The sequence below is a fragment of the Pseudomonas silesiensis genome (genome assembly GCF_001661075.1).
GTDB lineage: Bacteria > Pseudomonadota > Gammaproteobacteria > Pseudomonadales > Pseudomonadaceae > Aquipseudomonas > Aquipseudomonas silesiensis.
Map to the genome: position 1 here is coordinate 745,777 of NZ_CP014870.1, position 113,200 is coordinate 858,976.

General features: G+C 59.5%; 99 protein-coding genes, 8 tRNA genes and 3 rRNA genes (2 of these 110 running past the window's edge). 53 read left to right on the forward strand and 57 right to left on the reverse strand.

Annotated features, from left to right (window positions below; genetic code table 11):
* A protein-coding gene (locus tag PMA3_RS03265; protein ID WP_064675830.1) for a type IV pilin protein crosses the window boundary here: on the forward strand, positions 1-98 show its 3' end. 304 nt of this gene lie to the left of the window's left edge; 98 of the gene's 402 nt are visible here — the last part of the coding sequence; its start codon lies beyond the left edge, outside the window; its stop codon occupies positions 96-98.
* A 54-nt stretch (positions 99-152) separates the two neighbouring features.
* Positions 153-1,253, forward strand: coding sequence for a glycine oxidase ThiO (gene thiO, locus PMA3_RS03270; RefSeq protein WP_064675831.1), 1,101 nt, complete (start codon positions 153-155; stop codon positions 1,251-1,253).
* Between the two features lie 144 nt (positions 1,254-1,397).
* Here thiO and PMA3_RS03275 read toward each other — a convergent pair whose 3' ends face one another.
* From PMA3_RS03275 to PMA3_RS03290, 4 genes are all read right to left on the reverse strand, one after another.
* Positions 1,398-2,744 carry a sigma-54-dependent transcriptional regulator gene (locus PMA3_RS03275; RefSeq protein ID WP_064675832.1) on the reverse strand — a complete coding sequence of 449 codons (1,347 nt, stop codon included), beginning with the start codon at positions 2,742-2,744 and terminating at the stop codon, positions 1,398-1,400.
* Entirely contained in the window at positions 2,741-4,330 is a 1,590-nt protein-coding gene (locus PMA3_RS03280) for a sensor histidine kinase (protein ID WP_064675833.1), read from the reverse strand. The genes PMA3_RS03275 and PMA3_RS03280 overlap by 4 nt, the downstream gene beginning before the upstream one ends.
* On the reverse strand, positions 4,320-4,553 hold the full coding sequence (locus tag PMA3_RS03285) for a PP0621 family protein (RefSeq protein WP_064675834.1): 234 nt from the start codon (positions 4,551-4,553) through the stop codon (positions 4,320-4,322). Before PMA3_RS03285 ends, PMA3_RS03280 begins: the two co-directional genes overlap by 11 nt.
* A 191-nt stretch (positions 4,554-4,744) precedes the next feature.
* On the reverse strand, positions 4,745-5,767 hold the full coding sequence (locus tag PMA3_RS03290; RefSeq protein ID WP_064675835.1) for an outer membrane protein assembly factor BamD: 1,023 nt from the start codon (positions 5,765-5,767) through the stop codon (positions 4,745-4,747).
* Positions 5,768-5,918: 151 nt separating this feature from the next.
* Here PMA3_RS03290 and rluD point away from each other — a divergent pair, with 151 nt between their 5' ends.
* From rluD to PMA3_RS03325, 7 genes are all read left to right on the forward strand, one after another.
* Entirely contained in the window at positions 5,919-6,881 is a 963-nt protein-coding gene (gene rluD / locus PMA3_RS03295) for a 23S rRNA pseudouridine(1911/1915/1917) synthase RluD (protein ID WP_064675836.1), read from the forward strand.
* Positions 6,878-7,597: a peptidoglycan editing factor PgeF gene (gene pgeF, locus PMA3_RS03300; protein ID WP_064675837.1), complete on the forward strand. Its 720-nt coding sequence runs from the start codon at positions 6,878-6,880 to the stop codon at positions 7,595-7,597. The genes rluD and pgeF overlap by 4 nt, the downstream gene beginning before the upstream one ends.
* 215 nt (positions 7,598-7,812) lie before the next feature.
* Positions 7,813-10,377, forward strand: a complete 2,565-nt coding sequence (gene clpB / locus PMA3_RS03305; protein WP_064675838.1) for an ATP-dependent chaperone ClpB — start codon at positions 7,813-7,815, stop codon at positions 10,375-10,377.
* Positions 10,378-10,779: 402 nt separating this feature from the next.
* Positions 10,780-10,855, forward strand: a tRNA-Asn gene (locus PMA3_RS03310).
* 9 nt (positions 10,856-10,864) lie between these two features.
* A tRNA-Pro gene (locus PMA3_RS03315) sits at positions 10,865-10,941 on the forward strand.
* Positions 10,942-10,946: 5 nt separating this feature from the next.
* Positions 10,947-11,022, forward strand: a tRNA-Lys gene (locus PMA3_RS03320).
* Between the two features lie 96 nt (positions 11,023-11,118).
* Positions 11,119-11,195 (forward strand) — tRNA-Pro (locus PMA3_RS03325).
* 118 nt (positions 11,196-11,313) lie between these two features.
* Here the strand turns inward: PMA3_RS03325 and PMA3_RS03330 are convergent.
* From PMA3_RS03330 to PMA3_RS03350, 5 genes are all read right to left on the reverse strand, one after another.
* Positions 11,314-11,715 carry an HvfA family oxazolone/thioamide-modified RiPP metallophore gene (locus PMA3_RS03330; RefSeq protein ID WP_064675839.1) on the reverse strand — a complete coding sequence of 134 codons (402 nt, stop codon included), beginning with the start codon at positions 11,713-11,715 and terminating at the stop codon, positions 11,314-11,316.
* A gap of 329 nt (positions 11,716-12,044) precedes the next feature.
* A complete protein-coding gene (locus PMA3_RS03335) occupies positions 12,045-13,343 on the reverse strand; it encodes an NAD(P)/FAD-dependent oxidoreductase (RefSeq protein WP_064675840.1) in 1,299 nt (432 codons plus the stop codon).
* 60 nt (positions 13,344-13,403) lie between these two features.
* Entirely contained in the window at positions 13,404-13,577 is a 174-nt protein-coding gene (locus PMA3_RS03340) for a DUF3094 domain-containing protein (protein ID WP_064675841.1), read from the reverse strand.
* A 53-nt stretch (positions 13,578-13,630) separates the two neighbouring features.
* A complete protein-coding gene (locus PMA3_RS03345; protein WP_064675842.1) occupies positions 13,631-14,158 on the reverse strand; it encodes an MOSC domain-containing protein in 528 nt (175 codons plus the stop codon).
* Complete coding sequence (locus tag PMA3_RS03350; protein WP_007970534.1) at positions 14,155-14,781, reverse strand: DUF1780 domain-containing protein; 627 nt, start codon at positions 14,779-14,781, stop codon at positions 14,155-14,157. The genes PMA3_RS03345 and PMA3_RS03350 overlap by 4 nt, the downstream gene beginning before the upstream one ends.
* A gap of 252 nt (positions 14,782-15,033) precedes the next feature.
* Between PMA3_RS03350 and PMA3_RS03355 the strand changes: the two genes are divergently transcribed.
* From PMA3_RS03355 to PMA3_RS03365, 3 genes are read left to right on the forward strand one after another with little or no spacing between them, the layout of a single operon-like run.
* Positions 15,034-16,401 carry an aromatic acid/H+ symport family MFS transporter gene (locus PMA3_RS03355; RefSeq protein WP_064675843.1) on the forward strand — a complete coding sequence of 456 codons (1,368 nt, stop codon included), beginning with the start codon at positions 15,034-15,036 and terminating at the stop codon, positions 16,399-16,401.
* Positions 16,398-17,618 carry a benzoate/H(+) symporter BenE family transporter gene (locus PMA3_RS03360; RefSeq protein ID WP_064675844.1) on the forward strand — a complete coding sequence of 407 codons (1,221 nt, stop codon included), beginning with the start codon at positions 16,398-16,400 and terminating at the stop codon, positions 17,616-17,618. Before PMA3_RS03355 ends, PMA3_RS03360 begins: the two co-directional genes overlap by 4 nt.
* Before the next feature lie 17 nt (positions 17,619-17,635).
* Positions 17,636-18,904: an OprD family porin gene (locus PMA3_RS03365; RefSeq protein ID WP_064675845.1), complete on the forward strand. Its 1,269-nt coding sequence runs from the start codon at positions 17,636-17,638 to the stop codon at positions 18,902-18,904.
* 8 nt (positions 18,905-18,912) lie between these two features.
* Here PMA3_RS03365 and PMA3_RS03370 read toward each other — a convergent pair whose 3' ends face one another.
* Positions 18,913-19,155: a DUF2790 domain-containing protein gene (locus PMA3_RS03370; protein WP_064675846.1), complete on the reverse strand. Its 243-nt coding sequence runs from the start codon at positions 19,153-19,155 to the stop codon at positions 18,913-18,915.
* A 121-nt stretch (positions 19,156-19,276) separates the two neighbouring features.
* Between PMA3_RS03370 and PMA3_RS03375 the strand changes: the two genes are divergently transcribed.
* The 3 genes from PMA3_RS03375 (at position 19,277) to PMA3_RS03385 (ending at position 21,254) form a co-directional block, all read left to right on the forward strand.
* The gene (locus PMA3_RS03375) at positions 19,277-20,209 is read left to right on the forward strand and encodes a LysR family transcriptional regulator (protein WP_064675847.1); all 933 of its coding nucleotides are present in this window, start codon (positions 19,277-19,279) and stop codon (positions 20,207-20,209) included.
* Positions 20,210-20,285: 76 nt separating this feature from the next.
* Positions 20,286-20,975, forward strand: a complete 690-nt coding sequence (locus tag PMA3_RS03380; RefSeq protein WP_064675848.1) for an energy-coupling factor ABC transporter permease — start codon at positions 20,286-20,288, stop codon at positions 20,973-20,975.
* A 63-nt stretch (positions 20,976-21,038) separates the two neighbouring features.
* A complete protein-coding gene (locus PMA3_RS03385) occupies positions 21,039-21,254 on the forward strand; it encodes a hypothetical protein (RefSeq protein ID WP_064675849.1) in 216 nt (71 codons plus the stop codon).
* 9 nt (positions 21,255-21,263) lie between these two features.
* On the opposite strand, the gene yacG is transcribed toward PMA3_RS03385, so the two are convergent.
* The 5 genes from yacG to pilB are packed head-to-tail and all read right to left on the reverse strand — an operon-like array spanning position 21,264 to position 25,875.
* Positions 21,264-21,464 (reverse strand): DNA gyrase inhibitor YacG, encoded by a 201-nt coding sequence (gene yacG, locus PMA3_RS03390; protein WP_064675850.1) that lies wholly within the window; start codon positions 21,462-21,464, stop codon positions 21,264-21,266.
* Positions 21,461-22,084 (reverse strand): dephospho-CoA kinase, encoded by a 624-nt coding sequence (coaE, locus tag PMA3_RS03395; RefSeq protein ID WP_064675851.1) that lies wholly within the window; start codon positions 22,082-22,084, stop codon positions 21,461-21,463. The genes yacG and coaE overlap by 4 nt, the downstream gene beginning before the upstream one ends.
* Positions 22,081-22,953, reverse strand: a complete 873-nt coding sequence (locus PMA3_RS03400) for a prepilin peptidase (protein ID WP_064675852.1) — start codon at positions 22,951-22,953, stop codon at positions 22,081-22,083. The genes coaE and PMA3_RS03400 overlap by 4 nt, the downstream gene beginning before the upstream one ends.
* Before the next feature lies 1 nt (position 22,954).
* Positions 22,955-24,172: a type II secretion system F family protein gene (locus PMA3_RS03405; RefSeq protein ID WP_064675853.1), complete on the reverse strand. Its 1,218-nt coding sequence runs from the start codon at positions 24,170-24,172 to the stop codon at positions 22,955-22,957.
* Between the two features lie 2 nt (positions 24,173-24,174).
* Positions 24,175-25,875, reverse strand: a complete 1,701-nt coding sequence (gene pilB / locus PMA3_RS03410; protein ID WP_064675854.1) for a type IV-A pilus assembly ATPase PilB — start codon at positions 25,873-25,875, stop codon at positions 24,175-24,177.
* Between the two features lie 226 nt (positions 25,876-26,101).
* Here pilB and PMA3_RS03415 point away from each other — a divergent pair, with 226 nt between their 5' ends.
* Positions 26,102-26,515 (forward strand): pilin, encoded by a 414-nt coding sequence (locus PMA3_RS03415; RefSeq protein ID WP_064675855.1) that lies wholly within the window; start codon positions 26,102-26,104, stop codon positions 26,513-26,515.
* 314 nt (positions 26,516-26,829) lie between these two features.
* On the forward strand, positions 26,830-27,183 hold the full coding sequence (locus tag PMA3_RS03420; RefSeq protein WP_064675856.1) for a BON domain-containing protein: 354 nt from the start codon (positions 26,830-26,832) through the stop codon (positions 27,181-27,183).
* Between the two features lie 285 nt (positions 27,184-27,468).
* On the opposite strand, the gene PMA3_RS03425 is transcribed toward PMA3_RS03420, so the two are convergent.
* The 15 genes from PMA3_RS03425 to dksA form a co-directional block, all read right to left on the reverse strand.
* Positions 27,469-27,768, reverse strand: coding sequence for a DUF2845 domain-containing protein (locus tag PMA3_RS03425; RefSeq protein WP_420848612.1), 300 nt, complete (start codon positions 27,766-27,768; stop codon positions 27,469-27,471).
* Positions 27,765-30,716: a DUF748 domain-containing protein gene (locus PMA3_RS03430; protein ID WP_064675858.1), complete on the reverse strand. Its 2,952-nt coding sequence runs from the start codon at positions 30,714-30,716 to the stop codon at positions 27,765-27,767. The genes PMA3_RS03425 and PMA3_RS03430 overlap by 4 nt, the downstream gene beginning before the upstream one ends.
* Positions 30,717-30,808: 92 nt before the next feature.
* Positions 30,809-31,825, reverse strand: a complete 1,017-nt coding sequence (locus PMA3_RS03435; protein ID WP_064675859.1) for a class I SAM-dependent rRNA methyltransferase — start codon at positions 31,823-31,825, stop codon at positions 30,809-30,811.
* 152 nt (positions 31,826-31,977) lie between these two features.
* The gene (locus PMA3_RS03440) at positions 31,978-32,844 is read right to left on the reverse strand and encodes an oxygenase MpaB family protein (protein WP_064675860.1); all 867 of its coding nucleotides are present in this window, start codon (positions 32,842-32,844) and stop codon (positions 31,978-31,980) included.
* A 227-nt stretch (positions 32,845-33,071) separates the two neighbouring features.
* Entirely contained in the window at positions 33,072-35,009 is a 1,938-nt protein-coding gene (gene acs, locus PMA3_RS03445) for an acetate--CoA ligase (protein ID WP_064675861.1), read from the reverse strand.
* A 112-nt stretch (positions 35,010-35,121) separates the two neighbouring features.
* The gene (gene pgi / locus PMA3_RS03450; RefSeq protein ID WP_064675862.1) at positions 35,122-36,786 is read right to left on the reverse strand and encodes a glucose-6-phosphate isomerase; all 1,665 of its coding nucleotides are present in this window, start codon (positions 36,784-36,786) and stop codon (positions 35,122-35,124) included.
* A 349-nt stretch (positions 36,787-37,135) separates the two neighbouring features.
* Positions 37,136-37,996 carry a pantoate--beta-alanine ligase gene (gene panC, locus PMA3_RS03455; protein WP_064675863.1) on the reverse strand — a complete coding sequence of 287 codons (861 nt, stop codon included), beginning with the start codon at positions 37,994-37,996 and terminating at the stop codon, positions 37,136-37,138.
* Positions 37,993-38,793 carry a 3-methyl-2-oxobutanoate hydroxymethyltransferase gene (panB, locus tag PMA3_RS03460; protein ID WP_064675864.1) on the reverse strand — a complete coding sequence of 267 codons (801 nt, stop codon included), beginning with the start codon at positions 38,791-38,793 and terminating at the stop codon, positions 37,993-37,995. The genes panC and panB overlap by 4 nt, the downstream gene beginning before the upstream one ends.
* A 368-nt stretch (positions 38,794-39,161) precedes the next feature.
* Positions 39,162-39,647 (reverse strand): 2-amino-4-hydroxy-6-hydroxymethyldihydropteridine diphosphokinase, encoded by a 486-nt coding sequence (folK, locus tag PMA3_RS03465; RefSeq protein WP_064675865.1) that lies wholly within the window; start codon positions 39,645-39,647, stop codon positions 39,162-39,164.
* 3 nt (positions 39,648-39,650) lie between these two features.
* Entirely contained in the window at positions 39,651-41,051 is a 1,401-nt protein-coding gene (locus tag PMA3_RS03470) for a polynucleotide adenylyltransferase PcnB (RefSeq protein WP_064675866.1), read from the reverse strand.
* An 823-nt stretch (positions 41,052-41,874) separates the two neighbouring features.
* Positions 41,875-43,311: a sigma-54-dependent transcriptional regulator gene (locus PMA3_RS03475; protein WP_064675867.1), complete on the reverse strand. Its 1,437-nt coding sequence runs from the start codon at positions 43,309-43,311 to the stop codon at positions 41,875-41,877.
* Positions 43,312-43,333: 22 nt separating this feature from the next.
* Entirely contained in the window at positions 43,334-46,288 is a 2,955-nt protein-coding gene (locus PMA3_RS03480) for a sensor histidine kinase (protein WP_162493641.1), read from the reverse strand.
* Positions 46,272-46,448: a hypothetical protein gene (locus tag PMA3_RS31500; RefSeq protein WP_003176118.1), complete on the reverse strand. Its 177-nt coding sequence runs from the start codon at positions 46,446-46,448 to the stop codon at positions 46,272-46,274. Before PMA3_RS31500 ends, PMA3_RS03480 begins: the two co-directional genes overlap by 17 nt.
* Before the next feature lie 77 nt (positions 46,449-46,525).
* Positions 46,526-47,422 (reverse strand): tRNA glutamyl-Q(34) synthetase GluQRS, encoded by an 897-nt coding sequence (gene gluQRS, locus PMA3_RS03485; protein ID WP_064675869.1) that lies wholly within the window; start codon positions 47,420-47,422, stop codon positions 46,526-46,528.
* 205 nt (positions 47,423-47,627) lie between these two features.
* Entirely contained in the window at positions 47,628-48,068 is a 441-nt protein-coding gene (dksA, locus tag PMA3_RS03490; protein ID WP_007902025.1) for an RNA polymerase-binding protein DksA, read from the reverse strand.
* 334 nt (positions 48,069-48,402) lie between these two features.
* Between dksA and PMA3_RS03495 the strand changes: the two genes are divergently transcribed.
* A complete protein-coding gene (locus PMA3_RS03495; protein WP_064675870.1) occupies positions 48,403-49,575 on the forward strand; it encodes a pyridoxal phosphate-dependent aminotransferase in 1,173 nt (390 codons plus the stop codon).
* Positions 49,575-50,288, forward strand: coding sequence for a DNA/RNA nuclease SfsA (gene sfsA / locus PMA3_RS03500; RefSeq protein ID WP_064675871.1), 714 nt, complete (start codon positions 49,575-49,577; stop codon positions 50,286-50,288). Before PMA3_RS03495 ends, sfsA begins: the two co-directional genes overlap by 1 nt.
* On the opposite strand, the gene PMA3_RS03505 is transcribed toward sfsA, so the two are convergent.
* Positions 50,285-50,602 (reverse strand): Rieske (2Fe-2S) protein, encoded by a 318-nt coding sequence (locus PMA3_RS03505; RefSeq protein WP_064675872.1) that lies wholly within the window; start codon positions 50,600-50,602, stop codon positions 50,285-50,287. The two genes, sfsA and PMA3_RS03505, sit on opposite strands and share 4 nt — an antisense overlap.
* A gap of 168 nt (positions 50,603-50,770) precedes the next feature.
* On the opposite strand from PMA3_RS03505, the gene PMA3_RS03510 reads away from it, so the two are divergent.
* From PMA3_RS03510 to PMA3_RS03525, 4 genes are read left to right on the forward strand one after another with little or no spacing between them, the layout of a single operon-like run.
* Positions 50,771-51,643 (forward strand): heme/hemin ABC transporter substrate-binding protein, encoded by an 873-nt coding sequence (locus PMA3_RS03510; RefSeq protein ID WP_064675873.1) that lies wholly within the window; start codon positions 50,771-50,773, stop codon positions 51,641-51,643.
* A gap of 50 nt (positions 51,644-51,693) precedes the next feature.
* Positions 51,694-52,677 carry a FecCD family ABC transporter permease gene (locus PMA3_RS03515; protein ID WP_167355127.1) on the forward strand — a complete coding sequence of 328 codons (984 nt, stop codon included), beginning with the start codon at positions 51,694-51,696 and terminating at the stop codon, positions 52,675-52,677.
* The gene (locus PMA3_RS03520; protein WP_064675875.1) at positions 52,677-53,444 is read left to right on the forward strand and encodes a heme ABC transporter ATP-binding protein; all 768 of its coding nucleotides are present in this window, start codon (positions 52,677-52,679) and stop codon (positions 53,442-53,444) included. Before PMA3_RS03515 ends, PMA3_RS03520 begins: the two co-directional genes overlap by 1 nt.
* A gap of 21 nt (positions 53,445-53,465) precedes the next feature.
* Positions 53,466-54,329 carry a ChaN family lipoprotein gene (locus PMA3_RS03525; protein ID WP_064675876.1) on the forward strand — a complete coding sequence of 288 codons (864 nt, stop codon included), beginning with the start codon at positions 53,466-53,468 and terminating at the stop codon, positions 54,327-54,329.
* Between the two features lie 56 nt (positions 54,330-54,385).
* On the opposite strand, the gene PMA3_RS03530 is transcribed toward PMA3_RS03525, so the two are convergent.
* Complete coding sequence (locus PMA3_RS03530; protein ID WP_064675877.1) at positions 54,386-54,817, reverse strand: hypothetical protein; 432 nt, start codon at positions 54,815-54,817, stop codon at positions 54,386-54,388.
* A complete protein-coding gene (locus PMA3_RS32990; protein ID WP_064675878.1) occupies positions 54,804-57,422 on the reverse strand; it encodes an EF-hand domain-containing protein in 2,619 nt (872 codons plus the stop codon). Before PMA3_RS32990 ends, PMA3_RS03530 begins: the two co-directional genes overlap by 14 nt.
* Positions 57,423-57,974: 552 nt before the next feature.
* Here PMA3_RS32990 and PMA3_RS03540 point away from each other — a divergent pair.
* Entirely contained in the window at positions 57,975-58,259 is a 285-nt protein-coding gene (locus tag PMA3_RS03540) for a DUF6124 family protein (protein ID WP_064675879.1), read from the forward strand.
* Between the two features lie 439 nt (positions 58,260-58,698).
* On the opposite strand, the gene PMA3_RS03545 is transcribed toward PMA3_RS03540, so the two are convergent.
* The 3 genes from PMA3_RS03545 to PMA3_RS03555 all read right to left on the reverse strand — a co-directional run bounded on the left by PMA3_RS03545 (position 58,699) and on the right by PMA3_RS03555 (position 61,256).
* Positions 58,699-58,971 carry a TfoX/Sxy family protein gene (locus tag PMA3_RS03545; protein ID WP_007971093.1) on the reverse strand — a complete coding sequence of 91 codons (273 nt, stop codon included), beginning with the start codon at positions 58,969-58,971 and terminating at the stop codon, positions 58,699-58,701.
* 293 nt (positions 58,972-59,264) lie between these two features.
* Complete coding sequence (locus tag PMA3_RS03550) at positions 59,265-59,609, reverse strand: pentapeptide repeat-containing protein (RefSeq protein WP_064675880.1); 345 nt, start codon at positions 59,607-59,609, stop codon at positions 59,265-59,267.
* 90 nt (positions 59,610-59,699) lie between these two features.
* The gene (locus PMA3_RS03555; RefSeq protein ID WP_064675881.1) at positions 59,700-61,256 is read right to left on the reverse strand and encodes a bifunctional aminoglycoside phosphotransferase/ATP-binding protein; all 1,557 of its coding nucleotides are present in this window, start codon (positions 61,254-61,256) and stop codon (positions 59,700-59,702) included.
* A 118-nt stretch (positions 61,257-61,374) separates the two neighbouring features.
* Between PMA3_RS03555 and mrcB the strand changes: the two genes are divergently transcribed.
* From mrcB to PMA3_RS03570, 3 genes are read left to right on the forward strand one after another with little or no spacing between them, the layout of a single operon-like run.
* On the forward strand, positions 61,375-63,699 hold the full coding sequence (gene mrcB / locus PMA3_RS03560; RefSeq protein ID WP_064675882.1) for a penicillin-binding protein 1B: 2,325 nt from the start codon (positions 61,375-61,377) through the stop codon (positions 63,697-63,699).
* A 16-nt stretch (positions 63,700-63,715) separates the two neighbouring features.
* On the forward strand, positions 63,716-64,450 hold the full coding sequence (locus PMA3_RS03565) for a tetratricopeptide repeat protein (protein WP_064675883.1): 735 nt from the start codon (positions 63,716-63,718) through the stop codon (positions 64,448-64,450).
* Positions 64,450-64,785: a YqcC family protein gene (locus tag PMA3_RS03570; RefSeq protein ID WP_064675884.1), complete on the forward strand. Its 336-nt coding sequence runs from the start codon at positions 64,450-64,452 to the stop codon at positions 64,783-64,785. Before PMA3_RS03565 ends, PMA3_RS03570 begins: the two co-directional genes overlap by 1 nt.
* 3 nt (positions 64,786-64,788) lie before the next feature.
* Here the strand turns inward: PMA3_RS03570 and PMA3_RS03575 are convergent, their stop codons facing one another.
* Entirely contained in the window at positions 64,789-65,211 is a 423-nt protein-coding gene (locus tag PMA3_RS03575) for a DUF4124 domain-containing protein (protein ID WP_064675885.1), read from the reverse strand.
* 399 nt (positions 65,212-65,610) lie between these two features.
* Here PMA3_RS03575 and PMA3_RS03580 point away from each other — a divergent pair, with 399 nt between their 5' ends.
* The 14 genes from PMA3_RS03580 (at position 65,611) to PMA3_RS03645 (ending at position 81,059) form a co-directional block, all read left to right on the forward strand.
* A complete protein-coding gene (locus PMA3_RS03580) occupies positions 65,611-67,335 on the forward strand; it encodes an acetolactate synthase 3 large subunit (RefSeq protein WP_064680608.1) in 1,725 nt (574 codons plus the stop codon).
* Positions 67,336-67,337: 2 nt separating this feature from the next.
* Complete coding sequence (ilvN, locus tag PMA3_RS03585) at positions 67,338-67,829, forward strand: acetolactate synthase small subunit (protein ID WP_003176102.1); 492 nt, start codon at positions 67,338-67,340, stop codon at positions 67,827-67,829.
* Between the two features lie 48 nt (positions 67,830-67,877).
* A complete protein-coding gene (ilvC, locus tag PMA3_RS03590; protein ID WP_064675886.1) occupies positions 67,878-68,894 on the forward strand; it encodes a ketol-acid reductoisomerase in 1,017 nt (338 codons plus the stop codon).
* Positions 68,895-69,038: 144 nt separating this feature from the next.
* Positions 69,039-69,893 (forward strand): CDP-diacylglycerol--serine O-phosphatidyltransferase, encoded by an 855-nt coding sequence (gene pssA, locus PMA3_RS03595; protein WP_064675887.1) that lies wholly within the window; start codon positions 69,039-69,041, stop codon positions 69,891-69,893.
* 58 nt (positions 69,894-69,951) lie between these two features.
* Positions 69,952-70,965 carry a protein-methionine-sulfoxide reductase catalytic subunit MsrP gene (gene msrP / locus PMA3_RS03600; protein WP_064675888.1) on the forward strand — a complete coding sequence of 338 codons (1,014 nt, stop codon included), beginning with the start codon at positions 69,952-69,954 and terminating at the stop codon, positions 70,963-70,965.
* The gene (gene msrQ / locus PMA3_RS03605; protein WP_064675889.1) at positions 70,965-71,585 is read left to right on the forward strand and encodes a protein-methionine-sulfoxide reductase heme-binding subunit MsrQ; all 621 of its coding nucleotides are present in this window, start codon (positions 70,965-70,967) and stop codon (positions 71,583-71,585) included. The genes msrP and msrQ overlap by 1 nt, the downstream gene beginning before the upstream one ends.
* Before the next feature lie 545 nt (positions 71,586-72,130).
* A 16S ribosomal RNA gene (locus tag PMA3_RS03610) occupies positions 72,131-73,666 on the forward strand.
* Positions 73,667-73,748: 82 nt separating this feature from the next.
* Positions 73,749-73,825: transfer RNA gene (locus tag PMA3_RS03615), tRNA-Ile, on the forward strand.
* Between the two features lie 36 nt (positions 73,826-73,861).
* Positions 73,862-73,937 (forward strand) — tRNA-Ala (locus PMA3_RS03620).
* A gap of 252 nt (positions 73,938-74,189) precedes the next feature.
* Positions 74,190-77,080, forward strand: a 23S ribosomal RNA gene (locus PMA3_RS03625).
* Positions 77,081-77,228: 148 nt separating this feature from the next.
* Positions 77,229-77,344 (forward strand): 5S ribosomal RNA (rrf, locus tag PMA3_RS03630).
* The 16S, 23S and 5S rRNA genes sit together here with 2 tRNA genes alongside, the layout of an rRNA operon.
* A gap of 149 nt (positions 77,345-77,493) precedes the next feature.
* Positions 77,494-78,153 (forward strand): paraquat-inducible protein A, encoded by a 660-nt coding sequence (locus tag PMA3_RS03635; RefSeq protein WP_064675890.1) that lies wholly within the window; start codon positions 77,494-77,496, stop codon positions 78,151-78,153.
* On the forward strand, positions 78,140-78,763 hold the full coding sequence (locus tag PMA3_RS03640; RefSeq protein ID WP_064675891.1) for a paraquat-inducible protein A: 624 nt from the start codon (positions 78,140-78,142) through the stop codon (positions 78,761-78,763). The genes PMA3_RS03635 and PMA3_RS03640 overlap by 14 nt, the downstream gene beginning before the upstream one ends.
* The gene (locus PMA3_RS03645; RefSeq protein WP_064680609.1) at positions 78,756-81,059 is read left to right on the forward strand and encodes a PqiB family protein; all 2,304 of its coding nucleotides are present in this window, start codon (positions 78,756-78,758) and stop codon (positions 81,057-81,059) included. Before PMA3_RS03640 ends, PMA3_RS03645 begins: the two co-directional genes overlap by 8 nt.
* A gap of 142 nt (positions 81,060-81,201) precedes the next feature.
* Here the strand turns inward: PMA3_RS03645 and mksF are convergent, their stop codons facing one another.
* The 3 genes from mksF to mksB are packed head-to-tail and all read right to left on the reverse strand — an operon-like array spanning position 81,202 to position 86,004.
* Positions 81,202-84,042, reverse strand: coding sequence for an Mks condensin complex protein MksF (gene mksF / locus PMA3_RS03650; protein WP_064675892.1), 2,841 nt, complete (start codon positions 84,040-84,042; stop codon positions 81,202-81,204).
* The gene (gene mksE / locus PMA3_RS03655; protein ID WP_064675893.1) at positions 84,039-84,740 is read right to left on the reverse strand and encodes an Mks condensin complex protein MksE; all 702 of its coding nucleotides are present in this window, start codon (positions 84,738-84,740) and stop codon (positions 84,039-84,041) included. The genes mksF and mksE overlap by 4 nt, the downstream gene beginning before the upstream one ends.
* The gene (gene mksB / locus PMA3_RS03660) at positions 84,730-86,004 is read right to left on the reverse strand and encodes an Mks condensin complex protein MksB (protein WP_064675894.1); all 1,275 of its coding nucleotides are present in this window, start codon (positions 86,002-86,004) and stop codon (positions 84,730-84,732) included. The genes mksE and mksB overlap by 11 nt, the downstream gene beginning before the upstream one ends.
* A 239-nt stretch (positions 86,005-86,243) precedes the next feature.
* Between mksB and PMA3_RS03665 the strand changes: the two genes are divergently transcribed.
* Together PMA3_RS03665 and rimI are read left to right on the forward strand one after the other, a co-directional pair.
* On the forward strand, positions 86,244-86,984 hold the full coding sequence (locus PMA3_RS03665) for a hypothetical protein (protein WP_064675895.1): 741 nt from the start codon (positions 86,244-86,246) through the stop codon (positions 86,982-86,984).
* The gene (gene rimI, locus PMA3_RS03670; RefSeq protein ID WP_064675896.1) at positions 86,977-87,429 is read left to right on the forward strand and encodes a ribosomal protein S18-alanine N-acetyltransferase; all 453 of its coding nucleotides are present in this window, start codon (positions 86,977-86,979) and stop codon (positions 87,427-87,429) included. Before PMA3_RS03665 ends, rimI begins: the two co-directional genes overlap by 8 nt.
* A gap of 125 nt (positions 87,430-87,554) precedes the next feature.
* Here the strand turns inward: rimI and PMA3_RS03675 are convergent, their stop codons facing one another.
* Positions 87,555-87,959: a hypothetical protein gene (locus PMA3_RS03675; RefSeq protein ID WP_064675897.1), complete on the reverse strand. Its 405-nt coding sequence runs from the start codon at positions 87,957-87,959 to the stop codon at positions 87,555-87,557.
* A 168-nt stretch (positions 87,960-88,127) separates the two neighbouring features.
* Between PMA3_RS03675 and can the strand changes: the two genes are divergently transcribed.
* Positions 88,128-88,772: a carbonate dehydratase gene (can, locus tag PMA3_RS03680; protein WP_064675898.1), complete on the forward strand. Its 645-nt coding sequence runs from the start codon at positions 88,128-88,130 to the stop codon at positions 88,770-88,772.
* A 6-nt stretch (positions 88,773-88,778) separates the two neighbouring features.
* On the opposite strand, the gene PMA3_RS03685 is transcribed toward can, so the two are convergent.
* The 3 genes from PMA3_RS03685 to PMA3_RS03695 form a co-directional block, all read right to left on the reverse strand.
* Positions 88,779-89,303 (reverse strand): SET domain-containing protein, encoded by a 525-nt coding sequence (locus PMA3_RS03685; protein ID WP_064675899.1) that lies wholly within the window; start codon positions 89,301-89,303, stop codon positions 88,779-88,781.
* A 176-nt stretch (positions 89,304-89,479) separates the two neighbouring features.
* A complete protein-coding gene (locus PMA3_RS03690; RefSeq protein ID WP_064675900.1) occupies positions 89,480-90,652 on the reverse strand; it encodes a hypothetical protein in 1,173 nt (390 codons plus the stop codon).
* Between the two features lie 109 nt (positions 90,653-90,761).
* The gene (locus PMA3_RS03695; protein ID WP_064675901.1) at positions 90,762-92,180 is read right to left on the reverse strand and encodes a short-chain fatty acid transporter; all 1,419 of its coding nucleotides are present in this window, start codon (positions 92,178-92,180) and stop codon (positions 90,762-90,764) included.
* Between the two features lie 202 nt (positions 92,181-92,382).
* Between PMA3_RS03695 and PMA3_RS03700 the strand changes: the two genes are divergently transcribed.
* Together PMA3_RS03700 and ddlA are read left to right on the forward strand one after the other, a co-directional pair.
* Entirely contained in the window at positions 92,383-93,696 is a 1,314-nt protein-coding gene (locus PMA3_RS03700; protein WP_064675902.1) for an MFS transporter, read from the forward strand.
* Between the two features lie 29 nt (positions 93,697-93,725).
* Complete coding sequence (gene ddlA, locus PMA3_RS03705; protein WP_064675903.1) at positions 93,726-94,820, forward strand: D-alanine--D-alanine ligase; 1,095 nt, start codon at positions 93,726-93,728, stop codon at positions 94,818-94,820.
* Between the two features lie 80 nt (positions 94,821-94,900).
* Here the strand turns inward: ddlA and ggt are convergent, their stop codons facing one another.
* Entirely contained in the window at positions 94,901-96,733 is a 1,833-nt protein-coding gene (gene ggt, locus PMA3_RS03710; RefSeq protein ID WP_064675904.1) for a gamma-glutamyltransferase, read from the reverse strand.
* Positions 96,734-96,966: 233 nt separating this feature from the next.
* A tRNA-Met gene (locus PMA3_RS03715) sits at positions 96,967-97,043 on the reverse strand.
* Between the two features lie 262 nt (positions 97,044-97,305).
* On the opposite strand from PMA3_RS03715, the gene PMA3_RS03720 reads away from it, so the two are divergent.
* The gene (locus tag PMA3_RS03720; protein ID WP_064675905.1) at positions 97,306-98,523 is read left to right on the forward strand and encodes an MFS transporter; all 1,218 of its coding nucleotides are present in this window, start codon (positions 97,306-97,308) and stop codon (positions 98,521-98,523) included.
* A 160-nt stretch (positions 98,524-98,683) separates the two neighbouring features.
* On the opposite strand, the gene ychF is transcribed toward PMA3_RS03720, so the two are convergent.
* The 8 genes from ychF to PMA3_RS03760 all read right to left on the reverse strand — a co-directional run bounded on the left by ychF (position 98,684) and on the right by PMA3_RS03760 (position 105,606).
* Positions 98,684-99,784 (reverse strand): redox-regulated ATPase YchF, encoded by a 1,101-nt coding sequence (gene ychF, locus PMA3_RS03725; RefSeq protein WP_064675906.1) that lies wholly within the window; start codon positions 99,782-99,784, stop codon positions 98,684-98,686.
* Positions 99,785-99,806: 22 nt separating this feature from the next.
* Complete coding sequence (pth, locus tag PMA3_RS03730) at positions 99,807-100,391, reverse strand: aminoacyl-tRNA hydrolase (RefSeq protein ID WP_064675907.1); 585 nt, start codon at positions 100,389-100,391, stop codon at positions 99,807-99,809.
* A gap of 170 nt (positions 100,392-100,561) precedes the next feature.
* Positions 100,562-101,164, reverse strand: a complete 603-nt coding sequence (locus tag PMA3_RS03735; protein WP_064675908.1) for a 50S ribosomal protein L25/general stress protein Ctc — start codon at positions 101,162-101,164, stop codon at positions 100,562-100,564.
* Between the two features lie 142 nt (positions 101,165-101,306).
* Entirely contained in the window at positions 101,307-102,248 is a 942-nt protein-coding gene (locus PMA3_RS03740) for a ribose-phosphate pyrophosphokinase (protein ID WP_003171603.1), read from the reverse strand.
* A gap of 45 nt (positions 102,249-102,293) precedes the next feature.
* A tRNA-Gln gene (locus PMA3_RS03745) sits at positions 102,294-102,368 on the reverse strand.
* Positions 102,369-102,405: 37 nt separating this feature from the next.
* A complete protein-coding gene (gene ispE / locus PMA3_RS03750) occupies positions 102,406-103,257 on the reverse strand; it encodes a 4-(cytidine 5'-diphospho)-2-C-methyl-D-erythritol kinase (RefSeq protein ID WP_064680610.1) in 852 nt (283 codons plus the stop codon).
* 2 nt (positions 103,258-103,259) lie between these two features.
* Positions 103,260-103,877 carry a lipoprotein insertase outer membrane protein LolB gene (gene lolB / locus PMA3_RS03755; protein ID WP_064675909.1) on the reverse strand — a complete coding sequence of 206 codons (618 nt, stop codon included), beginning with the start codon at positions 103,875-103,877 and terminating at the stop codon, positions 103,260-103,262.
* A gap of 4 nt (positions 103,878-103,881) precedes the next feature.
* Positions 103,882-105,606 carry a tetratricopeptide repeat protein gene (locus tag PMA3_RS03760; protein ID WP_064675910.1) on the reverse strand — a complete coding sequence of 575 codons (1,725 nt, stop codon included), beginning with the start codon at positions 105,604-105,606 and terminating at the stop codon, positions 103,882-103,884.
* Between the two features lie 353 nt (positions 105,607-105,959).
* Between PMA3_RS03760 and hemA the strand changes: the two genes are divergently transcribed.
* From hemA to PMA3_RS03790, 6 genes are all read left to right on the forward strand, one after another.
* Positions 105,960-107,249, forward strand: coding sequence for a glutamyl-tRNA reductase (gene hemA / locus PMA3_RS03765; protein WP_064675911.1), 1,290 nt, complete (start codon positions 105,960-105,962; stop codon positions 107,247-107,249).
* Positions 107,246-108,328, forward strand: a complete 1,083-nt coding sequence (gene prfA / locus PMA3_RS03770; RefSeq protein WP_064675912.1) for a peptide chain release factor 1 — start codon at positions 107,246-107,248, stop codon at positions 108,326-108,328. Before hemA ends, prfA begins: the two co-directional genes overlap by 4 nt.
* A complete protein-coding gene (gene prmC, locus PMA3_RS03775) occupies positions 108,329-109,159 on the forward strand; it encodes a peptide chain release factor N(5)-glutamine methyltransferase (RefSeq protein ID WP_064675913.1) in 831 nt (276 codons plus the stop codon).
* Positions 109,153-109,908 carry a molybdopterin-synthase adenylyltransferase MoeB gene (locus tag PMA3_RS03780; protein WP_064680611.1) on the forward strand — a complete coding sequence of 252 codons (756 nt, stop codon included), beginning with the start codon at positions 109,153-109,155 and terminating at the stop codon, positions 109,906-109,908. The genes prmC and PMA3_RS03780 overlap by 7 nt, the downstream gene beginning before the upstream one ends.
* A complete protein-coding gene (gene murI, locus PMA3_RS03785; protein ID WP_064675914.1) occupies positions 109,901-110,692 on the forward strand; it encodes a glutamate racemase in 792 nt (263 codons plus the stop codon). Before PMA3_RS03780 ends, murI begins: the two co-directional genes overlap by 8 nt.
* Before the next feature lie 124 nt (positions 110,693-110,816).
* Positions 110,817-111,335 carry an acyloxyacyl hydrolase gene (locus tag PMA3_RS03790; protein WP_064675915.1) on the forward strand — a complete coding sequence of 173 codons (519 nt, stop codon included), beginning with the start codon at positions 110,817-110,819 and terminating at the stop codon, positions 111,333-111,335.
* 158 nt (positions 111,336-111,493) lie between these two features.
* On the opposite strand, the gene PMA3_RS03795 is transcribed toward PMA3_RS03790, so the two are convergent.
* From PMA3_RS03795 to PMA3_RS03805, 3 genes are all read right to left on the reverse strand, one after another.
* Entirely contained in the window at positions 111,494-111,799 is a 306-nt protein-coding gene (locus PMA3_RS03795; protein ID WP_064675916.1) for a YkgJ family cysteine cluster protein, read from the reverse strand.
* 148 nt (positions 111,800-111,947) lie between these two features.
* Entirely contained in the window at positions 111,948-113,195 is a 1,248-nt protein-coding gene (locus PMA3_RS03800; RefSeq protein WP_064675917.1) for an NAD(P)/FAD-dependent oxidoreductase, read from the reverse strand.
* Positions 113,192-113,200 carry the end of an SDR family NAD(P)-dependent oxidoreductase gene (locus tag PMA3_RS03805; protein WP_064675918.1) on the reverse strand. Its footprint extends 774 nt past the window's final position, so only the last 9 of its 783 coding nucleotides appear in the window; the start codon falls outside the window, past its right edge — the gene reads right to left on this strand; the stop codon is at positions 113,192-113,194. The genes PMA3_RS03800 and PMA3_RS03805 overlap by 4 nt, the downstream gene beginning before the upstream one ends.

The window sequence follows — 113,200 nt, forward strand, 5'->3', positions numbered from 1 at the left end:
CGGACAAGTGTGGGGATTTCACCATCACCAATACCGGCGTCAGAAGCATGGAAAATGCTGCCGCTGGCGTGACCACCAAGGATTGCTGGGGTCGCTGAGTTCTTTTTCGGGCGCCTTTTCGCCCTCTGTCTATTTAACGGTTGGATCAGAACATGACCAGGCAACAGCAAGTGGTGATTGTCGGTGGTGGCGTAATAGGATTGCTGACGGCATTCAATCTCGCCTCCGAAGTGCAGAGCGTTGTATTGCTGGATCGCTCGAATGTCGGTCAGGAATCCTCTTGGGCCGGTGGCGGGATCGTGTCGCCGCTCTATCCATGGCGCTACAGCCCGGCGGTCACTGCGTTGGCCCATTGGTCCCAGGACTTTTATCCACAGCTGGGCGAGCGCTTGTTCGCGGCGACCGGGATTGATCCCGAGGTGCACACCACCGGTTTGTACTGGCTGGATCTCGATGATGAAGTCGAGGCGCTGGCCTGGGCCGAGCGTGAAAACCGGCCGTTGCGGGCTGTGGATATCTCGGCGGCCCACGATGCGGTGCCGGTGCTCGGTGCCGGGTTTTCCCGGGCGATCCATATGGCCGATGTGGCCAACGTACGCAACCCGCGGTTGGTGAAATCCCTCAAGGCTGCGTTGCTGGCATTGCCGAACGTGACGATTCACGAGCAGTGCGAAGTCAGCGGGTTCATTTGTGAAGGCGCTGCTGTCGTCGGGGTGCAAACCTCGGCGGGCGTCATTCATGGCGATCAGGTGGTTCTGACGGCTGGCGCCTGGAGTGGTGATTTGCTCAAGAGCCTGGGCCTGGACCTGCCGGTCGAACCGGTCAAGGGACAGATGATCCTTTACAAGTGCGCGGCGGATTTTCTGCCGAGCATGGTCCTGGCCAAGGGGCGTTATGCGATTCCTCGGCGCGACGGGCACATATTGATTGGCAGTACGCTGGAGCATGAAGGGTTCGACAAGACGCCGACCGAATCTGCCCTGGAAAGCCTGAAGGCGTCGGCAGTGGAGTTGATTCCGGCATTGGCGGAGGCCGAAGTGGTCGGACATTGGGCCGGGTTGCGGCCGGGCTCGCCGGAGGGCATTCCTTATATTGGCCGGGTACCCGGGTTTGAGGGTCTGTGGCTCAACTGCGGGCATTACCGCAATGGGCTGGTGTTGGCGCCGGCGTCGTGTCAGTTGTTTGTGGATGTGCTGGTGGGGCGTGAGCCGATTATTGATCCGGCACCGTATGCGCCAGAAGGGCGGATCTAGTCGCGGGATTTTCAGCGCCTGTTAGATCGCTATCGCGGGCAAGTCGAATCGTCGCACCGCCGCTCCCACAGGGTTCGAGGTTGCCCCCCGATTCTGTGTTCACAGCAGATCCCTGTGGGAGCGGGCTTGCCCGCGATGGGGCCCTTAATCCAAACCGAGTTTTTTCAGTCTGTAGCGCATCGACCGAAATGAAAGATTCAACCGCTGTGCCGCCGCCGTCCGGTTCCAGCGGGTTTCCTCCAGCGCCTGGAGGATCAGTTTGCGCTCGACGTTTTCCAGGTAATCTTCCAGGTTGTCGATCTGCGTCAGGTCCGGCACCCCGCCTTCAGCGGCACAGTTGCCGTCGGCCAGGCGCAGGTCGCCCGCTTCGATCTGTTTGTCTTCACACAGCGTGTGAGCCCGTTCGAGCATGTTTTCCAGTTCCCGCACATTGCCCGGAAAACGATAGCTTTTCAGTGCGTCGAGAGCGTGTGGGTGGAGTTTTGCCGCGGGCTGCCCGCTACCGGCTGCCAGCCGTTTGAGAACATGGATGGCCAGGGTCTCGATATCGTCCCGACGTTCGCGCAAGGACGGAACCCGCAGTTCGATCACGTTCAGCCGATAGTACAAGTCCTGGCGGAAGCGCTCGGCGGCGACTTCAGCGTCGAGGTCTTTGTGGGTGGCGCAGAGGATGCGCACATCGACCACGGTTTCCTGCTGGCCACCGACACTGCGCACGGCTTTTTCCTGAATCGCCCGCAGCAGTTTGACCTGCATCGCCAGTGGCAAGTCAGCCACTTCGTCGAGGAACAGCGTACCGCCGTGCGCCGCCTGGAACAGGCCGGGCTTGTCTTCGATGGCACCGCTGAAGCTGCCTTTGCGGTGACCGAAAAACTCGCTTTCCATCAATTCCGAGGGAATCGCCCCGCAGTTCACCGGGATAAAGGGGCGGTTGGCCCGTGGCCCTTGCTCGTGGATCAGTCGCGCCACCAGTTCCTTGCCGCTGCCAGACTCACCGCTGATGTACACCGGGGCCTGGCTGCGGGCCAGTTTGTCGATTTGTTTGCGCAGGCTGCGCATGGGCAATGAGTCACCCAGCAGCTGCCGATCGACGGTGTTGCTGACACTGCCTGGTGCGGTCAGGCGCAGGGCACTGGTGACCAGTTCCCGCAGGCGGGCAAGGTCTACCGGTTTGGTCAGGAAGTCGAAGGCACCGGCCTTGAGTGCGTTGATCGCTGTTTCAAGGCTGCCATAGGCAGTAATCATTGCCACCGGTACCTGTGGATGGCGTTGCTGGATGTAGTGCACCAGCTCCAGGCCGGTGCCGTCCGGCAGACGCATGTCGGTCAGGCACAGGTCGAATGTCTCGCTCCTCAGCAGTGCCTGCGCTTCGCCAAGGTTGCGGGCACTGAAGGTGTGAAGTTTCATCCGTCCGAGGGTGATTTCCAGGAGTTCGCGGATATCCGGCTCGTCGTCGACGATAAGGACTTTTTGCTGTGGGCTTGTGTTCAACTTTGTTTCCGTCCGTGAGCAAAGGTGATACGAAAGCAGCCGCCGCCTTGGCGTGGTTTGAAGTCTAGGCGGGCCTGATTGCTTTCGCACAGCTCACGGGACAGATAAAGTCCAAGCCCCGTCCCTTGGGTGCTGGTGGTGAAGAACGGTTCGAACAGCTTTGCCTGATGATCCGGTGCCACACCGGTTCCATCGTCCCGGACCTCGAGAATCGGAAGCTGGCTGGCGCGGTCGACAAACAGCTCGAGCCAGACCTGCGCCTGGTCGTGAAGCTGAATGCTATGGCGCCAGCCGTTGCGCACCAGATTGTCGACTACCTGGGTCAGCTGGTTCGGATCCATCAGGGTTTTGAAGTCGCCCGAACCTATGTGCAGGTGAATCTGCTGGCGCGCGGTCGCGCCCTCTCGGGTTTCGGCGACGAACCGTTCCAGCCAAGACTTCAGGTCGAGCCGTTGCGGCACGGTCTGTTGCCGACGGGACAGTTGCAGGACGTTTTCGATTACCCGATTCATTCGCTGAGAGTGGTCTTGAATAATCTGGGTCAGACGTCGATCCGAGCCATTGAGTTCCTCTGATTCCTGTAATAGCTGCGCGGCGTGACTGATGGCGCCCAGTGGATTGCGGATTTCATGGGCGATGCCGGCTGTCAGGCGGCCGAGGGCGGCAAGTTTCAATTGTTGGGCCTGTTGGGCGATCTGGGCGAGGTCTTCGAGGAATACCAGAGTCTGGTGGTGAGGGCTTTGATCCAGGGCAATAAAGCTCGGTTGCAGTTCCAGGCCACTACCGTCGACTTTGACGCTCTGGGGGCGCAGCGTCGGATTGTTGCGCCACAGTTGCAGGCGTTCGACCAGGGCGGGCGAGTAATTATCGATAAGATTGCCTTCAAGTGCTTCCCGACCCAGCAGTGTCAACGCGCTGTGGTTGGCCAGTTGGACCTGTCGCTGGTCGTCGAGCACCAGGATGCCGGTGCGCATGCGTTGCAGGATCAGCGCATTGAGGGCTTCGAGGCCGACCACTTCGCTGGCCCGTTGCTCGGCCAGGTTTTCACTGACTTCCAAGCGCCGGGTCAGGCCTTGTACCAACAGTGCTGCGGCGAAGCACAGGGCGCCCAGCGTACCGACTTGCAGGTAGTCGTTGGCGCTGGCCGGATGGCTGAAGCTTATCAGCAGGCTCGCCCCGACGATGCCGAGCGCGCCGACAGCGGCAATCAGCAAGCCGATACGCCGTTGCAACAAAGTGTTGCTGATCGCCACCGACACGATCAGCAGGTTGCCGATGGCGCTGGCTACGCCGCCGCCGGCGTAGAACAGGCCGCACAGTAGCAGCACGTCGGCCAGGGCCAGACTGAATAATTGCGTAGGGCGCCGGGTATTCCCTAGAAATACCACCAGCAGAATATTGAGTACCAGGTACAGCCAGCTGCCATTGCGCAGCAGATCGTCATTGGCGAATCTGAGCAACTGGTTGTCCATGTTGCTGGAGATCAACAGCACCAGGGTGATGCCGACGCTTAAACGATAAAGATGGTAGAGCCGCAGCAGCCGCTGGGCCTGATTGCTGAAGTGACTGGACGTCTCAGCGCTCACTTGAGCCCGGGCCTTGCTCAAGGTGAGCCTGGCTGCAGTACCACTGTTGTTGAAGGTGCAGCGCGCGATCCCGCGGCAGGTGGACGCCGCAATGCGCGCAGCGGACCATTGGCGCTGCTTCCAGCTCGGCGGAGGACTTGGGGGCGGAGGAAGAAGTCTTGAACTTGCGCCACAACCATACCGCAGCGGCAATCAGGGCGATCCAGAACAATAAACGAAGCATGGCGAGCTGCTTTATTAGCTAATGATCAGGCAGTTTAGCAAGGACATGACCTGCGCACAGCCTAATAACTCCTGTGCAGCTCCTGTGGGAGCGAGCTTGCTCGCGATGGACGTCAACGATAACGCGTTCCTTCTGAATAAACGCGTCGTCCGTGAGACCAGTTCAAGCTCGCTCCTACAAGGTCTCGTCTATCAGTCGAACACGCCGAAAGTCATGTAGCTGAACCACGAGCGATCGCTGTTGCTGGCTTCGGGTTCAGGTTCCTCTTCTTCGATCACGTCGCCATCTGCATCTTTAGGCTTGAGATCGCTTGGAATCGCGTCCTTGGCTTCCTGATACTGCCTCTGCACATCCTGGTTGGCGCGGGTCTCGCCCGGCGGCAGCGGTGGACGGGACTCGATCAGGCCCAGGGTGGCCTTGCTCATCCACGAACGGTTGTCGGCTTCGTCGACCGAAGGCTTGAACTGACCGTCGACCAGGCTTGGATGGTTCGGGTAGTTGAGCTTCAGGGTTTCGAGGCTGGTGTTGGCCAGATCGTCCAGGTGCAGACGCTGATAGGCCTCGGTCATCACCGCCAGGCCGTCACCGACCGCCGGGGTTTCCTGAAAGTTTTCCACCACGTAGCGCCCACGGTTCGCGGCGGCGACATAGGCCTGACGGGTCAGGTAATAGTCGGCAACGTGAATCTCGTAAGCGGCCAGCAGATTGCGCAGGTAGATCATGCGCTGCTTGGCGTCAGGCGAGTAGCGGCTGTTCGGGAAGCGGCTGGTCAGCTGGGCGAACTCGTTGTAGGAGTCGCGAGCGGCGCCCGGATCCCGCTTGGTCATGTCCAGTGGCAGGAAGCGCGACAGCAGGCCGACGTCCTGGTCAAAAGAGGTCAGGCCCTTGAGGTAGTAGGCGTAATCGACGTTCGGGTGCTGTGGGTGCAGACGAATGAAACGCTCGGCGGCGGACTTCGCAGCCTCGGGCTCGGTGTTCTTGTAGTTGGCGTAGATGAGCTCGAGTTGAGCCTGATCAGCGTAGCGACCGAACGGATAGCGCGACTCCAGGGCCTTCAGCTTGGCTGTGGCGCTGGTATAGTTGCTATTGTCCAGATCGTGCTGAGCCTGCTGGTACAGCTCGACTTCACTCAGGTTTTCGTCTACGACTTCCTTCGATGAGCAAGCAGCGGTCAATGCGAGGATGGCGATCAGCAGCAGGTGTTTCACTTGCATGGCGGCTTGCGTCCCTATGACGGCCGCTGTCTTGGGCGGGGCCGTCCTGTTATGATGAGCGCCCCGTTGAATAGCATCGGGGCAAAAGACGCCGTATTTAACCACAAGCGCGCAGCCGAAACCAAAAGCTGTGCCGACGCCTAGTCTGAGCATGTCCGATAAAATTGAACTTCGCGCAGAGGTGCCGTCCGAATTGGGCGGCCAACGCCTCGATCAAGTCGCCGCACAATTATTCGCTGAGCACTCGCGCTCGCGCCTTTCCGCCTGGATCAAAGACGGCCGCCTGACTGTGGATGGGGCGGTTATCCGCCCGCGAGACATCGTTCATGGTGGCGCCGTACTTGAGTTGACTGCCGAGCAGGAAGCTCAGGGCGAATGGATCGCTCAAGACATCGAGCTGGACATCGTCTATGAAGACGACGACATCCTGGTGATCAACAAGCCTGCGGGCCTGGTGGTGCACCCGGCCGCCGGTCATGCTGACGGCACCTTGCTCAACGCCTTGCTGCACCACGTGCCGGACATTATCAATGTGCCCCGCGCCGGTATCGTGCATCGCCTGGACAAGGACACCACCGGTCTGATGGTGGTGGCCAAGACCATTCAGGCGCAGACGCAGCTGGTCACCCAGCTGCAGAGCCGCAGCGTCAGCCGGATCTACGAATGCATCGTGATCGGTGTGGTCACCGCCGGCGGCAAGATCAATGCGCCGATCGGTCGTCATGGCCAGCAACGCCAGCGCATGGCCGTCATGGAAGGGGGCAAGCAGGCCGTCAGCCATTACCGCGTGCTCGAGCGTTTCCGCTCCCACACTCACGTGCGGGTCAAGCTGGAAACCGGTCGTACGCACCAGATTCGTGTGCACATGGCCCACATCAACTTCCCGTTGGTCGGAGATCCTGCCTATGGCGGTCGTTTCCGCATCCCGCCGGCAGCCAGTGTGACCATGATCGAGTCGTTGAAGGCTTTTCCGCGTCAGGCACTGCATGCGCGGTTCCTGGAGCTGGATCATCCGACCACCGGCAAACGCATGAGCTGGGAATCGCCACTGCCGGACGACTTCGTCTGGTTGCTGACGTTGCTCAAGCAAGACCGCGAGGCGTTCATCGGATGAATGACTGGCTGATTCCTGACTGGCCTGCGCCGGCCGGGGTGAAAGCCTGTGTCACCACCCGTGCGGGCGGCGTCAGTCTGGCGCCGTTCGACAGCCTCAATCTCGGCGATCACGTCGAAGACAGCCCCAAAGCCGTGGCCGAAAACCGCCGCCGCCTCACCGAACATTTCTCTATTCAACCGGCCTGGTTGCAGCAGGTTCACGGCATCGCCGTGGCTCATGCCGACCCAGGCCTGGTGGCTGTTGCCGACGCCAGCTGGACGGCAACGCCCGGTATCGCCTGCACGGCGATGACCGCCGATTGTCTGCCGGTACTCTTCTGCGACCGTGCCGGCACTCGCGTAGCGGCGGCCCATGCCGGCTGGCGCGGGTTGGCGGCGGGCGTGCTGGAAGCCACCCTCGACAGCCTGGCCGTGCCGCCAGCAGACGTGTTGGCCTGGCTCGGTCCTGCCATTGGCCCGCAAGCCTTTGAAGTCGGCCCGGAAGTGCGCGAGACATTCGTCCAGCAACTACCCGAAGCCGCCAATGCGTTTGTGCCGAGCCAAAATGCTGGCAAATTCATGGCTGATATCTATCAGCTGGCGCGTTTGCGTCTGGCCGCCCGCGGTGTCACGGCCGTCTATGGCGGCGGTTTCTGCACCGTGACCGATCCTCGCTTCTTTTCTTACCGCCGCAGTCCTCGCACTGGTCGGTTTGCCTCCCTGATCTGGCTTTAGTGCCCTGTCTCACGAAGCCTGTTCCTTTTTGATGGCGTCTGTTGTCAAAAGAGGAACGTCTCCGTGAGACAGGGCACAACGCTAGACTTGTCTGACCTGCATCAATATCACGACGCTTGAATCTCCCAGAATCGACCACATCTAATGAGGTATCTGGCAGGTTTCTTCATTCAGGATGTTTTATCGGTCCGGCCTGCTCAAAAGGAAGGTGACCCATGCGTATAGACCGTTTAACCAGCAAGTTGCAGTTAGCCTTGTCCGACGCCCAATCCCTGGCCGTTGGTCTCGATCACCCGGGCATTGAACCGGCGCACTTGATGCAGGCGATGCTTGAACAGCAGGGTGGTTCGATCAAACCGCTGCTGATGCAGGTGGGCTTTGACGTCAACACCCTGCGTAAAGCGCTGACCAAAGAGCTCGACCAGCTGCCGAAAATCCAGAACCCGACCGGCGACGTCAATATGTCGCAGGATCTGGCGCGCCTGCTCAACCAGGCCGATCGCCTGGCCCAGCAGAAAGGCGACCAGTTCATTTCCAGTGAGCTGGTGCTGCTTGCCGCCATGGACGAGAACAGCAAGCTTGGCAAGTTGATGCTCGGCCAGGGTGTGAGCAAGAAAGCCCTGGAAAACGCGATCAACAACCTGCGTGGCGGTGAGGCCGTCAATGACGCCAACCACGAGGAGTCGCGCCAGGCCCTGGATAAATACACCGTCGACCTGACCAAGCGCGCCGAAGAAGGCAAGCTCGATCCGGTGATCGGCCGTGACGATGAAATTCGCCGGACCATCCAGGTATTGCAACGTCGCACCAAGAACAACCCGGTGCTGATCGGTGAGCCTGGCGTCGGTAAAACGGCGATCGCAGAAGGCCTGGCCCAGCGCATCATCAACGGTGAAGTGCCCGATGGCCTGAAAGGCAAGCGCCTGCTGTCCCTGGACATGGGGTCGTTGATTGCCGGTGCCAAATATCGCGGCGAATTCGAAGAGCGCCTCAAATCCCTGCTCAACGAGCTGTCGAAGCAGGAAGGGCAGATCATCCTGTTCATCGACGAACTGCATACCATGGTCGGCGCCGGCAAAGGCGAAGGATCGATGGACGCGGGCAACATGCTCAAGCCGGCACTGGCTCGCGGCGAGTTGCATTGCGTCGGCGCAACCACGCTCAACGAGTACCGCCAATATATAGAGAAGGATGCGGCCCTCGAACGGCGCTTCCAGAAAGTCCTGGTGGACGAGCCGAGCGAAGAAGACACCATCGCTATCCTGCGTGGCCTGAAAGAGCGTTACGAGGTTCACCACAAAGTGGCGATCACCGACGGCGCGATCATTGCCGCCGCCAAGCTCAGCCATCGCTACATCACCGATCGTCAATTGCCGGACAAGGCCATCGACCTGATCGACGAAGCTGCCAGCCGCATCCGCATGGAAATCGACTCCAAGCCGGAAGTGCTGGACCGCCTGGAGCGACGCCTGATTCAGCTGAAGGTCGAATCCCAGGCGCTGAAGAAAGAAAGCGACGACGCGGCGAAGAAGCGCCTGGAAAAACTCCAGGAAGAAATCGCCCGGCTCGAGCGTGAGTACTCGGACCTCGAAGAAATCTGGAATTCGGAAAAAGCCGAAGTCCAGGGTTCGGCGCAGATCCAGCAGAAAATCGAACAGTCCCGGCAGGAACTGGAAGCCGCGCGCCGCAAAGGCGACCTGAACCGCATGGCCGAGCTGCAATACGGGGTGATCCCGGACCTGGAGCGCAGCCTGCAGATGGTCGACCAGCACGGCAAAAGCGAAAACCAGTTGCTGCGCAGCAAGGTGACTGAAGAAGAGATCGCCGAGGTCGTGTCGAAGTGGACCGGCATTCCGGTGTCGAAGATGCTCGAAGGCGAGCGCGACAAGCTGATGAAGATGGAAAGCCTGTTGCACCAGCGTGTGATCGGCCAGGACGAAGCGGTGATTGCCGTTTCCAACGCGGTACGGCGTTCGCGGGCCGGGTTGTCCGACCCGAATCGCCCGAGCGGCTCGTTCATGTTCCTCGGCCCGACCGGGGTCGGTAAAACCGAGCTGTGCAAGGCCCTGGCCGAGTTCCTCTTCGATACTGAAGAGGCGATGGTACGGATCGACATGTCCGAGTTCATGGAGAAACATTCCGTGGCTCGGCTGATCGGTGCGCCACCAGGCTACGTGGGCTATGAAGAAGGCGGTTACCTGACCGAGGCGGTGCGTCGCAAGCCTTACTCGGTGATCCTCCTGGACGAGGTCGAGAAGGCCCACCCGGACGTCTTCAACGTCTTGCTGCAAGTGCTGGAAGATGGCCGCCTGACCGACAGCCATGGCCGCACGGTGGATTTCAAGAATACCGTGATTGTCATGACGTCCAACCTGGGGTCGGTGCAGATCCAGGAACTGGTCGGTGATCGTGAGGGGCAGCGCGCGGCGGTGATGGATGCGATTTCCACGCACTTCCGGCCGGAGTTCATCAACCGGGTCGACGAAGTGGTGATCTTCGAGCCGCTGGCGCGGGATCAGATCGCAGGCATTACCGAGATCCAGTTGGGACGTCTGCGCGCTCGACTGACCGAGCGGGAACTGAAGCTGGAGCTCAGTCCGGAGGCAATGGACAAGCTGATCGCGGTGGGCTACGACCCGGTATACGGCGCACGACCGCTCAAGCGAGCGATCCAGCGCTGGATCGAGAACCCGCTGGCGCAACTGATTCTGTCGGGTCGTTTCATGCCCGGCGATACCGCCAAAGGTGTCGTGGAGAACGACGAAATCGTTTTCGCCTGATCCGCTGTTGTAGGAGCTAGCTTGCTAGCGATGGTCGTCAACGATAACGCGTACGTCCTGGATGAACGCGGTGTCATTGAGTCCTTCGCGAGCGGGCTAGCTCCCACATAATCCGTAACTGAACAGCTTTGCTCGCATTGCGAGGCTTTTTTTCATTAGGTTGTTGAACTCAAAGGAAAAGGCTTGTAAAGTGCGCCCCGCAGTAAGTCGCTCCGAAGGGTTTCCGCTCCCCAAGCAGGAATCCAAAATAAGTTGCAAATCATTAACTTGAAAGCAATTTAGGGGGTTGACAGAGGTGCTGAAGATTGTAGAATAGCGCGCCTCAGACACACGAACGCAGCGATGCGAACGGGTCGAAGAGAACGCAGTAAAGCTTCACCGTTGTAAATTGAAATGTGTAGTTCCGTGATAGCTCAGTCGGTAGAGCAAATGACTGTTAATCATTGGGTCCCAGGTTCGAGTCCTGGTCACGGAGCCAATTTCAAACCGGGGTATAGCGCAGTCCGGTAGCGCGCCTGCTTTGGGAGCAGGATGTCAGGAGTTCGAATCCCCTTACCCCGACCATTTTTGGGTCGTTAGCTCAGTTGGTAGAGCAGTTGGCTTTTAACCAATTGGTCGTAGGTTCGAATCCCACACGACCCACCATTTTTGAAACCAGTTAACGCTGGGATCAGATCTTAAGATCAGAGGCCAAAAGCGCTGATCGAAGAAGGCGACTTGGAAAGGTCGCCTTTTTTTTACCGGGGTATAGCGCAGTCCGGTAGCGCGCCTGCTTTGGGAGCAGGATGTCAGGAGTTCGAATCCCCTTACCCCGACCATATTAAAAATCCTCGTATCGAAAGATACGGGGATTTTTTTTGTCTGCTGAAAAACCGTGCACAAACGAAACCCCGCGTTTCCTGGAAGAAAGGCGGGGTGGGTTCGTTGCTTCAGGGCTTAACTATTGTCTTTGAGGTGCTCGAACAAGCCTTTTGGCATTTTTTTGCCATTGGTTTCGTAGTTGGCCTTCACGTTATCAAAAGCCTCTTGTTCGTCGATCTGGCCGTCATGGTTGGTGTCGATCTTGTCGAAGTCAGCCTTGGGCGCCACTTTCAGGAATTCCGCGCGGGATACCTTGCCGTTATCATCTGTATCGGTCCGGGCCATCGATTCATCGCCACATTTGCCTTCGCCGCATTTGCCTTCCGGGGTTTTCACCACCTGTTCGGCCGAAGCCAGCAGATAGCCCTGGGTCAGCGGCTGTGAAGCGAACACGGAACCGGACAACATCATGCCGCCGGCCAGGACGGCGCCAAGCAGGCCAAGGGTGTTCTTGCCGAGAGTAGGGGTACGGGACATTTGGATTCTCCTGGGTTGCACGACACAACCGCTCGATAAAGGACGCCGAGGTGCGGCGATAAACCTGTGCAGGCGGGGAGGCTTGCTCGGGTGTGGCCATTTAGCGGGGTGGGTGTATCGCTACTGTGTCGCGGGAGGGGGAGTTTGTAAGCGAAGGGGCTGGATCGGGGGGAAAGATACAGTGAGACACAGACCTGTAGGCAGTGAGTAAAAAAATGTGGGAGCGAGCTTGCTCGCGATGGCGGCGTGTCTGGCGACATTGATGTCGACTGTACGGACGCTATCGCGAGCAAGCTCGCTCCCACAGGGAACGGGCTCGGCAGGAGGTATTAGTGCAACTTCAGCCGAGGCTCGGTCCCACGCCCGATCTTGCTGCCCAGCATCAACATCGCCGTGCGGAACGCGCCATACAACGCCATCTGGTGCATGCGGTACAGCGACACATAAAACATCCGCGCCAGCCAACCTTCGAGCATCACGCTGCCGGTCAGGTTACCCATCAAGTTACCCACAGCCGAAAAACGCGACAGTGAGATCAACGACCCATAGTCGGTGTACTTGTACTCCGGCAGTGCCTTGCCTTCGATGCGCAATTTCAATGATTTGGCCAGCATCGACGCCTGTTGATGCGCAGCCTGGGCCCTTGGCGGCACGTTGCGGTCGGTGCCCGGCTGCGGGCAGGCCGCGCAGTCACCGAAGGCGAAAATATTTTCGTCACGGGTGGTTTGCAGGGTCGGCAACACTTGCAGTTGATTGATGCGGTTGGTTTCCAGGCCATCGATGTCCTTGAGAAAGCCCGGTGCGCGAATCCCGGCGGCCCAGACTTTCAGGCTGGCCTTGATCACTTTGCCATCGGCAGTGATCAGGCTGTCGGTCGTCACTTCGCTGACAGCAGCATTGGTCATCACATTGACCCCGAGTTTCTCCAGGGTTTTATGCACCGGCCCGCCAATCCGTTCCGGTAGCGCAGGCAACACCCGTGGCCCGGCTTCGATCAGGGTGATGTGCATGTTTTCCGGTTTGATCCGGTCCAGGCCATAGGCCGCCAGCTCATGGGCGGCGTTGTGCAGCTCGGCGGCCAGTTCGACCCCGGTGGCGCCGGCGCCGACGATGGCGACGCTGATCTGCTCGACCGTGTCGGTTTGCCCGGCGTGGGCGCGCAGGTAATGGTTGAGCAATTGCTGATGGAAGCGTTCGGCCTGCTTGCGGGTGTCGAGGAACAGGCAATGTTGCGCCGCGCCCTGGGTGCCGAAATCGTTGGTGGTGCTGCCAACGGCAATGACCAGCGAGTCGTAGCCCAGTTCACGGGCAGGGACCAGCTCCACGCCGGCTTCATCATAGGTTGCGGCCAGCTGGATCTTCTTCTGGGTGCGATCGAGCCCGCTCATGCGCCCCAGCTGGAACTCGAAGTGGTTCCATTTTGCCTGGGCAACATAGTTGAGTTCATCTTCGGAAGAGTTCAGGGAGCCGGCCGCCACTTCGTGCAACAGCGGCTTCCAGATGTGGGTCAGGTTCGCGTCGACCAGCATCACGCTGGCCGTACCACGTTTGCCCAGAGTCTTACCCAGACGGGTAGCCAACTCCAGACCGCCGGCGCCGCCGCCAACGATGACAATACGATGAGTCATGGGGATATCTCGCAAGGCTAAAAGAAATCGGTGCAATTACCCGAGCGAGCGCCAGGCAGCTCATAGCGTCAGGTAACTGATAAATCGGCTCAACAGGCCCAGGCCAATGGTCACTGCCAATACCACCACCAGGAGCATCCACGGCCGAAAAGGCCGGCGCTCGACACGGTGCTGGGACAGTCGCAGGTATTCTTCGACATGCTTCTGGTCTTCGGGTTTCAGGCGGCTGGTCATTTTCGGGCCTCGTCAGGTAGACGTTGCTGAATGTCTGGAAGCTACAAGCGGGTTTACCCCACGTTGAACGGAGCATAGCCGCTGTCCGGGACGGGCTCGACGCGCACCGGATCGTCCAGGCGAATGATTCCACTTTGTAACACCCGGGCGGTGATTCCGCCATGTCCGCGCACGGCCTGGAAGGTCCCGGGGCCGAGGTTGGTTTGCAGGCGGGCACAGGGCTGGCACCAGCCAGTGGTTTCGAAAATCGCCTGGCCGATCCTGAAGCGTCGGCCTTTGAGGCTGAACAGATTGATACCGCTGACGACTATATTGCGCCGCAGGTCCTGAGGTAGCACCGGGTGGTCATCCGCGCGGCCCATCAGCGAACTGATTACGGCCAGGTGCTCCCATTGAATCAGCGTCACCTGGCGCGCATTGCGTATGCCCGGTCGGGCGCGATCACCGGTCAAGCCAGCCTCGAGACGTGCTTCTACGGCATCGAGCTCGATCATGGGTGCATGACGCTCGGGCCGCACGCCGATCCAGCGAACGCGACCCTGCTGCGGCACTTCGGCAATCAATGCCTGCAATGGAGTCACAGGCTGATCCCGACGTCGAACACAATGCTGCGGCCCAGGTTGCTGCGCAGAAAATCCGGCGCATCCGGGTGCGCGAACAACACCCGGGCGAACGTAGGCCCGACCAGCGACAACGAACGCCAGCCCTGACGCAGGTATTCGGTAGGCGGCGGGAAATGACTGTTGAGGTCCAGCACTTCGCGTTTCAGGCTGGCGAAAGCAATGATGTCCAGCTCCCCCAGGTCCATGCCGCGTTCTTTGTAGTTATGCGCTTTTTTGCGCAAGGTCGGTGCCAGCCTCAGCAAGAACTCATTGGCCGGAATGCGCCTGGGCTTGGCCTCGCGACGCACCAGCTGGCTCAGGGAAAACGCGCTGCGCCGGCGTTGCAGTTCATCGCGCCACTCGTCGTTGAGTCGCCGCCCTTCGTCGAGGACGAAAAACACCTCGAAACTGGCGTCACGGAACAGCACATCCGGCGGCTCTCCGGCCGGTGCGAACTCGTCGGCGCGGTAGGGAATGTTCAGGCCCTGCAACAGGCGCTGGCACACCCAACGCTCACGCTCCCATTTGCGGGCATTGGAGAGAAACGCATTGGCTTGCTCGGCCGCGATGGTCAGCAGGCGTAAGTAATCTGAGTCATCCATAAGCCCAAGCTTAGCGTTCAAATGCGATCGCAAAGAAGACAGTTTATCGCACAAGGTCAAAAAACTGCCGGATCTGCTGCGCGACCTGCATGCAACCCACCTTATCCCGCGCCCGTTTCAGGGCATTGCACAAAACGGATAGTGATCTGCGCACAGCGGATATTGCCCCGTGCCTGGCAGCTTTACCCTCGGCTTTACGGGACGTTAGCCGCGTTAACGACGCTCTTAAAACAACAACAAGAGATAGATGCCATGCGCAAGATCGACGTACATGAGGTTATCGACAACGCACGATTCAACCGTTTTCACTGGATGGTGCTGTTCTGGTGTGCCCTGATCATCATCTTCGATGGTTACGATCTGGTGATCTACGGCGTCGTGCTGCCGATGCTGATGAAAGAGTGGGGGCTCAGTCCCTTGCAAGCGGGCGCGCTGGGCAGTTATGCACTGTTCGGCATGATGTTCGGCGCGCTGTTCTTCGGGCCGCTGTCAGACAGGATTGGCCGCAAGAAAGCCATCACGATCTGCGTGATGCTCTTCAGCGGTTTTACCGTGCTCAATGGATTTGCCCGCAACCCCACCGAGTTTGGTCTGTGCCGGTTCATTGCCGGCCTGGGGATTGGTGGGGTAATGCCCAACGTCGTGGCGCTGATGAACGAGTACGCGCCGAAGAAAATCCGCAGCACGCTGGTGGCGATCATGTTCAGCGGCTATTCGGTGGGCGGCATGTTATCGGCGGGGCTCGGCATCGTGCTGATCCCCAGTTTTGGCTGGCAATCGGTGTTCTACGTGGCGGTGCTGCCGTTGCTGTTGTTGCCGCTGATCATGTACTTCCTGCCCGAGTCGGTGGGTTTCATGCTGCGCCAGGGGCGCAATGACGAGGCGCGCACCATCCTGCAGCGGATCGATCCGGCTTACGTCGCGCAAACCGGCGATCAACTGCACATGAGCGATGCCAAGGGTACTGGCACTCCGGTGCTGCAACTGTTCCGCGAAGGCCGGGCGCTGCGTACGCTGATGCTGTGGCTGGCGTTTTTCTGCTGCCTGCTGATGGTCTACGCCTTGAGTTCCTGGCTGCCGAAACTGATGGCCAACGCCGGTTACAGCCTGGGCTCGAGCCTGTCGTTCCTGCTGGTGCTCAACTTCGGTGCCATTTTCGGTGCGGTCGGCGGCGGTGTGCTGGGGGATAAACTCAATCTGCCGCGAGTGTTGGCGGTGTTCTTCGCCGGTGCCGCCGTTTCGATCACCTTGCTGGGGTTCAACAGCCCGATGCCGGTGTTGTACCTGCTGATCGCCATTGCCGGCGCGACCACCATCGGCTCGCAGATTCTGTTGTACGCCTGCGCCGCGCAGTTCTACTCCATGACCATTCGCTCCACCGGCCTGGGCTGGGCGTCGGGCATCGGACGCAACGGCGCCATCGTCGGGCCTTTGCTGGGCGGTGCCTTGCTCGGGATCAACCTGCCGTTGCAGCTGAATTTCATGGCCTTTGCCTTGCCCGGTGCAGTGGCCGCGATAGCCATGACCGTGTTCGCCATCAGCAGCCGGCGCAGTGCCCGGCAACAGCTGCCTGCCTCCCAGCAAAAAGCGCCTGACGGGGCTGTCGGCGAGGTTTCATGAAAGCGTTCATCCAGGACTTTTCCCTGTCGGCGGCAGTCGCCGGATTTATCGCCACGGTGATTTCCTACGCAGGCCCGCTGGTGATCATCTTCCAGGCGGCCGAGACCGCGCACCTCTCGCGAGAAGTGTTGTCGTCCTGGGTCTGGGCGATTTCCATCGGCAGCGCCGTGCTCGGAATAGGCCTGAGCCTGCGTTACCGGGTACCGGTGATCATCGCGTGGTCGGCGCCGGGTTCGGCGTTGCTGGTGGCGCTGTTGCCCGGGATCTCGATGCCGGAGGCGGTGGGGGCTTACCTGGTCAGCAGCCTGATTATTTTTCTGGTCGGGGTGTCCGGGGCGTTTGACCGGATCATCGGCAAGCTGCCGGCGGCGATCGCGGCAGCGATGCTGGCCGGGATTCTGTTCAGCTTCGGCACCGGGTTGTTCGTCTCTTTGCAGGGCAAGCCGTTGCTGGTGCTGGCGATGTTTGCCACCTACCTGGTCTGCAAGCGGGTGATGCCGCGCTATGCGGTGCTGATGGTGTTGCTGGTGGGGTGTTCGCTGGCCTTTGTTGGCGGTGATCTGCGCCTTGACGCGCTGGTGATCGGTTTTGCCACGCCGGTGTGGATCACCCCGACGTTCAGCCTGAGCGCGACCCTGAACATTGCCTTGCCGCTGGTGATGGTGGCGCTGACCGGCCAGTTTGTTCCCGGCATGGCGGTGCTGCGAGCCAGCGGCTACTCGACGCCGGCCGGCCCGATCATCGCCAGCAGCGCGTTGGGCTCGGCGCTGTTGGCCCCGTTCGGGTGTCACGGGCTGAATCTGGCGGCGATCACCGCGGCCATATGCACCGGCCGCGAGGCCCATGAAAACCCCGGCAAGCGCTATGTGGCCGGGGTCGTGGGTGGCCTGTTTTACCTGGTGTTGGGGATCTTCGGTGCCACCCTGGTTTCACTGTTTTCGGCATTCCCTAGAGAACTGATCGCGGCCCTGGCCGGGCTGGCGCTGTTCGCCGCCATTGCCGGAGCGTTGGCCGGCGCCATGGCGGTGCCCAAGGATCGCGAAGCGGCACTGGTGACCTTTCTCACCACGGCGTCGGGTATGTCGTTGTTGGGGTTGTCCGCTGCATTTTGGGGGCTGATTTTCGGCATGGTCACCCACGTGCTGTTAAACGCCCGTCGTCCTGTTCCTCGCAGCGAAGCCGCTGCGGCTGAAGCACTTCAACCTGTCGATCAATAAAAACAAGAGAAAAAACGATGAAACAGATTCTCCCAACAACCGGTTCCGTGTTGTCCATGGCTGTTGTCTCGAGTTTGTCCGCCGGTGCAATGGCCGCCGAAGGTGGCTTCATCGAAGACACCACGGCGACCTTGCAAGCGCGCAATTACTATTTCAGCCGGGACTTTTCCGACATCGTCGGCGCCAACCGGCAATCGAAGGCCGAAGAGTGGGCGCAGGGCTTCATCCTCAACGTCAAGTCCGGTTACACCCAAGGCCCGGTCGGTTTTGGTGTGGATGTCATCGGCCTGCTCGGCCTCAAACTCGACAGCAGCCCGGACCGGGTCAATACCGGTTTGCTGCCGGTGCAGGATGACGGGCGCGCGGCCAATGATTACAGCCGGCTCGAAGGCGCGTTGAAGGTGCGCTACTCCAAGACCGAGCTGAAGGTGGGTGAATTGCAACCCAACGTGCCGGTACTGGTCTTCAGCGATATCCGTCTGCTGCCGCCCAGCTATCAGGGCGCAAGCATCAGCTCGAACGAGATCAATGGCTTGACCTTGCAAGGTGGCCACTTGAAGTCCACCAGCCTGCGCAACGAGGCCGGCGACGAAAAGATGCAAGCCATGCTCGGTCACGTACCACAGCGTCAGGTCAGCAGTGACGGCTTCAACTTTGCCGGCGCCGATTACGCCTTCAATGAAAAACGCACCTCGGTCAGCGCCTGGGTCGGGCAACTGGAAGATATCTACAACCAGCGCTTTCTCGGCCTCAAGCACAGCCAGCCGCTGGGTAACTGGACCCTGGGCGCCAACCTCGGTTATTACGATTCTCGCGAAGATGGCAAAAAGCTGCTGGGCAATATCGACAACCAGGCGTTCTTCTCCCTGCTGTCGGCCAAACGCGGCGGCCACACGTTTTATCTGGGTTACCAGGGCATGTTCGGCGACAGCGCCTTCCCGCGGGTCTTTGCCAATATCAGTCCGCTGGGCAACGAAGTGCCGACCTACGAGTTCGCCTACACCGATGAGCGCTCCTGGCAGGCGCGTTACGACTACGATTTCGCGGCCCTTGGCGTGCCGGGGCTGACCAGTACTGTGCGCTACATCACCGGCAGCAATGTCGATACCGGCCTGGGTTTTGAAGGCAAGGATCGCGAACGTGATCTGGATCTCGGCTATGTGCTGCAGAGCGGCAGCCTCAAGGGCCTGGGTATTCGCGTACGCAATGTGATGGCGCGTTCCAACTACCGCAGTGACATCGATGAGAACCGTTTGATCCTCAGCTATACGTGGACGCTGCTATGAAGCTGCGATCACAGATTGCTCATGCAATTACCCATCACTTGATACGTCACGCTATGGGTCTGGCCTTGATGATCGATGTAGACCATGGTCGCCGGCACAACGTCGCATGAGGTTGCGGTGTCGGTCACTGAAACCACTTGGGCGATGTCCAGCGGCTGCGCCGGGTTGTACGGGGTGGCAGCTGGCTCGTTGCCAGCGGCCATGGCCGAGGTGGCGACAAGGGTCAGAAACAGGCTGATCAGGGTTTTCATTTTTCCGTGCTCCGTGTTGATTCCGATACCGCAATTCTAGTCTTTGCCCTTGGCTGATAAAGAGGCTAGGGTCTGATTCAGCTTTACAAGAAACGTAACAATCCTTGCCCCTGGAGGGCCCATGGACCTGCTGAACAACATGCGGGTGTTCGTCCGCGTGGTGGACTGCGCAAGTTTTACCGCTGCCGCCGATGCGCTGGACCTGTCGACTGCGCAAGTGTCGCGACTGGTGGCGGATCTGGAGCAGCATGTTCAGGCTCGCTTGCTGCAACGCACTACGCGGCGGTTGAGCCTGACCGAGGCCGGTGAGCGCTTCCTGTTGCGCAGTCGACAAATACTCGAAGAAATGGAGGAGGCAACGGCAGAAGCCCGCGGTGCGCACCTCAAGCCGAGTGGGCGCCTGCGGGTGCACAGCATGAATGGCCTGGGCGTGCTGATCACGCCATTGATCGCCCGCTACAGCGAGCTTTATCCCGATGTAGTGTTCGAGTTGACCCTGTCGCAGCGCAATCCCGATCCGCTGGAGGAAGGGCACGATGTGGTGATTTCGATCGCCCACGAACTGGCCGATTCGCAATTGGTCGCCCAGTCCATCGGACAGATCTACAGCGTGCTCTGCGCCTCCCCGGCGTACCTGCAGCGGCGTGGTGTACCGCACACGCCGCTGGCGCTGAACGAGCATCAGTGCCTGCGCATGGTGGACCCCTTGTACAGCGATGAATGGGTATTCCAGGACGAGCATGGCGAACAGGCGCTCAGCCCGGCGAAAACCTTTCAGTGCAACGTCGCCGAATCGATGGTCAAGGCGTCGGAGGCCGGGATGGGGGTCAGCCTGATTCCGTTCTATACCGCGACTCGCCCCTTGAGCGATGGCACTTTGTTGCGCTTGCTGCCGGCCTGGCGCCCCCGCCAGCGCACGGTGTATGCGCTGTACCCGTCACGGCGCTTTCTCGATGCCAAGGTCCGGACCTGGGTGGACTTCCTCAAGGCCGAATTACCCAGGCTGTTCGCCGAGCACGAGGCGGTGATGGACGATCCACGGCATTGGGCCTGACGTCGAAGCGCTGACCCAGGGCGGTGTAGACTGAGGGTCTGTTCTCTTTCGGCAAGACAAGGGAGTGTGCCCTGCGATGATCGGCGCCGAGTTACTGTCACCTGAATCCCTTGCGGTAGGGTGGTTGATCTATGCGCCGGTGCTGATCTGGGCTGTCGCGCGAGCGCCGTGGGTCGAGTTGTTCAGTGACAGCCGCCGCCAGCATTTGCTGTTCGGCACGGTGTTCGCGCTGTTCATGCTGTGGCTGGTGCGACGGGACTTCGATACCGGCGTCTCCTACCACTTCATCGGCATGACCGCCGTGACCCTGTTGCTCGACTGGCCGTTGGCGATTGTCGGCGGGTTGGTCGCGCAAGCGGGGCTGGTGCTGCTCGGGCGCCAGGATCTGGCGGCGATGGGGGTCAACGGTGCGTTGCTGATTCTGCTGCCGGTGCTGGTCACCGAGTGCTGTGCGATCCTGGTGGAGCGGGCGCAGCCGCGAAATCCCTTTGTGTATATCTTCGTTTCCGGTTTTTTTGCGGCGGCGCTCTCGGCGTTGCTGTGCCTGCTGCTGGCGCTGTGGTTGCTGTGGTTCGACGAACGTTTTGCCATGCCCTATTGGCTGGAAGACTTTGTCGGTTACCTATGGCTGATCATTTTTCCCGAAGCGTTTATCAACGGCATGGTGGTCAGCGCGCTGGTGGTGTTCTGTCCCGAGTGGCTGGAGACCTTCAACCGCACGCGCTACCTTTCGGCGCCCTGGAATGACGACGATCCCAAATCTTGATCCACATCAAATCCAAAAATCGTTGACGAATCCATGCTTCGGAAAACCTTCAGGAGCATCGAAATGAGTGTCTACGAGTGGGCAAGGCAGGAGTTACGCCAGAGTGTAAATACGGCGCAAGAGGTGGGGTTTGATCCGGAGCTGAGCCTGCGCGCCTTGCTCAGTGCGGTGGTGCAGCAAAGCAAGGCGGTGCGCAGTGTCGAGGATCTGGCGGATGAGTTGCATTTTCTCGCCGAAAACCTCGATGAGGATCGCGATTACGGCTTCATACGTCCCTGATGCCCCGGATCAGTGACGCGGCTCGAAATCTTCGCTGAACATGTCGTCTTCGGCATCCGGGCTCACCGGAATCTTGTGTTCTTCCGACGCCCAGGCGCCCAGGTCGATCAGTTTGCAACGGTCCGAGCAGAATGGCCGGAATTTGCTTTCGGGGCTCCACTCGACAGGGGCGCCGCAGGTTGGGCAATCGACGGTTGGGGTTTGGCTCATGACTGGCCTCCACGCAATGTAAGGTAAAAGTGATGCAGGCGTTCGACCTCGCTGTGCAGCCAGGCGAGGTCGCGGTCATTGACCACCACATCGTCGGCATGGCTCAGGCGATCCTGGCGGCTGGACTGGGCCTTGAGGATCGCCTGGACCTGTTGTTCGCTGGTCTGGTCGCGCTGCAGGGTGCGTTCGATCTGTAGCTGTTCGGGCGCATCGATCACCAGCACCCGTTGGGTCATGGCGTACTGACCTGACTCGATCAGCAACGGCGAAACCAGAATCGCATAAGGCGATTGTGCCTTGGCCAGATGATCGGCGATTTCTTCGGCGATCAGCGGATGCAGCAGTGCTTCGAGCCAGCGGCGTTCTTCCGGCACTTCAAAGATCAGTTTGCGCAGCGCCGCGCGATCCAGCTGCCCGTCGGCTTGCAGCACGCCGGGACCGAAGTGTTCGGCGATCTTCGCCAGGGCCGGGCGCCCCGGTTCCACCACCCAACGCGCCGCATGGTCGGCGTCCACCAGGTGCACGCCCAGGTCAATGAAGTGCTGGGCAGCCGCGCTTTTGCCGCTGCCGATGCCGCCGGTCAGGCCGAGAATCCAGGGTTTTTCCACAAGGGTATTCATTTCAAACCGACAAACTGCCAATAGAAGTCGGTTATTTGACCACCCCAGAGCAAGGCAATCCAGCCGGCAATTGCCAGATAGGGGCCGAAAGGGATCGGTGTCGAGGTTTGCGCGTTGCGCATGCGCAGCCAGATCACGCCGATAACGGCGCCCACCAGGGATGACAACAGGAGGGTCAGTGGCAGGATCTGCCAGCCGCCCCAGGCGCCGAACATCGCCAACAGCTTGAAATCACCGTGGCCCATGCCGTCCTTGCCGGTGACCAGCTTGAACAGCCAGAACACCGACCACAGCGCCGTGTAGCCGGCTATCGCGCCCCACAATGCCTCCTGGAGCGGCGCGAACAGGCCGAAACTGTTGATGATCAATCCGAGCCACATCAGGGGGAGTACCAGCACATCCGGCAGCAGCTGGTGCTCTGCGTCGATCAGGCTCATGGCCAACAGGCCCCAGGTCAGGACGAGCACCATGCACGCCGGCCAACCGAACCCGAAGTGCCAGGCGATGAACGCCGACAGCAGCCCGCAAGCCAGTTCGGTCAACGGGTAGCGTTTGCTGATCGGCGTCTTGCAGCTTGAACATCGCCCTCGCAGAAATGCATAACTGAGCACTGGAATGTTTTCCCAGGCCCGAATCCGGTGGCTGCAGTGCGGGCATTGAGAGTGGGGCAGCAGCAGGTTGTAAGTCGGCAGGGGCGTGTCCTCAGGCAAGCCCAGGATGTCATGGGCCTGCAGTCGCCACTCACGCTCGAGCATTTTTGGCAGGCGCCAGATCACCACATTGAGGAAGCTGCCGACCAGCAGGCCGACCACTGCGGCAATGACGACGAAGGCCAGCGGAAAGACAGTCAGAATATCGTTCAAGGGCATGTCAGATCGCAGCGCCGAGTTGGAAGATGGGCAGGTACATCGCAACCACCAGGCCACCGACGACAACCCCCAGTACCACCATGATGAACGGTTCCATCAGGCTGGTGAGGTTATCGACCATGTTGTCCACTTCGTCCTCGTAGAAACTCGCGACCTTGTCGAGCATGTCGTCCAGCGCCCCGGACTCTTCGCCAATGGCCGTCATCTGGATCGCCATGTTCGGAAAGATGCCGGAGGAGCGCATGGAAAAATTCAGCTGCATGCCGGTCGCCACGTCCTGCCTGATGCGCAGCACGGCGCGCTTGAACACGATGTTGCCGGTGGCGCCCGCCACTGACTCCAGTGCCTCGACCAACGGCACGCCCGCGGCGAAGGTGGTCGACAGCGTACGGGCGTAACGGGCCACGGCGGACTTGTACATCAACGTGCCCACCAACGGCAGTTTCAGCAGCCAGGTATCCGTCCGGTCCCGAAAGGCTTGCGACGTCTTGAACGCGTGTCGCAGGCCGAAGAATGCCGCTATCAGCGCGCCGAGCAGCACCCACCACCATTCCTGCAAGAATTCCGAGAGGCCGATGACCATCACGGTGAAGGCTGGCAGTTCGGCGCCAAACCCCTTGAACACCGACTCGAACTGCGGCACCACCTTGACCAGCAGGATCCCGGTCACGATGATCGCGACGAACACCACGGCGAGCGGGTAAGTCATGGCTTTCTTGATCTTTGCCTTGAGGCTTTCGCTCTTTTCCTTGTAGGTCGCTACTCGCTCCAACAGGGTGTCCAGGGCGCCGGCCTGTTCGCCGGCATCGACCAGGTTGCAGTAGAGCTCATCGAAATATTGGGGTTTTTTGCGCAGCGCCGCGGCAAAGCTGTTGCCCGCCGCGACTTCCTGTTTCACCTCGTCCACCAGCTTGCGCATGGCCGGGTTATCGAAGCCTTCGCCGATGATGTCGAACGATTGCAACAGCGGCACACCGGCTTTCATCATGGTCGCCATCTGCCGGGTGAACAGGGCAATGTCATGGGCCTTGATGCGCTTGCCCAGGTTGAAAATCGAGGCGGATTTCTTGCGCACCTTGCCGGGATTGATCCCTTGTTTACGCAATTGCGCCTTGATCAGCGCCGGGTTCTGACCGCTGAGTTCGCCGGTCATTTTCGTGCCTTTCCGGTCCGTACCTTCCCAGGCATACACGCTGATTTTTGCTGCCTTGACCGCCATGTTCAGTCCTTGGTGACCCGGTTGATTTCTTCAAGGCTGGTGATGCCCTGCATGGCCTTGATCAACCCGGAAGTGCGCAGGTCGTTGAACCCGTCCTTGCGCATCTGGGTATCGATTTCCAGCGAGTTGCCCTCGGCCATGATCAGCCGTTGCAACTCGGGAGTGTTCTTCACCACTTCATAAATCCCTACGCGCCCTTTGTAACCGTTGTTGCAGTGATCGCAACCGACGGGCTCATAGATCGTGAACGAGCCGATGCGTTCCGCGGGGAAACCTTCCTTTAGTAGCGCCTCCCGGGGAATCTCGATCGGTCGCTTGCAATGGCTGCACAGTTTACGCGCCAGGCGTTGGGCGATGATCAGGCTCACCGAAGTAGCGATGTTGAAGCCCTGGATGCCCATATTGTGCAGGCGGGTCAGGGTTTCCGCAGCGCTGTTGGTGTGCAGGGTCGACAGCACAAGGTGCCCGGTCTGGGCGGCCTTGATGGCGATTTCCGCCGTTTCCAGGTCGCGGATCTCGCCGACCATGATCACGTCCGGATCCTGACGCAGAAACGAACGCAGGGCCTGGGCGAATCCCAGGCCCTGCTTGGGATTGACGTTGACCTGGTTGATGCCTTCCATGTTGATCTCCACCGGGTCTTCGGCGGTGGAAATGTTGATGTCCACGGTATTGAGGATATTCAGGCCGGTGTAGAGCGACACGGTCTTGCCCGACCCGGTGGGCCCTGTCACCAGAATCATCCCCTGTGGCTGCTTGAGTGCGGCCATGAACAAGTCTTTCTGATCGGGCTCGTAGCCGAGGGCATCGATGCCCATTTGCGCGCTGGACGGATCGAGGATCCGGATCACCACTTTCTCGCCCCACAGGGTCGGCAGGGTGTTGACCCGAAAGTCGATGGACTTGCTCTTGGACAGGCGCATCTTGATCCGCCCGTCCTGGGGCCGGCGTCGTTCGGAGATGTCGAGGCTGGCCATGACTTTCAGCCGCGAAGCGATGCGGTTGGCCAATTGAATCGGCGGCTTGGCGACTTCCCGCAGCATGCCGTCGGTGCGCATCCGCACGCGGTAGGATTTTTCGTAGGGTTCGAAGTGCAGGTCGGAGGAACCGCTTTTGATCGCATCGAGCAACATCTTGTGAACGAAGCGCACCACGGGCGCGTCATCGGTATCCTGTCCGGCGACGGCGTCCTGACGGTTGTCATCGATCGACTCGATGTCCACGCCATCGAGGTCAACGTCGGCCATGTCTTCCAGGCCGGTACTGTGGCTGTCGAAGAATTTCTCGATGGCGTCCGTGAGCTTTTCGTCTTCGACCAGAATGGCTTCGGTACTGAGCCCGGTGCTGAACTGGATGTCGTTGATGGCCTGTTGATTGGTCGGGTCGGAAACCCCCACGAACAGTTTGTTGCCGCGCCGCCACAAGGGCAGGGCGTGGTGCTGGCGGACCAGTTTCTCGCTGACCAGCCCTTTGGGTTGTGACTCTTTATCCAGGCAGTGGAGATCCAGCAGCGCCATGCCGAAATGCTCCGAGGCAATCTCGGCAACCTGACGGCTATTCACCAGTTTGTTTTGCACCAGGTAGCTGACCAGGGAAATCCGGTTGCGCTGGGCTTGCTGATACGCCTGTTGCGCGCTTTTGTCAGTGAGCAGTTCAGCCAGGACCAATTGCTTGGCCAGGCCGCTAAGGGCGATGTCATTCATGGGGATACCGGACGCAGACAATGCATGTCTTATAGCCTAGTCAAGCGGCAGAGCCAAACCCGTGGGACTGAGGTGACAATAATTGTCAGATAGTGCGGATCCTGGGGGTAGGAAAAGGCGATTGTCTGGGCTCAACCCCCCGAAAGCAGTACACGACGGATTTGGCATGGACTGTGCTGGGGCTAATTCAGATCATGAGATTTCGACTCATGCATGGAGCTTGTCTATGAATACTCAGAAAGGTTTTACGCTGATTGAGCTGTTGATCGTTGTGGCGATCATCGGGATTCTTGCGACGTTTGCGTTGCCGGCTTACTCCAAATATCAGGCGAAGGCCAAGGTCACCGCTGGCCTGGCGGAGATTTCGGCGCTGAAAATACCATTTGAAGACCTTATGAATAACGGGAACAGCCCGGCGAATGTGGCGGCAATTGGGGGGGTTAGCCCAACTCCAAACTGCACGCTGACAGCGTCTGGTACAGCCACTGATGGTACCGGGACTATTGTTTGTACGATCGTTAACGCGCCTGCACCGGTTTTAGGCAAGACGATCACGCTGACGCGCTCGACGACTGGCTGGGTTTGCACCAGCACCGCGGGCGAGGACTTCTTGCCTAAAGGTTGCACCACTGGCGTTTAACGTTTCACAAAGCTTTAGTACGCAAAGCCCCGCCCTAAACAGCGGGGTTTTTTTTGACAAACTCCTTCAAATCTCCAAAACCAAGAAAATCCCGACAATTCATGGCCTTAGGCCTGCGGCAAAACCCGCAACTTGCATGTAGATAATTTGCAAGTCATGCATTTTGCATGATTCCGAAAATTGAGTGAATTATTAAGCTGTTGATTTACAAGGATTTATTGTCTGTCTCAAACTTGGCACAGCGTTCGCAATATACCCAGTAACCCTGCTGACAAGACACGCAGCAGACTTTATGAAAAACAGGAGTTACTCGTATGAAGAAGTTCGCTATCGCTGCCGCTACTGCTACCGCGCTGACCCTGACCCTGGGCAACGTTGCATTCGCCCAGACTCAAGCCACTCAAGCGCCAATGGTGCTGGCTGCCGGTGAAGTTGCCGAAGTCAAAGAAGCTAGCTCCGATACCTGGATCACCACCAAAGTCAAAGCAGACCTGGTCACCGAAAAAGGCATTCCTGGTACTGACATCAAGGTTGAAACAAACAAAGGTGTTGTTTCCCTGTCGTCTACCGTTGCCGTGACCGACGCACAGAAAGCCACCGCCGTGGCTATCGCCAAGAAAATCAAAGGCGTCCAAGCGGTCTCCGCTGACGGCCTGAAAGCCGAGTAAGGCACGACTTCTCGCCTGAACCGGGAGAAGGCGCGGTAGACGAGCCGAGTCATACGTCTGCCGCAACTTGAGAGTTCATGCGAAAGGCCACAAGGACGTGGCCGTTACAGGCCTCGAACATTCGTGTTCGGGGCCTGTTCTATTGTGGGCGCCGCAAAACCAACTGTGGGAGCGGGCTTGCTCCGGGCGGCGTTCCGATGAAAGCGGACTGACATTCAACACCTGAGCTGAATCAAAGACCGCTTCGCGAGCAAGCCCGCTCCCACAGTTGGTCGGTGGTGAAACTCAGTTACCGCGCTTGCTGGTGATCTGCTTCAACCGATTACCTTCAAACCGCAAGTACTGGTACATCCCGCCGTTTGGCCCGTAGGTCCATTCCTCGACCTGGAACTCTTCCCGTCGGTCGACACTGCGTTTGTAGCCCAGCACATCGCGGCTGACCGGTTCGCCGCATTTCTGCAGCACCTCGCCAGACCTGTCCCCGACACTGATCAGTTGACTGCCGCAGCGCAGGGTATCCGCGGCCGACGCTTGACTCGCAGCCAGCGCGAGGGTCAGGCCTGTCAGCCATGGCCTGAGCATCATTCGGCATCCAGATGCAGCGGGGTGATCACCCGGCCGTCGCTTTCCGCCTGACCCAGGCTGGCGTCGACGAAGTACACGCGCTCGTCGGCCAACTGAGCCTTGTCGACCAGGTAGTCCTTGATGCTGCTGGCGCGATCCTGCCCCAGCTGCCGTAACAACACGTCGCTGGAACTCCAGAAGTTGATCACGCCCTCGCGCATCTTCGCGGTGCGTTCTTCCTTGCCCAGATCCTTCCATTCGGCGGGGGGCTGAGTCTTCAGGCGGGTGCGGTAAATGCCCTCCAGCAGCGGTCCTTTCTCGCTGTCCGGTACTTCCACCAGCGCGGCGTTGGCCGGCACCTTGTCACCACGGCGCTGCAGCATTTTGTAGTAGTTGTACTTGTATTCCCGTTCCAGGCGTTGCTCGGCAATCAGCGGGCCATCACTGCTTTGCGCTGCAGTCCCCTCGATCTCCAGGCGCAGGGCCGGACGTTCCTTGAGCGCCTGGGACAGTTTGATCAACGAATCCTCGGCTTCCTTGCTCAGGTCGCTGGAACCCGGCGCAAACGAGACCGTGCCCAGATCTTGCGAACCACCGCCACTGACCAGGCCACCAATCATCTTGAATGGCGCAGCGGCAGCCTTGACGACCAGGTTGCGCAGGGTCTGCCAGATGATAGGCATGACGCTGAACTGCGGGTTGTTCAGGTCACCGGTCACCGGCAGCTCGATGGAAATCTTGCCGTCCACGTCTTTCAGCAAGGCGATGGCGAGTTTCAATGGCAGGCTTACCGCATCCGGACTGTCGACTTTTTCGCCCAGTTGCAGCTGTTCGACCACCACCTTGTTTTCGGCCTTCAGCTGGCCTTTGGTGATCATGTAGTGCAGGTCGAGATTGAGCCGGCCCTTGCGGATGCGGTAGCCCGCGAATTTGCCGGAGTAGGGCGTCAGGGTCGTCAGTTCCACCCGTTTGAAACTGGTGGCGATGTCGAGACTGGCCATCGGGTCGAACGGGTTGACCGAACCCTTGATGGTCACCGGCGCATAGCGGTCGACCTTGCCTTTGATGTCGACACTGGCCGGTTTCGCCTGGCGACTGTCGATGGTGCCGATCTGTCCATTGAGCTGTTGAACGGCCGTGGCGAAGTTCGGCGTCAGGCTGAAGTCGGCGAAGTTGGCCGAGCCGTCATTGATGGCAATGCCGCCAATGTGGATGCCCAGTGGTTTGTCCTTGGCGGCGGGTTTGGCCGCGGCCGTCTTGGCAGTGGCTTCAGGCGGTTGCGGGATCAGCAGGTCATCGACGTTAGTGGTGCGATCGTCGTTGATCATGAAACGCGCATAGGGCTGGAACAGGTTGACCTTGTCGATCGACAGCCTGTCGCCGTGCTGATAGTTCAGGCCTTCGAGCACCAGTTGCTGCCACTTGAGGAAGTCGCGGGTTTTCAGGGTGTCGAGGGTGTGTAGCTGATCGACCTGAGCGCGGCCAGTGACGCTGAACGCCAGCGGCTCGGTGCTTTTCAGATCGACTGCCAGATCACTGCCGAGCATGCCACTGCGCAGTTCGAGGCGAATGAACGGGTTGATATAGGACTGCGCGACCCGCAGGTCGATGTCCTTGGTGTGCACGTTCAGTCTGGCGCTGACCGGGGCCAGGTTGACCTCCCCGTCCGCCAGAAGCTTGCCTTGCTTGCCCACGCCCGTATCGACCTTGAGGTTGAAGGGCGAGCCGTTGAGGCTGTCGAAATTCTGCAAGTCCAGGTTCAGCGGGCCCACGTCCAGCGCCACGGGCGGTTGCGCCTTGCGGTCAGCCAGATGCACCTGGTAGTCGCGCAGCTGGACATCCTTGAGCAGCACTTGCCAGGGTTTGCTCGCTGGCGCCGGTTCGGGTTTCGGGGAATCGGCGGCCGCCGGGGTGCTAGCGGGTTCGGCGTTGGCCTTGGTGGCCGCTTTGGACGGCTGGCTGGCAAACAGCTTCTGCCAATCCAGTTGTCCATCGGCCTCAAGGGCGGCCCAGGTTTCCAGTTTCTGGCTGCGGATCTTGCCGACCACTACTTGTTGCCTGGCCAGGTCCACTGTGGTTTCGCTGATGTCCAGGCGCGCCAGTTTCGCCAGCGGTCGGCCGTCCGGAGCCTTGATGGCGAAGGGCGCAACATTGACTGCGACGTTACTCAGCAGCAGCTCGGTTTCCTTGGACAAGTTCAGCTTGTAGTCGGTGCTGAGGTTGAGGACGCCCTCTTCGAGCACCAGTGGCACTGCGTCGCGCACATAGGGCCAAAAGGATTTCATCTTGCCATCGGTGATTTTCAGCTTACCTTCGGAGGCAAGCGGGATCAGGCTGAAGTTGCCGGTCCAGTCGAGCTGTCCACCTCCCGGGCCGACGGCCATCAAGGTCATGTCGGCACTGTCTTCGGGCAGGGTGCTGAGGTTCTTCAGTTCGAAATCGAGCTTGTCGTAGAGGAACTCGATGGGTTCGCTGGGGCGTGCATCCTGGAAGTGCACGTAGCCGCGGGCCAGTTTGACGCGCTCGACCCGCAGGGGGAACGGTTTGGCATCCGGATCGGCCGGAGTCGGCTCGCTGGCGGGCAGTTTGAACAATCCCAGCAGGTTGAGCTTGCCGTCCTTGCCGAAGAGGATTTCGGTCTTGGGTTTGTCCAGCTCGATATCAGACAGGTGCAGCGCCTTGGTCCAGAGGCTGTCGATCTGCAGATTGGCGTACAGGCGCTCGAAGCCGACCTGTTCCTTGCCCGGCTCACCAATGACAAGGCCCCAGAGGGTGACTTCAAGGCTGAACGGGTTGAGTTCGATTCGCTGGATCGTGGCGGGCGTCGTGGCATAGTTGGCCAACTGCTGGTTGGCCACTCGCAACGCGATACCCGGCAAAATCAGAAACCCCAGCAGGCTGTAGAGGGCCAGCGCGGTCAACAGAGCGCCAATGGCGCGAATCAATCCTTTGGGCATGTGCGGCTTCATTTGTCTGAATCGGAGTGCCTTGGAGTATGGCACGCGATTCTGGTTCCGAAGTCACTGCGCTTTCAGGATTTGTTTTACGTTATTGCTGAATCTCAGAGTTGCAGGATCAGCGTTTTCAGCGGCGGCTGTTGGTCCATGGACGGGAAATCGCCGCCCGGTTTCATCACTGTCCACTCCCGCACCGGACGCCCGGCTTTCTCGGCGCAGCGCAAAACCTGGTCGCGCCAGTCGTCCATGCTGACTTTTGCCAGGTTGTTGCAGCAGATCAGCACGCCATCGTCGGCGGTGGTCAGCAACGCCGGTTTCAGCAGGCTCTGGTAGTCGCGCAGCAGGTCGACGGTGCCGAATGCGCTCTTGGCCCAGGCTGGCGGATCCAGGAGCACCAGATCGTACTGGCGCGATTCCAGGCGCGGATAGCTCGGCAGCTTGTGCCCGCGACGCTGGCTGACGGGCAGGCCGGCCAACTGGCGGATCGCCGGGAAATAATCGGACTGGATGAACTGCATGCCTGGCAGCTGCGGATTGAGCAGGCCATTCTCGCGCCCGACCGCCAGGTTGCCTTCGGCAAAGTCCAGGTTGCACACCTCGCGGGCGCCACCGGCTGCGGCGCTCAAACCGACGCCGCAGGTATAGGCGAACAGGTTCAGCACCGTTTTGTCCTGGCTGTGCGCCTTGACCCAGCCTCGGGTGTTGCGCAGGTCGAGGAACAGCAGGGGGTCCTGGCCTGCATGGCGACCGCGAACCCTGTAGTTCAGGCCCCATTCATGGCCGATCAGGTCTTGCAGGGCGGCTTCATCGGCGCGATAGACCGTGTCTTCGCGGTCGATGCGCGAGTTGCCCCGGGAGCGGTCGTTGTACACCAGCAGGGTCTCGAGGCCGAGGTGCTGATTGACGGTGTCGTGCAGTTGCAGCAGGGCATCGCGCTCCAGGGCCTGGTGGAAGCTTTGCACCAGCAGTTGCGGGCCATAGCGGTCGATGGTCAGGCCGCCTGCGCCTTCCTGGCTGCCATGGAACAGCCGGTAGCAATCGGTACCTTGCCGGTGCAGCTCGGCGAGCAGGTCCTGGCGACGATCGAGGGCGGCGCGCAGCGCCTGAATCAAGGAAGACATGCTGGGCGCCTTGCAGGAGGGAATTTGGGCGCGGGAGTTTAACAGTTATAGGGAAGAAGAACCTGTAGGAGCGAGGCTTGCCCGCGAAGGGGCCGATACAGCCAACCCATATCCTGCGGCTGGAATAATGTCTTCGCGAGCAAGCTTCGCTCCTACAGGCCCATCCGTCGCCTGGCCCGTTGCACCGATCCATTACGCACCGCCCAGCGCAACATCGGCGCGCTGCGGTTGACGCTGGCGCGGATCAACTTGCGTTGCAGCGGGCCCTGGTTCACGCCCAGCATGTCGCTGGCCCAATCTGGCAGCAGGTCAATCCCGGCCTGCATCATCAAACCGCCGAAAGGCTTGGCCAGGCGGCTGGGGGCGGGGGCGTCCAGCAGCAGGCGCAACACTTCCCGACTGCGCTCGTCGCACAGCAGGTGAGGGCGCATTTGCTCAAGGTAGTCGGCAATGGCCTGGCGTGACCGGGGCACATCACGTGCCCCCAGGCGCTCTGCAACCATGGCGATTTCGGCGTAGTAGCGATCCTGATCCGCCAGGGACAGCGTGGGATTGCGGTAACGCAGGTGCGCGGCGAGGAAATTGCTGACCTCGGCTACATGGACCCAGGTCAGCAGCTCGGGGTCGCTGGCGGCATAAGGCCGGCCATCAGGTGCCGTGCCGGTCACTTGCAGGTGGATGGTGCGGACTTTCTCGATCAGCCAGTCGGCGTCCTTTCGCGAACCGAACGTGGTGCCGGAAATGAATTGCCCGGTGCGCCGCAAGCGGCCGAGCATGTCCTGGCGAAAATTCGAATGATCCCAGACGCCGGCCAGGGCCAGTGGGTGCAGGGCTTGCAGCATCAGGGCGCTGATGCCGCCGATCAGCATGCTGCTGAAGTCGCCATGCACTTGCCAGCTCACCGAATCGGGTCCGAACAGGCCGGGATCGCCCTTGGGGTTTTCCAGGTCGAGCTTGCCCAGGGACAGACCGGTCAGGCTCATGATCTGGGTTTCGATGCGGCTGCGGATGAATTCCATGGCGACTCTGTGGTGGAAAAAGGGGGACATGACCTTGGCTCAATGTCCCCTCCCTGTAGGAGCGAGCTTGCTCGCGATGGACGTTAACGATAACGCGTGTTGTCTGGATAACCGCGGCGCACTTGAGTCCATCGCGAGCAAGCTCGCTCCTACAGGGGGGGGCGGCATATGGCCTCGGTCATACTGCGATAAGGCCCAGGGAGCGATCCCATGGGGCCGTGTACACCTTACTGATTCAGGCGTTTATCGACCAGGTCCTGGACCACGCCGGGATCAGCCAGGGTCGAAGTATCGCCCAAGGAGTCCAGCTCGTTGCAGGCGATCTTGCGCAGAATCCGCCGCATGATCTTGCCCGAACGTGTTTTCGGCAATGCCGGGGCCCACTGGATCAAGTCCGGTTTGGCGAAACTGCCGATTTCCTCGCCGACATGCGCCAGCAGTGCTTTTTTCAGTTCGTCGTTGGCCTCGGTGCCGTTCATGGGGGTGACGAAGGCATAGATGCCCTGGCCCTTGATGTCGTGGGGATAACCGACCACCGCCGCTTCGGCAATGCTGTCATGCAGCACCAGGGCGCTTTCCACTTCGGCGGTACCGATGCGGTGTCCGGACACATTGATCACGTCGTCGATACGTCCGGTGATCCAGTAGTCGCCGTCTTCGTCGCGCCGCGCGCCGTCGCCGGTGAAGTAATAGCCGGGGTAAGGCTTGAAGTAAGTGTCGACCATCCGTTGCGGGTCGCCGTAGACACTGCGGATCTGCGCCGGCCAGCTGGATTTGATCGCCAGCACGCCACTGCCGGCGCCCTTGATCTCCTTGCCCGCTTCATCCAGCAACACCGGCTGCACGCCGAACATCGGTTGCGTGGCGCAGCCGGGTTTGATGCGCTGGGCGCTGACCAGGGGGCTGAGCATGATGCCGCCCGTTTCGGTCTGCCACCAGGTGTCGACGATCGGGCAACGCTGCTCGCCGACGGTATTGAAGTACCATTCCCAGGCTTCCGGGTTGATCGGCTCACCGACACTGCCGAGCAATCGGAGGCTCGCCCGGGACGTTTCCTTCAAGGGTTCGAGGCCTTCGCGCATCAACGAGCGCAGGGCGGTCGGTGCGGTGTAGAAAATGTTCACGTGGTGCTTGTCGATGACTTGCCAGAAACGCGAGCTGCTTGGATAACTTGGCACGCCTTCGAAGATCAGCGTGGTGGCGCCGTTGGCCAGCGGGCCGTAGACGATATAGCTGTGGCCGGTGACCCAGCCGACATCGGCGGTGCACCAGAACACTTCGTCGTCGCGGTAGTCGAGCACGTACTTGAAGGTCATTGCCGCCTGCAGCAGATAGCCACCGGTGGTGTGCAGTACGCCCTTGGGTTTGCCTGTGCTACCGGAGGTGTAAAGAATGAACAGCGGGTCTTCGGCGTCCATCGGCTCAGGCGGGCAATCATCGCTGACGTCGCGCAGCGCCTGGTGGTACCAGAGATCGCGACCTTCGACCCAGTCAACCTCGCCCTGGGTGCGCTCGACCACAATGACCGTGCTGACGTTCGGGCAACTTTGCAGCGCCTTGTCGACCTTCTGCTTGAGCGGCACGACTTTGCCGCCGCGCACACCTTCATCGGCGGTGATCACGGTGCGGCAGTCGGCGTCGAGAATCCGGTCGCGCACAGAGTCCGGGGAAAAACCACCAAACACCACCGAATGCACCGCACCGATCCGCGTGCAGGCGAGCATGGCATAGGCCGCTTCGGGGATCATGGGCAGGTAGATGCACACCCGATCGCCTTTCTTCACGCCACGGCTTTTGAGCACGTTGGCCAGGCGACAGACGTGGTGGTGCAGTTTTTTGTAGGTAATCTGTGCGGATTCAGCGGGGTCGTCGCCTTCCCAGATGATTGCGGTCTGATCGCCGCGCTTTTCCAGATGGCGGTCGATGCAGTTGTAACTGACGTTCAGCTTCCCGCCGGCGAACCAGCTGGCCTCACCGGTTTTCAGGTTATAGCGCTGGACGGTATCCCATGGGGTACTCCAGTCGAGAAAGCGTTTGGCTTGTTCAGCCCAGAAGTCGCTCGGGTGCTCGATGGATTGACGGTACAGGCGCCGGTAGTCGTCTTGACTTAATTGAGCAGCCCGGCGGACGGCATCGGCGTGGGGGAACGTGCTGATATCGAACATGACGGTTCCTTATTCTTGTTTTGAGACAAGAGGGGAGCTACACGACCCTCGTGTAGGAGCGAGCCAAGCTCGCTCCTACAAGGTTAGTACCTCCCGCAGGAATGGCGTCGGATCAGCCGCGGTGACGACCGCGGAAGTAGTCGATCAGGCCTTGGGTAGACGCATCGTCAGCCGGGGTTTCCTCGCTGCCGACCAGGCGGTTGTAGACGCCTTTGCCCAGTTCCTTGCCCAATTCCACGCCCCACTGATCGAAGGCGTTGATGCCCCAGACCACGCTTTGCACGAAGACTTTGTGTTCGTACATCGCCACCAGCGCGCCGAGACGACGCGGGCTGATGCGCTCGACCACCAGGGTGTTGCTCGGACGGTTGCCCTGAATCACCTTGTGCGGGGCGATTTTCTGCACGTCTTCTTCGCTCATGCCCTTGTCACGCAATTCGGCTTCTGCCTCGGTGCGGTTCTTGCCGAGCATCAATGCCTGGCTTTGTGACAGGCAGTTGGCGTACAGCCACTGGTGGTGGTCGGACACCGGGTTGAAGCTGACGATCGGCACGATGAAGTCAGCCGGGATCAGCTGGGTGCCCTGATGCAGCAACTGGTGGTAGGCGTGCTGACCGTTGCAACCCACGCCACCCCAGATCACCGGACCGGTGTCGGTAGACACGGGAGTGCCGTCCTGACGCACGCTCTTGCCGTTGGACTCCATGTCCAGCTGTTGCAGGTGTTTGGTGATGTTGCGCAGATAGTGGTCGTACGGCAGGATCGCGTGGCTCTGCGCGCCCCAGAAATTGCCGTACCAAACGCCGAGCAACGCCAGCAGCACCGGCATGTTCTGTTCGAAAGGCGCGCTCTGGAAGTGCTGGTCCATGGTGTAGGCACCGGACAGCAGCTCCTTGAAGTTCGACATGCCGATGGCCAGGGCAATTGGCAGGCCGATGGCCGACCACAGCGAGTAACGCCCGCCGACCCAATCCCACATTGGGAAGATGTTTTCTTCACGGATACCAAACGCCACGGCCGCCGCGTTGTTGCTGGAGACGGCGATGAAGTGACGATACAGCTCGGCCTCCGAGCCACCTTGAGCCAGGTACCAGGCACGCGCGGCCTGGGCATTTTTCAGGGTTTCAAGGGTGTTGAAGGATTTCGACGAGACGATGAACAGCGTGGTCTCGGCGCGCAGCTTCATGGTCAGTTCGTGAAACTCGGTGCCATCGATATTCGCCAGGTAATGGCAGCGCACGCCTTTCTGTGCGTAGGACAGCAGCGCTTCGGAGACCAGCTCCGGGCCGAGGAAGGAGCCACCGATGCCGATGTTCACTACGTCGGTGATCGGCTTCTCGGTGTAACCGCGCCACAGACCATCGTGAATACGGCCGACGAGGTCGGTGATCTGGTTCAGTACCTTGTGCACTTCCGGCATCACGTTGACGCCGTTGACCGACAGCTTGTCGCCCACCGGGCGGCGCAGGGCGGTATGCAAGGCCGGACGACCTTCCGATGAGTTGACGATTTCGCCGTCGAACAGCGCTTTGATCGCGCCCTGGAGGTCGACTTGGTTGGCCAGGCCCACCAGCAGATCGCGGGTCTCGGCGTTGATCAGGTTCTTCGAATAGTCGAGAAACAGACCACAGCTGCTGAGGGTGAATTGAGTAAAGCGCTGCGGATCGGCATTGAAGGCTTCGCGCATGCTGAAATCCTGCATGGCTTGGCGGTGATCTTTCAACGCTTGCCAGGCGGGCAGAGCGGTCACATCGTGAGGAGTGCGGTAGTACGCCATCGCTGCGGGTTTCCTTTTTACTTGAACGGCCTTTTGAACACTAAAAATACCGGAGCGCTGTGGGTGGGCGGTCCGGTCAACTGCGTCGACACGATTTCATGGCGCAGGGCGAATACAGTAACTCTCGCGCGGTGATCTGTCTTGACTTTGTCTGACCTGTTTCCGGTACTTTTTTGACAGCGAACCGGGAATAGTCCGACGGATGGAGGGAGAAAGTACTGCGTTATGAATATAGCCGCAGATCAAATGTGGGAGCGGGCTTGCTCGCGAAGTGGGTGAGTCAGTCAACACATTTGTTGACTGACCCACCCACTTCGCGAGCAAGCCCGCTCCCACAAGGGGCGGTGTTTTATGCGGATGCGTCGAGGTTCAGGTGCAGGTTGTCGATCAACCGCGTGGTGCCGAGGAACGCCGCCACCAGTATCACCAGGTCCCGATCCTGCGCAGTCGCCGGGCGCAGGGTCTGGGCATGGCGAATTTCCAGGTAATCAGGACGCAGGCCAGCCGCTTCCAGTTGCTTGATCTGCGCCGAAATCAACGTCGGGAAATCCCGGTCGCCTTGTTTGATGGCTTCGGCAATCGCCGACAGTGTGCGATACACAATCGGCGCAACCGCCCGCTGTTCTTCGCTGAGGAAACCATTGCGCGACGACAGCGCCAGGCCATCGGCCGCCCGCACGGTCGGTTCTCCAATGATCTGGATCGGCATGTTCAGGTCATGGACCAGGGATTTGATCACCGCCAGTTGCTGGAAGTCTTTCTGCCCGAAGATCGCGAGGTCCGGCTGGACCATGTTGAACAACTTGCTGACGACCGTCGCCACCCCTTCGAAATGCCCGGGACGGCTGGCGCCGCACAAACCTTCGGAGAGTTGCGGGACACTGACCCGGGTCTGGCCGGCGGTGCCCTCTGGGTACATTTCTTCGACAGATGGCGCGAACAGCAAATGGCAACCGGCCTGGAGCAATTTTTCCTGGTCGGCGGCGAGGGTGCGGGGGTATTTGTCGAGGTCTTCGCCGGCGCCGAATTGCAGCGGATTGACGAAAATGCTCGCGACGACGAAATCCACCCGTTGGGTGGCCTTGGTAATCAGCGCGACATGACCGCTGTGCAGGTTACCCATGGTCGGCACGAAGCCGATGCGCTTGCCTTCGCCGCGGGCACGGGCCACGGCGGCCCGCAGTTCGCGTACGGTTTTGACGGTGTTCATGCAGAGAATCCGTGTTCGATAGCTGGAAAAGAAGCCGCTTTGACTTCGGTGACGTAAGCGCTCAAGGCCGCGTGAATGCTGGTTTGGCCAGTCATGAAGTTTTTCACGAACTTTGGCACGCGGCCGGTGATGGACAGGCCCAGCATGTCGTGCAGCACCAGCACTTGGCCATCGGTGCCGCTGCCGGCGCCGATGCCGATCACCGGGATCTTCACCGCCTGGGTGATTTCTTCGGCCAGTTCACTCGGCACGCATTCGAGCAGCAGCATTGCCGCGCCGGCCTGTTCGAGGGAGATCGCGTCGGCACGCATCTGCCGCGCCTGGTTTTCGTTGCGGCCCTGGACTTTGTAACCGCCAAGGATGTTCACCGACTGCGGCGTCAACCCCATGTGCGCGCATACCGGAATGCCGCGCTCGGCCAGCAGGCGGATCGAATCCGCCAGCCACAAGGCGCCTTCGACCTTGACCATGTGCGCCCCGGCTTGCATCAACAGCGCGCTGTTGGTCATGGCCTGGTCGGTGGTGGCGTAGGCCATGAAGGGCAGGTCGGCAAGAATCAACGCATCGGCGTTGCCGCGTTTGACGGCTGCCACGTGATACGCCATTTCAGCGGTGGTGACCGGCAGGGTGCTGTCGTGGCCCTGCAAAACCATGCCGAGGGAGTCGCCCACCAGCAGCACTTCGACACCCGCTTCATTGCAAGCGTGGGCGAAAGTGGCGTCATAGCAGGTCAGCATGGTGATCTTTTCACCTTTTTGCTTGAGACCTTGCAGTGTGGTCAGGGTGATGGCTGGCATGAAAAGTTCCTCATTCAGGCGCTGTGGAAACTACTGCGAGTAACGCGCGTGATTCTTCGTTAAATACAGGCGCACGGTCTGTTGTCGTGCTTTGAAGGCCTGGATTGCGCCCTTTAACGCCGTATTGGCGGCAGCGGGACGCCTATAGTCGTGAGGAGAACTCGGGAAGTCAATTGGGTGTGTTACCGCGTTGTTACGTGTGGGGTGTTACCGGGGGGACTGATGCGTTTCAGCAGGCGCAGCTCTTGTATTCGACACAAACCCCTCTGTGGGAGCGGGCTTGCTCGCGAATGCGGTGTGTCAGACAACAGGTGTGCTGGATGACACACCGCATTCGCGAGCAAGCCCGCTCCCACAAGGGATCTGCGTCAATCTTGGGGGAGGCGTTCCAGGCCGACGAACGGGCAGGCGGCGAGCAATTCCGGGAGGCTGCGGCCATCGGCCAGGCGCAAATCCGCTGGCGCCAGTTCTGCCAGGGGATACAGGACGAAAGCCCGTTCCTGCAGATGGTAATGAGGCACTTTGAGGCGAGGCTCATCGATCAGCCGATCACCGAACAGCACAATGTCGAGATCCAGCGTGCGCGGCCCCCAACGTTCGAGACGCTCGCGGCCCTGCCCGTTCTCGATCGCTTGCAGCGCATCCAGCAGCTCCAGCGGTGGCAGCGTGCTATCGAGGGCGGCGACGGCGTTGGTGTAGCGCGGTTGCCCGGGCAGCAGCGAATCGCTTTGATAAAACGCCGAAACCCCAACCAGTCCGGTCTGCGGCAACTGTGCCAGCGCATCGATCGCGCTGCGCAATTGTTCGGCGGGGTCAGCCAGGTTGCTGCCCATGCCGATGTAGATGCGTTCCATGGCTTACTCGCCCGGGGCGCTCGGGGCGCCGGCTGCGCGTTTGCGCTTGGCGCCACCGCTGCGGCGACGTTTGCGTGGCGCTCCGGTGCCGTCATCCTTGCCGCTGAGATCGCGGATCATGTCCCGACGTTCGCTGTCGTTGGCGTCCTGATAATCCGTCCACCATTCGCCCAGGCCATCGGTCTGTTCGCCGGCGCTTTCGCGCAGCAGCAGGAAGTCGTAACCGGCGCGGAAGCGTGGATTGTCCAGCAACAGGTCGGCACGTTTGCCGCTGCGGCGGGGCAGGCGCTCCTGCATGTCCCAGATCTCGCGGATCGGCATGGTGAAGCGTTTAGGAATCGCGATCCGCTGGCACTGTTCGGCAATCAGCTCATGGGCCGCTTCCTGCATGGCCGGGATAGGCGGCATGCCACGCTCCTGCAAACGCAGGACTCGCGCCGGCAGCGCCGGCCAGAGCAGGGCGGCAAAGAGGAACGCCGGGGTCACCGGTTTATTCTGCTTGATCCGCAGGTCAGTGTTGATCAACGCATCACTGATCAGCGTGTGGGTGTACGTCGGGTTGTATTCCAGCGCTTCGGCACTGGCCGGGAACAGCGGATCGAACAACTGCAGGTCGACCAGCATCTCGAAGGTGTCCGCGGCATGGCCGGAGAGGAACAACTTGAGGACTTCTTCGAACAGGCGGGCAGACGGGATTTCACGCAGCATCGGCGCCAGTTCACGAATGGGCGCGGCGCTGTGTTTTTCGATGCCGAAATTCAGCTTGGCGGCGAAACGAACGGCCCGCAACATCCGCACCGGGTCTTCCTGGTAACGTTGCTTCGGATCGCCAATCAGGCGGATCAAATGATTGCGAATGTCGTGTACGCCATTGGCGTAATCGAGAATGCGTTCGCTGACCGGATCGTAATACAGGGCGTTGATGGTGAAGTCGCGGCGTTGCGCGTCCTCTTCCAGCGTGCCGTAGACGTTGTCGCGCAGAATGCGTCCGCTCTCGTTGCGAGAAGACTGATTGCTGTCTTCTTCTTCATCGTTTTGCGGATGATTGGCACGGAAGGTCGCGACTTCGATGATTTCGCGGCCAAAGTGGATGTGTACCAGTTTGAATCGACGCCCGATGATCCGCGCGTTGCGGAATTCGGCCCGGACCTGTTCCGGTGTGGCACTGGTGGCGACGTCGAAGTCTTTTGGGGTAATGCCCAGCAGCATGTCGCGCACACAACCACCGACCAGATAAGCCTGGTAACCGGCGTTCTGCAGGCGTTCGACGATATTCACCGCGTAACGGCTGAATTGCGTCTTTTGCAGCGAATGTTGGCCGCTGTTGAGCACTTCAGGCGTGCTGCGAATGTGTTGCGTATGACGCTTGGGAGAACGGAATGACTGGAACAGCTTCTTCAGCATGGGATGCACTGTTTGAAGGAATGTTCGGCCAAAACGAAGAATGACCGCATGATGGGCGGGGATTCTAGCATTTAGTCGGGGGATGGTGTAGGACGCAGTAGATGTAGGAGCATCCGGTTGACGCTCGATTGCTCGCGATGGTTGTGAACGATAACGCGTACAGCCTGATACCCAACGACGCCCTCAGGTTCTTCGCGAGCAATCGAGCGTCGACCGGCTGCTCCTACAGGAAGCGGGGGTGGAGGGGAATCGCGGAAACTACAAGGGGAGCCGAAGCTCCCCAAGAAAGTAGTTGCATGCTCTATTTTTATTTTTAATTCGGGCTTCTTGTTTTTGTTGAGTGCCCTCGCCATGAAGATTTTCCTTCATGACCCTCCCAATCGGGAGCCAAGAGCAAACGGATTGCTTTGGTCGCTGTGTTGCAGTGATCTTGCGATCCAACCAGTTCAGGCACTGTCTAGAGACAGTTTTTATTGTTCTCGGCCTGGTCGTGGGGCACGCCCCAAATACAACGCCTCTCCAAAAGAATCAGTTAGCTGCGCCTCTCGCCGTCTTGTTTTTATTGTGCGTGAGTCGATTCGTCTTATTTTTATTGTCTTGTGCATTGCTTGTTATTGTTCTTGTACCAAACATATAGCAGGGTGCGTGCCAACTTTTGTGAACCTCAGCAAAACAAGGGGTTGCGTGGTCTGGACGGCTTTTTCGAGGCCCAAAAAAACCGGGGCTTCGTTACCGTAAGCCCCGGTTTCTGTTACGTGAGAAAGCTGAGGTAACAGTTTCTTCACGATTTTCAGGTGTTACCCGCACATCGGACAGCTGTGGTTCAGCTCTCGCTGGCCACGCCGGTCTTGCGCCGCGGAATGCCCAGGCGCTGGCGGCGTTCCCACAGGCATTTGCGGCTGACCCCGAGTTTGCGGGCCAGCTCGGTTTCGGTCATGTGGTCCTGATGTTCGAGAACGAAGTGCTGGAAGTAGTCTTCCAGTGACAGGTCTTCGGTCGGCTCGTGGCTGCTGTTTCCGGCGCTGTTACCTTGTTGCGGCACCAGGCCGATGAAGTCGTCTTCTTCCAGGTCGCTCAGTTCGATGTCGATACCCAGCAGTTCGGCGGAAATCTCCGGGCTCTCGCACAGGATGACCGCGCGCTCGACGGCATTTTCCAGCTCGCGAACGTTACCCGGCCAGGAATAGTGACGAATCGCCTGCTCGGCGTCCGCGGCAAACCTCAGGTCGGTGCGATTGACGCGCGCGCTCTGCCGCGCCAGGAAGGCATTGGCGATTTCGTTGACGTCCGCACCGCGTTCGCGCAGGGCTGGCAGTTTCAACGCAATCACGTGGAGGCGATAGTACAAGTCCTCCCGGAACTGGCCGATCTTCGCCAGGCTCTTGAGGTCGCGGTGAGTCGCGGCGATCAGGCGTACATCGACCTTCTGCGACTGCACCGAGCCCACCCGGCGAATTTCGCCTTCCTGCAGCACGCGCAGCAGACGGGCCTGGGCTTCCAGTGGCAGTTCGCCGATTTCGTCAAGGAACAGGGTGCCACCATCGGCCGCTTCTACCAGGCCGGCACGCCCGGCGCTGGCGCCGGTGAACGCGCCTTTTTCGTGGCCGAACAGTTCGGACTCGATCAGGCTTTCCGGAATGGCCGCGCAGTTCACCGAGATCATCGGTGCCTTGGCGCGTCTGGACAAGTTGTGCAGGGCACGCGCCACCAGTTCTTTACCGGTACCGGACTCGCCCTGGATCAGGACATTGGAGTCGGTTGGCGCGACTTTGCGGATCTTGCTGTACAGGTCCTGCATCGGCGGGCACGAGCCGATGATGCCGATTTCCCCGTTGCTGTTGTCGATACCCGGCTTTGCCGCGCCATTGCCGGTTTTGCCGGCGACAGGTTCGCTGCTGGTTTGCGCCGATTGCCGGTCACGCAGGATGCGCGCGACGGCCTGGAGCATTTCGTCGTGATCGAAAGGCTTGGCGATGTAATCCACCGCGCCCATCTTCATCGAATCGACCGCCGAACGCAGGCTGGCGTAGCTGGTCATGATCAGCACCGGCGTGCCCTGGCCAAGCTTGATCAGCTCGGTGCCCGGTGCGCCAGGCAGGCGCAGGTCACTGACGATCAGGTCGAACGTGGGAATGGTGAAGCGTTCTTGTGCTTCCTGCACTGAACCGGCTTCGCTGACCTGGTACTGGTTACGTTCCAGCAGGCGGCGCAAGGCGGAGCGGATGATTGTTTCGTCTTCGACGATCAAAATGTGCGGCATTGATTCGATACTCTCGACGGTCTCAGTTCACAGCGGACGTCGCTTCGACATGACGCGGCAAGGTCACCCGGATACGGGTGCCGCGTTGGCTTTGTACATCAGCCGGGCTGTCGATGGTGATTTGTCCATAATGCTCTTCAACGATGGAATAGACCAGTGCAAGGCCCAGACCGGTGCCTTCGCCAGGATCCTTGGTGGTGAAGAAAGGTTCGAACAGTCGATCCATGATGCTCGAGGGAATACCGCTGCCTTCGTCTTCGACGATCAAATCGACCGTGTGTTCGCCGGCTTCGCTCTTGACCCGCACCGCACTGCCGGGAGGCGAGGCGTCACGGGCGTTGGAGAGCAGGTTGATCAGTACTTGGGCCAGGCGCTGAGGGTCGCCTTCAACCCAGTGGTCGGGGTCGCAAAGGTTGTAGAACTGCACTTCGAAATTGCGTCGGTTCAGGGCCAGCAGGCCGATGGCATCCTGGGCCACTTCAGCCAGACAGACGGGCTCGTCGCTGTGCTGGTGACTGCCGGCGTGGGCAAAGCTCATCAGCGATTGAACGATGCGTGACACGCGTTTGGTCTGTTCGAGGATCTGCCCGCTGATTTCCTTCAGTTCGCTGTCGTCTTCGCGCTCTTCGCGCAGGTTCTGGGCCAGGCAGGCGATGCCGGTGATCGGGTTGCCGATCTCATGGGCCACGCCGGCGGCGAGGCGGCCGATGCTGGCCAGTCGCTCGGAGTGAACCAGCTTGTCTTCGAGCATCTGGGTTTCGGTCAGGTCTTCCACCAGCAGCACCAGGCCACTGTTACCCGGCGCCAGGGGTTCGTCGATCGCCGCCTTGTGCAGATTCAGCCAGCGGGTCTGGCCATCGAGGGCCAGGTGCTGCTTGTGCAAGTGTTCGTCGGGCAGATCGATGAAGCCTTGCAACAGCGCTTTCCAGGGATCGGCGATGGTGCTCAGGCGCGAGCCGACCACACGTTGGGCGGCAATCCCGGTCAATTCCTCCATGGCTTTGTTCCACATGAGGATTTCCTGATCCTTGGCCAGGGAACAAACACCCATCGGCAATTCCTGCAAGGTCTGGCGGTGATAGCGGCGCAGTGCATCGAGTTCGGCGGCAAGGCCTGTGAGGCGCGAATGGTAATCCTCGAGCCGGCTTTCGATGAAGTGGATGTCTTCAGTCACATAGTTTTCGCCGCCGGCCTTATAAGGCAGGAAGGTTTCCACCATGTCCTGGGCCACGCTCGGTCCCATCAGGCCGGACAGGTTGGCTTCGATTCGGTCACGCAAACGGCGCAAGGCGTAAGGTCGGCGCTCGTCGAATGGCAGATAAAGGTCGTGCAGGGCTTGCTCGACTTCTTTCTGTGCGGCCTTGGCGCCCAAGGGTTTGGCCAGCTGCGTGGCGAACTCCTGGGGCGAGGCGGCGTGCAGTTCCCGGCGTTGCGGGCGACGCACGTTGTCCACGGCGCAGGCTTCGGCGGCGCTGGCCTCTTCGGCGCTGGCGTTGGTGAACAGCGAAATCAGGGTGAACATCAGCACGTTGGCCGCCAGCGAGGCGATGGCCGCCATGTGCCAACTGGTGTCGTCCAGCACGTAGATCATGTTCAGCAGCGGAATATAGAAACCCTGCAGATTGCCCACCAGCGGCAGCAGCATGGTGACCAGCCACACCAGGATCCCGGCAAGCAGGCCGGCGATGAAGCCGCGGCGGTTGGCGGTCGGCCAGTACAGGACCGACAGCACGCCCGGCAGGAATTGCAGGGTGGCGACGAAGGCGACGATGCCCAGGTTGGCCAGGTCCTGCTCGGCGCCCAGCATCAGGTAGAAACCGTAGCCGGCCATGATGATCGCGACGATCAGCGCCCGGCGGGTCCACTTCAGCCAGCGATAGATATTGCCTTCGGCCGGCGGCTGGTAGAGCGGCAGTACCAGGTGATTCAGCGCCATTCCGGACAGCGCCAGGGTGGTGACGATGATCAGCCCGCTGGCCGCCGACAAACCACCGATGTACGCCAGCAGCGCCAGGGCCTTGCTGTTGGCGGCGATACCGATGCCCAGGGTGAAGTATTCCGGGTTGGTGGTGGCGCCGAGTTTCAAGCCGGCCCAGAGAATCAACGGCACGGCCAGGCTCATCAGCAGCAGGAAGAGCGGCAGGCCCCAGCTGGCGCTCACCAGGGAGCGCGGGTTGAGGTTTTCGGTAAAGGTCATGTGATACATGTGCGGCATCACGATCGCCGAGGCGAAAAACACCAGCAGCAACGTGCGCCATGGCCCTTCCTGTAGCGGTGTATGCAGGGCGGCGAGGGCGGTCTGGTTTTGCAGCAGCCACAATTCCAGCTGTTGCGGGCCGTCGAACACGCCGTACAGTGCATACAGGCCGACACCGCCAATGGCGATCAACTTGATCACCGACTCGAAGGCAATCGCGAACACCAGCCCTTCATGCTTCTCGCGGGTGGCGATATGGCGCGAACCGAAGAAAATCGTGAACAGGGTAATCAGCGCGCAGAAGCTCAAGGCCACGCGGTGCTGGACCGGTTCGCGGGTGAGGATGCCAATGGAGTCGGCCACCGCCTGAATCTGCAAGGCCAGCAACGGCAGCACGCCGATCAGCATGAAGATGGTTGTCAGCGCCCCGGCCCAGGTGCTGCGGAAGCGGAACGCGAACAAATCGGCCAGGGACGACAGCTGATAGGTGCGGGTGATCTTCAGGATCGGGTACAGCAACACCGGCGCCAGCAAAAACGCCCCGGAGACCCCGAGGTAACTGGACAGGAAACCATAGCCGTACTGATAGGCCAGGCCCACCGTGCCGTAAAACGCCCAGGCACTGGCGTAGACGCCCAGCGACAGGGTGTAGGTCAGCGGGTGGCGAATGATCGCCCGGGGGATCATGCCCCGTTCGCTGACCCAGGCGACGCCGAACAGCACCGCCAGGTAGGCGGCGCTGATCAGGATCATCTGGGTCAGGCTAAAGCTCATCGGCATCTTTTTGGCTCTGCAGGATGAAGGTCACGACGATCAGGATCAGCCAGAGCAGATAGGGGCGATACCAGGCGCCAGTAGCGTCGATCCACCAATCCATGATGGCCGGGGAGAACAGATAAATCCCCACTACCAGGAGCAGGACCAAGCGATAGATGTACATCCCGGCCTCTCTTCTTTATGCGCGTGCCCGAAAACGTGCGGCGATGGTAACGGATGGGCGCGCCACTGCAAGTGTCATCACTGTAGCTGCGCTTCGGGCAGGTTGAGTGTGCGCGGGATCTTCAGTGCGTCCCAGTGGACGATGCCCCAGTCCAGCACTTCCCGTGGTGTGGCATACGCCAGTTCGGCGCCCAGGTTTTGTCCGAGCGCGCGCAACGCACGCAGCAGCAGCGGCGTCGCCTGATCTTCGGTCAACGGCGGCGAACGGTAGGACTTGCCGAGCTTGTTGCCGTCGGGCTGGGTAATCAGCGGGATATGCAGGTAACGCGGCTGTGGCAGGCCAAGCAGTTCTTGCAGGTAGAGCTGGCGCGGGGTGGAGTCCAGCAGGTCGGCGCCCCGGACAATATCGGTGATGCCTTGCCAGGCATCGTCCAGCACCACCGCCAGTTGATAGGCGTAGAGCCCGTCGCGGCGGCGGATCACGAAATCGCCGACTTCACGGCCCAGGTGCTGGCGGAATTCGCCCTGGACCCGGTCGATGAAGTGGTATTCCAGTTCCGGAACACGCAGGCGAATCGCGGCATCTTCGGTGCCGTGACCGGCGTTGCGGCACAAGCCTGGATAAATCCCGTGATAGCGCTCCAGTTGTTTGCGCGAACAGGTGCAGGCGTAGGCCAGGCCATGATTGAACAGGCGATTGAGCACTTCGGCGTAGGCCTCGTGCCGGTCGCTCTGTCGGACCATTTCGCCATCCCACTCGAAACCGTAGCTTTCCAGCGCCTTGAGAATGGCCGCCTGGGCGCCGGGTTCTTCCCGAGGTGGATCGAGATCTTCCATGCGCATCAGCCAGCGACCTCCCACCGCACGCGCGTCGAGGTACGACGCCAGCGCTGCGACCAGCGAACCGAAATGCAGATGTCCACTGGGCGTGGGAGCAAAGCGCCCGATGTAGGCGGAAGAGGTGATGGCGGTCATAAGGCGATGTCAGGCTGTCCAATCGTTTCGAGCATGGCTTGAAGCCGCCTTCGCGAGCAAGCTTCGCTCCTACAGAATATTGCGCCAGTCTTTGTAGGAGCGAAGCTTGCTCGCGAAGGCAATTCCGAAGACGCCACAAATATCAGCGAATGTCAGAAACAAAAACGGAGCGTTCGCACGCTCCGTTCTTTCGTTCAAGTCGAGATCACTTGCCGACTTGCTTTTCCTTGATTTCCGCCAGGGTCTTGCAATCGACGCACATGTCGGCGGTAGGGCGGGCTTCGAGTCGCTTGACGCCGATTTCGACGCCGCAGGACTCACACCAGCCATACTCTTCGTCTTCGATCAATTGCAGGGTCTTGTCGATTTTCTTGATCAGCTTGCGCTCGCGATCACGGGCGCGCAATTCGAGGCTGAATTCTTCTTCCTGGCTGGCACGGTCTGCCGGGTCCGGGAAGTTGGCCGCTTCGTCTTTCATGTGATCAACCGTACGGTCGACTTCCTGCATCAAGTCCTGTTTCCACTTGTTCAGGATCTTGGTGAAGTGAGCGCGCATGGGCTTGCCCATGTATTCCTCGCCCTTTACTTCTTTGTAGGGTTCGAAACCGCTGATCGACTGATTTTGCTGCTTTGCTTGGGTGGGCATGAAATGGACCGCCTCTACTCTTGTAATCCATTGCGCAGGATTGCTCCATCACCGACACCTGCCGGCCCTGCGGCTGCAAGCGGGCGAACTTACCAGATCAAATCGGGCCGCGCTACTCCCGGATGTCGAGGTAGTGGCCTTCAGTGCTTGCAAATGTATGCCAAGCCCTGTCTGGTGGTGTTGGAGGCCTGATCAAATATTGATTTTAGCCAAACCTGGGACACACGCTTGAGTCGTTTGAGACCGGCGTTATATGGGTCTGACCGCTTTAGGTTCTCGCTCGTTCCTGCGCTTGGGTAGAATCGGTTTTTTTCCCTGTTTTGAAGGAAGGCCAATGGCTCAGCCCTACAGTGCCCGCAGTCGCGCGATCGAACCTTTCCACGTCATGGCGCTGCTGGCGCGGGCGAACGAACTGCAAGCCGCCGGCCACGACGTGATCCACCTGGAAATCGGCGAGCCGGACTTCACTACCGCCGAGCCGATCATCCAGGCCGGCCAGGCGGCACTGACGGCGGGCAAGACCCGTTACACCGCAGCGCGCGGTATCCCGGAGTTGCGCGAGGCCATTTCGGGCTTCTATCAGCAGCGTTACGGGTTGAATATCGATCCGCAGCGCATTCTCATCACCCCCGGCGGCTCTGGCGCGCTGTTGCTGGCCAGCGCCCTGCTGGTGGACCCGGGCAAGCACTGGCTGCTGGCGGACCCGGGGTACCCGTGCAACCGGCATTTCCTGCGGCTGGTGGAAGGCGCGGCACAGCTTGTTCCTGTCGGTCCGGAGGTGCGTTATCAGCTGACGCCGGACCTGGTGGCCCGTCATTGGGACCACGACAGTGTCGGCGCGTTGGTGGCGTCGCCGGCCAACCCGACCGGGACCATCCTGACCCGCGATGAATTGGCGGGCCTGTCTGCCGCCATCAAGCTGCGCCACGGCCATCTGGTGGTGGACGAGATCTACCACGGCCTGACCTATGGCACCGACGCGGCCAGTGTGCTGGAAGTGGATAACGACGCCTTCGTCCTAAATAGTTTTTCAAAGTATTTCGGCATGACCGGCTGGCGACTCGGTTGGCTGGTCGCACCCGAAGCTGCAGTCGGTGAGCTGGAAAAACTCGCGCAGAACCTCTACATCAGTGCCCCAAGCATGGCCCAGCACGCCGCGCTGGCCTGCTTTGAGCCGGCCACCATCAGCATTCTGGAAGAGCGTCGCGCCGAATTCGGCCGGCGTCGGGATTTCCTGCTGCCGGCCTTGCGGGAATTGGGCTTCGGCATCGCCGTGGAACCGGAAGGGGCTTTTTACTTGTACGCCGATATCAGCAAGTTCGGCGGTGATGCCTTCGCGTTCTGCCGACATTTCCTCGAAACCGAGCATGTGGCGATTACCCCTGGACTCGACTTCGGCCGTTATCAGGCCGGGCATCACGTGCGGTTTGCCTACACCCAGAGTCTGGTGCGCTTGCAGGAAGCGGTCGAGCGGATTGCGCGCGGCCTGCGGAGCTGGCAAGGCTGATGCGCTTTCATCCGCCACTCGAAGAAGGCCGCCTGATCCGCCGTTACAAACGCTTTCTCGCAGATATCGAGACCGTTGACGGTGAGTTGCTGACCATTCACTGCCCGAACACCGGTTCCATGCTCAATTGCCAGGTCGAGGGCGGGCAGGTCTGGTTCAGTCGTTCCAATGATCCGAAACGCAAACTGCCCGGCACCTGGGAAGTTGGCGAAACCCCGCAGGGGCGGCTGTTTTGCGTGAACACCGGGCGGGCCAACGGCTTGATCGAGGAGGCATTGCGGGCCAGCGTCATCACCGAACTGAACGGCTTTACCGGGCTGAAGCGTGAAGTGGCCTATGGCCAGGAAAGCAGCCGCATCGATTTCCGCCTCGATTACCCGAGCGGACCGGCCTATGTGGAAGTCAAAAGTGTCACCCTGGGGTACGACGGTTCATTGGTGGCGGCGTTTCCCGATGCGGTGACCCAGCGCGGGGCCAAGCATCTACGGGAGTTGGCTCATTTGGCCCGGGACGGGATTCGCGCGGTGCAGTTGTATTGCGTGAACCTCACCGGAATAGAAGCGGTGCGCCCTGCCGAAGAAATCGATTCAGCCTACGCCGCCGCACTGCGTGAGGCGGTGGCCTGTGGGGTCGAGGTATTGGCCTATGGGGTGCGGTTGACCCACGAAGAGATGGTGGTCGATCGACGTCTGGACGTATTGCTCAACGGTTAAAGACTGACCCAGATCCCTTGGTCGTCCTCGCGGCAGTCAACGCTGGACAGGGATTGCCCGGCGCACGGGCCGGCGACGCATTCGCCGTCTTCGATCAGAAACAGTGCGCCATGGGTGGCGCACTGGATCAGGCTGTTGCTGGGGTCGAGAAACTGGTTGGGGGTCCATTCCAGCCCGACGCCACGGTGCGGACAGCGATTGATATAGACGTAAGCCTGGCCGCCCCGGCGCACGGCAAAGAGTTTCTGGCCGTCGATCTCGAAACCGCGGCTGCTGTTATCGGCCAGTTCGACGCCGGTACAAAGAAACTTCATGTCTATCCTCAAGTGCCGCCGCTAGTGACCGGATATGTCCGAGCTTGACGTTCAAATGCAAACAATTATCAAATGGCCGCTTCGCCCATCGGCTGGGCAGGTGCCGGATGCCGAGGATACTTGGCCTGTCATCTCGATGCCTGGGAAAAACTTTCAAGGAAGCTGTTTATGCGCCTGAGTACCCACGTTGCTGCGCTCTGTGCCGGACTTCTCGTCAGCTATCACGCCGTAGCGGCCGAGTTGCCACAGCGTTGGGTCAGTGCCGGAGGCGCGCTGTCGGAGTGGGTCTGTGCGCTGGGTGGCGAGTCGAAACTGGTGGGGGTCGATACCACGAGCCAGCACCCGCAAACCCTTAAGGCACTGCCCAGTATCGGTTATCAGCGGCAATTGTCGGCGGAGGGTATTTTGAGTTTGCGTCCGCAGATTCTGATCGGCACCGAAGAAATGGGGCCGCCGCCAGTGCTATCACAGGTTCGCAGTGCCGGCGTGCAAGTCGAGCTGTTCTCCGCCCAGCCGGATCTGCCGACCTTGCAGGCTAATTTGCAGCACCTGGGCAAGTTGCTTGGCGCGCAAGACCGGGCGTCGCAATTGCTTCAGGGGTATCAACAGCAACTCGAGCAGCAAAAGGTCCGGGTTACCCGGGCGCAATTGCAGGAAAAGTCGCCGGGCGTCCTGATGCTGCTCGGCCATGCAGGCGGCAAGCCGCTGATTGCCGGCAAGGACACCGCCGCCGACTGGTTGCTGCAAAAGGCCGGTGGGCACAATCTGGCAACACATTCCGGCTACAAACCTTTTTCCGTCGAATCGCTGGTCAGCCTGGACCCTGACGTGTTGGTGTTTGCCGATCGTGCGCTCACCGGCGATGCCGCGCGGGCAGCGCTGTTCAAGGAAAATCCGATCCTGTCCTCGACCCGCGCGGCCAAGGACGGGCGAGTCATGGAACTCGATCCAACCTTGCTGGTGGGCGGCCTCGGGCCGCGGTTGCCCGACGCGTTGAAATCTCTGTCTGACGGCTTCTTCCCCGGTTCTGCCGGCCAATGACCATCCTGGTTAAACCGCGTGCTTTGTTCATTGGCTTGAGCCTGCTGTGTTTGCTGGCGGTCTGGCTGTCGTTGGCGCTGGGCCCCGTCAGCTTGCCGCTGTTCGATACCTTGCGTGCGGCGTTGCGGCTGATCGGCTTGCCCATTGCGGCCGACGGGCTGGAGCAGGCGGAGCTGATCCTGGGACAGATTCGCTTGCCGCGCACGCTATTGGGGTTGGCGGTGGGGGGCGTCCTGGCATTGTCCGGCGTGGCGATGCAGGGACTGTTTCGTAACCCGCTGGCAGATCCGGGGTTGGTCGGGGTTTCCAGCGGCGCGGCGCTGGGCGCGGCGATCGCGATTGTCGGCGGTTCGATATTCGGCGGCCTGCCGGAAGCCTTCGGGCCTTATCTGTTATCGCTGTGCGCATTCATAGGTGGGCTCGGCGTCACGGCGCTGGTATATCGGCTGGGCCGGCGCAACGGGCAGACCCATGTCGCGACCATGTTGCTGGCGGGTATCGCCTTGACCGCGCTGGCCGGTTCCGCCGTGGGGCTGTTTACCTACCTGGCCGACGACGCGACCCTGCGGACGCTGACATTCTGGAACCTGGGCAGTCTGAACGGCGCCAGCTATGCACGACTCTGGCCGTTGTTGCTGATCACGGTGGGCGTGGCGCTGTGGCTGCCGCGCCGGGCCAAGGCGCTGAATGCGTTGCTGCTGGGGGAGTCGGAGGCCGGTCACCTGGGCATCGATGTGGAACGGCTCAAGCGCGAGCTGGTGTTCTGCACGGCGTTGGGTGTCGGCGCGGCGGTCGCGGCGGCCGGGATGATCGGCTTTGTCGGGCTGGTGGTGCCGCACCTGGTGCGACTGCTGGCGGGGCCTGATCATCGTGTGCTGTTGCCGGCCTCGGTGCTGGCGGGCGGCAGCCTCCTGTTGTTTGCCGATCTGGTCGCACGATTGGCGCTGGCGCCGGCCGAGTTGCCCATCGGGATCGTCACGGCCTTCATTGGTGCACCGTTCTTTCTGTATTTGCTGCTCCGGGGGCGTGCCTGATGTTGCGAACGCAAAATCTGCAGATCCGTCGGGGTCGAAAGATCGTATTGACCGACATCACGCTCGAGGTCAAGCCGGGCGAAGTCCTTGGTGTGCTGGGGCCGAACGGTGCCGGAAAAAGCACCTTGCTCGGCGCCTTGTGCGGCGAGTTGCAGGCTGACCAGGGCAATGTCTGGCTCGATGAGCGCGAGTTGAGCCACTGGGCCGGGGCGTTGCGAGCCCAGCGCCTGGCCGTGTTGCCGCAGGTATCGACCCTGGACTTCGCTTTTCGCGTCGAAGAAGTGGTCGGCATGGGCCGCTTGCCCCATCAGAGCGGTCGGGTCCGGGATGATGAAATCGTCGCCGCCGCGTTGCAGGCTGCCGATGCCGGACATCTGACAGGCCGCAGCTACCTGGCCTTGTCCGGCGGCGAACGCCAGCGGGTGCATCTGGCGCGGGTGCTGGCACAACTCTGGCCGGGTGAGGCGGGGCAGACCCTGTTGCTCGATGAACCGACCTCGATGCTCGACCCGCTGCATCAGCACACCACCCTGCAAGCGGTGCGCACGTTTGCCGATCGCGGCGCGGCGGTATTGGTGATCCTGCATGATCTGAACCTGGCGGCGCGCTATTGTGATCGCCTGCTACTGCTCGAAGGCGGGCGCCCGGTGGCACTCGATACGCCGGAGCAGGTATTGCGTCCGGAACCGCTCAAGGCGGTCTTCGGCCTGGAAGTACTGGTGCAACAGCATCCGGAGCGTGGGCATCCGCTGATCATCGCCCGCTGAGTATCTGATAGGGATGAGTCCATGCGTGTAATGTTGATTCTGGCAGTCCTGGTGCTGAGTGCGTGCCAGCATGTTTCGGCACTGCCCCCGGTCGTCGGTGAGATCCGCGACTTGCGCAGCGGCCGGGGCCTGACGCCGCAGGAACTGGTTGCGCAATTGGCCAAGCCTTCGCGGCTGATCGTCGGCGAGCAGCATGACAATCGCGATCACCATGCACTGCAGCTGTGGTTGTTGCAGTTCCTGGGTGATCAGCGACCTCAGGGCAGTCTTTTACTGGAGATGCTCACGCCGGACCAGCAGCCACGCGTCGACGAGGTGCGCCACGCTTCGGCACCGCCGGCGGATTTGCCCGGTGCGTTGGCTTGGCAGGAAGGTTGGGATTGGGGTTTGTATGGACCGATCGTACGTTTCGCCCTGAGCCAACCGTATCCGCTGCTGTCCGCGAATCTGACCACAGCGCAAGTCCGGGCCATCTATGCCAACCCTCCCACCTTGAGCGGCTCGCGCTCCAACGCGCCTTCGGTCCAGGACGAACTGCTGCAGCAAGTCAGCGATTCCCATTGCGGCCTGCTGCCCAAAACACAGATGCCGGCAATGCTTGCGGTTCAGCAGCAGCGTGATCGGCGCATGGCTGAGCGGCTGCTTGTCGCGCCTGAGCCTTCAATGCTGTTTGCCGGCGCCTATCACGCCCGCAAGGACGTCGGCGTGCCGATCCATGTACTGGATCTGGGAGCAACCGAGGTGCCAACGGTACTTATGCTGGCGGAACAGGGACGCGAGATCACGTCGGATTTGGCTGATTATGTCTGGTACACGCCGGTTAGGCCGACGCCGGATTATTGTGAGCAAATGCGAAAGCAGTTCGGCAAGCAGCCTGCGAAATGATGTTGTTCAAAATAGCGGAGTCGTTGTAATCCGGTTGGTGTGCCAGGATGTCGAGACTAAATATCTGCCTCTAATATTATATTTTTAATGAAGGCTTCTCTTCTCACTACTTCGTCCAGTATGCAGTTTGCTTTTAGAAGTTCTGCTCTTTGCCCTCCAAGGTCATTGTACGCTGCACACTTCTCGTTGATGTATGTCTCCCATAATTCAGAGCTTTTGTCGATCGATAATTTGATTCTCTTAATTAGTGGGTCTTCGGTAGAGCTGTTCATCTGATCAGTTATGTTTTTTTTATGTTTCTCTGTTTCGTCTTGTATGCAAGAAAGTATGGATGGGTAAACCCCTCGTGCGTTTGTAATGCATGCAGAATGCTCTTGGTCAATAGCCGTCTTTGCGGGACTTAGTGGGTCGGTGTTTGCCTGAGATTGGATAATAAAAAATGCAATGGGTAGCGAAAAAACCAGCTTGATGATGTTATTCGATTTCATTATCAGTTTGCTCCAACTCTAATAGTCTTCTTTTTTCATCCTTTGCCCTAGCAAGCAGCCCTGGCTGCAAATCAGGTGAGCTTGAAAAAAGGCGAGAATTATTTGAAATTTTATAATCTTGTACTGCGCATATGATATCTACGGCAGGAGCCGATAGCATGTCCAGGTCTTTAATTGCCTTAATAATTAATTTTGTTTGTGGACCAAACTGCACGCTTGTCGACCACACCATGTCATTCAAGGCGGCATTTTTATTCTCAACTGGGAATCCATGATGCCTCAAAATGTCACTCATCTGGACGTCATAATGAGTTTTTTTAATGTAGTCATGCTGTGCATTTCTAAATTCCTGTGGATTGCTTGATGCAATGTCCTTCCACCTGTTGTTGAATTCTTCGGTCCCTGCATCGGTTCCTAGAAATGTATAAAAATATTCAGATTGCTCAACAAACTTTTGAACGACCCCCATCTTTGAAGACATTTGGTAAACTCCATAAGAAACTCCACCATAATCACCTCTTCCTGTTGATATGACACCGGGACCTCTACCTCCCGACTCATAATGCTCAGATGTAGTGCCCAACACCCATACTCCGGGCCTCTTGTTTTTGAATGTTCCTATCATTCCAATTGGATGAAAGTGAAAAACCTTGCCCCACGACGGCAACCCCACTTTCTCCGCGACGTCACCCCACCAACTCATTTGCTGTATCCGTTGCTTCTCCGCCAGCCAGTTCAAGTGCGGAGTCGAGCCGCTATGGCCGAGCAATTCATCCAGCGCATCCCACTTCTGCGTCTGGTGAAACCACTCGCTTTCCTTGCGGATAATCAACTGCGAGATCGCTTGCGCGTGGGCCGGCAGGCGGAGGGCTGCTTGCAGTTCTTCGGCGGTCATCTTGCCGTCGCGGTTACGGTCGATGATCTCGAACAGCCGGCTTTTCATCGGCCCTTGGTCATCCTTGTCAGCCAAGGGACGAAAATGCTCGCGTTGCTCTTCGGTGAAACCGTCGATGGCGCTGAGAAACGAGGCCATCAAGTGTTTGGGCGTGCTGTAGTCGAAAATCAGGTCATAACCCTCCCAGGACCAGGGACTGAGCCAAGGCGTGATGCCGACTTCCTCGTGCACCCAGCCGTCGAGCAGGTTGTTGTCGGCGTCGTGGAGCAGCCCCTCCAGGCGATACCAATTGCTGGCTTTGCGGCTGTCGCTCGCGGTCACCTGCATTTTCCTGTCGGCCGGCAACGCCTCCAGCACACTCTTGGGGACCAATAAGTCGGCCGCACTGAGTGGGCTGGCGGCACTCAATACTTTCAGTTGGGCGGCCGTGACATTCTCTTGATGAGGCACCACGGCGGTGCCTTTGGCGAGCTTGAGCCAGGTTCTGGTTTTTTCCGGTAGGCGCTGGGCCCAGGCGCGACTGTCCTCGATGAATAAATCGACGTCATCGTTACTGAACACTTCCAGGTGCAGCTTTTCCTCTGGCTGATCCGCGCCGCCGTCCTGGTACTTGCCGAGGTGACCGATCAACGCGCCGGCCTTGATGGGGACAGGCGTGTCGAGCACCACTACGCGATCCAACGCCAGCGGTTCCGGCGCACCTTCCAGCGAGTCGAAATGCACATACTGATTCACGCGTTCCAACTTACGAAACTCGCCTTCCCCACTGACCCTGACCACCGTCCCCACCGGCAGCTCTACAAGTACCTGGCTAGTAACGCTTGGTTCGACGCGAACATTGACCCACTCTTTTGAAGACGTGATTCGGTGCTCATTGCCTGCAACCGGTTGCAGAAGGCTGGCGGCAAGGAAACCGGCTATCGAGCCATCGGCATTCATCAGTTTGGCAGGACCGAGGCTGTTCTCCAGCTTGCGGTAGCCCCCCGCGCCACTGACGGTTACCTCCGCGCCGCGCGGCAGGAGGTCGATCACCTGGCCCGGCCAGGCCTTGATGCGCACGTTCAGGCCACGCTCTTCAGGGTTTCCGGGGCGGAGGTCGTTCACCGTCTGTTTGACCCGGAGGATCGGGCTCTCGGGCCAAAACGCCGGGCGAGCGATGGCGATGTCCTCCCGGTACACCGACCAGTCCCGCAGGTGCATGTACAGGCTGTAGAAGATCAGGCTGCGCGGCGTGTCCGGGCTACCTTCGATCTTTGGTGGCTGAAGCCGATGGCGGACCAGCACGAAGTTACGCGAGAAGGGTTTTTCGACGGTTTGTTTATTGACGAAATAGGTCGTGGTCGGCGCCTGCGTGTCGATGCGGTAGGCCACCACTTCACCGTCGGCCAGGCACTGCACGCTGGATTGATTCAAGCCGCCGGCGGTGCCGCTGTCGAAGTGCACACCGCCGTGCCACAGGCCGCTGCGTCCCAAGGGGAAATAGCCAGCTTTGGCCTTGGCCATGTGGGTCAGTTGCGACAGCGGGTTGCGTTTGTCCTTGAACGGATGGCTCCAGTTTTTCAGTGGTGAAAGAGTGTCGACGCTGGGTTGCGTAGACAACTGGATGGGCCGGGTATTGGGCGTCGGCAAGATCGGTGGTGCCGGCCGATTCACCCGAGAGTCTCTGCGGGTGTCGTGAAATCCAAAAAGCCGGGCAAGCAAGTTGACCATGTTGATTGTCGCTCCTTGTTTCGCACAGGATCAGGCAGAAAAATCAGCGAGCTCTCCCTGGTCCTTTGGGGCTGGATAGCTTTGGGGAATTTGATTTAGCTGGAAATAAGACGCTTCCGATGAGCATGTAGGACGCTTCCGGGTTTATGGCGTGCTTGATTTGGCGGGATTGGGGGAGGTGGCTAGGGTTTGCCAGGTGTCGCTTAGGTGAGTTTGTTGATTGCTCTCGCGATGACTTCCTGAAAGCTACAGCACCTTGCGTCGTTGCCTACAGGTACGCCAGAATCCGCCGGCTTGTGCGCCTTGTGCCTGCTCGGTAACTTGATTCGTGTCACTGATCGTCAGTGATCGGGTTTAGTAGCCCGTGGTATTTGAAGAGTGCACAGGCGTCCGCCAGACAGGTATTTCCATGCCTGAATTTGATGGTGGCTGTGCGTAGGGCGTCCTCGGGCGCGCCGGCTTTCTTCATTTCCCCGGTCTACTAACCTGCGTACAGCCGCCACCCCTTGTATTAGTAGCGAGGAGTGGCTGCACCATCAGGAAATGAAAATTATGTCCAAGGTAACGCCTGATCCGCCGAACAGTGATTCGGCCGCCGACATCATGTCCACGCCCCGCAATCCCTGCAGTTTCTTCATCGTCAACCCTGAGCTCGATACCGAAACACTGCTGGCCTATGCGTGCGAATCGCTGGCGTCGGCCAATGTCATGGCCACCGATCTGGTAGATCATCTGCAAGGGACGTCGCGCAATGCTTTGCTGGGCATTGCGCAAGTCATCATGCTGGGTGAGCTAGCGGTAAATCGGGCGTTGGATCGGATCGAGGCGCCTGAATAGTCACAACAATCAAAAGATCAAAAGATCAAAAGATCAAAAGATCAAAAGATCAAAAGATCAAAAGATCAAAAGATCAAAAGATCGCAGCCTGCGGCAGCTCCTTGGGTTGGCTTGCCAGCGAAGGCGGCCTCGAGTCGTGCACCGCCCATGAAGACGCCTTCGCCAGCAAGCCGGCTCCTACAGTTAGCTCGGCCGAAAAACATACAAACCTTTCGCCCAAAAAAAGACCCGGCAAGAGCCGGGTCAAATAACCGTGATTAGCCTGATGAGGAGATATCTGAGAGTCCGAACCAAGGGCTTTTCAAATATCGACCAGTCTCGCGACCAGTTGTGATAATCATATCGATTCTCATTACCATGTCAACAGCTGATTTTTCATTTGCTTGAAATCGGCCATCAGCTCATTGGAGAGGCCCGCAATCATTGGGCCTGGTGATTGTCAGTTTTTGTGACGCGAAGAAATGGCTTCCAATTGTTTGTTCAGGGCTTCCTTTCGTTCGGCGGGAATATCGTTCCAGTGCACGTCCATCAAGGCGCCTTCGATCGCATATAACAACACCTTGGACGCCCGGAACCCGCGGGTGCGCACCGCCCGGTAAGCGTCCACCGCCCCCAGACGACGCAAATCCGACGCGCTGTGGATGCCCACGGCATGCAACCACTGCGCTGACGTCTTGCCAAGATTCTTCAGGTGCTGCAGTTCATCATTCATCAAGCCTCCTTGCGACGGCCGAACGGTGCGTGGGCGAGCCTCTCAGCAGTGTAGCCATCAGTAGGAAAAGCGTGATTGTTTGCTTGGTTTCAATGCAAATGCTTCTAAGAGTGGGACTAGGCGGTGAAAGGATGTCTGCGAAAGCAGTAGAGGAGGGGCATGCAAAATACTGTGGGAGCGAGCTTGCTCGCGATGAGGGCGTGTCAGTCGACATCTAGGTGTCTGACGCACCGCCTTCGCGAGCAAGCTCGCTCCCACAGAGAATTGTGTCGTGTCAGGGAGGTGAGGTGGTGCTAGCGGGGGCGGTATCGCAGGCGCGTACCGAAATTCATCGACATCAGTATTTCATCCGCACTCAGTTCTGGCGGGAAGTAGGCCCCGGAGATCTGCGCATGGGCCAGGCTTGCGCCTTCCAGGATCGAGTGGCTGAAGTCGATGCCGCGCAAGTCGGCGGAGCGGAAGTAGGCATTGCTGAAATCAATGCCGTCGGCATTCAACTCACGCAGGTCGAGCCCCCGGAAATCGCCACCGACCATGTCGATGATTCCTTCCTGGGGTCGTTCGTTGTTGAAACCTGTGATGTCGTCTTTGTGCAGCAAGGCATAAAGCGGTGTGTCGAGAAGTCTGGGCTGGCTCATGTCACATCACCTCTTGGTTTATGAGGCCAGTGTAGTGCCACTATTCGACGACCGTGAAGCCGGTGAGGGCTTCACGGTTGAAACGCGATCTTACAGGCCTGGCAGGCGTTGGCGGATTTGCGCGACAACGGTGTCGAGGGTTCCGCTTTCGTTGGTCTGCACGCGCTTGCTGCAGAGAATCTCTGCTGGTGTCAATGGCTCGCGACTGGCTTGCTGCGCTTCGATAACGGCCAGGTTGGCGTCGGACGGGTCCTTCTTGTCTGCCTGGCGCAACGCCAGCCAGCTCTCGATCACCGCTTGCGGTGCGTTGCAATCCAGGATCAGGAAGGGCGCACCGGTGCCCTCGGCGATTTTCGCTGCGCCGTCGCGCTGTTCGCGCTTGAGGTAAGTGGCATCGACCACCACCGGGAAGCCTGCATGCAGGATTACCGCGGCAATTTCATGCAGGCGGCTGTAGGTCGCGACGCTGGCGTCGGCACTGTAGATGCCGGCCTGCGGGTCGTTGGCGACGGTTTGTTCGCCGAACAGGCGTTTGCGTTCTACGTCCGAGCGCAAGCGAATGGCGCCCAGGGCCTCCACCAGGCGCATGGCTACCTGGCTCTTGCCGACCGCGGACACCCCGTGGGTAATCGCCATGAAGCGCGAAGGGATGGTGCTGTAGCTTTCCGCCAGGTTCGCGTAGTTGCGGTATTGGCGCAGGGTGGTGGCGCGATGCACCGGGCTGGCATCGGCCGGCATGCTGAACAGGCTGACCTTGGCGCGCACCAATGCGCGATAGGCTTTATAGAAGTTCAGCAGCTCAAGGCCCTGGTAATCACCGGTCAGCTCCAGGTATTGGCTGACGAAGCGACGCGCCAGGCTCTTCAGGCCGCGGTCTTCGAGGTCCATTGCCAGGAAACCGGTGTCGGCGTAGACGTCGGTGAAACGGAACGGTTCGTTGAACTCGATGCAGTCGAAGATCACGACCTTGCCGTCGATTTCCGTGGCGTTGCCCAGGTGGATGTCACCGTGGCATTCGCGGATGAAGCCGTCCGCCTTGCGCTGGGCGAACAGTGGCTTGAGGCGTTCGAAGCTGCTTTCGGCCCAGGCTTGCAGGGCATCGAGTTGCAGCAGGTCGGCCTTGTCGCTGAGGAATGGACGGATCTGGTCGAAGTTCTGGCGCACCGGTGCCATGACGCTGTCCGGGGTGCCGGCTTCATGTTCGGCAGGCACTTTCGGCGCGTTGAGGTGGAATTGCGCGATCTGTGCGGCCATCTCGTCGATGTGCTTGGTGGTCAACTCGCCATTGGTCTGCAGCGTGCTGAGCAAACCGGATTGCGGGAACTGGCGCATTTTCAGCGCATATTCAATGACCGGGCCGTCGCCGCCCAGTTGTGGCGCGTCCGGGCTGCCGGTAATCGGTAACACTTCGAGATACAAATCATTGGTCAGGCGCTGGTTAAGACGCAGCTCCTCGCCGCAGAAATGCTCACGAGCGTCGAGACTGGTGAAGTCGAGGAAGCCGAAGTTCATCGGTTTCTTCAGTTTATAAGCAAAGGGGCCTGTGAGAATAACCCAGGAGATATGCGTTTCGATGACCTGGAACCCATCCACGGGATGCGGGTAGAGGGCAGGGTTTTGCAGGGCAGCGATCAGGGACTGGCTCACAGGCATTCCTTCAAAGTCTGGGGAAAATTCACGGCCGCCATTATGGCCGCAAGTCCGCCGGACGCAAACCTCGGAGGGCTTCTGTCGAGTATCGATAAAGTGCGTATAATCCGCCGCCATGACTCGTACTCGATCCCCCCGCACCCCCAAAAAACCACCTTCCAGAGGCCTGAGCCCCTGGCTGGGGTGGGCCCTTAAACTCAGTCTGGTCGGCCTCGTGGTGCTCGCCGGATTCGCGGTTTACCTCGACGCCGTGGTCCAGGAGAAGTTTTCCGGCAAACGCTGGACCATCCCGGCCAAGGTGTACGCGCGCCCGCTCGAGCTGTTCGTCGGACAAAAGCTCAGCAAGGCTGACTTCCTGACCGAGCTCGATGCCCTGGGCTATCGTCGCGAAGCCGTGAGCAACGGCCCCGGCGCCGCAGCGGTCAACGGCAACACCGTCGACTTGAATACCCGTGGCTTCCAGTTCTATGAAGGAATGGAAAACGCCCAGCCTGTGCGTGTGCGATTCTCCGGCGACTATGTGGCTGAGCTCTCGGGGGCCAAGGGCACGAAAGTTTCCGTGGTGCGGCTGGAGCCGCTGCTGATCGGCGGGATTTACCCGAAGAATCTCGAAGACCGCATTCTGATCAAGATCGATCAGGTGCCGCCGTATCTGCTGGAAACCCTGGTGGCCGTGGAAGACCGGGACTTTTATAGCCATTGGGGCGTATCGCCCAAGTCGATTGCCCGGGCCGTCTGGGTCAACACCTCTGGCGGCAAGATGACCCAGGGCGGTAGTACCCTGACGCAACAGCTGGTGAAGAATTTCTACCTGACCAGCGAACGCAGCCTGACCCGCAAGCTCACCGAAGCCATGATGGCGATGTTGCTTGAGTTGCATTACGACAAACGGGAAATTCTTGAGGCTTACCTCAATGAAGTGTTCGTCGGTCAGGATGGCCAGCGGGCCGTGCACGGTTTCGGTCTGGCCAGCCAGTTCTTCTTCGGCCAGCCATTGTCCGAACTGAAACTGCATCAAGTCGCGATGCTGGTGGCCATGGTCAAGGGGCCTTCCTATTACAACCCGCGCCGCAACCCGGAGCGGGCGCTCGAGCGCCGCAACCTGGTGCTCGATGTCCTTGAACAACAGGGTGTCGCCAGCGCCGAGCAAGTCGCGGCAGCGAAAAAAATGCCCCTGGGCGTGACGACCCGCGGCAAGTTGGCCGACAGCTCGTTCCCCGGTTTCCTCGACCTGGTCAAGCGTCAGTTGCGCCAGGACTATCGCGACGAAGACTTGACCGAAGAAGGCCTGCGGATTTTCACCAGTTTCGATCCGATCCTGCAGATGAAAGCCGAGGCCTCGGTCAATGACACCTTCAAGCGCCTGTCCGGGCGCAAGGGCTCGGATGAAGTCGAAGCGGCCATGGTCGTGACCAACCCGGAAACCGGCGAAGTCCAGGCCATGATCGGCAGCCGTCAGGCGGGTTTTGCCGGTTTCAACCGGGCGCTGGATGCCGTGCGCCCGATCGGTTCGTTGATCAAGCCGGCGGTTTACCTGACAGCCCTCGAGAAACCGAGCCAGTACACCTTGACCAGTTGGCTGTCGGACGATTCGTTCTCGGTCAAAGGTGCGGATGGTCAGGTCTGGAAACCGCAGAACTATGATCGCCGTTCCCATGGCACCGTTTTCCTTTATCAAGGCCTGGCGCATTCCTACAACCTGTCGACCGCACGTCTCGGTCTGGCGGTGGGCGTACCCAATGTACTCAAGACGCTGGCACGCCTGGGTGTGAGTCGCGAGTTCCCGGCGTTCCCCTCGATGTTGCTGGGCGCTGGTGGCCTGACGCCAATCGAAGTGGCGACCATGTACCAGACCCTGGCCAACGGCGGCTTCAATACGCCGATGCGCGGGATTCGCAGTGTGCTGACGGCCGAAGGCGAGCCGCTCAAGCGTTACCCGTTCCAGATTCAGCAGAGCTTCGATCCGGCCTCCATTTATCTGGTCCAGAATGCAATGCAGCGGGTCATGCGTGAAGGCACCGGCAGTTCGGTTTATAACGTGTTGCCCAAGACCCTGACGCTGGCCGGCAAGACCGGTACCAGTAACGATTCGCGAGACAGCTGGTTCGCCGGTTTCAGCCAGGACTTGCTGGCCGTGGTCTGGTTGGGGCGTGATGACAACGGCAAGACGCCCTTCACCGGTGCCACCGGTGCGTTGCAGGTCTGGACCAGTTTCATGCGCAAGGCCGATCCGCTGCCGCTGGACATGCCGCAGCCGGACAACATCGTACAGGCATGGGTTGATTCGCGTACGGGACAAGGTTCTGATGCGAACTGCCCAGGCGCGGTGCAGATGCCGTATATTCGCGGCAGCGAGCCACCTCCCGGTGCCCCCTGCGGTGGCGACAGCCCTGTTTCCGGCGAAACGGTGATGGATTGGGTCAAGGGCTGGATGAATTAAGCAAAGAGGGTTTCAAGTGAACAAGTGGTTGATTCCAGCGGTTACCGCCGTGGCTTTGCTCAGCGGTTGCTCCACCGTACAGCGCGGGTCGATTCCGGTGGTGGATTCCGGCAGCGCCGTTTCCAATAGCGAACGGATTCAGGCGAATGGCGGTTACCGCCAAACGACGGTCCAGCGTCCCGCGCAAAACCAGACCCAGGCGATTCCGCAGGGCGATACCGGTGTGGTCGTGATGGTGCCGGGTGGCGGTGCAGTGACCTCGGCACCGATCAGCACGGCGCCGATCACGCCGGGGCCGATTACGCCCGGTCCGGTTTACACGGCACCGGTTCAGTCCGCGCCGATCAACCAGGGCAGCTACAGCATGCCGTCGACGCCAAGCGGGATCCCGTCGGCCAGCTCTGGCGGCCTGTCCGCCGACGAGCAGCTGGACGGCCCTGTACTGGCGTTGCTGACCACCGCTCAGCAACAACAGGCAGGCGGCGATCTCAATGGGGCGTCCTCCAGTCTTGAGCGCGCCCAACGTGTCGCGCCCCGTGAGCCGCAGGTGCTTTATCGCCTGGCTCAGGTACGCATGGCCCAGGGCGATGCAGCGCAAGCCGAGCAATTCGCACGACGTGGCCTGACCATGGCCAATGGTCGTCCGGCACTTCAGGCCAGCTTGTGGGAGTTGATCGCCCAGGCGCGGGAGAAGCAGGGCGATTCCGCCGGTGCTGCATTGGCCCGTCAAAAGGCCAAGGTTGCCTCGTGATGGATGCACGTTTTCCGAAGATTGCCGAGCAGTTGCTGCTGATCGAGCGTGAGCTGCGGGTTCAGGGGTGGTGGGACGATGTCCCGCCTTCCATTGAAGCGCTGTCCAGTGTCGAGCCGTTCTCGGTCGATACGCTGGATTTCGAGCAGTGGTTGCAATGGATCTTCTTGCCGCGGATGAAGACCATCCTCGAACAGGACTTGCCATTGCCCAATGCATCGGGGATTCAGGAAATGGCCGAAATGGTCTTCGCCGCCCGCAATGTCCAGGGCAAGGATCGGCAATTGCAGGTCTTGCTCAAAGAGTTCGATCTGCTGATCACCGCCTCCCGCTGACGCCTACTGGCAGTTTTCCGCAATCTGTTTCTGTGCCTCGGTAATGCGCTCCTGACGTGTTTCATCGGTCAGGCGGCGCATTTCACCGTCTATCTCTTCCCGTATTCGCGGATTGTTCTGCAGTTGAGCGAGGTTGGTCCGCGCCTGCTCGCAGAACACTTTCAGCTGGGCCTGCTGCTCGGCGACCTGCTTTTTCACTGTCTTGTCGATGGCCTGCTGATCGCCGATCGCATCGCTGCGCGGCGGTGTGGGCGGTTTGCCGGCAGGTACGCTGGGGGTGACCACGCTGGTGGCTTCCTGACCCTGGGGCGGCTGCGCACCGAAATGGGTTACACCCTGGGCGTCGACCCATTTGTAGATCTGTCCGGCCATGCATAAAGGGCCCATGCCGAGCAGCAGGCCGATGGCCAGGAAAAACGTTCGCATGTCATTTCCTTGTCTTGGGTTGCGCAATTGAAGCTAACACAGTGGCTGTTTAGCGGTTTTTTCTTGCTTTCTCATGTACTTGGTTCAATAAAGCACATAGACGACTTGACTTGCAGAGGACGAAACAGAAGAATCCAAAGTCCGCTGTAGAGGGACTGCCAGAAGCAGACCCACTCGGCAGATCATGAGGCGCACATCCGCGCCGACCTGTTACACCCGCAACGCGTTACCTCGCGCTGGGTGGGAAAGCCCCGCAACACTTGGGACGATCCCAATACTTGCTCAGTCAGTGCTGACGTAGTCGGCGACCACCGTCGCTCATGCTCTGCCGAGAAGTAAACCTATTAAGACCCGTCCTCTGTGAGTGGACGGTATTCTGGCGTTTTAGAGGTGAACAACGTGGAGCTTTTATCTGGCGGTGAGATGCTCGTCCGCTTTTTGCGTGACGAAGGCGTCAAGTACATCTACGGGTACCCGGGTGGTGCTCTTCTTCATGTCTACGATGCCCTGTTCAAAGAACCGGAAGTGACCCACATCCTGGTTCGTCACGAGCAGGCTGCGACCCATATGGCCGACGGCTATGCCCGTGCCACCGGTAAAGCCGGCGTGGTACTGGTGACCTCGGGCCCGGGCGCAACCAACGCCATCACCGGTATTGCCACGGCCTACATGGACTCCATTCCGATGGTGGTCATTTCCGGCCAGGTGCCTAGCACCATGGTAGGCACCGATGCGTTCCAGGAAACCGACATGATCGGTATCTCCCGGCCGATCGTGAAGCACAGCTTCATGATCAAGCACGCTTCGGAAATCCCGGAAGTCATGAAGAAAGCGTTCTACCTGGCGCAATCCGGTCGTCCTGGTCCGGTCGTTGTCGATATTCCGAAAGACATGACCAACCCGGCCGAGAAGTTCGAATACATCTTCCCGAAGAAAGCCAAGCTGCGTTCCTACAGCCCGGCCGTTCGCGGTCACTCCGGGCAAATCCGCAAGGCAGCCGAAATGCTCCTGGCGGCCAAGCGTCCTGTGATGTACGCAGGCGGCGGCGTGATCCTCGGTGGTGGCTCCGCGCCGCTGACAGAATTGGCGAAGCTGCTCAACCTGCCCGTGACCAATACGCTGATGGGCCTGGGTGCCTACCCTGGTACCGACCGTCAGTTCATCGGCATGCTCGGCATGCATGGCAGCTACACGGCCAACCTGGCAATGCACCATGCCGACGTGATCCTTGCGGTCGGCGCGCGGTTTGACGACCGCGTGATCAATGGCCCGGCGAAGTTCTGCCCGAATGCCAAGATCATTCACATCGACATCGACCCGGCTTCGATTTCCAAGACCATCAAGGCGGACGTGCCTATCGTCGGTCCGGTGGAGAGCGTCCTGACCGAAATGGTCGCGATCCTCAAGGAAATCGGCGAGACCCCGAACAAGGAGTCCGTTGCCAGCTGGTGGAAGCAGGTCGATGAATGGCGTGGTGATCGCGGCCTGTTCCCTTATGACAAGGGCGACGGCAGCGTCATCAAGCCGCAGACCGTGATCGAAACCCTGTGCGAAGTGACCAAGGGCGATGCCTTTGTTGCCTCCGACGTGGGCCAGCACCAGATGTTCGCCGCGCAATACTACAAGTTCAACAAGCCCAACCGCTGGATCAATTCCGGTGGCCTGGGCACCATGGGCTTCGGTTTCCCGGCGGCCATGGGCATCAAGCTGAACTTTCCGGATGACGACGTCGCCTGTGTCACGGGCGAGGGCAGCATCCAGATGAACATTCAGGAACTGTCGACCTGCCTGCAATACGGTTTGCCGGTAAAGATCGTCATCCTGAACAACGGCGTGCTGGGTATGGTTCGCCAGTGGCAGGACATGAGTTATGGTAGCCGTCATTCGCACTCCTACATGGAATCGCTGCCTGATTTCGTCAAGCTGGCAGAGGCCTATGGTCACGTCGGCATGCGCATCACCGACTCCAAGGATTTGAAGTCGAAGATGGAAGAGGCATTCGCCATGAAGGATCGCCTGGTGGTGATCGATATTTCGGTCGACACCAGCGAGCACGTCTACCCGATGCAGATCAAAGACGGCTCCATGCGCGATATGTGGCTGAGCAAGACGGAGCGTACTTAATCATGCGGCACATTATTTCCTTGCTTCTGGAAAACGAACCCGGCGCTCTGTCTCGTGTAGTCGGCCTGTTCTCGCAGCGCAACTACAACATCGAAAGCCTGACTGTGGCGCCGACCGAAGACCCGACTTTGTCGCGTCTGACGCTGACCACTGTGGGTCACGATGAAGTGATCGAGCAGATCACCAAGAACCTGAACAAACTGATCGAAGTGGTCAAGCTGGTCGACCTGTCGGAAAGTGCTCACATCGAGCGCGAACTGATGCTGGTCAAGGTCAAGGCCACCGGCGCCCAGCGCGCCGAGATCAAGCGCACCACCGATATTTATCGTGGACAGATCGTCGATGTCAGCGCCAGCGTGTATACCGTTCAACTGACCGGTACCAGCGACAAGCTCGACAGCTTCATTCAGTCCATTGGCACCGCCTCGATCCTGGAAACCGTCCGCAGCGGCGTAACCGGTATTGCCCGCGGCGACAAAGTACTCAGCATCTAAACCAAATTAGCGAATGGCCTGAACGGCCTGGATATATAGGGGAATTTCATGAAAGTTTATTACGAAAAAGACTGCGACCTGTCGATCATCCAGGGCAAGAAAGTTGCCATCATCGGTTACGGTTCCCAGGGCCACGCTCAAGCGTGCAACCTGAAAGACTCCGGCGTTGACGTTACCGTTGGCCTGCGTAAAGGTTCGGCCACCGTTGCCAAAGCCGAAGCTCATGGCCTGAAAGTGACTGACGTTGCTTCCGCTGTAGCCGCTGCCGACCTGGTCATGATCCTGACCCCGGACGAGTTCCAGTCCGCTTTGTACAAAAACGAAATCGAGCCGAACATCAAGCAAGGCGCCACCCTGGCCTTCTCCCACGGTTTCGCGATCCACTACAACCAGGTTGTTCCGCGCGCTGACCTCGACGTGATCATGATCGCGCCGAAAGCACCGGGCCACACCGTGCGTTCCGAGTTCGTCAAAGGCGGCGGTATCCCTGACCTGATCGCTATCTACCAGGATGCTTCGGGCAACGCCAAAAACGTTGCACTGTCCTACGCCGCCGGCGTTGGTGGCGGTCGTACCGGCATCATCGAAACCACCTTCAAGGACGAGACCGAAACCGACCTGTTCGGCGAGCAAGCCGTTCTGTGTGGCGGTACCGTCGAGCTGGTCAAAGCCGGCTTCGAAACCTTGGTTGAAGCTGGCTACGCGCCGGAAATGGCCTACTTCGAATGCCTGCACGAACTGAAGCTGATCGTTGACCTCATGTACGAAGGCGGTATCGCCAACATGAACTACTCGATCTCCAATAACGCCGAGTACGGCGAGTACGTGACTGGCCCGGAAATCATCAACGCCGAGTCCCGTCAGGCCATGCGCAACGCCCTGAAACGTATTCAGGACGGCGAATACGCCAAAATGTTCATTGCCGAAGGTGCCAGCAACTACCCTTCGATGACCGCCAAGCGTCGTAACAACGCCGCTCACGGTATCGAAATCATCGGCGAGCAACTGCGCTCCATGATGCCGTGGATCGGTGCCAACAAGATCGTCGACAAAGCCAAAAACTAAGTCGCGCACTTGTACGGAAAACGCGGCCTAGGCCGCGTTTTTTCGTTTGGCGGGCCGGTTCTGGTATAAAGCTGCATCGTCTGCGGCCGAACCCTCGTCCCAGACACCTGTCAAAACTTTCCACACCGTTGCAAGGTAATGTCCATGAGCGAACGTCCCGAAGAGCCAAACCAGGCTTCTGACGCCGAAAGCCTGCTGCCCATCGATGAACATATCGAGGAAGGGCATGACGCTGAAGGCCGTAAAGTCCGGCATCGTGGTATCTATCTTCTGCCGAACCTGTTCACCACGGCGAACCTGTTCGCCGGGTTTTATTCCATCATCAACTCGATGAGCGCCCAGAGCGCCTTGAGTGCCGGTGATACGATCGGCGCGAGCAAGTATTTTGCCTTTGCCGCGATCGCCATTTTCGTCGCCATGGTGCTCGACGGCCTCGACGGTCGCGTTGCCCGGATGACCAATACCCAGAGCGCCTTCGGTGCCGAGTACGACTCGCTGTCGGACATGGTTGCCTTTGGTGTTGCGCCGGCTTTGCTGGCATTTGGCTGGGCCTTGGGCGATATGGGCAAGGTCGGCTGGATGGTTGCGTTCATCTATGTCGCAGGCGCGGCCTTGCGCCTGGCGCGTTTCAACACCCAGGTCGGCACCGCGGACAAACGCTACTTCATCGGCCTGGCCAGTCCGGCAGCCGCGGGTGTGGTCGCGGGCATCGTCTGGGCGTTCAGCGACTACGGCATCCAGGGTTCCAAGATGTCCTTCCTGGTGGCGCTGATGGTCGCGGCGGCGGGCATGTTGATGGTCAGCAACATCAAGTACAACAGCTTCAAGGAGCTGGACTTGAAGGGGCGGGTGCCGTTCGTGGCGATCCTCGCCGTGGTCCTGGTGTTTGCTGTCGTGTTCAGTGATCCGCCGCGCATTTTGCTGCTGGTTTTCCTCGCTTATGCAGCCTCTGGTCCGGTGCAATATCTGTTACGACTTCGTCGGCACAAGAACCTGTAATTTCCCCCATACTCCGCAGTCTATTGGTACATAGGTCCTCCAATGCTGCGGAGTTGTCATGCTGATCAAAGTCCCCAAGGCGTCTGACTGTCATGAGTCGGACGTCACGCCCGAACCCTTCTATCTCTCTCGACGCAATGTGCTGGGTGCCGCCGTCGCCGGTCTGGCGGTGAGCAGCCTGCCACGCTGGGCGAATGCCGCCGATGCTGAACGTTATCCAGGCGTTGAGCCCGGCAAGGCGCCTTCCTGGTTTGCCGAAAAGCTCCCTGCTACCAAGTGGGGGGCGGTCAACGTCAAGGATGAAGCGGTCACGCCGTTCAAGGATGCAACCCACTACAACAATTTCTACGAGTTCGGCGCCGATAAAGGTGATCCGGCGGCGAACGCCGGTGCGCTGAAGACCGAACCCTGGAGTGTGGTGGTGGACGGTGAAGTGGGTAAGCCGGGGCGGTATGAGCTTGAGGACTTCATGAAGCCCTATCAGCTGGAAGAGCGCATTTACCGTCTTCGGTGCGTGGAAGCCTGGTCGATGGTCATCCCGTGGATCGGTTTTCCCATCTCGGCTTTGCTCAAGGAAGTCGAACCGACCTCCAAGGCCAGGTTCATTCGTTTCGAAACCCTGCAGGACCCCAAAACCATGCCGGGGCAGCGCTCCGGTTTTGCCTTGATCGATTGGCCTTATGTCGAAGGGTTGCGTCTGGATGAGGCAATGAATCCCTTGGCCATTCTGGCAGTGGGCATGTATGGGCGTGAGTTGCCTAACCAGAACGGCGCACCGCTGCGTCTGGTTGTGCCGTGGAAGTACGGGTTCAAGAGCATCAAATCCATCGTGCGGATCAGCCTGGTCAGCGAACAGCCAAAAACCACCTGGCAGAGCATTGCCTCGGATGAATATGGCTTCTATGCGAACGTCAATCCCACGGTCGATCACCCGCGCTGGACCCAGGCCCGTGAAAGACGGTTGCCCAGTGGCCTGTTCAAGCCAAACGTGCGCGACACGCAGATGTTCAACGGCTACTCGGATGAAGTCGCCTCTCTATATACAGGGCTCGATCTGCGGAAGAATTATTGATGCGATATCCGTTCTGGCGAATCGGGGTCTTCATCGCCGCCGCGGTATGGCCACTGCTTTGGTTGTATCAGGCCTGGGCGGATGTGCTGGGGCCTGATCCGGGCAAGGTGCTGGTTGACCGCCAGGGCTTGGGGACGTTGATTCTGCTGCTGATTACTTTGAGCATGACGCCGCTGCAGAAACTCACCGGTTGGGCGGGGTGGGTTGCTGTTCGGCGACAACTGGGATTGTGGTGTTTCGCCTACGTGGTGTTGCATCTGAGTGGTTATCTGGCGTTCATCCTCGGCTTCGATTGGTCGCAGCTGGGTGTCGAGTTGCGCAAGCGGCCGTACATTATTGTCGGGGCGCTGGGCTTTCTCTGTTTGCTGGCATTGGCGGTGACCTCCAATCGTTACAGTCAGCGGCGTTTGGGTGCGCGCTGGAAGAAACTGCATCGCCTGGCTTATGTGATTCTCGGGCTTGGACTACTGCACATGCTATGGATCGTGCGCGCCGACCTGAAGGAGTGGGCGATCTATGCCTCTATAGGTGCATTGCTATTAGTGCTGCGATTGCCACCGGTTGCCCGTCGAATCCCGCGATTAATCACTAAAAAGACACCTTCTGCACGAAAGGCGTAATAAAGGCTTGACGGCAGATTCTGGAAGTCTATAATTCGCCCCACTTCCGGCGCAGTCGAAACGGAAAACTCCTTGGTAAACAAAGAGTTACGTAGTTTTAGACAGCGAGTTGCTTCAGGTCATCGAGGCCCAGAAGGAGTTGATAGGGCAGTGTTGTTTGGCTCTGTTGACGGTTCGATCTTCTCGGTCGAAAGCGGAGAAAAAGAGGTGTTGACAGCAGCGACTAACGCTGTAGAATTCGCCTCCCGCTGACGAGAGATCGGAAGCGCCAAGTGGTTGAAGTTACAAAGGAAACTTTGAAAACTTCTGAAAATAACCGCTTGACAGCAGCAGAGGAAAGCGTAGAATGCGCGCCTCGGTTGAGACGAAAGATCTTAACCAACCGCTCTTTAACAACTGAATCAAGCAATTCGTGTGGGTGCTTGTGGAGTCAGACTGATAGTCAACAAGATTATCAGCATCACAAGTTACTCCGCGAGAAATCAAAGATGTAACCAACGATTGCTGAGCCAAGTTTAGGGTTTCTTAAAAACCCAAAGATGTTTGAACTGAAGAGTTTGATCATGGCTCAGATTGAACGCTGGCGGCAGGCCTAACACATGCAAGTCGAGCGGCAGCACGGGTACTTGTACCTGGTGGCGAGCGGCGGACGGGTGAGTAATGCCTAGGAATCTGCCTGGTAGTGGGGGATAACGCTCGGAAACGGACGCTAATACCGCATACGTCCTACGGGAGAAAGCAGGGGACCTTCGGGCCTTGCGCTATCAGATGAGCCTAGGTCGGATTAGCTAGTTGGTGAGGTAATGCTCACCAAGGCGACGATCCGTAACTGGTCTGAGAGGATGATCAGTCACACTGGAACTGAGACACGGTCCAGACTCCTACGGGAGGCAGCAGTGGGGAATATTGACAATGGCGAAAGCCTGATCCAGCCATGCCGCGTGTGTGAAGAAGGTCTTCGGATTGTAAAGCACTTTAAGTTGGGAGGAAGGGCAGTTACCTAATACGTATCTGTTTTGACGTTACCGACAGAATAAGCACCGGCTAACTCTGTGCCAGCAGCCGCGGTAATACAGAGGGTGCAAGCGTTAATCGGAATTACTGGGCGTAAAGCGCGCGTAGGTGGTTTGTTAAGTTGGATGTGAAATCCCCGGGCTCAACCTGGGAACTGCATTCAAAACTGACAAGCTAGAGTATGGTAGAGGGTGGTGGAATTTCCTGTGTAGCGGTGAAATGCGTAGATATAGGAAGGAACACCAGTGGCGAAGGCGACCACCTGGACTGATACTGACACTGAGGTGCGAAAGCGTGGGGAGCAAACAGGATTAGATACCCTGGTAGTCCACGCCGTAAACGATGTCAACTAGCCGTTGGGAGCCTTGAGCTCTTAGTGGCGCAGCTAACGCATTAAGTTGACCGCCTGGGGAGTACGGCCGCAAGGTTAAAACTCAAATGAATTGACGGGGGCCCGCACAAGCGGTGGAGCATGTGGTTTAATTCGAAGCAACGCGAAGAACCTTACCAGGCCTTGACATCCAATGAACTTTCCAGAGATGGATTGGTGCCTTCGGGAACATTGAGACAGGTGCTGCATGGCTGTCGTCAGCTCGTGTCGTGAGATGTTGGGTTAAGTCCCGTAACGAGCGCAACCCTTGTCCTTAGTTACCAGCACGTAATGGTGGGCACTCTAAGGAGACTGCCGGTGACAAACCGGAGGAAGGTGGGGATGACGTCAAGTCATCATGGCCCTTACGGCCTGGGCTACACACGTGCTACAATGGTCGGTACAGAGGGTTGCCAAGCCGCGAGGTGGAGCTAATCCCAGAAAACCGATCGTAGTCCGGATCGCAGTCTGCAACTCGACTGCGTGAAGTCGGAATCGCTAGTAATCGCGAATCAGAATGTCGCGGTGAATACGTTCCCGGGCCTTGTACACACCGCCCGTCACACCATGGGAGTGGGTTGCACCAGAAGTAGCTAGTCTAACCTTCGGGAGGACGGTTACCACGGTGTGATTCATGACTGGGGTGAAGTCGTAACAAGGTAGCCGTAGGGGAACCTGCGGCTGGATCACCTCCTTAATCGACGACATCAGCTGCTCCATAAGTTCCCACACGAATTGCTTGATTCATTGAAGAAGACGATATAAAGCAGCCCGAAATTGGGTCTGTAGCTCAGTTGGTTAGAGCGCACCCCTGATAAGGGTGAGGTCGGCAGTTCGAATCTGCCCAGACCCACCAATTTTGCTTGTGTGGGAAACGCCTGTAGATAAATACGGGGCCATAGCTCAGCTGGGAGAGCGCCTGCCTTGCACGCAGGAGGTCAACGGTTCGATCCCGTTTGGCTCCACCACTACTGCTTCTGTTTGTTGAAAGCTTAAAATGAGCATTTCCTTCGTATGAAGGCTAAATGTTGATTTCTAGTCTTTGATTAGATCGTTCTTTAAAAATTTGGGTATGTGATAGAAAGATAGACTGAACAACACTTTCACTGGTGTTGGATCAGGCTAAGGTAAAATTTGTGAGTAGCTCTTAATTGAGCAATGCATGCGAATTTTCGGCGAATGTCGTCTTCACAGTATAACCAGATTGCTTGGGGTTATATGGTCAAGTGAAGAAGCGCATACGGTGGATGCCTTGGCAGTCAGAGGCGATGAAAGACGTGGTAGCCTGCGAAAAGCTTCGGGGAGTCGGCAAACAGACTTTGATCCGGAGATGTCTGAATGGGGGAACCCACCTAACATAAGTTAGGTATCTTAAGCTGAATACATAGGCTTAAGAAGCGAACCAGGGGAACTGAAACATCTAAGTACCCTGAGGAAAAGAAATCAACCGAGATTCCCTTAGTAGTGGCGAGCGAACGGGGACTAGCCCTTAAGTGGCTTTGAGATTAGCGGAACGCTCTGGAAAGTGCGGCCATAGTGGGTGATAGCCCTGTACGCGAAAATCTCTTAGTCATGAAATCGAGTAGGACGGAGCACGAGAAACTTTGTCTGAATATGGGGGGACCATCCTCCAAGGCTAAATACTACTGACTGACCGATAGTGAACTAGTACCGTGAGGGAAAGGCGAAAAGAACCCCGGAGAGGGGAGTGAAATAGATCCTGAAACCGTATGCGTACAAGCAGTGGGAGCCTACTTTGTTAGGTGACTGCGTACCTTTTGTATAATGGGTCAGCGACTTATTTTCAGTGGCGAGCTTAACCGAATAGGGGAGGCGTAGCGAAAGCGAGTCTTAATAGGGCGTCTAGTCGCTGGGAATAGACCCGAAACCGGGCGATCTATCCATGGGCAGGTTGAAGGTTGGGTAACACTAACTGGAGGACCGAACCGACTACCGTTGAAAAGTTAGCGGATGACCTGTGGATCGGAGTGAAAGGCTAATCAAGCTCGGAGATAGCTGGTTCTCCTCGAAAGCTATTTAGGTAGCGCCTCATGTATCACTGTAGGGGGTAGAGCACTGTTTCGGCTAGGGGGTCATCCCGACTTACCAAACCGATGCAAACTCCGAATACCTACAAGTGCCGAGCATGGGAGACACACGGCGGGTGCTAACGTCCGTCGTGAAAAGGGAAACAACCCAGACCGTCAGCTAAGGTCCCAAAGTTATGGTTAAGTGGGAAACGATGTGGGAAGGCTTAGACAGCTAGGAGGTTGGCTTAGAAGCAGCCACCCTTTAAAGAAAGCGTAATAGCTCACTAGTCGAGTCGGCCTGCGCGGAAGATGTAACGGGGCTCAAACCATACACCGAAGCTACGGGTATCACTTAGGTGATGCGGTAGAGGAGCGTTCTGTAAGCCTGTGAAGGTGAGTTGAGAAGCTTGCTGGAGGTATCAGAAGTGCGAATGCTGACATGAGTAACGACAATGGGTGTGAAAAACACCCACGCCGAAAGACCAAGGTTTCCTGCGCAACGTTAATCGACGCAGGGTTAGTCGGTCCCTAAGGCGAGGCTGAAAAGCGTAGTCGATGGAAAACAGGTTAATATTCCTGTACTTCTGGTTATTGCGATGGAGGGACGGAGAAGGCTAGGCCAGCTTGGCGTTGGTTGTCCAAGTTTAAGGTGGTAGGCTGGAATCTTAGGTAAATCCGGGATTCTAAGGCCGAGAGCTGATGACGAGTGTTCTTTTAGAACACGAAGTGGTTGATGCCATGCTTCCAAGAAAAGCTTCTAAGCTTCAGGTAACCAGGAACCGTACCCCAAACCGACACAGGTGGTTGGGTAGAGAATACCAAGGCGCTTGAGAGAACTCGGGTGAAGGAACTAGGCAAAATGGCACCGTAACTTCGGGAGAAGGTGCGCCGGTGAGGGTGAAGCATTTACTGCGTAAGCCCATGCCGGTCGAAGATACCAGGCCGCTGCGACTGTTTATTAAAAACACAGCACTCTGCAAACACGAAAGTGGACGTATAGGGTGTGACGCCTGCCCGGTGCCGGAAGGTTAATTGATGGGGTTAGCTAACGCGAAGCTCTTGATCGAAGCCCCGGTAAACGGCGGCCGTAACTATAACGGTCCTAAGGTAGCGAAATTCCTTGTCGGGTAAGTTCCGACCTGCACGAATGGCGTAACGATGGCGGCGCTGTCTCCACCCGAGACTCAGTGAAATTGAAATCGCTGTGAAGATGCAGTGTATCCGCGGCTAGACGGAAAGACCCCGTGAACCTTTACTATAGCTTTGCACTGGACTTTGAATTTGCTTGTGTAGGATAGGTGGGAGGCTTTGAAGCGTGGACGCCAGTTCGCGTGGAGCCAACCTTGAAATACCACCCTGGCAACTTTGAGGTTCTAACTCAGGTCCGTTATCCGGATCGAGGACAGTGTATGGTGGGTAGTTTGACTGGGGCGGTCTCCTCCTAAAGAGTAACGGAGGAGTACGAAGGTGCGCTCAGACCGGTCGGAAATCGGTCGTAGAGTATAAAGGCAAAAGCGCGCTTGACTGCGAGACAGACACGTCGAGCAGGTACGAAAGTAGGTCTTAGTGATCCGGTGGTTCTGTATGGAAGGGCCATCGCTCAACGGATAAAAGGTACTCCGGGGATAACAGGCTGATACCGCCAAGAGTTCATATCGACGGCGGTGTTTGGCACCTCGATGTCGGCTCATCACATCCTGGGGCTGAAGCCGGTCCCAAGGGTATGGCTGTTCGCCATTTAAAGTGGTACGCGAGCTGGGTTTAGAACGTCGTGAGACAGTTCGGTCCCTATCTGCCGTGGACGTTTGAGATTTGAGAGGGGCTGCTCCTAGTACGAGAGGACCGGAGTGGACGAACCTCTGGTGTTCCGGTTGTCACGCCAGTGGCATTGCCGGGTAGCTATGTTCGGAATAGATAACCGCTGAAAGCATCTAAGCGGGAAACTAGCCTCAAGATGAGATCTCACTGGGACCTTGAGTCCCCTGAAGGGCCGTCGAAGACTACGACGTTGATAGGTTGGGTGTGTAAGCGCTGTGAGGCGTTGAGCTAACCAATACTAATTGCCCGTGAGGCTTGACCATATAACACCCAAGCAATTTGCTTGCTCGTAAGAGCACCAGATTGCGGTGTGTGAAGACGCAATGAACCGAAAGTTCGCCAGCAACACACAAATCTATTACATACCCAATTTGCTGACACGTCGAAAGACGGTTCAGTACCCCCGAATTTCTTGACGACCATAGAGCATTGGAACCACCTGATCCCATCCCGAACTCAGCAGTGAAACGATGCATCGCCGATGGTAGTGTGGGGTTTCCCCATGTGAGAGTAGGTCATCGTCAAGATTAAATTCCGAAACCCCTATCTGCGTATGCAGGTAGGGGTTTTGTTTTTGGCCGCCGGAAAGTGGCTTTCAGTTACAGCACAAATTTGCACAGTTATTTTCCATCCATGACACTAGAATAGATCCAACTTTTTCGGAGCCAGAGCCTTTATGCCAGATCCGGTTGACGCCCTCGGGCTGTCAGAATTACCACTGGAAGACTTGGTGGCCTGTCATGAGTGCGACTTGCTGATGCGCAAGCCCGAGCTCGCCCATGATGAAAAGGCCCTGTGTCCGCGCTGCGGTTACGAACTCTACGCCCATCGGCACAACGTCGTTCAGCGCAGCCTGGCGTTGGTCATCGCCGCCCTGGTGTTGTTTGTCCCGGCGAACTTTTTACCCATCATGCAGCTCAATCTACTCGGGCAATCGTCGAACGATACGGTCTGGAGTGGCGTCGTCGGTCTTTTTGATTCCGGCATGCAGAGTGTTTCGGTGATTGTGTTCCTGTGCAGCATGGCAATCCCCTTGATCAAGCTGCTCTGCCAACTGGCCGTACTGCTCAGTATTCGTTTTGATGTCGGACGCAGCTACGGCTTGTTGATCTACCGCATTTATCACCATCTTCGCGACTGGGGGATGCTTGAGGTCTACCTCATGGGCGTGCTGGTGGCGATCGTCAAGCTGGCCGATATGGCGGCCGTTACCGTCGGCCTCGGCCTGGCGTGCTTTATCGGTTTGTTGTTGGTCCAGGTCTGGCTGGAGGTGGTGATGTCGCCCCATCAGATCTGGCAGGCTTTATCAGGAGAGGATGCCCATGCGGGCGATTGATGCGGGCATTCTGATTTGCGCCGAATGCCATGAATTGAACAAGCAGGAAGCTGACACCGACGAGCAGGCCTGCACCCGTTGTGGTGCGCTGGTTCACGCGCGCCGCCCGAACAGTGTGGTGCGCACCTGGGCGTTGCTGATCACCGCGGCGGTGCTCTACATCCCAGCCAATGTACTGCCGATCATGACCGTCAGCTCCTTGGGCAAAGGCGATCCCAGCACCATCATGTCCGGGGTGATCCAGCTGGTTCAGCACGGGATGATTCCCATTGCGGCGGTGGTGTTTATCGCGAGCATTCTGGTGCCGACGTTCAAGTTGGTGGGCATTGCACTGCTGTTGTTTTCGGTGCAACGCCACCAGCCGCTCTCGGCCCGTCAACGGATCTGGATGTACCGCTTTATCGAGTTCATCGGCCGCTGGTCGATGCTGGATATCTTCGTGATCGCCATCCTGGTGGCGGTTGTGAATTTCGGACGGCTTGCCAGCGTCGAAGCCAATCTTGGCGCCATCGCTTTCGCCAGTGTGGTGATTCTGACGATGCTTGCCGCCGTTACTTTCGATCCCCGACTGATTTGGGATAACACGGAGTCGGATGACGACCATGACTGATTTGCCTACAGCAAAAACCCGACCGGCCTCGAACTGGTCCGCTATCTGGGTGTTGCCCCTGATCGCCTTGATCATCGGCGGCTGGCTTGGCTGGCGTGCCTACAACGAGACGGGCATCGAGATTCAGGTGCGTTTCGAAAGTGGTGAAGGCATCCAGGCCAACAAGACCGAGGTCGTATACAAAGGCATGTCCGTCGGTAAGGTAAAAACCCTCAAACTCGACGACGAAGGCACCTCCAAAGGCGTCATCGCCACCGTCGAGATGAACAAGGATGTCGAGCAATACCTCAGGACCAGCACACGCTTCTGGCTGGTCAAGCCGAGCGTGACCCTGGCCGGTATCACCGGCCTGGAAACCCTGGTGTCGGGTAACTACGTCGCGATCAGCCCCGGTGAAGGCGAACCGACTCGCAAGTTCAAGGCGCTGGCCGAAGAACCGCCGCTGTCCGATGCGCAGCCCGGTCTGCACCTGACCATCAAGGCTGATCGTCTCGGCTCGCTGAACCGCGGCAGCCCGGTGTTCTACAAGCAGATCAGGGTCGGGCAGGTCAAAAGCTACCTGCTGTCCGAGGATCAAGGCACCGTCGAACTCAAAGTCTTTATCGAACCGACCTACGCCAAGCTGGTGCGCAAACACACGCGTTTCTGGAATGCCAGCGGCATCAGCATCGACGCCAACCTGTCGGGCGTGAAAGTGCGCAGCGAGTCCCTTGCCAGCATTGTCGCCGGCGGTATCGCGTTCGCCACGCCGGAGAATCGCAAGGACAGCCCGGCCACCGATCCGAGCTTGCCGTTCCGTCTGTACGAAGACTTCGATGCCGCTGCGGCCGGTATTCGGGTCAAGGTTAAACTCAGTGACTTCGAAGGTCTGCAGGCCGGTCGTACGCCCGTGATGTACAAAGGCATCCAGGTCGGCACGCTGAAAGCGTTGAAGATCGATCCGGATCTGTCCGCCGCCAGTGCCGAGTTGACCCTCGATCCCCTCGCCGAGGATTACCTGGTGGACGGCACTCAGTTCTGGGTGGTCAAACCGTCGATCTCCCTCGCCGGTATTACCGGCCTGGAAGCCTTGGTCAAGGGTAACTACATCGCCGTGCGTCCCGGCGACAAGGGCGCCGCACCGCAACGCGAATTCGTCGCACGGCCCAAGGCGCCGCCGCTCGACTTGCGTTCGCCGGGGCTGCACCTGGTGCTGTTCACCGAAAACCTGGGGTCGCTGGACGTCGGCAGCCCGATTCTCTACAAGCAGGTCAAGGTCGGTTCGGTCCAGAGCTATCAGTTCTCACGGACCAAAAAACAGTTGGTGATCGGCGTCCACATCGAGAAGGAATACGAAGGCCTGGTCAACGCCTCGACCCGGTTCTGGAATGCCAGTGGCATTACCCTCACCGGTGGGCTGACTGGCGGAATCCAGGTCAAAAGTGAATCGCTGCAGAGCCTGATGGCTGGCGGCATTGCCTTCGAGACGCCGCAGGCAACAGCGCCATTGCAGAAGCGGATTCCACGCTTCCGTCTGCACGCCAACCGCGAAGAAGCCAATCAGAAAGGCACGGTGGTCACGATCAAGGTAGATCGCGCCGATGGCTTGCGCAGCGGCACGCCGATTCGTTTCAAAGGCCTGGATGTCGGCAAGATTGAAGACGTCGATCTCAGCGAAGACCTGCAATCGGTACTGCTGACGGCGCGCATTACTGAAGTGCCAGAGCGTATTGCCCGGGCTGGCAGTCAGTTCTGGGTGGTCAAGCCTGAACTGGGGCTGATCAAGACCTCCAACCTTGAAACCCTGGTCACCGGGCAGTACATCGAAGTGCAGCCGGCGGCAAAAAACCTGGGGCCGCAAAAGAACTTCGTGGCCCTGGCCAATCCGCCGGAATCGGCCAGACAGGAAGCCGGCTTGAGCCTGGTCTTGAGCGCGGCGCGCCGTGGTTCGCTGAAAACCGGGGTGCCGGTGACGTACCGTGAGATCACCGTGGGCAAAGTGACAGGTTATGAACTGGGCCAGACCGCTGATCGGGTGTTGGTGCGCATTCTGATCGAGCCGAAATATGCGCCGTTGGTGCGTAGCGGTACGCGTTTCTGGAACGCCAGTGGCTTCGGTTTCGACTACGGATTGTTCAAGGGCGCGACGATGCGAACCGAATCGCTGGAGACGCTGATTCAGGGCGGCATCGCTTTTGCCACGCCGGACGGTGAGCGCATGGGCAGCCCGGCGCGACCTGAGCAGACGTTCCCGTTGTTCGACAATTTTGAAGAGGAATGGCTGACCTGGGCGCCGAAGATCGCGATCGGCAGGTAGGAGCCAGGCTTGCCGGCGAAGGCGTATTCAAGATCGCTTTCGCCGGCAAGCCTGGTTCCTACAGGTGCGCTTGCCGGCCATCAAAAAAAGGCCGCGATCCATTCGATCGCGGCCTTTTTTATTGCCAAACATCTAATGCAGATCAGACCGCATCCAGCTCCGGCTCATCGGCTTCGACAACGACGGCGGGCTTCACCTCATCATGTCGACGAATGTACTTCCAGTCCTCCTCGTCGATATAGATCCCGTTCGGCCCGCTGCCACCTTCCAGGTCGATGGCCACACTGGCGCAGACCTGCGGCTTCACGCTGGCCAGAATCGGCACGAAGCCCAGTTGCAGACTGGTTTCCAGCAGCGCTGCCTGGTTCTTCTCATCGATGTCCGCCGCCTCGTCGAGGTAGTAGGGCAGGCGCACGCGCCCGGCCTGGTCGCGGTCCATCAAGTGCAGCAACAAGTACATGTTGGTCAGCGCCTTGATCGTCATCGTGGTGCCATTGGACGCCGCGCCGTCGATGTCGGTATGGATCACTGGCTGGCCATTGACCTTGGTGATCTCGAATGCCAGTTCGAACAAGTCCTTGAGCCCGAGCTGGTTGTGATTCGCCGCCACCAGCCGCGCCAGGTATTCCTTGGCTTCTTCGTTCTTGTTGTCCTGATCGGCACTCTGGTTCAGGTCGAACACGGAAAGGGTTTCGCCTTCCTCATACTGGCCAGCGCTGTGGATGATCTGGTCAATGTGCTTGAGCGCTTCCTTGTTCGGCGCGAGCACGATGCGGAAGCTCTGCAGGTTAGACACCTGACGCTTGTTGATCTCGCGGTTGAACAGCGCCAGTTGATGTTCGAGGCTGTCGTAGTCGCTGCGGATATTGCGCAGGGTCCGGGCGATGTCGGTCACGGCCGCACGGCGGGCCTTGCCGAGGGTCAGGGCTTCGTCGGTACGGTGCGCGTAGGCATTGATCAGCAATTGCAGGCGACGTTCCATGTCGTCTTCGCTGTCGAACTTGGCCACGCCCTTGAGGCGAACCTGCGCATAGAGCGCCTCGATCTGACCGTCGCTGCGCAGCAGGCCCTGCCAGCTGTCCTGATAGTCGTTGAGCAGCGGCAGCAGGTTGTCCATGGAATCGTCGACCGGGTCCATGAACGGCGTGCCGAACGGCAGGTCGGCCGGTAACAACTGACGGCGGCGCAAGGCGTCGTCGAGGGTGCGTTGCTTGGCTTCCATGTCGCCGATCTGCCGGCCGACCAGTTGCAGCTTGGCCGACAGTTGCTGGACGCGCTCGGTGAAGGCATCGCTGGAACGCTTCAACTCGTCCTGCGCGGCTTCCAATTGTGCAAGCTGTTCCAGCTTGTCGCCTTCTTCGGCGCTCAGGGTTTGCGCGCGACGGAAATCTTCCAGGGCTTTCTGTGCATCCAGCACTTGCTGGTACAGGGCTTCGGTCTGGGTCTTGCTCGCCGCGCGGTCGGCCGCTACGGCCGCCTGGGTTTTAAGCTGCTTGAGCTCTTTTTCCAGTCGCTCTTTCTGATCGCGCAACGCCGCGCGGTCAGCCAAGGCTTGCAGTGCGGGTGGCTCGATGTGCGAGATGTCGATGGACAGGCCCGGCACTTCGAAGCGCTCGCCCTTGAAGCCGTCGAGGATCAGTTCCAGGGATTTGACCCAGGCACCGTCTTCATCCAGCGTGATGCCGTGCTCGCCCAGCGGCAGGCTGAACAAGGCGCTGTTGAACAGGCGCATCAGGCGTTCGACATCCTGTTGCGAGAACTCTTCGCGCAGACGGGCGTAACTGTTGTTGTCGGCGTGATCGAGTTGCTGCCTGACCGACTTCAGGCGTTTTTCCAGATCCCGCAGACGCTCGTCGAGGTCTTCGGCACTGAACTGTCGCGACTGCGCCAGTGCGCCGGCGAGTTCATCGTGGGCGTCCTTGGCCGCGAGCAATTGCTGCTCGAGGACTTTGACGTCATCGACCAGGGCGAAGCGATGCTTGAGCACCGACAATTCGCCGAGCCAGCGCTGGATGCCGGCGATTTCCCGCTCCAGGCGCATCAGCTCCTGAGTGCCGCCGCGCTGATCGTTTTGCAGGGCATCCTGCTCGTTGCGGTAGTGCTCGGCCTGGATCGTTAGCTCTTCCTTGCGCGCACCGGCGTAATCCGACCAGGTGCCGAGCAGTGAATCGAGCAATGGCGAGAGCCGGTGCAGTTTGCCGCGCAGGGTGTCCCGTTGTTTCACGCCGTTGGCCAAGGCCTCGACCAGCGGGCCGGCCGCGACCAGCGAGTTGTAGTCCTGCTCCATGCGTCTTACGTCGCGGAAGGCTTCTTCGCACGCGGCAATGTAATCCACGCTGCCGGAACGCAGGCTGTGTTCGAAGGCATCGAGGAACAGCTGCTTGAGCTTGGCCGCGGTGATTTCGCGCATGTGCAACAGGTTGATGAACAGGGCGCGGAAGGTCTTCAGGCTTTGCTCGCTGGTGGAGCGCAGCGGGATCAACGTCAGGTCCAGCGGGATCGAGGTGTGACCGCCGACCAGCAGCCGACGCAGTTCATCCGGTTTGAGTTCGTAGGCTTTCAGGCCTTCGCGCTCGAGGTTGGTGAACAACTCTTTCTGGCGCAGACAGGTGTCGTTTTTCTGATAATGGGCCAGGTCCAGCTTGCCGGCGTAGGCAAAGAACTGGTGACCGAAACCGCCGCCGGGGCCGCGGCCGACGACACCGATCACATGCGGGCCGTGGGGCAACGAGACTTCGACCAGAATGTAGCTGGTGTCCGAAGCGAAGTAGAAGCGCCGGGATTGTTCCAGGCTGTACTTGCCGAAACTCATGTCCGACATGCGCGCCAGGATCGGGAACTGCAAAGCGTTGATCGAGGCGGATTTACCGAGGTTGTTCGCGCCATACACCGACAGCGGTTCTTCCAGCGGGAACAGGCCGAGGCTGTAACCGGCGGTATTCAAAAGGGCAAAGCGGCGAATGCCGTAGCGTTCCTTGCTCATGCTTCGGTCTCCTGTTCTTCGGCGATGGCGCGAGCCAGGGCGTCTTCTTCGTTTTCTTCCTCGAAGTCAGTGAGGTCCAGCGGGTCATCGGTTTCCAGCAGCTTTTCATCGCTGTCGTCATCGATCAGCACCGGTGCCGGCAATGGCAGCACGCTGTGCAGGCTGGCCGCCAGATCACGGTCCTGCTGCACCGACAGGCAAACGTCGAGGAAGCGATGCATCGGCGGCAGGAATCGGTAGATGCCGTTTTCTTCGCCGGCGAAACCGAGCTGGGTCATGCGGCGCATGATTTTTTCTTCGAGCTCTTCGACTGTCTGCACTTCGGCCTGGATGAACAGGTCGCGGTACTTTTCCAGCAACGACGGCAATTCATCACGGCCAAGGCTGCCACCGTCGAGCACGGCGACCGGGTCGCGGCCCTGGTCGGCCAAATGCTCGACCAGGATGAAGGTGAACAGCGCCAGGCGTTGCGCGGTCTTGTTCACCGCCGCAGCGGCAAGGTCCGGCACGAAGTAGTAAAAACCACGGGTGTCGCAGACCAGCTCAAAGCCCAAGGCCTTGAACAGCGTGCGGTACTGATCCTGGAAGTTCGACAGCTGCGCGTACAGTTCAGGATCGCGACGGCTGACGTGGTAGCCCTTGAACAGCTCGCGAAAGATCGGTGCCAGCTGAGACAGTTCGGATAGATCAAGATGCATAAGGGGTGCTCGCAGAATCCTCGGCGCTGTCGCGGGCCGAGAGCAGGGCGAAGGAGCGCAGGCTGACCTGGTGCTCATGAGTGTGGTAATCGCGGCGTTCCAGACGCTCGCGTTTAAAGCGTTTCTCCCGCGACAGGCGCGAGAACCAATAGAGCAATTCGTCGGTGGCGCCGTCCGGTTCCTGCTCCAGCAGCCAGGTCATCAGGTCCGGCATCGGCAGGGCGTCTTCGCAGCGTTCGAGCATCTCCCGAACCGTGCGGGGCGCGCGCGGCACTTCGCCTTTGTGCGTGTTGTGGGCCTTGGGGAAGCGCGCGGGCTTCGGCTCGAAACGGGCCAGGGCGTAGACGTAGGCTTCGACCTGACTGGCGCTGCCGAGGAAGGTGCTTTGCGGGCGGGTGAACATCGGCATCGCCGCTTGTGGCACCGCGTCGATGCCTTTGCGCCGGATGGCCGCCAGGGCCAGCGCCGCGCCGCGGGTCACGGCATTGTGCCGGCGGGCTTCTTCACGCAGCGGCAGCAGCAGTTCGCGGGCGTGGCGCAGGGTCAGCTGGGCGCTGGTCTGCATTTCGAGGATGCGCGCGTGGGTGCGCAGCAACATGTCATCATCGACCAGGTGCCCGAGACGCTGCTGTTCGGTGAGCATCTTCAGCAGCACGTTTTCGACTTTGCGCACGCCTTGTTCGAAGGCGCCGTCGGCGTTCACCAACTGGATCATCGGCTCGACATATTCATCCCAAGTCGCCAGCACTTCAGCGTAACGCTGGCGCAGCGGAATCTGCCGGTCGCTGGTCTTGGCGCGTTCGGCGACGGCCACCAGGGCCTGTTCGTCGTTGGCGAGCTTCTTCAATACGTCCCGCACGCGCATGTCGAGCAGGCGCAGCTGGCGCGCGAGGTCGTTGCCGTCGCGGATGTCGAACGCGTCCTGGATGTACCCGGCCAGACGCTCGAGATGGCGCAGATAGGCTTCGATTTCCAGGCACAGGCCCAAGCGGTGTTCACGGCGCAGGTAAGCGAGGAAATCGTGAATCTGCGCATTGAGCTCGAAACGGTTCGGGCTTTTCGCCACCGGCACCAGAATGTCGAGGCGAATCCACACGTCCAGCAGGCTGGTGATGTCCTGCGGTGTACTGTCCAGTTGCTGGGCGGCCAGCTGTGAACGCAATTCGTTGAGGCTCAGGGTGCCTTGGTCGAAGTGCTCGCACAGTGGCTCCAGTAGAGCCCAGTGTTCAGCGAGGGCGCGCAAGACGCGCTTGGGTTCGATCATCGGGATGGCCGGCTGTCTGACGATTGAAAGCCGCGATTGTACTGCATCGGGGCCAATGCAAATCACTCTCGGGATGGGCTGTCGCCTTTTTTCACAGGAGGAAAGACTATCGGTGAAGTCTATCGATCAACAGCGCGGGCGATCTTGGGCGAAGGGCGGTAGAATCCCTGCACTTTCAGTTATCCACAAGTGGCCGACCTTTGCTTATCGAGTCCCGTCGTCGCGCTTATCTGGCCGCCATGCAGGTGGTCAACTGGCTGCCGCGCACCGAATTGCCCTTTGCTGCGCCTTCGCGGCCCGAGCTCCTGGCAACGCCCGAGCCTTTGGTCGTCGCCCCGGTTACGCCGGCTCCTGTGGCCGAGCCGCCCGTGGAACCGCGGGTCAAACCTGCCGAACGGGTAAAGATCGAGGTACCCCGGCCATCGTTGGCCAGCACGCGCACGAACGCCAAGGTCGAAGAAGAGGCCGCCCCGGTCGCGATCAAGGCGCCGATCGTGCCGCCGCCACGCTTCGCCCTGCAATTGCTGCGGGCCGGTCGCTGCCTGGTGCTGGTGGAGTTACCCACAGGCGAAACATTCCAGGCACGGGATCCTGCCTATCTGCTGCTCAAGGACATGCTGCGCGCCGCCGGTCTGCCGGACAGCCCGCAAATCGTCGGCGAGCCGGTGCGCTGGCCGCTGCTGGCCCGCGGCACCATGGACCAGGGCCCGGAAGCCGCCCGTGATTTTGTGCAAGGGTTTGTTTCGGCCCGGCTGGAGGACGCCCCGTGTGTCTGCCTGTGGCTGATCGGCCTGCCAGCGATACGATTTGCCGGTGAAGCGAATGCCGAAGCATTCAATCGTGAACTCCAGGTCGAAGGCCTGGGCCCGGTCTGGGCCCTGCCGGGTCTGGAACTATTAATGGAAGAGCCACAGCGTAAGGCTGATGTCTGGCAAGCCATGCGTCGGCTGATGGCGCGCTGGAAAGAACCCAATGAGTGACGCTGTATCGTTCCGCCCGATGACCGAGGCGGACCTGGACGCCGTACTGAAAATCGAATACGCGGCCTATAGCCATCCCTGGACCCGCGGGATTTTTCTCGATGGCCTGGGCAAGTACCAGATCTGGCTGATGTTCGAAGGGCAGCAGCAGGTCGGTCATGGCGTGGTGCAGATCATTCTCGATGAAGCGCATCTGCTGAATATCACTGTCAAACCGGAGAATCAGGGGCGTGGCCTGGGTTTGACGCTGCTGGAGCACCTGATGTCGATTGCCTACGAGGCCGAGGCGCGGGAGTGTTTCCTGGAAGTGCGCGACAGTAACCGGTCGGCATTCCGGTTGTATGAGCGGTATGGATTTAACGAGATCGGGCGTCGGCGGGATTACTACCCGGCGGTGGGTGGGCGCGAAGATGCAGTGGTCATGGCCTGCACCTTGGTCGATTGAATCCTGAAAGCTTCGCGGGCAAGCCTCGCTCCTACAGGGGGGGCGTCGGTCTCACATGTTGTGTCCGACACCAATCCTGCAGGAGCGAGGCTTGCCCGCGAATGCGTCTTAACAGACGAAGAAAATCAACGTTTACCATCCATCGGATCCCGCCGCGCCATCTCCTCCTCATCCAGCCCATTGCCCCCGCCAATATCGTCTTCATCGACAATGCTCAAATCCCAATCCGCCGGGTCACCTTCACCGGCCTCTTGAGCATCCCGCGCACCGTCTTCGCGGATCAAGGTCTCCGGGCTCATATCGTCGTCGGTAGATTCATGGTCATCGGTCGAGGCCCCGGTCATGCCGGCTTCCTGCACTCGCTCCCGGGGCATCAGACGCTCGCGCTCGGCTTGCGGCAACTCGTCGCCGATTTTGGCGCTCGGTTCTTCTTCATCGAAATCCAGCTCATGCATCGAACCCATGCGGTCTTCGTTGTCGTCAATGGGCTCGGGTTGCACCGCATCGAACGGACGTCGTGTATCAGTCATGGTAATTCCTCATACTGTGGGCCTTACTACGGTGGACCCACTGGGCTGCCCAGAATTCCGCCGGGCTGGAACACCGGTAATATGCATCACCTGCAATCTGTATCTCGCGCGTGACCCCGACGGGCGGTTGTCTGTCAAATCAGCGCATCATTCACGAGGCTTCATTGCATGAACGAATTACAAGATCTGATTGATAACAACGAACGCTGGGCCGAAGCGATCAAACAGGAAGATCCGGACTTCTTCTCCAAGCTGGCTCGCCAACAGACGCCGGAATACCTGTGGATCGGCTGCTCCGATGCCCGTGTGCCGGCGAACGAGATTGTTGGCATGCTGCCCGGCGACTTGTTCGTCCACCGTAACGTGGCCAACGTGGTGCTGCACACTGACCTCAATTGCCTGTCGGTGATCCAGTACGCGGTCGACGTGCTCAAGGTCAAACACATCCTCGTCACCGGCCACTATGGCTGTGGCGGTGTGCGCGCCTCGATGCAGGATCGCCAGTTGGGCCTGATCGACGGCTGGCTGCGCTCGATTCGCGATCTGTACTATGAAAAACGCGAAGAGCTCGCCGAATTGCCGACCGAAGAAGAGCGGGTCGACCGCCTTTGCGAACTCAACGTGATCCAGCAAGTGGCGAACGTCGGGCATACCAGCATTGTGCAAAACGCCTGGCACCGCGGGCAGAAACTGTCGATCCACGGCTGCATCTATGGCATCAAGGACGGTCGATGGAAAAGCCTGAACACGACCATCAGCGGTTTCGAGCAGTTGCCGCCGCAGTACCGTCTGCGTCCGGTCGAGGCATTGTAAAAGCCTTCAACCGCGACCTGGTCGATGCCAGTGTTGAAGAAACTGCCGGCCATTGTCATTCGGTGACTCATCGTAGCCGATGATCCAGCCTCGGCAGCCGGGACAGCCGCAGCGGCAGGCAAACTGCCGCTGCAGCTTGTCTTCCGTCGCGGCGAAATCCATCGTCAGTCGATCACCTTTCTTGATGTCCTTGAGCGCCCATAACCATAACTCGCTCATGTCGAGAAAGACGTTGGGGTCGCAGCAATGGCTCAGCAAGCCACAGAAGCGCGGGTCGTAAACATGGATCCCCGGCGCCAGCTGACGCGTATGTCGGCAGCGATAGGGCAACAAGTGGCCGGATACCCGGCAGATCCGGCTGATGCGCGGAAACTCGCGCAGTGCCATGACCGCCAGTGCCGAGCCCTGAGCATTGCAGATGATTTCAAAGTCGTCTCTGGAGGGGAATCCGAGACGAAGAGGCAACTCTGCAAAGGGATAGATGCCCTTGAATGGCGGTGGGGGCATTCCGTGCTCGGCGTGGGCTTTCATAACATTCCTTGTCGGTGGAGTGCTGCGACATCTTCAGCTGACCTCCTGTCAGCCCTGCAACACGGTTACGCCACAAGCCTCTCGCAAAAAATTCCATCGGTCTACTGTCAAAACTGACAGGGGGAAGGCGCGCTTTGCCGCGTCAGCCACGGCTTGCGCTGCAAAGGCGCTGATCCTTATAGATTGGTCGCAGAATTCGCACGCACCGGCACAGGGGCCTTGAGCTGTGTGAGCTGGGACTTGATCGGGGTCGTCGCGCATTTGGCCACGGCCTGTTCAGGCGTCAGGCTGCGGATCGAGGTGTAGAACAGCTCGCAGGTTTTTTCTTTGCGGGTCACCTGCCAGGTCTGGGTGCAGCTTTGGAGCTGGACGTTCGGGTCGCTGCCCGGTTTGCTGCCCATCCCGGCCTGCCAGCAGGCAGCGCTCAAATCCTGGCCCATGATTTTCAGCCCGGCGGCGTCAGCCTGGGCCTGGGCATCGTCGCCGCCGTAACTGTCCGGATTGGCGGCGTACCAGATGTAACTCGGGTGGTTGGAACCCAGCACCGGCACCTTGACCCCTTCGCTCGGGCTGATGGTCGCCAGCCCCAGGACGTTCACGGTCGGGCCATATTGCTGCTTGATCCAGTTACGCACCGGCGCCCCAAAGGCGACCATGGGCAATGCCGCGCCACTGGCGTTCTGGCTGACGTCCTTGACCATGGTGGTCTGGTAGTCCTTGAAGTAGTCGTAGACGCCTTCCAGGTCCTTGCCGGCGCTGGACGGCGCGGCAATCGGAGCAATGTCGATGATGGTCTGGTAGCCCGGCGTCTGTTCGGCGGGGATGCCGTTGTCGGTAAGCAGCGTGGCCCAACGATCGGTGGTGGCTGACCTCAGGTAATCCTGAGCCTGGGTCAGCGAATAGTCCGGCGGGAAGTGCAGCAATTCGACGCTCTTGCGGTTTTCCAGGGCCATGCCCAATGGCAGGAACAGATTCCAGCTGAAGGCCCACTTGCCGTCGGCGTTCAACTTGCTGGCACCGGTGTAGGCCAGATCGCCAGCGTCGAGCAGGGCCGCCAACGGTTTTTCGTAACCGTCGGGAACGCCGCTGATTTCGGCATAGAGCTGACCGTTGTCGGTTTTGACCAGCACTTTCGCCGCGCTGTAGCCATCGCGCTTGACGCTTTGGCTCAGGTAATGCTCGACGGTTTGCTCCAGCGTCCAGTTGCGAAAGCAGATCACGTTGCAGTTGTTGGGATAAGCGAAAAGCCGGGTGACGCGCTCGGTACTGCCCAGCTTCAGGTCGACATCGGCATGGGCGGCGGCGCTCAGGGCGAAGGTGACGAGGGTAAGTCCTGCGAGTTTGAACATGCTCAGATCCTTTTCAGCGTGTGGGCCCTTGGCTTTGGGCGCCTACATACTGAAACAGACTGGACTGAACAAGAAGTGGGGCCGATGAAAATATCGGCCCTTTTTTGCGTCAAGGCATCACTGGTGGCGTATACGTCAGCGTCGTCCCCAGCGCCCACAGCAGCACCAGCACCAGCGGCGTGTGCACCAGCAGCTGCACGAACGAGAATCCGATCAAGTCCCGAGCCTTCAACCCCAGCACGCCCAGCAGTGGCAGCATGTAGAACGGGTTGATCAGGTTGGGCAGGGCTTCCGCGGCATTGTAGATCTGCACGGCCCAGCCCAGGTGGTAGTTCAGGTCGTTGGCCACTTGCATCACGTAGGGCGCTTCGATGATCCACTTGCCGCCGCCGGACGGGATGAAGAAACCGAGGATCGCCGAGTACACCCCCATCAACAGCGCGTAGGTGTCGTGGGACGCGATGCTGACGAAAAAGGTCGAGATGTGGTGGGCCAGGGTCTGGGCGTCCGTCCCTTTGACGGTGGTCATCAACGCGGCGATCGAACCGTACAACGGGAACTGGATCAGGACACCGGTGGTGGTCGGCACCGCGCGGGTTACTGCATCGAGGAAGCTACGCGGGCGCCAGTGCAGCAGGGCACCGAGCATGATGAACAGGAAGTTATAGGTGTTCAGCCCGGAAATCGCACTGATCGCCGGTTTGGTCGAGAACTCGTGGAACAGCCATCCGGCCGCCAGCAGCACGAGCAGAATCGTCAGCAACGGGCTGTGTTCCAGCCATTCGCCGGGGCGGGTGCGCGGTTGCAGCGGCGGCAGGTTGAAACTCGGGTCGACGCCGCAGGCCTGGGCATCACGGGCGGAATTGGGGCCCGGTGCGGTGGCATAGGCAATGATCAGCGAGATCACGATCAGCGCCAGTAACATCACGCCGGACTGCCAGAGAAAGATGGTTTGGGTGAACGGAATCACCCCGGTGATCGACAGAATCGACGGCGGCAGGCTGCCCGGGTTGGCCTGCAATTGCGCTGCGGAGGACGACAGGCCCAGGGCCCACACCGCGCCCAGACCCAGATAGGCGGCGGCACCGGCGGCGCGGTAATCCATTTTCAGATCGGTCCGGCGGGCGAGGGCGCGCACCAGCAAACCGCCAAACACCAGCGACAGCCCCCAGTTCAACAACGAGGCGACCATGGAGATCAGTGCGACCCAGGCCACGGCAGAGCGACCGTTTTTCGGGAGGCGTGCCAGGCGGTCGATCAGTTTCACCGCCGGTGGCGAGCTGGCGACCACGTAACCGCCGATCACCACGAAGGCCATCTGCATGGTAAACGGGATCAGGCTCCAGAAACCGTCACCAAAGGCCATGGCGGCATCGGTGGGTTTGGCGCCCATGGCCAGAGTGGCCACGGCGACGATGATCACCGCCAGCGCGGCAAACACCCAGGAATCGGGGAACCAGCGCTCGGCAAAGCTTGAGCAGCGCAGGGCAAAGCGGGCGGAGCGGCTATCTTCGATATCAGCGGCCACGGGCGTACCTCGGATTTTTAGTTTTTATTGAGGTCTTCAGGGCTGCACAGGCCCGTCTGGACAGCTGCCAACAGTAATTGAATCGACCTTTTTTTGTGACGAAGTTTTACCCGTATTGGACTTTGGTCTAACGGGTTGTCCACTGGCGCGTTTGCGTAGACCATGTGCGCCTTGGTTTTTGACCTGTGCCAGAGTTCTGTTCATGACTGCCAATACCGATTCGCGCCCGGCGCCGTTCACCCGCTCCGACTACAAGACCCTGGGCCTTGCCGCCTTGGGTGGCGCGCTGGAAATCTACGACTTCATCATTTTTGTGTTTTTTGCGCTGACCCTCAGCCAGCTGTTCTTTCCGCCGGAAATGCCCGAATGGCTGCGCTTGCTGCAAAGCTTCGGGATTTTCGCCACCGGTTATCTGGCGCGGCCCCTGGGCGGGATCTTGATGGCGCATTTCGCCGACCGGCTTGGACGCAAGAAAGTCTTCAGCCTGAGCATCCTGATGATGGCGCTGCCCTGCCTGCTGATCGGGATCATGCCGACCTACGCGCAGATCGGTTATTTCGCACCCTTGTTGCTGCTGGCCCTGCGCATCCTGCAGGGGGCTGCAGTCGGCGGGGAAGTGCCGAGCGCCTGGGTGTTCGTCGCCGAGCACGCACCCGTGGGGCATCGAGGTTACGCCCTGGGCTTCCTGCAGGCCGGCCTGACGTTTGGTTACCTGATCGGTGCCCTGACCGCGACCTTTCTCGCCCAGGCATTCACCCCGGCGGAAATCCTTGATTACGCCTGGCGTTATCCGTTCCTGCTGGGCGGTGTGTTTGGGGTGATTGGCGTCTGGCTGCGTCGCTGGCTCAGCGAGACCCCCGTGTTCATGGCCATGCAGGCCCAGCGCGATGCCGCGGTCGAACTGCCGCTGCGCACGGTGTTGCGTGAACATCGCCTGGCCATGCTGCCGGCGATGCTCCTCACCTGCGTGCTGACCTCGGCGGTGGTGGTGTTCGTGGTCATCACCCCGACCATGATGCAGAAGTCCTTCGGCATGACGGCCAGCCATACCTTCGCCCTGAGTGCGCTGGGCATCGTTTTCCTTAACGTCGGCTGTGTGCTCGCCGGGCTGCTCGTTGACCGCATCGGCGCCTGGCGCACCGTGATGCTCTATAGCCTGCTGCTGCCGTTGGGCATCGGCGTGCTCTACACCTGCCTGATTGCCGGGGGCAGCTGGATCGGCCTGGCCTATGCGGTGGCCGGCCTCTGTTGCGGGGTGGTGGGTGCGGTGCCGTCGGTGATGGTCAGCCTGTTTCCGGCGCGGATCCGTGTTTCGGGCATCTCCTTCACTTACAACATTGCCTACGCCGCCTGGGCGAGTGTCACTCCGCTGCTGTTGATCGGACTGATGCCATGGAGCCCGTGGATCTGTGTGATTTTCAGCGCGGTTATGGGGGCCGTCGGCGTGAGCTGCGCGGCGTATTTCGGCGCACGGATGCCGCGAGCCGGAAGTTGCCCGGCCGCGAGTGTTGTGTAATCGGATGGCTAATCGCTGAGGAGTCTTGAATGAGCAAGTTGCGGGTGGGGATTATTTTCGGAGGCCGTTCGGCCGAGCACGAGGTGTCGCTGCAGTCGGCGAAAAATATTGTCGATGCGCTGGATCGTTCGCGCTTTGAACCGGTGCTGATCGGTATCGACAAGCAAGGCCACTGGCACCTGAACGATCCGTCGAACTTCCTGCTCAACCAGGAAAATCCGGCGCTGATCGCCCTCAACCAGTCCAACCGCGAGCTCGCCGTCGTGCCCGGCAAGGCCAGCCAGCAATTGGTCGAAACCTCCAGCCAGGAACTGCTGGGCCATGTCGATGTGATCTTCCCGATCGTCCACGGCACCCTGGGTGAGGATGGCTGTCTGCAGGGATTGCTGCGCATGGCCGATCTGCCGTTCGTCGGCTCCGATGTGCTCGGTTCGGCGGTCTGCATGGACAAGGACATCAGCAAGCGCCTGCTGCGTGACGCCGGCCTGGCGGTCACACCGTTCGTGACCCTGACCCGCGCCACGGCGGCGCGCACCGGGTTCGCCGAGGTCCAGGGCAAGCTCGGCCTGCCACTGTTCGTCAAACCGGCTAACCAGGGCTCCTCCGTGGGCGTGAGCAAGGTGAGCGACGAAGCCGAGTACCTGGCGGCGATCGAACTGGCGCTGGATTTCGATGAGAAAGTCCTGGTCGAGTCTGCCGTCAGCGGTCGCGAGATCGAATGCGCGGTACTGGGCAACGAAGACGCCATCGCCAGCGGTTGCGGCGAGATCGTGGTGCGTAGCGGGTTCTATTCCTACGACAGTAAATACATCGACGATCAGGCGGCTGAGGTGGTGGTCCCGGCCAACATCAGCCCTGAGGCCAGCGAGCGCATCCGGGCGCTGGCCGTCGAGGCGTTTCAGGTGTTGGGCTGTTCCGGGTTGGCGCGGGTCGATGTGTTCCTGACAGACAACGGTGAAGTGCTGATCAACGAGATCAACTCGCTCCCCGGCTTCACCCGCATCAGCATGTACCCCAAGCTGTGGCAGGCCACCGGGATGACCTACAGCGAGCTGGTCAGTCGCCTGATCGAGCTGGCGCTGGAGAAGCACAAGGCGCGACAGGCGCTGAAGATCTCGCGTTAGTACATATGGCCGCCTGACTTCCGCTCTCCATAAAAAAGGGCCTACCTCCCGGTAAGCCCTTTCTCGTTCCAGCGTACGACTCAATCTCCCAGCGCTTCCCCCTCACGCCGCGGATCCGCCCCACCTGCCAGCGCGGCTTTCCCCTGCGCATCCTTGATCCGAACAATCGCCTGGGTCCCGCTGGTCATGTCGATCTCGCTCACGCTGTGCCCTTTGTCCTTCAATGTCTGAATCAGCCCGGCGCTGAATTGTCCGCGTTCCAGTTCCGTCGGGCCATTGCGGCTGCCGAAGTTGGGCAGGGCGATGGCGGTTTGCGGGTCGAGGTTCCAGTCCAGCAGGCCGATGGTGGATTTGGCGACGTATTCAATGATCTGCGAGCCGCCGGGGGAGCCGAGGGTGGCGAGGAATTCGCCGCTCTGACGGTCGAAGATCAAGGTTGGCGCCATGGATGAGCGCGGGCGCTTGCCGGGCTCGACGCGGTTGGCGACCTTCTGCCCGTTCTCTTCGGGGATGAACGAAAAGTCGGTCATCTGGTTATTGAGCAGGAAGCCCTGAACCATCAGGTGCGAACCGAAGGCGGATTCGACGGTGGTGGTCATCGACACCGCACCGCCCAGGTCATCGACCGCCACCACTTGCGAGGTGGAGATGCGCAGCGGCGAACGGTCTGGCGCATAGGCGACCTTAATGCCCGGCGGCGTGCCGGGTTTGGCCATGCCCATGCTGCGGTCACCGATCAGGGCGGCACGGCTGGCCAGATAGGTCGGGTCTACCAGGCCTTTGACGGGGACGGGCACGAAGTCTGTGTCGGCCAGATACAGCGCGCGGTCGGCGTAGGCCAGGCGCTCGGCTTCGGCGATCAGGTGTACGGCTTCAGGGGCGGGCTCGAGGCCTGCAGGCTTGTCAGTCTTGAGCGGTTTCAGTGGCGCCAACGCAAAGCGCGCATCGCGGCTCTCCAGGGCCTGCAAGGTGCCGAGGATCTGCGCCACGGCGATCCCGCCCGACGACGGCGGCGGCATGCCGCAGACCTGCCAGCGCTTGTAGTCGGTGCACAGCGGCGCGCGTTCCTTGGCGCTGTAGCCTTGAAGATCGTTCAGCGACAGGCTGCCGGGGTTGGCGTGACCCTGAACCCTGGCGACGATCTCCTGTGCAACAGCGCCTTTGTACAGCGCATCGGGACCCTCCTGGGCGATGCGTACGTACAAGGCGGCCAGGGGCGGGTTTCTCAATAGCGTGCCTGCGGCTTTCGGGCTGCCATCAGCGTTCAGAAAATACGCAGCCATCTGCGGCGAGCGTGTGATGGACGAGTCCGAGGCGATCAATCGATGCAGGCGCGGCGAGATGGCAAAGCCTTGCTCGGCCAGTTCGATCGCCGGCTCGAACAGTTGGGCCCATGGCAGGCGGCCGTGTTTCTGATGAGCCAGTTCCAGTGCGCGCAACACCCCCGGCGTGCCCACCGAACGACCACCGATCTGTGCCTGAGTGAACGGCATCGGTTGGCCGTCGGCCTGCAGGAAAAGCTTCTCGGTGGCGCCGGCCGGTGCGGTTTCGCGGCCGTCGTAAGTGCGCACGGTCTTGCCATCCCAGAGCACGATCAACGCGCCACCGCCGATGCCCGAGGATTGCGGCTCGACCAGCGTCAGGACGGCTTGCATCGCAATGGCCGCATCGATCGCCGAACCGCCCCGGCGCAGCATCTCCCGCCCGGCTTCGGCCGCCAGGGGGTTGGCCGCTGCCGCCATGTGTTTCGAGGCGTGCCGGGTTTGCAGGTCGGTGCGGTAGCCCGAGGCGGCTTCCGGTGCGATCGGCAACGTCGAGGCGGGCGGAGCATTGCACGCGGCAAGGATCGAAGCGCTGGCAATCAGCGACAGCGCTGACAGGCGATAGCGGCTCAAGTCAAAGGCTGAGGACACGCAGGGCACTCCGTCCGTGGGAAAAGATCCGAGGACTTTATCGGCCGACAGCCAGTGACGCAAATCATGGCCCACGGCAAAGACGCATTTGTCCTTCATGCATCAGCGAATTTTCTGTCGGAGGGAGGGCAGCATGGTCATGCCGATGAGGCGCGCGTGCACTCAACGGTTCAGGCCGCTTTTCTCCAGGCATAAAAAAACGGCCTACCTTTCGGTAAGCCGTTTTTAGTACTTGGTGGCTACACAGGGACTTGAACCCCGGACCCCAGCATTATGAATGCTATGCTCTAACCAACTGAGCTATGTAGCCAAGTGGCGCGCATTATTCACCGCAAACGATAATGCGTCAAGCGTAAATATAAAATATTTCTCTGCGCTTTCAACCGCTTATCCCTGAGAGCCGAAAAATCGGGTCGGGGAAGGGCATCATCTGAGCAGAAATCTCCCGGTATTCGCACTCCAGGCCTTCAAGGTACGGTCGTTAGCAGGCTAAGGGGATGGCGCTGCAGCCCTGAAAAATGGCACATTGACGCACCTGCCCGTGTGCACCCATCCGCTGTACGGAAATTCCCATGGCTATCAGCAACGTCCAGACCGGCGCTCAGCCGGCATCCGCGACTTCACAAAGCAGCCCCCTGGTCATGCGCATCATCGGCGCCGTGGCTCTGGCGCATTTGATCAACGACCTGATCCAGTCGGTGTTGCCATCGATTTACCCAATGCTCAAGGCCAACTATGGCCTGAGCTTCACCCAGGTCGGCTTGATCACCCTGACCTTTCAACTGACGGCCTCGCTGCTGCAGCCGTGGGTCGGCTACCACACCGATCGCCATCCCAAGCCCTGGCTGCTACCTGCCGGAACGGTGTGCACGCTGATCGGCATTCTGATGATGTCGGTGGTCGGTACCTTCCCGTTGATTCTGCTGGCGGCCGGGCTGATCGGCATCGGCTCCTCGACTTTCCACCCGGAAGCGTCTCGCGTGGCGCGCCTGGCTTCGGGCGGGCGTTTCGGCCTGGCGCAATCGACCTTCCAGGTCGGTGGTAATGCCGGGTCGGCCTTCGGTCCGTTGCTCGCCGCCGCGATCATCATTCCTTTCGGACAGGGCCATGTGGCCTGGTTCGGATTATTCGCGGTGTTTGCGCTGTTCGTGCTCTACCGGATCAGTCGTTGGTACGCCAATCACTTGAGCCTGTTCAAGCTCAAGCAAGGTCAGGCAGCGACGCACGGCTTGTCGAAAAACCGGGTGATCAGTGCCTTGGTGGTACTGGGGCTGCTGGTGTTCTCCAAGTATTTCTACATGTCCAGTTTGACCAGCTACTTCACCTTTTACCTGATCGAGAAATTCGACCTGTCGGTGGCCAGTTCGCAGTTGCACTTGTTCCTGTTTCTCGGAGCGGTAGCGGCAGGGACCTTCTTCGGCGGGCCGATCGGCGACAAGATCGGGCGTAAGGCAGTGATCTGGTTTTCGATTCTTGGCGTGGCACCGTTCACCCTGATCCTGCCTCACGTCGACCTGTTCTGGACCAGCATTCTCAGCGTGGTGATCGGCTTCATCCTGGCCTCGGCGTTTTCGGCCATCGTGGTGTACGCCCAGGAATTGGTGCCAGGCAATGTCGGGATGATTGCCGGGGTGTTCTTCGGGCTGATGTTCGGTTTTGGCGGGATTGGCGCGGCGTTGCTCGGGCATCTGGCGGATGTTCATGGCATCGAGTACGTGTACTTCCTGTGCTCGTTCCTGCCGTTGTTTGGCGTGTTGGCGATCTTCCTGCCGAGAACCAAGAAGGCCTGAGCCCGCGTGACCTGTAGGAGCGAGGCTTGCCCGCGAAGGCGTCATCACTGACGCTAAAAGCTTCGCGGGCAAGCCTCGCTCCTACAGGTCGGTGGTGTTGCCCGGATTTCAGGCACAAAAAAGCCGCGTATCGAACGCGGCTTTTTCTTTAGCAGATGTTTTACACGTTGAAACGGAAGTGCATCACATCGCCGTCTTTAACAATGTAGTCCTTGCCTTCCAGGCGCCATTTACCGGCTTCCTTGGTGCCGGCTTCGCCCTTGTACTGGATGAAATCGTCATAGGCGATGACTTCGGCGCGGATGAAGCCTTTTTCGAAGTCGGTGTGGATCACGCCAGCGGCCTGGGGTGCGGTAGCACCGACGCGGACGGTCCAGGCGCGGACTTCTTCGACACCGGCGGTGAAGTAGGTCTGCAAGTGCAGCATCTCGTAGCCGGCGCGGATCACGCGGTTCAGGCCAGGCTCTTCAAGGCCCAGGGCTTCGAGGAACATGTCTTTCTCTTCGCCGTCATCCAGTTCGGCGATTTCGGCTTCGATCTTGTTGCAGACCGGAACCACCATGGCGCCTTCTTCTTCGGCGATGGCCTTGACGATGTCCAGCAGCGGGTTGTTCTCGAAACCGTCTTCAGCGACGTTGGCGATGTACATGACCGGCTTGGTGGTCAGCAGGTGGAAGCCGCGAATGACCGCTTTGTCGTCGGCGCCCATGGTCTTCATCAGCGTGCGCGCAGGCTTGCCGAGGGTGAAGTGAGCGATCAATTGCTCTAGCAGGCCCTTCTGGACCACGGCGTCCTTGTCACCCCCCTTGGCGTTACGCGCAACTTTCTGCAGTTGCTTCTCGCAGCTGTCGAGGTCGGCGAAGATCAGTTCCAGGTCGATGATCTCGATGTCGCGCTTGGGATCGACGCTATTGGAGACGTGAATCACGTTCTCGTCTTCGAAGCAGCGGACCACGTGGGCGATGGCATCGGTTTCGCGGATGTTGGCGAGGAACTTGTTGCCCAGGCCTTCACCTTTCGAAGCACCAGCCACCAGGCCTGCGATGTCGACGAATTCCATGGTGGTCGGCAGGATGCGCTTGGGATTGACGATGGCCGCCAGGGCCTCCAGACGCGGATCCGGCATCGGTACGATACCGGTGTTCGGTTCGATGGTGCAGAAGGGGAAGTTCTCGGCCGCGATCCCGGATTTGGTCAGGGCGTTGAACAGGGTGGACTTGCCGACGTTAGGCAGGCCGACGATGCCGCAATTGAATCCCATGGTGTTTCCCCTCGGATAAGTGTCAGGCCTTCTGGCTGTGCAGGTTTTTCATCGCGCGGTTCCATTCACCGGCGAGGATATCCGGCAGCACGCCGAGGGCAAAATCGATGCTGGCATCGAGTTTTTCCTGTTCGGCGCGTGGCGCACGACCCAGGACGAAATTTGAAACCATACTGGCAACGCCCGGGTGGCCAATGCCAAGCCGCAAGCGGTGAAAGGTATTCTGATTGCCCAGTTGCGCGATGATGTCGCGCAACCCGTTGTGACCGCCATGGCCGCCGCCCTGTTTGAGCTTGGCAACGCCCGGAGGCAGGTCGAGTTCGTCGTGCGCCACGAGAATTTCTTCAGGCTTGATGCGGAAGAAACCGGCGAGTGCCGCCACGGCCTGGCCGCTGCGGTTCATGTACGTGGTGGGAATCAGCAGACGAACATCCTGACCCTGATGCGAATAGCGCCCGGTCAGGCCGAAATATTTGCGATCCGCCGCAAGGTTTACGCCCTGTGCGTTCGCGATGCGCTCAACAAAAAGGGCCCCTGCGTTATGCCGGGTCTGTTCGTATTCAGCGCCTGGATTTCCCAAGCCAACGATCAGTTTTATGGCAGTCACGATAGGGGCCCTTCCTTGGAGTGGTGGATAACATCGCCGCAACCGGTGTGTGCGGCGAAAGTGGACGGCAAGTGCTCATTTACCATTATGTAAACTCCGCGTTCTCGCCCGCTTTCTCGCTACGTTCCAGTCCGCGATGTTACTTGATCACTCCGGCATCACAGAGTGAATTACTCTGCTGCGCCTTCTTCGGTAGCTTCTGGAGCAACACGTGGAGCGTGAACGTTGGCAACAGCCTTGTCGTCACCGTGTGCCAGAGCAACAAACTCAACGCCTTTAGGGGCTTTGAGGTCGGACAGGTGAATGATCGAACCGATTTCGGCGTCAGCCAGGTCGACTTCGATGAATTCAGGCAGATCTTTCGGCAGGCAGGTCACTTCGATTTCCGAAACGACGTGCGAAACTTCGCCGCCTTTCTTGATCGGAGCTTCTTCGCCGACGAAGTGTACAGGCACGATAGCGGTCAGTTTCTGGCCGGCTACAACGCGTACGAAGTCAGCGTGCAGCACGTGGCCTTTGGCCGGGTGACGCTGCAGAGCCTTGATGATTACGTTTTGCTTGGTGCCGCCAACGTTCAGCTCGATGATGTGGCTGTAAGCCGCTTCGTTTTCGAGCAGTTTGGCAACTTCTTTAGCCAGCATGCTGATGGATTCAGGGGCTTTTTCGCCACCGTAAACTACAGCTGGAACCAGGCTTGCGAGACGACGCAGGCGGCGGCTCGCACCTTTCCCCAGGTCGGAACGCACTTCAGCATTCAGAGTAAATTCGTTCATGTTGTATCTCCAAAATAACCACATTCGCCCCAGCGTTTGCGACCAGCGCTAAAGGCGATATGGGCAAAAAAGCCCCGCCCCGACAGGAATGCCGGGGCGGGGCGCTTTTCGTCAACAGGATGTAATGAAAAGGGCAGGGCCCTTAACGGAACATCGCGCTGATCGATTCTTCATTGCTGATGCGGCGGACCGCTTCGGCAACTACCGGGGCGATATCCAGTTGACGGATACGCGCACAGGCTTGTGCTGCAGCGGACAGCGGGATGGTGTTGGTCACCACCAGCTCGTCCAGCACGGAATTTTCAATGTTCTCGATTGCCCGACCCGACAGCACGGGGTGTGTGCAGTAGGCGAAAACCTTGGCAGCGCCATGCTCTTTCAAAGCCTTTGCCGCGTGGCACAATGTGCCGGCGGTATCGACCATGTCATCGACCAGGATACAGGTACGCCCCTCGACATCACCGATGATATGCATCACTTCAGAGTGATTGGCTTTCTCACGGCGTTTGTCGATGATCCCGAGATCCACGCCCAGGGATTTGGCAACGGCACGTGCACGCACGACGCCACCAATGTCCGGGGAGACGATCATCAGGTTTTCGAAGCGCTGATCTTCAATGTCATCCACCAGAACGGGGGAGCCGTAGATGTTATCTACCGGAATATCGAAGAAGCCCTGAATCTGGTCAGCATGCAGATCAACCGTGAGAACACGGTCGATGCCGACTACGGTAAGCATGTCAGCAACGACTTTCGCGCTGATAGCCACACGTGCGGAACGCGGACGGCGATCCTGACGGGCATAACCAAAGTAAGGAATTACAGCAGTGATACGAGTAGCCGAGGAGCGGCGGAAGGCATCAGCCATCACTACCAGTTCCATCAGGTTGTCGTTGGTCGGAGCGCAAGTCGGCTGAATAATGAAGACATCTTTACCGCGGACGTTTTCATTGATCTCGGCAGTAATTTCGCCGTCGGAAAACTTACCGACAGAGATGTCACCGAGAGGGATATGCAGCTGACGTACGACACGCCGAGCCAGATCGGGGTTAGCGTTCCCCGTAAAGACCATCATCTTGGACACGCGCAGTACCTAGAGGCTGAGGGTAACCTGGATGAGTATAGAAAATGGCAGGGGCGGCTGGATTCGAACCAACGCATGGCAGGATCAAAACCTGCTGCCTTACCGCTTGGCGACGCCCCTGTATCTGTTGCAACGAGTACCCAGTACTCGGTTCCTTTTAGAGCAGACTTTGCAGCTTGCGATGCAACATCGAAACGTTGCTTCCTTTTGCTACAAACCCTGTAAGGGTCTCTGTAAGAAGGGCCGAGACTTTATCAGCTTCAGCTTTGCTTGGGAAGCCCCCAAACACACAACTTCCAGTTCCGGTGAGTTTTGCTTCGGTAAATTTACCTAACAAATCCAATGCGTTACGTACATCTGGGTAACGCCTTGCTACCACCGGTAAGCAGTCATTTCGACTGTTTCCCTTGGGAACGGGGCGCACTTTAATGGGAGAAGAGTTACGTGTCAACAACGGATCTGAAAAAATTTCTGCTGTACTTACAGATACTTGCGGCACAAGCACGAGATACCAAGGTTCTTCGGGGTCTACAGGGGTCAGTTTTTCCCCGACGCCCTCGGCAAAAGCCGCGTGGCCACGCACGAAAACCGGGACGTCGGCGCCCAGCGTCAGGCCCAAGGTGGCCAGCCGATCCTCATTCCAACCCAGTTGCCAGAGATGATTGAGGCCGAGCAGAGTCGTCGCGGCATTTGAGCTGCCGCCACCGATGCCACCGCCCATGGGCAGGATTTTTTCGATCCAGATGTCGATCCCGAGCGAACAGCCGGATTGCTCCTGAAGTTTTTTTGCCGCCCGGACGATCAGATTACTGTCGTGCGGGACTCCTTCGAATTCGGTGTGCAGGCGAATCACGCCATCGTCGCGCACGGCAAAGGTGATTTCATCGCCGTAATCGAGAAACTGAAAAATGGTCTGCAACTCGTGGTAACCGTCTTCACGGCGACCGAGGATGTGCAGCATCAGATTGAGTTTGGCCGGGGAGGGCAGCGTCAAGCGAGGCGCGGTCATGGTCATTGCCCCAGTTTGCGAGGTTGCCATTCCTTGATCACCAGCGTGACGTCAAGGTCGGTGCCATGCAGTTTGATGCGCTCGGGCAGCCAATAGCCGTTTTGCTCGGCGTAACTGAGGTACTCCACCTGCCAGCCATCCTGTTCGAGATTGGCCAGGCGGCTGTCGGTGTCCAGAGTCAGGCGACTTTTGCTGTCCGGGGCCGGAAGCCCGCGCACCCACCAGGCCAGATTGGACACCGGCAATTTCCAGCCAAGCTGTTCTTCGAGCAGCGTTTCCGGAGACGTCGCGTCATAACGGCCCTGGTTGGCGACTTCCAGTGAGACTTTGCCGGGGCGACCGGTCAAGCGAGCCGCGCCGCGACCCAGGGGGCCGGAAAGGCGGATGTCGTAGTAATCCTGGCGTTGCAGCCAGAACAAGGTGCCGCTGCCGGAATCCTTGGGCGCGCGGATGCCGATCTTGCCGTTGATCTGCCAGCCGTCAAGCCCCGTAAGCTGCTGCTTGTACTCGCGCCACTGGGCCGTGTTGCCTTGACCCTGGACCGATTCGCGGGCACCGAAGCCCGCGCAACCGGCGAGCAGGGCAATGAAACTGAAAACGATGAGGTGGCGCATGAACATAGGTTTATAGAGTCTCTGATCCGGTCAGGCGCTTGATGGTGCTGCGCAGGATAGGGCTGTCGGGCTGTTCCTTGAGGAACTTGCCCCAGATTTGCCTGGCTTCGCGTTGCTTGCCGTTGGCCCACAAGACTTCGCCCAGGTGAGCGGCGACTTCCTGGTCGGGGAAGCGATCCAGGGCCAGGCGCAAGTAGCGTTCGGCCTCATCGAGATTGCCCAGGCGGTAGTGCACCCAGCCGAGGCTGTCGAGCACCGCCGGGTCTTCCGGATTGATCTGGTGCGCCTGTTCGATCAGGGCCTTGGCTTCGGCGTAACGCGTCGTACGGTCGGACAGGGTATAACCCAGGGCGTTCAGTGCCATCGCATTGTCCGGGTCGCGCTTGATGATCTGCCGCAGGTCTTTTTCCATCTGCGCCAGGTCATTGCGTTTTTCCGCCTGCATGGCGCGGGTGTACAGCAAATTCAAGTCGTCCGGGTATTTCTCCAGCGCTTGCTGCAAGACTTTCCAGGCCTTGTCCCCCTGTTTATTGGCGGCCAGGGTTTCGGATTCGATCAAATACAACTGAATGACGTAATCGGGCTGTTCGTCGCGCTCTGCCGCCAGACGGCGTTGGGCTTCGGCGGTCCTGCCGTTATTGATCAGGATATCGGTCAGGCGCAATTGTGCCGGCAGGTAATCGTTACCCGGCCTGACCTGGGCGTACTCGATCAGTGCACCTTGGGGGTCATTGCGTTCTTCCGCGATACGGCCGAGGTTCAAGTGGGCCGAATCGACATGGCTGTCCCGGGCGATCAGTTCTTCCAGATACCCCTTGGCCTCGTCCCAGGCCTTGGCTTCCAGGCACACCAGGGCCAGGGAATATCGCAGTTCGTCGTCCTCCGGGTACTGCTGGACCAGGCTCGAGAACTCGACCTTGGCCTCGTCCATGCGGTCCTGTTCAACCAGCATGCGCGCGTAAGTCAGGCGCAGGCGTTTGTCGTCCGGGTACTGCTTGATGCTTTTTTTCAGCAGCGGCAAGGCTTCATCGCCACGCTCGAGCGATTGCAGCAGGCGTGCGCGCAGCAGGATCGGGGCAATTTCACCCTCGTCCGGGGGATTGTCTTCCAGCAGGGCCAGCGCGCCCTTGGTATCACCGTCTTGTTGCAGCAGCAAAGCCTTGCCGAAAATCAGCTGGCTGTTGTTCGGGTGGCGCTGCAACAGACGGTCGAAGCTTTTCATCAGGCCGTTGCGCGTGTCTTGATCGGTATCGGCCGCAGACAGGGCGAGGAAGTCGAAATGCGTGTCGCCTTTGCCTAGCAGGACTTTCTCCATGTAGGCCATCGAATCGTCATAACGTCCGGCGCGAGCCAGCTGCACCGCGGCGGCCCGTTGCGCCTCGAGATCGTCCGGGGCGTTTTTCGCCCAGATCAGCGCGGTGTCCAGCGCTGCCTGATCGGCGCCCAGATACTCGGCGATACGAAATGCCCGCTCGGAAATGCCCGGATCCTGGGTGTTGATCGCCTGGGTCACGTAGTTGTCCAGGGCAATGTCGAAGCGATTGCGCTGGCCAGCCAGTTCAGCGCTCAACAGGCTGAAGACGGTATCTTCGCTGAAGGAGCTGTAAACCTTGGGCTTTACAGGGGCCGGGGTGCTGTCTTCGACCGGCGGCGTACCGTCCGGCGAAACGGGTGCCAAAGCCTGGCAGCCGCTGAGGAAGACAAGAGCGAGGAGCAACGCGGAAGATCTATTCATATAGGAGGAGGACGACTAACCTGCGGTCGGATCATCATGACACAAGCCTTCGGCCAAACATAACCGCCCCTCCATTTTCCCCTGTACACCGGTCCCCTGGACACGATCCCCCTGTAGGCGCGAGCTTGCTCGCGAAGGTCGTCAACGATAACGCTGGAAGCCTGGCACCCCGCGGCGCCCTCAGGTTTATCGCGAGCAAGCTCGCTCCTACAAGGGGGCGGCGGCGAACCCTGTAAACGAGAAGCGCTCGCACGCCTGGCTATCGCCTGCCGGGCCAATAGAGATCGAGTAGTTGTTCTCGCTGTGTCGAAGTAGGACAATTGCCGGCTTCACGTCACCATCAGCGACCTTGAATGGCCTTCCTTGCACTCGGTATCAACCACAAGACTGCTTCAGTAGACGTCCGCGAGCGCGTGGCCTTTACCCCTGAACAGCTGGTGGAGGCCTTGCAGCAGCTCTGCCGACTCACCGACAGCCGCGAAGCTGCGATCCTCTCCACCTGCAATCGCAGTGAGCTCTATATAGAACAGGATCACCTTTCGGCTGACATGGTGTTGCGCTGGCTGGCCGATTATCACCATTTGAGCCTCGAAGAGCTGCGCGCGAGCGCTTATGTGCACGAAGATGATGCGGCAGTTCGTCACATGATGCGGGTGGCCTCCGGGCTCGACTCGCTGGTGTTGGGCGAACCGCAGATTCTCGGTCAGATGAAGTCCGCCTACGCCGTGGCGCGCGAAGCCGGCACCATCGGTCCGTTGCTCGGACGACTGTTCCAGGCCACGTTCAATGCGGCCAAGCAAGTGCGCACCGACACCGCCATCGGTGAGAACCCGGTGTCCGTGGCGTTTGCCGCGGTCAGCCTGGCCAAACAGATTTTCAGCGACCTGCAACGCAGCCAGGCCTTGCTGATTGGCGCCGGCGAGACCATTACCCTGGTCGCCCGCCATCTGCATGAGTTGGGGGTCAAGCGCATCGTGGTCGCCAACCGGACGCTGGAGCGTGCGAGCATCCTGGCCGAGCAGTTCGGCGCCCACGCCGTGTTGCTCTCGGATATCCCGGCCGAGCTGGTGCGCAGCGACATCGTCATCAGTTCCACCGCCAGCCAGTTGCCGATCCTGGGCAAGGGGGCGGTAGAAAGTGCCTTGAAGCTGCGCAAGCACAAGCCGATTTTCATGGTGGATATTGCCGTCCCTAGGGATATCGAGCCGGAAGTCGGTGAACTGGACGACGTTTACCTGTATAGCGTCGACGATCTCCACGAGGTGGTCGCCGAAAACCTCAAGAGCCGTCAGGGTGCAGCCCAGGCGGCGGAAGAGATGGTTTCGATCGGTGCCGAAGACTTCATGGTCCGCCTGCGTGAACTGGCGGCGGTGGATGTGCTCAAGGCTTATCGTCAACAAAGCGAGCGCCTGCGCGACGAAGAATTGCTCAAGGCCCAGCGGATGCTGGCCAACGGCAGCAGCGCCGAAGACGTGCTGGTGCAATTGGCGCGGGGCCTGACCAATAAACTCTTGCATGCCCCGAGCGTGCAATTGAAAAAGCTCTCTGCCGAAGGCCGCCTCGATGCGCTGGCCATGGCCCAGGAACTCTTTGCCCTCGGTGAGGGCTCATCGGATAGCTTTTCGGATAAGAAACCGCAATGAAAGCGTCACTGCTCAATAAGCTGGACATCCTCCAGGACCGTTTCGAGGAATTGACCGCCTTGCTTGGCGATGGCGAGGTCATTTCCGATCAGACCAAATTCCGCACCTATTCCAAGGAATACGCGGAAATCGAGCCGATTGTCGAAACCTATAAACAGTTGCTCAAAGTGCAAGGCGACCTCGAAGGCGCCCAGGCACTGCTCAAGGACAACGACCCGGACATGCGCGAAATGGCCGTGGAAGAAGTCCGCGAAGCCAAAGAGCAACTGATCGAAATCGAAGCCGGATTGCAACGCATGCTGCTGCCCAAGGATCCGAACGACGGCCGTAACGTGTTCCTCGAAATCCGCGCCGGCACCGGCGGTGACGAAGCGGCGATCTTCTCCGGCGACCTGTTCCGCATGTATTCGCGTTACGCCGAACGGCGTGGCTGGCGCGTGGAAATTCTCTCGGAGAACATCGGCGAACACGGCGGCTTTAAAGAAGTCATCGCCCGGGTGGAAGGCGACAACGTCTACGGCAAGTTGAAATTCGAATCCGGCGCACACCGGGTGCAGCGGGTTCCGGCCACTGAATCCCAGGGGCGCATTCACACCTCGGCCTGCACCGTGGCCGTGTTGCCCGAGCCGGACGAACAGGAAGCGATCGAGATCAACCCGTCCGATTTGCGGATCGATACCTACAAATCCTCCGGTGCCGGCGGCCAACACGTCAACAAGACCGATTCGGCGATCCGCATCACCCACTTGCCATCCGGCATCGTCGTCGAGTGCCAGGAAGAACGTTCCCAGCACAAGAACCGCGCACGGGCGATGTCCTGGCTGTCGGCCAAGCTCAACGACCAGCAGACCAGCGCCGCCGCCAATGCCATTGCCAGCGAGCGTAAATTGCTGGTGGGCTCGGGCGATCGCTCCGAGCGGATCCGCACCTACAACTTTGCCCAGGGCCGGGTGACTGACCATCGGGTCAACCTGACGTTGTACTCTCTCGACGAAATCCTCGCGGGCGGTGTCGATGCGGTGATCGAGCCGTTGCTGGCCGAGTACCAGGCCGATCAACTGGCGGCCATAGGTGAGTAAATGACGATCATTGCCAGTTTGTTGCGTGCCGCCGAATTGCCCGACTCGCCCACGGCGCGTCTGGATGCCGAATTGCTGCTGGCCGCTGCCTTGGGCAAATCCCGCAGTTTCCTGCACACCTGGCCGGAACGCATCGTCCCGAGCGAAGCCGCATTGACCTTTGCCGGCTTTTTGCAGCGTCGTCGTGGCGGCGAACCGGTGGCGTACATCCTTGGCCAGCAAGGTTTCTGGAAGCTCGATCTGGAAGTGGCGCCGCACACGCTGATCCCGCGCCCGGACACCGAGCTGCTGGTGGAAGCCGCACTGCAATTGCTGCCGGCGACCCCGGCCAGTGTGCTCGACCTGGGCACCGGCAGCGGCGCTATTGCCCTGGCCCTGGCCAGCGAACGTCCGGCGTGGAAGGTCACCGCCGTGGATCGCGTGCTCGAAGCCGTGGCCCTGGCCGAGCGCAATCGGCAGCGCCTGCACCTGAACAACGCCACGGTCCTTAGCAGTCATTGGTTCAGCGCGCTGGCGGGCCAGCGCTTTCAACTGATCATCAGCAACCCGCCCTACATCGCGTCCGCCGATCCGCATCTGGCCGAGGGCGACGTCCGCTTCGAACCGGCCAGCGCTCTGGTGGCCGGTGTCGACGGGCTCGACGATCTGCGTCTGATCGTCGCCCAGGCGCCTGATTATCTTGAGGCGGGTGGCTGGCTGATGCTCGAACACGGTTACGATCAAGCCGGTGCGGTGCGCGAGTTGCTGCTGGCCCGGGGTTTTGAACAGGTCCATAGCCGCACCGATCTGGGCGGCCACGAACGCATCAGTCTGGGGTGCCTGCCGTGCTGAATGATCAGGAATTGTTGCGCTATAGCCGGCAGATTCTGTTGCAACACGTCGACATAGACGGTCAGTTGCGACTCAAGCAAAGCCGCGTATTGATCGTCGGTCTTGGCGGTCTTGGCTCACCGGTGGCGCTGTATCTGGCCGCCGCGGGGGTCGGTGAACTGCATCTGGCAGACTTCGACAGCGTCGACCTGACCAACCTGCAACGCCAGATCATCCACGACACGGATAGCGTCGGGGTCAGCAAGGTCGATTCGGCCATCCGCCGTCTAGGCGCGATCAACCCCGAGATTCAATTGATCGCCCATCGCGCGGCGCTGGACGAAGACTCCCTGGCCGCCGCCGTGGGTGCCGTGGATCTGGTATTGGACTGCTCGGATAATTTTGCCACCCGTGAGGCGGTCAACGCCGCCTGTGTGAGTGCGCGCAAGCCGTTGGTCAGCGGCGCGGCGATTCGCCTCGAAGGGCAATTGTCGGTGTTCGACCCACGGCGTGCGGACAGTCCGTGTTACCACTGTTTATACGGACACGGCAGCGAAGCCGAACTGACGTGCAGCGAAGCCGGCGTGGTCGGGCCTCTGGTGGGATTGGTGGGCAGCCTCCAGGCGCTGGAAGCCATGAAACTGTTGGTGGGTTTTGGCGAGCCGCTGGTGGGGCGTCTGTTGTTGATCGATGCCTTGGGCACGCGCTTTCGCGAGTTGCGGGTCAAGCGTGATCCGGGGTGCAGCGTCTGTGGTACTGCCCATGCGTGAAGCGCCAATCGGCGTGTTCGATTCCGGCGTCGGTGGGCTGTCGGTGCTGGCCGAGATCCAGCGCTTACTGCCCAATGAGTCGCTGCTGTACGTTGCCGATTGCGGGAATGTGCCCTACGGCGAAAAAACCCCGGAATTCATCCGTCAGCGTTGCAGCGTCATGGCCGAATTTTTTCAGCAGCAGGGTGCCAAGGCCCTGGTGCTGGCGTGCAACACGGCTACGGTCGCCGGTGTTGCGGATTTGCGGCGCGACTATCCCCAGTGGCCGATTGTCGGCATGGAACCGGCGGTCAAGCCCGCCGCCGCGGCCACCCGCAGTGGTGTGGTGGGTGTGCTGGCCACCACCGGCACCTTGCAGAGTGCCAAATTTGCCGCGTTACTCGATCGCTTCGCCACGGATGTGCGGGTGATCACTCAGCCGTGTCCCGGGCTCGTGGAGCTGATTGAAAACGGTGACCTGCACAGTCCTGCCCTGCGTGAGTTGCTTGCCAGGTATGTCGGACCGCTGCTTGCCGCCGGTTGTGACACGATAATTCTCGGCTGTACGCATTACCCCTTCCTAAAGCCGTTGCTAAAGCAGATGATCCCTGAGGACATCAGTTTGATCGACACCGGCGCCGCGGTGGCACGGCAACTACAGCGTCTGTTGACCGAGCGCGAATTGCTGGCCGATGGAACAGCCGATGCTGCGCAGTTCTGGACGAGTGCCGATCCGGAGCATTTCAGAAATATCTTGCCGATACTGTGGAATACCTCGGGCGTTGTGCGAAGCTTCAACAAGTAGATAAATCTTGGGAAAACGGATAATTGGGATGAACTTCTGATTAAACGACGATTTCTATAGTTTTAGTGCTATTGAGAGCTACAAAAAAAACCACACAAAAATCGTTCGGAAAAGGATGTTTCTAATGAAGCGACTATTCTGCTTGGCCGCGATTGCGGCCGCACTGATGGGGCACAATTTTTCCGCCCAGGCGGCAGGCGTGGAGTTCGCGGTCGGCCAAACCGATGAGTCGACCATGACCTATCGGCTGGGCATGCAATTCGACTGGGACAAGAGCTGGCTGCAAAGTGACGTCGGTCGTCTGACCGGTTACTGGAGTGGGGCCTACACCTATTGGGATGGCGACAAGAGTTCCAGTAATCACAGTCTGTCGTTTTCGCCAGTGTTGGTTTACGAATTTTCTGGACAGAACGTCAAGCCGTACGTGGAGTTGGGCGTTGGCGTAGCGGCGTTCGCCAATACCGAAGTCGAAAACAACCAGCTTGGCAGTGCGTTCCAGTTTGAAGACCGGTTCGGCTTTGGCCTGCGCTTTGCGGGCGGCCATGAAGTCGGGATTCGTGCGACGCACTACTCCAATGCCGGCATCAGCAGCCCGAACGACGGTGTGGAAAGCTACGCGCTGCACTACACGATGCCGCTGTAACCCTGGACTCGGTCACTGTGGGAGCGGCGGTGCGACGATTCGACTTGCCCGCGATGACGGACTATCAGTCAACATTGATGTTGAATGGTAAATCGCTATCGCGGGCAAGTCGGGTCGCCGCACCGCCGCTCCCACACAGGATCTTCGGTGATTTTGATTCACCGATACGCCGTGGTAATCCCCTGGCGCTCTTCGATGCATTCCGGCGCGCCCATCTCGAACTCCCGGCAGATCAACGGGCGTTTTTCGTAGATAGTGCACATCATCGTGTTGCGATCCAGCGCGGCGCACCAGCCGTCATCCAGACGCAGCATGACCTCCCCACCCCAATCGTCGGTATCGATAAATCGCTCGGGCACGCCGGTGTCGGTGATCAGCATCACTTCAAGCTGGCAGCAGCACGCGGCGCAGGTCGAGCAAGTGACCGCCGGTTCGGCGATTTGCGTGTGGGCAATGGTCTTCATGGGGCGCAGTGTAAGACAGCGGGACGCTGCTGTGTGAAAGGCCTGACGGACGCTTGGGTGCAGTGGCGTACAGCAGGATGATCCACAAAGGTATTCGCGCGGCCTGGACCCGGCGCCGCAGGACTATCGAGCTACGCAGGCGGCGCTGTCACAAAGTTTCCCCGAGCGCGCGGGCAACACGCAAGGCGCTGATCACGCCGTCTTCATGGGAACCGCTGGCCCAATAGGCGCCGCAAAAGTAAGTGTGGTGCGCGCCGTTCAATTCTTCCCAGCGCTCCTGGGCGGCGACGGCCGCCAGGCTGAATTGCGGGTGGGCATACGTGTATTGGGCGAGCACCTTGAACGGACTGATGCCGGCACTTTGATTGAGGCTGACACAGAAGGTCGTGTCGCTCTCGATGCCCTGCACAATATTCATGTCGTAGGTGACGGCCGCCCGCGTGTGGCCGGGGCCGCCGAGGCGATAGTTGCAACCGGCCCAGGCCAGTTTTTGCTCCGGCAGCACACGGGTGTCGGTATGCAGCACGACTTCATTGTCCGCGTAGGGCAGGGCACCGAGGATCGACTGTTCGGCGTCGCTGGGCCTGGCCAGCATTTTCAGTGCCTGATCGCTGTGACACGCGAACACCACTTTATCGAATCGCTCGCTGCCGGCGGCACTGTGGATAACTACGCCATCCCCATCGCGTTCGACTCGATTGACCGGGTCATTGAGCCTGATTTTCTGTTTGAAACTCGCCGTCAATGGGGTGATATAGGCACTCGAGCCCCCTTCGATCACGCACCATGGTCGGCGATTGTCAGCGGACAGCAGACCATGATTGTTGAAGAACCTGACGAAGGTCCGCATTGGAAAACCCAGGACGTCAGCCATGGACATCGACCAGATCGCGGCCCCCATCGGCACGATGTAATGCAGGATGAACCGCTCGCCATAGCCTCCCGCTTTCAAATAGTCGTCCAGCGTGGTGTCTGCCGCGATCTGCCCTTCGATCAGGTCGCGTTGTGCCACTTTATTGAAGCGCGAGACGTCCCGCAGCATGCCCCAGAACCCCGGCGACAACAGATTGCGGCGCTGGGAAAACAGGCTGTTGAGGTTGTTGCTGTTGTACCAGAGGCCAGTATCCGGGTCGGTGACCGAAAAACTCATTGGCGTCGGTTTGAAAGCCACGCCAAGTTGACCCAGCAGACGAATGAAATTCGGATAGGCCCAGTCGTTGAACGCCATGAAGCCGGTGTCCACCGCGTAGCTTTGGCCCTCGACTGTCACGTCTACGGTATGGGTATGACCGCCGACACGGTCGCTGGCCTCGAACAGGCTGATTTCGTGGCTGCGATTGAGCAGGTAGGCGCTGGTCAGGCCCGAAATGCCGCTGCCGACGATGGCGATCTTCACGGCTG

What these genes read in the sequence shown, in the direction of transcription:
- mksF (WP_064675892.1), bottom strand. Translation starts at nt 84,042, where the DNA reads ATGAGCAAGGAACGCTACGGCATTCGCCGCTTTGCCCTTTTGAATACC.
- PMA3_RS03370 (WP_064675846.1), bottom strand. Translation starts at nt 19,155, where the DNA reads ATGAAAACCCTGATCAGCCTGTTTCTGACCCTTGTCGCCACCTCGGCC.
- PMA3_RS03415 (WP_064675855.1), top strand. Translation starts at nt 26,102, where the DNA reads ATGAATACTCAGAAAGGTTTTACGCTGATTGAGCTGTTGATCGTTGTG.
- PMA3_RS03420 (WP_064675856.1), top strand. Translation starts at nt 26,830, where the DNA reads ATGAAGAAGTTCGCTATCGCTGCCGCTACTGCTACCGCGCTGACCCTG.
- coaE (WP_064675851.1), bottom strand. Translation starts at nt 22,084, where the DNA reads ATGAATACCCTTGTGGAAAAACCCTGGATTCTCGGCCTGACCGGCGGC.
- PMA3_RS03690 (WP_064675900.1), bottom strand. Translation starts at nt 90,652, where the DNA reads ATGTTCAAACTCGCAGGACTTACCCTCGTCACCTTCGCCCTGAGCGCC.
- PMA3_RS03340 (WP_064675841.1), bottom strand. Translation starts at nt 13,577, where the DNA reads ATGACCAGCCGCCTGAAACCCGAAGACCAGAAGCATGTCGAAGAATAC.
- PMA3_RS03480 (WP_162493641.1), bottom strand. Translation starts at nt 46,288, where the DNA reads ATGCCGATGAGCTTTAGCCTGACCCAGATGATCCTGATCAGCGCCGCC.
- PMA3_RS03525 (WP_064675876.1), top strand. Translation starts at nt 53,466, where the DNA reads ATGCGTGTAATGTTGATTCTGGCAGTCCTGGTGCTGAGTGCGTGCCAG.
- gluQRS (WP_064675869.1), bottom strand. Translation starts at nt 47,422, where the DNA reads ATGACCGCCATCACCTCTTCCGCCTACATCGGGCGCTTTGCTCCCACG.
- ispE (WP_064680610.1), bottom strand. Translation starts at nt 103,257, where the DNA reads ATGACCGCGCCTCGCTTGACGCTGCCCTCCCCGGCCAAACTCAATCTG.
- PMA3_RS03495 (WP_064675870.1), top strand. Translation starts at nt 48,403, where the DNA reads ATGGCTCAGCCCTACAGTGCCCGCAGTCGCGCGATCGAACCTTTCCAC.
- PMA3_RS03400 (WP_064675852.1), bottom strand. Translation starts at nt 22,953, where the DNA reads ATGCCCTTGAACGATATTCTGACTGTCTTTCCGCTGGCCTTCGTCGTC.
- pssA (WP_064675887.1), top strand. Translation starts at nt 69,039, where the DNA reads ATGAGCGAACGTCCCGAAGAGCCAAACCAGGCTTCTGACGCCGAAAGC.
- PMA3_RS03520 (WP_064675875.1), top strand. Translation starts at nt 52,677, where the DNA reads ATGTTGCGAACGCAAAATCTGCAGATCCGTCGGGGTCGAAAGATCGTA.
- PMA3_RS03430 (WP_064675858.1), bottom strand. Translation starts at nt 30,716, where the DNA reads ATGAAGCCGCACATGCCCAAAGGATTGATTCGCGCCATTGGCGCTCTG.
- PMA3_RS03380 (WP_064675848.1), top strand. Translation starts at nt 20,286, where the DNA reads ATGATCGGCGCCGAGTTACTGTCACCTGAATCCCTTGCGGTAGGGTGG.
- rluD (WP_064675836.1), top strand. Translation starts at nt 5,919, where the DNA reads ATGTCCGATAAAATTGAACTTCGCGCAGAGGTGCCGTCCGAATTGGGC.
- clpB (WP_064675838.1), top strand. Translation starts at nt 7,813, where the DNA reads ATGCGTATAGACCGTTTAACCAGCAAGTTGCAGTTAGCCTTGTCCGAC.
- ychF (WP_064675906.1), bottom strand. Translation starts at nt 99,784, where the DNA reads ATGGGATTCAATTGCGGCATCGTCGGCCTGCCTAACGTCGGCAAGTCC.
- folK (WP_064675865.1), bottom strand. Translation starts at nt 39,647, where the DNA reads ATGGAACGCATCTACATCGGCATGGGCAGCAACCTGGCTGACCCCGCC.
- ilvN (WP_003176102.1), top strand. Translation starts at nt 67,338, where the DNA reads ATGCGGCACATTATTTCCTTGCTTCTGGAAAACGAACCCGGCGCTCTG.
- PMA3_RS03665 (WP_064675895.1), top strand. Translation starts at nt 86,244, where the DNA reads ATGCAGGTGGTCAACTGGCTGCCGCGCACCGAATTGCCCTTTGCTGCG.
- PMA3_RS03530 (WP_064675877.1), bottom strand. Translation starts at nt 54,817, where the DNA reads ATGAAATCGAATAACATCATCAAGCTGGTTTTTTCGCTACCCATTGCA.
- PMA3_RS03285 (WP_064675834.1), bottom strand. Translation starts at nt 4,553, where the DNA reads ATGCTTCGTTTATTGTTCTGGATCGCCCTGATTGCCGCTGCGGTATGG.
- PMA3_RS32990 (WP_064675878.1), bottom strand. Translation starts at nt 57,422, where the DNA reads ATGGTCAACTTGCTTGCCCGGCTTTTTGGATTTCACGACACCCGCAGA.
- PMA3_RS03760 (WP_064675910.1), bottom strand. Translation starts at nt 105,606, where the DNA reads ATGAATAGATCTTCCGCGTTGCTCCTCGCTCTTGTCTTCCTCAGCGGC.
- PMA3_RS03645 (WP_064680609.1), top strand. Translation starts at nt 78,756, where the DNA reads ATGACTGATTTGCCTACAGCAAAAACCCGACCGGCCTCGAACTGGTCC.
- PMA3_RS03385 (WP_064675849.1), top strand. Translation starts at nt 21,039, where the DNA reads ATGAGTGTCTACGAGTGGGCAAGGCAGGAGTTACGCCAGAGTGTAAAT.
- pilB (WP_064675854.1), bottom strand. Translation starts at nt 25,875, where the DNA reads ATGAATGACATCGCCCTTAGCGGCCTGGCCAAGCAATTGGTCCTGGCT.
- murI (WP_064675914.1), top strand. Translation starts at nt 109,901, where the DNA reads ATGCGTGAAGCGCCAATCGGCGTGTTCGATTCCGGCGTCGGTGGGCTG.
- rimI (WP_064675896.1), top strand. Translation starts at nt 86,977, where the DNA reads ATGAGTGACGCTGTATCGTTCCGCCCGATGACCGAGGCGGACCTGGAC.
- PMA3_RS03735 (WP_064675908.1), bottom strand. Translation starts at nt 101,164, where the DNA reads ATGAACGAATTTACTCTGAATGCTGAAGTGCGTTCCGACCTGGGGAAA.
- PMA3_RS03475 (WP_064675867.1), bottom strand. Translation starts at nt 43,311, where the DNA reads ATGCCGCACATTTTGATCGTCGAAGACGAAACAATCATCCGCTCCGCC.
- PMA3_RS03425 (WP_420848612.1), bottom strand. Translation starts at nt 27,768, where the DNA reads ATGATGCTCAGGCCATGGCTGACAGGCCTGACCCTCGCGCTGGCTGCG.
- acs (WP_064675861.1), bottom strand. Translation starts at nt 35,009, where the DNA reads ATGTTCGATATCAGCACGTTCCCCCACGCCGATGCCGTCCGCCGGGCT.
- can (WP_064675898.1), top strand. Translation starts at nt 88,128, where the DNA reads ATGAACGAATTACAAGATCTGATTGATAACAACGAACGCTGGGCCGAA.
- PMA3_RS03790 (WP_064675915.1), top strand. Translation starts at nt 110,817, where the DNA reads ATGAAGCGACTATTCTGCTTGGCCGCGATTGCGGCCGCACTGATGGGG.
- yacG (WP_064675850.1), bottom strand. Translation starts at nt 21,464, where the DNA reads ATGAGCCAAACCCCAACCGTCGATTGCCCAACCTGCGGCGCCCCTGTC.
- PMA3_RS03330 (WP_064675839.1), bottom strand. Translation starts at nt 11,715, where the DNA reads ATGTCCCGTACCCCTACTCTCGGCAAGAACACCCTTGGCCTGCTTGGC.
- PMA3_RS03550 (WP_064675880.1), bottom strand. Translation starts at nt 59,609, where the DNA reads ATGAGCCAGCCCAGACTTCTCGACACACCGCTTTATGCCTTGCTGCAC.
- prfA (WP_064675912.1), top strand. Translation starts at nt 107,246, where the DNA reads ATGAAAGCGTCACTGCTCAATAAGCTGGACATCCTCCAGGACCGTTTC.
- mksE (WP_064675893.1), bottom strand. Translation starts at nt 84,740, where the DNA reads ATGCATCTTGATCTATCCGAACTGTCTCAGCTGGCACCGATCTTTCGC.
- PMA3_RS03355 (WP_064675843.1), top strand. Translation starts at nt 15,034, where the DNA reads ATGCGCAAGATCGACGTACATGAGGTTATCGACAACGCACGATTCAAC.
- PMA3_RS03540 (WP_064675879.1), top strand. Translation starts at nt 57,975, where the DNA reads ATGTCCAAGGTAACGCCTGATCCGCCGAACAGTGATTCGGCCGCCGAC.
- PMA3_RS03350 (WP_007970534.1), bottom strand. Translation starts at nt 14,781, where the DNA reads ATGGATGACTCAGATTACTTACGCCTGCTGACCATCGCGGCCGAGCAA.
- PMA3_RS03575 (WP_064675885.1), bottom strand. Translation starts at nt 65,211, where the DNA reads ATGCGAACGTTTTTCCTGGCCATCGGCCTGCTGCTCGGCATGGGCCCT.
- panB (WP_064675864.1), bottom strand. Translation starts at nt 38,793, where the DNA reads ATGCCAGCCATCACCCTGACCACACTGCAAGGTCTCAAGCAAAAAGGT.
- msrQ (WP_064675889.1), top strand. Translation starts at nt 70,965, where the DNA reads ATGCGATATCCGTTCTGGCGAATCGGGGTCTTCATCGCCGCCGCGGTA.
- PMA3_RS03510 (WP_064675873.1), top strand. Translation starts at nt 50,771, where the DNA reads ATGCGCCTGAGTACCCACGTTGCTGCGCTCTGTGCCGGACTTCTCGTC.
- dksA (WP_007902025.1), bottom strand. Translation starts at nt 48,068, where the DNA reads ATGCCCACCCAAGCAAAGCAGCAAAATCAGTCGATCAGCGGTTTCGAA.
- msrP (WP_064675888.1), top strand. Translation starts at nt 69,952, where the DNA reads ATGCTGATCAAAGTCCCCAAGGCGTCTGACTGTCATGAGTCGGACGTC.
- ilvC (WP_064675886.1), top strand. Translation starts at nt 67,878, where the DNA reads ATGAAAGTTTATTACGAAAAAGACTGCGACCTGTCGATCATCCAGGGC.
- PMA3_RS03440 (WP_064675860.1), bottom strand. Translation starts at nt 32,844, where the DNA reads ATGGAATTCATCCGCAGCCGCATCGAAACCCAGATCATGAGCCTGACC.
- PMA3_RS03375 (WP_064675847.1), top strand. Translation starts at nt 19,277, where the DNA reads ATGGACCTGCTGAACAACATGCGGGTGTTCGTCCGCGTGGTGGACTGC.
- mksB (WP_064675894.1), bottom strand. Translation starts at nt 86,004, where the DNA reads ATGATCGAACCCAAGCGCGTCTTGCGCGCCCTCGCTGAACACTGGGCT.
- PMA3_RS03470 (WP_064675866.1), bottom strand. Translation starts at nt 41,051, where the DNA reads ATGCTGAAGAAGCTGTTCCAGTCATTCCGTTCTCCCAAGCGTCATACG.
- PMA3_RS03685 (WP_064675899.1), bottom strand. Translation starts at nt 89,303, where the DNA reads ATGAAAGCCCACGCCGAGCACGGAATGCCCCCACCGCCATTCAAGGGC.
- sfsA (WP_064675871.1), top strand. Translation starts at nt 49,575, where the DNA reads ATGCGCTTTCATCCGCCACTCGAAGAAGGCCGCCTGATCCGCCGTTAC.
- PMA3_RS03290 (WP_064675835.1), bottom strand. Translation starts at nt 5,767, where the DNA reads ATGCAAGTGAAACACCTGCTGCTGATCGCCATCCTCGCATTGACCGCT.
- PMA3_RS03675 (WP_064675897.1), bottom strand. Translation starts at nt 87,959, where the DNA reads ATGACTGATACACGACGTCCGTTCGATGCGGTGCAACCCGAGCCCATT.
- mrcB (WP_064675882.1), top strand. Translation starts at nt 61,375, where the DNA reads ATGACTCGTACTCGATCCCCCCGCACCCCCAAAAAACCACCTTCCAGA.
- pgeF (WP_064675837.1), top strand. Translation starts at nt 6,878, where the DNA reads ATGAATGACTGGCTGATTCCTGACTGGCCTGCGCCGGCCGGGGTGAAA.
- PMA3_RS03570 (WP_064675884.1), top strand. Translation starts at nt 64,450, where the DNA reads ATGGATGCACGTTTTCCGAAGATTGCCGAGCAGTTGCTGCTGATCGAG.
- thiO (WP_064675831.1), top strand. Translation starts at nt 153, where the DNA reads ATGACCAGGCAACAGCAAGTGGTGATTGTCGGTGGTGGCGTAATAGGA.
- PMA3_RS31500 (WP_003176118.1), bottom strand. Translation starts at nt 46,448, where the DNA reads ATGTACATCTATCGCTTGGTCCTGCTCCTGGTAGTGGGGATTTATCTG.
- PMA3_RS03545 (WP_007971093.1), bottom strand. Translation starts at nt 58,971, where the DNA reads ATGAATGATGAACTGCAGCACCTGAAGAATCTTGGCAAGACGTCAGCG.
- PMA3_RS03700 (WP_064675902.1), top strand. Translation starts at nt 92,383, where the DNA reads ATGACTGCCAATACCGATTCGCGCCCGGCGCCGTTCACCCGCTCCGAC.
- PMA3_RS03360 (WP_064675844.1), top strand. Translation starts at nt 16,398, where the DNA reads ATGAAAGCGTTCATCCAGGACTTTTCCCTGTCGGCGGCAGTCGCCGGA.
- PMA3_RS03405 (WP_064675853.1), bottom strand. Translation starts at nt 24,172, where the DNA reads ATGGCGGTCAAGGCAGCAAAAATCAGCGTGTATGCCTGGGAAGGTACG.
- PMA3_RS03720 (WP_064675905.1), top strand. Translation starts at nt 97,306, where the DNA reads ATGGCTATCAGCAACGTCCAGACCGGCGCTCAGCCGGCATCCGCGACT.
- panC (WP_064675863.1), bottom strand. Translation starts at nt 37,996, where the DNA reads ATGAACACCGTCAAAACCGTACGCGAACTGCGGGCCGCCGTGGCCCGT.
- PMA3_RS03335 (WP_064675840.1), bottom strand. Translation starts at nt 13,343, where the DNA reads ATGACTCATCGTATTGTCATCGTTGGCGGCGGCGCCGGCGGTCTGGAG.
- PMA3_RS03640 (WP_064675891.1), top strand. Translation starts at nt 78,140, where the DNA reads ATGCGGGCGATTGATGCGGGCATTCTGATTTGCGCCGAATGCCATGAA.
- PMA3_RS03505 (WP_064675872.1), bottom strand. Translation starts at nt 50,602, where the DNA reads ATGAAGTTTCTTTGTACCGGCGTCGAACTGGCCGATAACAGCAGCCGC.
- lolB (WP_064675909.1), bottom strand. Translation starts at nt 103,877, where the DNA reads ATGTTCATGCGCCACCTCATCGTTTTCAGTTTCATTGCCCTGCTCGCC.
- PMA3_RS03365 (WP_064675845.1), top strand. Translation starts at nt 17,636, where the DNA reads ATGAAACAGATTCTCCCAACAACCGGTTCCGTGTTGTCCATGGCTGTT.
- prmC (WP_064675913.1), top strand. Translation starts at nt 108,329, where the DNA reads ATGACGATCATTGCCAGTTTGTTGCGTGCCGCCGAATTGCCCGACTCG.
- ddlA (WP_064675903.1), top strand. Translation starts at nt 93,726, where the DNA reads ATGAGCAAGTTGCGGGTGGGGATTATTTTCGGAGGCCGTTCGGCCGAG.
- PMA3_RS03635 (WP_064675890.1), top strand. Translation starts at nt 77,494, where the DNA reads ATGCCAGATCCGGTTGACGCCCTCGGGCTGTCAGAATTACCACTGGAA.
- PMA3_RS03795 (WP_064675916.1), bottom strand. Translation starts at nt 111,799, where the DNA reads ATGAAGACCATTGCCCACACGCAAATCGCCGAACCGGCGGTCACTTGC.
- PMA3_RS03435 (WP_064675859.1), bottom strand. Translation starts at nt 31,825, where the DNA reads ATGTCTTCCTTGATTCAGGCGCTGCGCGCCGCCCTCGATCGTCGCCAG.
- hemA (WP_064675911.1), top strand. Translation starts at nt 105,960, where the DNA reads ATGGCCTTCCTTGCACTCGGTATCAACCACAAGACTGCTTCAGTAGAC.
- pgi (WP_064675862.1), bottom strand. Translation starts at nt 36,786, where the DNA reads ATGGCGTACTACCGCACTCCTCACGATGTGACCGCTCTGCCCGCCTGG.